The following is a 106,516-nucleotide window of genomic DNA, read 5'->3' on the forward strand; positions in this document are numbered from 1 at the left end:
CTCCTCGGTCATCTTCTCAAACTGGGGCTCAAGACCGTTGATCTGGTCGACGATCTTGTAGTAGCGCTTAAGGTCCTTATCGGATCCAAAGGACAGCAGCTTTGACATGAATCCCATGTGGTTTTCCTTTTTGGCCATCGCCCACGCCGTGCAGCTGCGGGCGAGTTAAACACAGATGATTGTACTTTAGCCAAACAAGGCGCGGCCTATACGGTCGACCTCGGCCGCCACGTAATAACTACGACCAACCTGCCACAATGGAACAGGTTAATTTTGGAGGGTTTATCTGGGCAAACGCCGCCTCTCCGCCATGTGGTGCCATGGGGACAGGTTAGTTTGCACTAATCAAAAAGAAAAGGGCCGTGCACCCAAATGGATGCACGGCCCTCATGCCATGAATGCGAGCGATTCCGCGGCGAGCTATTTACTCAGCAGCCTCGGTGGTCTCGGCCTCGGCAGCGGCCTCCTCGACGGGAGCCTCTGCGGGAGCCTCGGCGGCCTGCTTGGCAGCCTCCTCGGCGAACTTAGCGGCACGCTTAGCCTTCTCGGCAGCCTTAGCCTCAGCGGCGGCCTTGCGAGCGGCCTCGGCCTCAGCAGCCTTGGCGGCCTTGGCGGCCTTGGCCTCCTCAGCCTTCTTGAGCTGGGCGGCAGCGGCGCCACCGAACTTGTCGGCGAAGCGCTGGACGCGTCCACCGGTGTCGACGAACTTCTGCTGGCCGGTGTAGAACGGGTGGCACTCGTTGCAAAGCTCGACCTTCATCTCGGACACGGTAGCGTGCGTCTTGAAGGTGTTGCCGCAGGAGCACGTCACCGTGCACTCGACATACTGGGGATGGATACCCTGCTTCATGGTAGGACTCCTTATTGGTCAGGCGCTGGTTACCGATCAGCGCATAAGGCGTCTTGGTTTCCGACCAAGACAACAAACTCGGCTATGGTACCACGGCGCCGCGTGTCCCACAAAAGGTTCACGGTCTTTTCGGAACGACACGAATCTGACCCATCGAAACACATCTCCACCGTTCCTTCAACTGGGAAAATGCCGTCCCCGGGGCCTGAGAAGGGCCCCGGGGACGTTCGACTGACTGCGGGAACGGCCTTTCCGCTCAATGTGTTCGGCTGAGATCGGAAATCAACCAAACTGAACTAGGTTCAGTTGACATGGTTAAAAACGAGGGGCGACGCTTTTGCGTCACCCCTCGTCCCGGCCGGTTGCTTTAGTTGTACACACGGTAGTTACACTTGAACTGGGTTATGTGTCCATAGTTGGAGCGGTACCAACCCGACGTATAGCTGATTGCCTCTGCGCCTAGATAGTCGTAGCCCTTGTTGTAGCGAAGCTGACGGTAGGTCGTGTCGTACTCTGCTACGTAAAACGTGTCTCCAGAGAAGGCTTTGTACCGGTCCTTAACCGTCGAAGCCATGTACGCGGGTTCGACATCGCCTTTCTCCCCGTTGAGCGCATAGACGGGTGCCGCGATTCCGCATAAAGCCGTTGCCACGAGGATGGCGTAGACAGCCATGCGCGACGCATTGGACTTCAGCTGTTCAAATAGTTTCATGTCATTCACCTCGCTCGTATGTATCGAGGTATTCCTGCTTGAGCGTCTGCGAGGACGACTTGATCTTTTCCACGAGCGTGCCGGCCTCGATGAAGTAGAACGAGTTGGTGAGGTCTGCCAGGTCGTCGAGCAGATGGCTTGAGATGAGCACGCTTCGTCCCCGCGCCACCTCGCTGCGCATCGCGTCGCAGGAGGTTTTCCGCTTTCCCGGATCGAGGCCGTTCAGCGGTTCATCGAGGATGAGGTACGGGCAATCGGTCGATATCGCCATGGCAAGCTTTACCTGCTGCTTCATTCCTGTCGAGAGTTTACGGGTCGGCTTGTCGAGATATGGGGAGATTCCGAGGGAGTCGCAGAGCGAGTCGATGTCGGCGGCCGATTTCCACGCCTCCCTAACGAAAGCAAGGTGCTCGATGGCCGATAGCGTGGGATAGAGATCCGTGCCGCCCGAAGAGCTCAGGTAGACGAGTTCTGCGAATTCGGCTGATCGACGTTGGCAGATTCCGTCTGCCGCCAGGCTTCCCGAGCGGATGCGGGTGGGAAATTGGCCCGACAGCGCTTCAAGAAGGGTGGTTTTCCCCGAGCCGTTGGGAGCAACGAGGCCCGCCGCCGTTCCCGGGCTCAGGAAAAGCGACCCGATTGAAAGTATCGTCGTGCTTCCGTATCCCACGCTCGCGTCCAGAAGCTCGAGCCCATGGTGCTTTTTCGCGGGTCCAGGCTGTTTGGGGGAACGTGTCGCAACGGCGCCGACCGCAAAAAAGACCGCGACGTATGCCAGGGCCACGGCAAGCATCGATGCGCTGCCTGAACCGGAGCCAATGAATTCTGTCGGAAAGCATCCTACGTAACCCGTTGCCTCGATAGGCGAGAACACGGCCAGCGGCAGGAGCCCGAGCGCGGCGTTATGCCCCAGCGCCGAATCGGACAGCAACGGGAATGCCGGGGCCGCGACAAGCAGCGCGGAGGCAAGGGGGCCCGCGAGGACGCGCCTCGTTGCGGTCGATAGGACGGCGGAGCAAACGGATATCAAGGTTCCGCCCGCGAGCAGCGCGAGAAGCAGGGCAGTGAAGACGTCTCCCGCGGTCGTGGTGGCAAGCGCGCCGTCACGGAAGAAGGCGATCGGGTACCCAATTTGCCCGAAGCCGTTTAGGGCCAAGGCGTAAATGCCCCCGGGTGCGAGGCCGGCGAGGAGCATCGCGGTCCCCGCGACGATTATCGAAAACACGATCTGGATAAGGCGCCGGAATTTGGGCACGGGCGCCTTCGCCGCCAGGGTCGCAGGCCTTGTGGCGCCGAGCACGAGTATCGACGAGAGAAGGAAGGGGATGAAGGGAAGGAAGGACGGCGCCTGGGCAATGGCGTAGGGCAGGAAGGAGAGGAATGGCAGGTCGTTTGCGGAGGCCGGGATATCCGTGATGCCGGAGCTGCTCAGGGCACGGCAATATGCGAGCGCTGCGTCATTGGTCTCTCGGTCTCCCACGATGGACCCGGATTGGAAGCCTTCGCCCATGAGCGCGTAGTAGCTCTCGGCAGAGTCGAGAAAGGCGGCGTCGGTTTGAGCGGCGAGGGCGGCGTTCGCGTATCTTGCAAGCTCAGCGTCATCTTGCTGCTCTGGCGATAGGTCTGTGCCGCTGGCCTGGGGCGCGCGCGTATTGAATGCGTCGACAAAGCCCTGCATGCCCTGCTTCATAAAGAAGGGCCCGTAGATGGGTGAATTGAACGCAATGGGGACGGAAAAGGCTGCAGCGAGAACGAGCGTACAAATCCATACGGCCTTGTCTCTTAGGATTAGTTTGAGAAGAAGTCGACAGTACATTTGGAAGCACCTACATTTCTCAAAGCATCGTTAGATTAATAATGACAGACCGAATGAAGATGCGTGCGACGGGGGCGAGGCGAATGGCTGAGCGGTATCGATATGCGGGTTCAACGGTATCACATTGGCCACATAGATTTTTAACTTGCATTTCTACCAGCCCTTTTCGTAGAGTCGCCGATACGTGCTTAGCGCACCCTCGGCGCGTCCGGCAGGCTTTGCGAAATGGGATCCAGGAGACTTCGGCGCAGCATCATCTTGCGGAATGCTTCTAATGAGCCTCCCATCCTTCAAAAACAGAATCTCATCGCACAGCCTATCGACCGAATCCAAGATGTGGGATGACATGATGATGCACGTACCAGAATCGGCCAGCTTCCTGAGAATCTCGGAATGCAAGTCCACCCTGCTGGGGTCGAGCGCGTTCATGGGCTCATCTAATAGAAGGTACCGCGCGCCCGTCGCATACGCAATCGCCAGGGTAAGCTGCTGCTTCATGCCCTGGCTCAGAGTGCGGATCCTCATCTTCGCGAACTCGCCTATCTGCGTTTGTTCCACTATCTCTTCGATATCGCGAGCATGCGGCCACATATCGCAAACCATCTTGAGGTGATCTTCCGCACGCAATCCGGGATACAGCAGCGTCCCCTCACCAGGTGCATAGAAGATCATAGAACGGACCTCTCTCGCACCCGTACCCTGCACCTCATCCAGAACGATGCTCCCGTCCACGCGAGGACCCGGCAAACCTGCCATCGCACGCAGCAACGTCGTCTTTCCATGCCCGTTCGGAGCGACGAGACCGTAGACCGTACCCGGGGCAAACTCAGCGTTCACCGAATCTACGAGCACCTTCTTTCCATAAGAGATCGTCAGCGTTTGAAGGTCAATCATCGAGATCATCCCCTTTCGATCTTTGGAACACTCAGGCGCACCATCAACGGAGATACGGCGCCCAAGACCACCAGCAGAGCGCCCGATGCGCCGACGACCTCTCCAAAAGGCATCGCGTTCGTCCCTCGCCCAAGGAACCCAATCGTCCCCACCTGGGAAGCGGAATCAAACGAGGCGAATGGAGCCAGCAGCGCGACGCCCATGCCCACGCTTTCAACATGAGCGCTCAACGAACCCAACACCAAGAGAACCGCGCAAACCATTCCGGTGACAACGGGGTTGCGGCTAATCGCCGCTGTCAACGCAGCGACGACGGAAATCACGCCGTATGCCATGACCAGCAACGGAATACTGCACAACACCGCCTCCCCCACCGTGGACGTTGTCGAAGCTCCCGCCCGAATGAGAGCGACGGGATACTCCGATCCACCCGCACCGTTCTTAATCACGGACACAACGACAGCGGGAACCATCGACACCAAAAGCAGCACCAAGCCAAGCAGGAGAGCCAGCGCAACAGCCGTCAGAAAACGCACATGCGCTGTTGCGGGGATCTGGAGAACCAGAAGGGAACGACACTGCAGGTGGGTGCACGCGAGCGATGTGACAACCACGGGCAACAGCAAAAATAAGGAGGGAAGCGCTGCCTGGAGATACGAAAGGAGGATTAATGGGGGCATCTTCGTACTTAACTCGTAAACCTTGGGGTCCGGCAAGCTCGCGATCGACTCAAGCAGAAGGGCGCGCGCCTCCGCACGAGAAGGAGTCTCCGGCTCGATTCCGATCGATTGCAGGAGAGTCGCATCTGCCGCGCCCAGCTCACCTCGAGCGCGCTCGTACGTCGCAAGGCTTCGAAACCCCTCCGCAGGCATAGGCGCGTACACGAAACCCGAAAGAGCATCCCGCATGTCTTCCAGGGCCGCTTTGCCCTCGACGTCCATATTCGCAGCGTTCTGCTCTAGATACCGATCTATTGAACGGAGCTCCCCATCCCTATACCGAACAGCGGAAACGTTATCAGCGTCAGGAAACATCTCGACCAGAGCCGGGGCCAGCATCGTCGTCGACATTGCAATCGCGCATACGGCGAGGGTAGGAGAACGCAGGAGCAGTTTCCCCATCGTTCTTACGTATGCAACGGCGGAGGCACAAGCGCTCGAACGAGTTGCCGTTCTCGATGCAGTGAAGGAACCTCTCTCAAGACAAATCGGGGATATCGGGCACGCGCAGCCGCTCTTTCCAGCAACGCAAAGCAGGCTAATTGCCAGCACCTCGATCCCGATTGCGCATACGAGGGCAATCGCGCCACGCTCGAAGCAAAGTCCAGGCAGATTCACTATCTGCGTTGTCGGGTACGGGCTATAGACGCCGACGGTCAACTCAGTGTTCGCATACGTAAGGGGATTCAACAGGGCGAACTCACGTAAAGCGATGGATCTTCCGTAATACCCGGGAACCATCGTCACCCCCATCAGGGCACATACGAACACGATTCCAAGCGTAGGGTTATTGGCAATCTTCACGGCAAGGTGAACGACAAGCGAGATGAACGCTGCCACCAAGAATTGCAAGATGGCCGTCTGCGCGAACACCAGCCAAGCCGGTTTGATAACCGGAGTCGCATATTGAATGTAGCCTATCGGATAGAACGGCGAGCCCGGGCCATTCTTCACAAGCGCGGCGATTATCCCTGGAAGATTGATGGCGAGGACGGCAAGCATTGCAAAAACACTCGCCCATACGCTCGATGCAACAAGTCTACCCAGCTCGCCCATCGGTGCCTGGATGATGAGCTTTTCACGTTTGTTAAGACGCGCGGCAAGGAACGAGACGGCAACGGCCGTTGCGACCCATAGCAAGTACTCCTTCGATCCGTCATAATAGGTGTACTCTCCATCCGATATCTGCAGAAACGGAAGTAGGGGAGAGAGCGGTGCCAAGATAAGACGTCCCGCGGCAAGAGGGTACAGAAGCGCGGGCATGCTTGATGAAGAGGTATAGACACCGTCCTCCCCCGCATTCACAAGCGCATCCGCATAGGATGCTGACAATTCCTGCTCAACACGGGTTATTCCCGACTCGAGGTATTCGACCCGTCCGTCGATGCCAGCCGCGCTCCTGAAGACGGGCAGAGCACAAAGAACCATCAACGCAACAACGACAACACAGAGCGACCTGGAGGAGAGAAGCGACCTAAAGATCGCCTTCGAGATTTTGAGCATATTCATCGCCAACCTTAACCTCATCCAGTCGGAACAGAGGGGCCGAACAAAATGCTCGGCCCTTATTACTTGCCCGCAAAGTCAATTTAACATAAACTGTTAAAAAGTAACCTGAGTTTTTTAAATTCTTCGGAGGTTATTATGAGTTCCGACAATCGCACTCCCCGGCTTCATTCCTTCCGCATCGCATGTGCGATAGCCTCTGCGACCCTTTGCGCCACCGCCATCGCACAAGTGGCGTTCTCCTTAAAGCCAGCAATCGAAGTGCTCGACAACCCTGTAATTGCAGACTCCCCCGCGTATCCAGCCCTTGCGATCTCGACATTGGTCCCTGCCGTCATCGGTATCGCTACGACCATCCTCAGCGCCGTTCTCGTGTGGACGATCAAGAGCGGAGACCCCTTCAAGAAAGGGTCTGCGACATGCTTGAAGGTGCTCGGCATTCTCTTCGTTGTTCAAGCTGCCACCAGCCTCTACGCCGGCTCACTCAAAACCTCCGTTTCGATGTTTGGCGGCGAGGGGGCCGTCGGCGCCCAAGAGATCGCTTCATCATTCGATTGGACCTCTCTGGTTCTCGGCATCGTCCTGTTCATGCTTTCCCAGCTCTTCTTGTACGCCCGAGAGCTGTACCTCGACTCCGACGAGATTGCGTAAGGAAACGCCATGCCCGTAATTGTTCGCCTCGACAAGATCATGGCCGAGCGAAAGATTTCCTCGAACGAACTTGCCGAAAGGATTGGGACCACGCCCGTGAACCTGTCCCGTATTAAAAAAGGGCATATTCGCGGCATTCGCTTCAACACACTCGAGCAGCTATGCCTCGCCCTTCGTTGCCAACCCGGAGACCTTCTCGAAGTCATGAGCGAAGAGGATGCCCGAAAGGAGTTCGGACTCGATTGGTCCGCCGAGGATTAGAGGGCGGTCGTACTCGCCCTGCACACGGGGATGCGAATCGGCGAGGTCTGCGGCCTTCGGTGGTGCGATGTGGATTTCGAGACGGGCCTGATCTCGATCAGACACTCGGTGGCGTACGCGAAGGGAATGGGTTCGTTTATCAAGGACACCAAGACCCATGACGCCAGGGGTATCCCCATCGACCCGGTCGGCCTACTCCCCTTCCTGAAGGAGACCCACGAGATCGACTGCGGAAAGCTGCGCTTGCGCGGCCTTACCGGGGCGGTCGAGATCGGGGACTGCTACATCCTGTCGGAGCCGGGCGCGACCTTCGCGACGACAAGCTATATCCGCAGGGCGTTCAAGACGTTCTCGGAGACCAACGGCCTCATGGGCACCAACGACGAGCTGATCACGTTCCACGGCCTTCGCCACACGTTCGCAACGCAGTGGATCCGCCAAGGCGGCGATATCAAGGCGCTCCAATCGATCCTCGGCCACAAGGACGCCATGGCGACGCTCAACGTCTACGCCGACATCGAGCCCATCTCCAAAATCCATAACATGCTGCGCGCCACGCCGTGCCTTTGGCGCGGGCACCTCGGGCCGAGGGTCGATCCGGGTCCCATGTTCCAACAGAGGATCCAGGAGTCCATCGAGACGCTCCAGGCGTTCGGCTACGGCATCACCGAGCCGGACGACCGAAATATCGCCATACGCGACGTGAAGACGAACAGTTGGCTCTAGCTCACCGAGTACGCGGCAGTGCTGGGCCCACCCCAACTGAGGTCACGGTGGTCCGATAGGGGCGCCGCCCGCGGCATGCGCCGCGGAGCGGTATCCCCTACCGAAGGGCGGGGATGCCCTCCGCTTCCAGTTCGGAATCAGCCGTCGGAGGCGTTCGGCTGACTGCGGGAACGGCCTGTCCGCTCAATGTGTTCGGCTGAGATCGGAAATCAACCCAACACGAGCCGGACACGCGCCAGACGGCTCTTCCCCGTACGGCCTTCCCCCTTACGCTCATGTTGCAGGCATGTAACGCCGCAGCGAGCGCGCCTTTTTTGCGCCAGACAGGTACAATGATGAACACTGTACCGTAGCGGAGCGCCCCGCGCGCGCCGCAATCACGCGAAAGGGTTTCCCATGGCCGAGATCTCGTCCTCCCGTATCGTCATCACCGTCCTTGGCAAGAACCGCCCCGGCATCGTCGCCGGCGTCACCCGTGTCCTAGGCGAGGCCAACGTCGACATCCGCGACATCACGCAGTCCATTATCGAGGACATCTTCACCATGACCATGCTGGCCGATACCGCCGAGTCCAAGCTCGACTTCGCCGAGCTGCAGAAGGCGCTGGCCGAGGCCGGCGAGCTTTCGGGCGTCAACGTGTCCATCCAGCGCGAGGATGTCTTTAACTTTATGTACCGCCTGTAGAGAACAGGTCGCCCGGGGACAGGCTGGCGCGTCTGCGCCCAAGCGCGCCGTCCCGACGCGGCATAGAGAGGAGCGCGCATGGCTTACGACGCCAAGAAAATCTATTACCGCTTCGATGACCACTTGAGCCGCCTGGTTCTGGATTACGAAGCAAGCCGCCAGATTTCGCCTGAGAGCGAAAACCTCTACCACGGCCTGCCGACCGACCCTTATGACGAGGGCCTGTTTGTTGAGCACAATGTCAAGCGCGGCCTGCGCAATGCCGACGGCTCGGGCGTGGTCGCGGGCCTCACTCGCATCTCGGATGTGCACGGCTACAACAAGGTCGACGGAAAGGTCGTGCCCGACCAGGGCAAGCTCACGCTTCGCGGCTACAGCATCGAGGATCTGGTCAACAATGCCCAGGCCGAGAATCGCTACGGCTACGAGGAAGTCGCCTATCTGCTTATCACGGGTTCGCTGCCCAACAAGGAGGAACTTGACGGCTTTTGCGGACGCCTGGGCGCCTTTAGGCACCTGAGCGATGAGTACGTCAAAGAGTTCCCCATGACCACGGTGTCGTCGAGCATTATGAATGTGCTTCAGCGCGCCGTGTTGCTGCTCTACGCCTTCGACGCCGAACCCGACGTGATCACGCCCGAGCACGAAATCGACGTCGCCATTTCCATGCTCGCACGTCTCCCGCGCATCGCCGCCTTCGCACACATGGCCTCGGTCGCCAAGCGTCGCGGCTCAGAGGTGCACGTGCCGCACCCGACGCCCGGCCTTTCCACCGCCGAGACCATCCTGCAGGTCCTCCGCGGCGGCATGGCGTTCACTCACGATGAAGCCATGCTGCTCGACGTGATGCTCATGCTGCATGCCGAGCACGGCGGCGGCAACAACTCCACCTTCGCCTGCCGCGTACTGTCCTCTTCGGCCACCGACCCGTACTCCGCCTACGCCGCGGCCATCGGCTCGCTCAAGGGCCCGCGCCACGGCGGTGCAAATGCCAAGGTCGTGTCCATGCACGAGGACATTCGCGCGCATGTTTCCAACTGGGAAAACGAGGACGAGGTCGCAGCGTACCTGGGCAAGATCCTCGATAAGCAGGCCTTCGACGGCACGGGTCTCATCTACGGCATGGGCCACGCTGTCTACACGCTGAGTGACCCGCGCGCCGAGGTCTGCCGTCATTACGCGCGCTCGCTGGCGGCCAAAAAGGATCTGGGCGAGGAATTCGCACTCATCGAGCGCATCGAGCGCCTGGCCCCGCAGGTAATGCGCGACCACGGCATGACCAAGCCCATCTGCGCCAACATCGACCTGTACACGGGCTTTATCTACAAGATGCTCGGCGTACCCGAGACACTCTTTACGCCGCTGTTCGCCGTCGCGCGCATGGCGGGCTGGTCGGCGCACCGCATGGAAGAGCTCTTCTGCGCGCACCGCATCATCCGCCCGGCTTATCGCCCGGTGATCGAGCCGCTGGAGTACAAGCCGCTCGCCGACCGCTAGGACGCGGACCACTATAGATCTTGAGCGTGGCCAGGGCATCCAAGCCCTCGGCCACGCTTTTTATGTCTCTTTATGTCTCTTGGAAAGGACCACATCAGATGATTGTGTTTTCCGATATGGATGGAACGCTGCTGACGAGCGACAAGCAGATGAGCGACGCCACTTGGGCGATGCTCGACAAGCTCGCACGTCGCGGCATTGAGTTTGTGCCTTGCACGGGCCGTCCGCTGTCGGGCGTCTTTGAGCCCATCCTCGCCCACCCCGCCGTGCATTACGCAGTCTGTGCCAACGGCGCCAGCGTCTGGCAGCTCGACGAGGATGCGCCCACCGATGCCTCGCGCGCCACGTGCATTCTGAGCCGTCCGCTCGACCGTGGCATTGCCCACCGTATCCACGGCATTGCCGCCGACCACGACGTCACCTTCGACATTTTCGCCGACGGCCAGTGCTTTCTCCCCCGCTCGCTCTACGAGCGCCTGGACGAGTTCTGCGGCGGCGACCCGCATATTGCCGGATCGCTCAGGCGCACGCGCACGCCCATCGACGTAGACGTCGATAGCAAGATCGACGAGGCCGAGACGCTCGAGCGCATCGCCATGTACTGGCACGATTCCGCCGATCGCGACGCTATAGCCGCAGCGCTCGATACGCTCGACGGGATCGAAGTCACACGTTCATACGAAATGAACATCGAGGTTATGGGCGCGGGCGCCACCAAGGGAACGGCCCTCACGTGGCTGTGCGAGCATCTGAGCGAGCCCCTTGCCGATGCCTGGGCCTTTGGCGACAACATCAACGACATCCCTATGCTGCAGGCAGCAGGCCACGGCATGGCCATGATCAACGGCGAGCCCGAGGACCGCGAGGCCGCCGGCGCCATCACCGAGTTCGACAACGACCACGACGGCGTAGCCCGAACCATCATGGCCGCTCTCGCCTAGCAGCAGCAACCCGACAGGGTAGCTAAAATAGCCCCGTCCCAAATTAGCTACCCCCCGGAAAACCGCAAGGAGTGTCCCCCTCTGCCGGCAGAAAGGGAACGTCCCTAACTGCCGGATTAGGCGAGGCTCTCCAGCACGTGGCGGAGTTCTTGCTGGACGGCGTGATCGCGGTTGCATCCCACGACGCGGTCGGCAACCGCCTTGAGTGCAGGACGCGCGTTTTCCATCGCGCAGCCCGTGCCGACAAAGCGAATGATCTCGTAGTCGTTCATCGAGTCACCAAACGCCATGACCTCGTCGCGCTCGATGCCATAGTGCTCCATGAGCTGCTCGATTCCCGACGCCTTCGACACGCCGGGCTGCATGGCATCGATCCACGCGTTGCCCGAAGGCGCAAAGGAGAACAGGTCGCCCAGCTCGCGCTGCAGCACGTAGGCGTTGTCCATCACATTGCCGTCATCGCAGATAATCGATGCCTTGATGATATTCACATGTGAATCGGGCAAACCCCAAATGCGTTCGGCATTGGGCAGATCCTTGTCGATCTCGCGGACAAACTTGCCCTCGTCGTCGAGCAAGAAGGACTTGGTGCGATCGAAAAGCGCCAGATGCATGTTGGGAAACATTTCGACCGTGCGTGCGAGCTTACGGATGGCGAGATGCGAATAGACCTCGCGGTCGACCTCGACACCGTCTGCATAGACCTGCGCACCATTCGCCGCGACAAAGTCCATTTTGTCGACCACGGGCGCAAAGAACTCGCACAGACGGTCATAGCGGCGACCCGACGACGCGGCAAAATGCACGCCGCGCTCACGCAGGGCCTCAATAAGTTCGTAAGTCTCAGGTGGCACCTGGCTATTCTCATCGAGCAGCGTGCCGTCCATATCGGATGCGATCAGTTTAATCATAGAAAAGCTCCTTTCGGGCTTGATGGAATCAGACATAAATCCAACTCCACCGTACCCAAAAGGAGCTCGTGCAGACCGCTCAGTCAAAACCATTACAAGGGCCTGGCGGACGCATCACATTCCCCCCCTCGATGCCGCGCACACTTGCAGCGCCGAGGAACTTGTCAAAGAGTGTCCCCGACGACTAGTCGTTTAAGTACGTCCCCGACGACTAGTCGGCGTAGGTGAAGGTGGTGACGTCGAACATGCCCTCGGGGCGGATGCGGAGCGTCGGGATCACCGGAAGGGGCAGGAAGATGATGCCCATGATGGGATCGAGCGGCGGCTCAATGCCCATGGCGCGCGCCTTGACCATAAAGTCGTCGTGCTGTGCCGCGACATCCTCGGCCGTACCCTCGCTCATCAGGCCACCGAGCGCCAGCGGAATGCGCGCCACGACTTCGCCGTTGCGCACCAGCACATGACCGCCCTGGCCCACGGCCTCAACAGCAGCCATCATATCGGCCGCGTTGTCGCCCACCACGCACACGTTGTGCGAGTCGTGACCGATCGTGGAGGCGATGGCACCGCCGGTGATGGTAAAGCCGCGCACCCAGCCGCGGCCGATGTGCTTGACAACGAGCCCCAGACCAGCGGGACCGTCGCCATCGGCGCCCTCGGCCTGCAGCGATACGCCGCGGCCATGACGCTCGATCAGCATGATGCGGCGCAGGCCCTCGGCGCTCTCGGGGCGAGCCATGCCCGTGATGGCCTTGCCCGGCACCACGTCGATCACGGCCTCGCCGGGCTTGAAGGCATAGTCGAACACGTCGAGCGAAAGCTTCGGCAGCTTAACGGAAGCGCGCAGCTCGTCGGCAAGCGCTGCGACCTCGGCGCTTTCGGGTGCAACCTTGCCCACAAAGGCGCCGTCCTGTGCCACGAGCGCGCCAGCGGCATACACGCGATGCGGGGCCGTGGCAAACGTCAGGTCGTTGAGCACCAGCAGGTCAGCACGCTTGCCCGGGGCGATGGCGCCACGCAGCTCGTGCGGATCGCGGCAACCGTGGTCCAGGCCAAACGCCTCGGCCGTGGACAGGGACGCCATGGAGATGGCGACCACGGGGTCGATACCGGCCTCGATAGCCACGCGACAGGCATTGTCGATCATGCCGGTCGAAAGCGCATCGGACGGAGCGCGGTCGTCAGTCGCAAAGCAGCATCGACGGGCGCGGGCGGGGTTTTCCAGCAGCATCGGCGACAGATTGGCCAGGTCGTGGCTGCACGTGCCCTCGCGCAGCATCACATACATGCCGCGGGACAGCTTGTCGAGCGCCTCCTCGGGAATCGTCGACTCGTGGTCGGCGATAATGCCCGCTGCGGCATAGGCATTGAGGTCCTTGCCCGCAACGAGCGGCGCATGGCCGTCGACCTGCTTGGACGGCGTCTGGTTAGCGGCGTCGATACGAGCGCAAGTCTCGGGGTCGGCCATAAAGACGCCCGGCAGGTTCATCATCTCGCCCAAGCCAAAGACATCGCCCGGATGCTCGGCAAAAAACGCCTGCATATCCTCGGCGGTAATGACGGCACCGGCCTGCTCATCGGGCAGCGCGGGCACGCACGAGGGCATCATGTACTTGATGGAAATGGGGGCGCGACGACCATCCTCGATCATAAAGCGCAGGCCGTCCAAGCCAGAGACGTTAGCGATCTCGTGGCTATCGGCAATGGCAGTGGTGGTGCCACGCGTCGCGGCCATGCGCGCATACTCGGCGGGGCGGATGTTCGAAGACTCGATATGCAGGTGTCCGTCGATAAAGCCGGGGGCGACATAGCGGCCCTGGCAGTCGATAACCTCGGCCGCCTCGTAGGTGCCGGCGGCATCGTCGCGACCGTCGTAGAGCACGCCGACAATCACGCCGTCCTTGACGGCAACGCTACCGGGCGCCACACGCTGGCCGTACACGTCGACAATCTGAGCATTGGTAAACAGCGTGTCGACGGGCACGCGGCCCTCGGCTGCATCGATCACAGACCTCATGACCTCAACGGACATACATACTCCTTTAACCGTAGAAAAAAGCTGCGGAGCGGACGAGCCTTCACCGCAGCAAGCCAATAGCCATTGTATGCCCAAAAGAAGGCCCCGCTAACACCCCTTCCGCTTAACGGCACACGCCATTTGGCGCAAAGAAACCTGACACCAATGCACCAAAGGAACGTCCCCAAGTGCCAAACAAGACAACACCGCAGGTTGAGGACGGACAGCGAGCGGGCTCCAGAGCGAACAAATTGGCATGAAAAGAGGGCGGCATAGACCTTCTGGTCATGCCGCCCTCTTTGAATGACAAGTTGTCGCTCTGGAGCCCACGCAGCGTCGAGCTGTTACGCGGTTTGGTAAAACCGCGTAACTAAATAAGCTTAAAGCCCTTGCGCTTGCCCACAGAAAGGGTGTCGCCCAGCTTGAGGGCGCTGGGGTCGATGTTGTAGCTCTTGGGAGCCACGGCTTTGCCGTTGATCTTGACACCGCCGCCGTCGATGTCGCGACGGGCCTGGCCGGCGCTCGCCGAAAGACCCAAGTCCTTGAGCAGGCCGGCGAGGTAGATCTGGCCCTCGTCGTTGACGGTCAGCTCAACGTGCTTCTCGGGGAAGTCCGCAAGCTGGCCCTCCTTGAACACACGGTCGAACTCGGCCTGGGCCTCGTCGCCGGCGCCGGCGCCGTGGTAGGTATCGCACAGGTCGCGGCCCAGAGCGCGCTTGAGCTCGTAGGGGTCGGCGGAACCGTCGGCCAGGGCGGCGTCGATCTTGTCGACCTCGGCCGGGGTGAGCGAGCTGGCAAGACGATAGTACTTGCCGATCATCTCGTCGGGGATGGACATGGTCTTGCCGAACATATCCTTGGGAGCATCGGTCAGGCCGATGTAGTTGCCGTAGGACTTGGACATCTTGCGCACGCCATCGGTGCCCTCGAGCAGCGGCATGGTAAGCGCGATCTGCGGCTCCATGCCCATCTTCTCCATGAGCTCGCGACCAGCGAGCAGGTTGAAGAGCTGGTCGGTGCCGCCCATCTCCACGTCGGCCTTGATCTGAACGGAGTCGAAGGCCTGCATCACGGGGTACAGGAACTCGTGCAGGGCGATCGGCGTCTGGGACTGGTAGCGCTTGGTAAAGTCATCGCGCTCGAGGATGCGGGCGACGGTGAACTTGGAGCACACCTGCAGCAGTCCGGCCAAATCCATCGACAGGATCCAGTCGCCATTGTGCACGATGGTGGTCTTCTCGGGATCCAGGATCTTCATGGCCTGGCTGACATAGGTCTCAGCGTTGGCCTCGATCTGCTCCTGCGAAAGCTGCGGGCGGGTGGAGTTCTTGCCCGAGGGGTCGCCGATCAGTGCGGTACCGTTACCGATGATGAGGGTGACGTTGTGGCCCAGGTCCTGGAACTGACGCATCTTGCGCAGGGGCACGGCATGGCCCAGGTGCAGGTCGGGGCTGGTAGGATCGACGCCGAGCTTGATGTTGAGGGGCTCGCCCTTCTCAAGCTTCTTGCGAAGGTCGGCCTCGGGGACGATCTGCGCTGCGCCCGAGGTGATGATACGCATTTGCTCGTCGACAGACAGCATTGGGTATCCTCCTTTTGCTATAGCACCCTCACCGGATACGGCGGTGCTCGAAGTTCATAAACCCACTCATAATAACCAAAACGGCGCGGCCGAACACCTACGACAGGAAAATCCTCGTCCTGCCGCACGCGTCGATAACGACCGGCAAACGCGTGCCGTCACGTTCGACCAAAAAGCGCCCCTGCTGACGGCGCGAGCAGTCACGGCAACGGACCTGCCCCGTCGCATCCGTGACGCAGGCGCCCTCGGCAGTCAGCAAGCAGTGCTCGCACACCATGAGCTCGGGACGGCCGGTATCGACAGGCCCCAAGACACCGGGGCAAGCGGAAAGCTCGGCAACACGCTCCGCGTCGTGGGCGACAAGCTCGGCAGGCACATACACACAGCCCGCGCCGAGCCCACGTAGCCAGGCAAGCGTAACCCGGTTTGCGCAAAACACCGGTGCCGCAACGTCAAACGCCACGCCCAGCTCACGCGCCATCGCCACCTGTCCCAGATTACGACAGACGACGCGCCCGGCACGCCGCATAAGCGAGCGGGTACGCGAGACATCGGCTGCACGACAGACCTCGTCGAGCACCACAGTCGCATCGGACAGATCGCGCTCGCCACACGGGTCGGCATCCATCAGCCGCCAGGCAACGACCATGCGATCGGAAGCCCCCTTTTCCGTCGGCTCCGTCAACGCCGCCTCGGGCACGTCGCCAACAGTCATGGCGGCCTCAAAGGGCAGTATCTCAACGGCTCGTGCAACAGGTGCGACCGCGTCCGCCTCGACCCGCATGTGCCCCAGCGCCGTCGCCGTCTGCCCCAACACGCCGGCACTGCGAATCAGGTACACCTCGCATCCCGCATCCACCTTGCGCTTGCAGTGCACGACAACGCGCTCCCCCGCCGCTGCATCCACCGGGCAGGGCACCTGGGGCCAGCGCTTGGGCACATCGGGGCGTGCATCGGCACCCGGATAGAACCGGATCTCGAGCGTGTCGCCCGCGGCCACGGCGACATCGAGCTCGACGGTCACCTCTTCGTGACCCACCGTCACCAAGTGGCCCACGCGCACGCCCTGGTTAATCGCACGCTCAAAGCTCATGAGCTCAGCACCCGATCGCCCCCGCAGATACGCATCGGTAAACCCGCGGTTGAACGACCTGCCCAGCTCGCGCTCGAGCGCCGACACGGCAGCGGCATCCCACGCGCCATCGCGCAGCATATCGAGTGCACGACGCCACACCCGCACCACGTTGAACACGTAGTCGGGGTTTTTCATGCGCCCCTCGATCTTGAGCGACGCCACCCCGGCCCCAACAAGCTCGGGCAGGTGCGCAATGCCCAGATAGTCGCGCGGGCACAGCAGACGATCGCCCTCCACGGAAACGACGCTCTCCCCCGCCTCGTCCACCAGGTCATACGCCAAGCGACACGGTTGCGTACAGTCGCCGCGCATCGCCGATCGTCCACGCCGCAGGGCCGAAAACTCGCAGGCGCCCGAATATCCAATGCAAATCGCACCGTGGCAGAACACCTCGATAGGCACGCCGGTAGCACACAGGGCGGCAATCTCGTCGACTGCCAGCTCGCGGGCGGTCGTCACGCGCTCGACCCCGAGCTCATCGGCAGCCAGGCGCACGGCGCCTTCGCTATGAACGCCCGCCTGCGTGGACAGGTGAATCTCGACCCCGGGAATCGCCGCGCGCAACGCGCATACCAATCCGGCGTCGGCAACAATCAGGGCGTCGGCACCCAACTCTTGCGCGTGTGCCCCCAGTGCCACCGCGTCGGCCAACTCGTCGTCGAACACAAACACGTTGAGGGTCACGTATACACGCACGCCGTGCGCATGCGCCACGACGCAGCCGCGGGCGAACTCGTCGTCGGTAAAGCCGTGTGCGCTCACGCGGGCGTTGAACCCGCCCAGGCCCGCATAGATGGCATCGGCACCCGCCGCAATCGCCGCGAGCATCTGATCGAGTCCGCCGGCAGGCGCCAGCAGCTCGGGCAGCGCCGCCTCGGCAGCCCCCGGCTCGTTATCGCATTGTCCACTCGGCCCCGTCGCCCGAATCGCCATCGGCAAACTCCTTACCAACAAGGTATGCATTCACTCTGAAAAATACCGTCATCCAGCATACACGAGGCCTCGCGCGCCTCGTTTGGTTTATCGTGTAATAACTTATGTCCATCCTGCCCCAGCGGCGCACCCGCCGCCCGGCACGACATACCTGGAGGTCAATATATGGGTCCTCGCCAACGACACGGGCGCAGTCGTTCCAAGACGCATGCCCTGCCCATGATCCTGCTCTCGTTCTTGGGCCTTTTGCTCATCGCGGGCGTAGCGTTTGGGATTGGCATGATCGGCAACGTCAATCGTTGGCTGTCCGATCTGCCCGACTATACCGACGCCAACGCCTATCTGGTGAGTGAACCCACCGAGATCGTCGATTGCAACGGCAACAAGATCGCGAGCTTCTACACGCAAAACCGCAAGTCCATCACCAAGGACCAGGTTTCCCCGTACGTGCTGCAGGGCACCGTCGACGTCGAGGACGAGCGCTTCTACGAGCACGGCGGCATCGACCTGTGGGGCATTGCTCGCGCAGCGGTGGCGACCCTTTCCGGTGGCCACGAGGGCGCCTCGACCATCACCCAACAGCTGGTGCGTAACACCATCCTGCAAGAGGAGCAGTTCGACTCGACCATCGAGCGTAAGGTCCGCGAGGCCTACATCGCCATCAAGATGGAGGAAATGTACTCCAAGGACGAGATCCTCATGATGTACCTCAACACCATCTATTACGGCCACGGTGCCTACGGCATCGAGGCCGCAGCCGAGACCTATCTGTCCAAGAGCGCCGCCGACCTCACCCTGAGCGAGGCCGCGCTGCTCATCGGCCTTCCCAACTCGCCTTCGCAGTACGACCCCACGGTCAATCCCGATCTGGCACTGTCTCGCCGCAACAAGGTTCTCGATAACATGCTGCGCCTGGGCCACATCACCCAGAAGGAGCACGACGCCGCGCAGGCAGAGCCCATCACCCTCAACGTAACCGAGATTTCGGGCAGTGGCGTCGACGTGTATTCGCAGCCCTACTTTGTCGCCTATGTTAAGCAGCTGCTGGAGCAGGAGTTCTCCACCGACGTGCTGTTTAAGGGCGGCCTAACCGTCAAAACCACCATCGACCCGACCATGCAGCAGACTGCCGAGGAGGCCGTGCGCGCCCAGCTCGACACGCTTTCGCTCGACGGCCTGGACATGGGCATGGTCGTCGTCGACCCCAAGACCGGCTACATCAAGTGCATGGTGGGCGGCTACGACTATAACGCCGACGAGAACCACGTGAACCACGCCACGGCCAAGCGTCCCGTAGGCTCCACGTTTAAGGCCTTTACGCTGGCCACTGCCATCCAAAACGGCATGAACCCCAACGTCACCCTCAATTGCAACTCGCCTCTTACAGCCAAGGGCACCACGACCAAGGTGCAAAACTATGCCAACCAGAGCTACGGCACCATCACGCTCAAGCAGGCGACGGCATACTCCTCCAACACCGGCTATATCCAGGTTGCAGAGGCTATCGGCAATAACAAGATCATGTCCCTCGTCAAAAAGCTCGGCATCGATCCATCTAAGGACAATATCGAGGACGTTCCCGTCATGACGCTCGGTACCGGCTCCATCTCGCCGCTCGAGATGGCCGCGGCCTATGCCACGTTTGCCAACGGCGGTTACTATCGCCAGCCGATCGCCATCACCGAGATTGATTCGCGAACTGGCTCGGTGCTGTACCAGCACACCGATAACCCCTCGCAGGTGCTCTCCACCGGCGAGGCCGCGGCAGTGACCGACGTCCTGACCGGCGTCATGCAGGGAAGCGGCACGGGTGCCGCCGGCGCGCTGAGCGTCAACCAGCCCTATGCCGGCAAGACGGGTACCACCGACAACACCACCAACCTTTGGTTCTGCGGCTACACGCCGCAGCTGGCATGCGCCCTGTGGACCGGTTATTCCGCAGGCGAGATTCCCATCCAAAAGTACGGCATGGACCTGCTGGGCGATAGCACCAACCTGCCCGTCTTTAAGCGGTTTATGAACACCGTTCTGACCGGTACCAAGCGCGAGGAGTTTGCGACCGGAACGGCGCCCACCTACAAGAACAACAGCGTCTGGAAGTTCTACGGCACCAACAACACCAAGAAGACGGAGAACGACGACAAGGACGAGAACGAGGACGAAGAGGAAACCACCACAACGACTACCACGACGACCACGACCACCGAGACCACGGGCGGCGACACCACCGGCGGCACCGGTACGACCGGTGGCTCGACGGGCGGCTCTACTGGTGGTTCGACCGGCGGCGATGGCGGCACGCCTACGCCTACGCCTACGCCTACGCCTACGCCTACGCCTACACCCACTCCCGACCCCTCTCCCACGCCTGACGATACGGTTGGCTAGAAATTCATCCGGCCATTAGCAACAAGGCCCCCGAGCAGCTTATTAAAGTGCTCGGGGGCCTTTTAGTTTAAAGCGACCTGGTGGACGGCCTTTATACCGGCAAACAATATAGGGGGTACCGACCAACGTCGATACCCCCTTACAAGCCACCATGTCACGCACACAGTGCCGAGCGCACGACCCGCACGCCTACTTGCGAGAATTGCTCAGCTTATTGATCAGCGCCTCGAGACGCTCGCCGTCCTCGGCCGTCTGGGCAATAACCAAAATCGTATCGTTGCCGGCAAGCGAGCCAAGCACATCGGGCAACTCTGCCGCATCAACGGCGGCGGCGATGCCGGAAGCCGTACCAGGCTGAGCCTTGATCATAACCAGATTATCGGTGCGCAGAACGCCCGTTACGAGCTCGGAAACCATACGCTGCAGGTGCAGGTCCTCTGCCAGAACATAGATACCCTCGGGGAGCTTACGCAGCCCCATATCGGCAATATCGCGAGAGACAGTCGCCTGCGTGCAATCAAAGCCCATAGCGCGGAGCTCATCGACCAGCACGCGCTGCGTGCGGACGTCCTTATTGCGCACAATATCTCTAATGGCATCCTGGCGCCCATTGCGTTTTTTAGCCATACAAACCCTCTCTCCAAAAGATGGCGGAGACAATCAATCAGTGATTGAATAGTTTAACGCTATTTGAAGGCTTTTGTGTATAAGAACGCATTTCAAAACAATTCTATGCAAATTTGTTTCGAAATGAGCCGTTTAGGCGGTTTTTGCGCCCGTCCGGTTAAGAAAAGCTGCCAGATGCGTACACATCACGCAGCGCGCGGGCTTGGCGCTGGCGATCGGCCCAAACAACAGACCGAGTCCCCGATGGTTATCCTTGAGCGCAGCGACCATCTGACGGGTTCGAGGCGCCTCGAGCATATCACGCATGCGGGCGGAACGCTCGATTGACGACACCCCATGCGGGCTCAGACACAAATTCTCGATGCTGGCGACTAGTCCGGCAAAGTAGAACTTCTGGCTTGCCAGCTTAAGCCGACCACCGCTATCTGCTTCCGAGAGTGAGTCCGCAAGCTCGTCGAGCGCTCGGGCATCATCGGATACCTTGGCATACATGGTGGGATCAAAGGCATCTGTAAGCTTAGGTGCCGCCGCGTGGAAACAAGCATCGCCGCAGCCGGACACGCATCGTGCCTGCGAAAGCGCGCATGCCATAAACCCAACTGTGCGAAACACCTTGTCGCACAAAAGGCATGCCTCAAACAGCGAGCGCCTGTACATCACGCCAGAGGTCTGAACGACAAGGCCGCCTAAAATCAACTGAGGCAGCCCGGCCACCATCGAAGATTTGCCATCAATGGAAATATGAGCAGCATCCAAGACGCGCGAATGGCGCTCTCGATGTGCATCATAGCGGTCGAGCGACACCGTGGGGAACACTATGTCTGCTGCGGTATCGCACGCGATATCGACCATCTTGGAAAGGGACTGCGGAGCAAACCACTCATCGGCGTTCATAGCGATGATTTGAGAGCCACGCGAGGCAGCAAAACCGGCACGAAGGCAAGCACCGCGCTTCGCGTCCTCGACGTCAATCAAATCAATATGGATGTCCCTGTCGGCAGCAACTTGAAGCGAATGGCGCACACCGGGCGCAGCATCGCGGCAGACAACGACAATCTGCAAATCGTAGAGGTCTTGGTTCTGGATACTCTCGAGCGCACGCATCGCATAGCTGGGCGAACCTTCTACCACAAGGATCACCGAAAGTCGCGGATGCGAGCCACGTCGAACCAAGTTATCCGTCCTCTCGACAGCAATGAATCAAATCGTGGTTCATGGTACACCCCGGCAATAAAAGCAATGAGACACCGGTTGTATTGCACGCCAAGAACAGATGTTGCACACGCGCAGCCCACAGATAATGGGTGTCGACGCACGACGCGTCGAGCCCTCCCCTAGTCGAGCACGACGAGCTCGGCGGGATCGTAATCCACGCCCATAAACGTAAGGCCGCAGGCAGGAGCCGTGGGGCCCGCAGCGGTACGGTCGCAAGCATCGATGACCTCGCGCATCCACTCGGGTTCACGGCGATGCATGCCAATCGCGACAAGCGTGCCAACGATCGTACGGACCATCGAATGCAGAAACGCATTGCCCTCGATGGTAAACGTCAGGATGTCCTCGCCAAACGCAACCTCATGGCCAAACTCGGCGCGCATTACGCAGCGGTGCGTAGGTTTGCCCACGGCAGAAGCAACCTTGCAAAAGCTTTTAAAGTCCTGCTCGCCCAGCAGCGCGGGGCAGGCAGCAGACATAGCCTCAACATCCAAGGGATAGCGATGCCACCACACCGCACCGCGGGACAGCACGGGGCGCGCATCTCGATCAGCAATACGGTACGTATACGTACGGGAACGCGCGTCAAAACGTGCAGAAAAGCCTTTACGGGCCTTGTAGACCTCGTTGATGGCGATATCTTTGGGCAGCAGGGCATCCATAGCCCGCAGCCACCTACGGCGCGTTAGGGCGAGCTCAGCGTCCGTTACGGGCACGCTGATGTACTGAGCCACGGCATGCACGCCGGCATCGGTGCGACCCGCGCACGTCAGATCGATCGGACGGCGAAGCAGCGTCTCGATGGCTCGACGCAGCTCACCCGCAACCGTCGTCTGTCCCGGCTGCTCGGCAAAGCCGCTATAGGACGAGCCATCGTATGCCACGCGGAAAACGAGCGTGGCATCGAGCTCTGGAATCGAATTGAAATCAGACGGCGCGGTCATGGGCGCTCCCAACAAACAGGCAATGGCATTTCGACAAAAAAAGAGGGGTACGCGAACGTACCCCTCGAATATAGCCTATGCAGACGGATTGTCTACTCAGCGGTCTCCTCAGCAGGAGCCTCCTCGGCAGCCTCGACCTTCTTGGGAGCAGCGGCCTTCTTGGGGGCCGGAGCAGCCTTCTTGGCCTTAGGCGTGCAAGGCTCGGTGACGAGCTCCATGATAACGATGGGAGCGTTGTCGCCCTTGCGGTTACCGAGCTTCATGATGCGGGTATAACCGCCGTTACGATCCTGCCACATACCCTGGGCAGCCTTGTCGAAGATCTCGGCAACGAGCTGCTTATCGCCGAGCTTGGCGATAGCCAGACGACGAGAGTGCAGGTCGCCCTTCTTGGCCCAAGTGATGATCGGATCGACGACCGAACGCAGCGCCTTAGCGCGGGTCTCGGTGGTCTTGATGCGGTCGTTCTCGAAGAGGGCCTTAGCAAGGCTCTTCTTCATGGCCTTGGTGTGGCTCGCATCGGTGCCGAGCTTCAGGCCCTTCTTAACGTTGTGACGCATGGTCTAGTTTCTCCTCAAATATGCGAAGCATTAAGCCTTCAGGCTCAGGCCCATGGACTCAAGCTTGTCCTTCACTTCCTCGATCGACTTAACACCGAAGTTACGGATGTTGAGCAGATCGTTCTCCGAGAACTCAACGAGCTGACGGACCGAGTGAATGCTGGCGCGCTTAAGGCAGTTGTAGGAACGGACGGAAAGGTCCAGATCCTCGATCTGCTTGTCCAGCTCGGCGTTGTCGTTGGTGACCTCGGGAGCGAAGATCGAAGCCTCCTCCTCGACCTCGGGGGTCTCGGCAAGGTTCATAAAGGCGGCCATATGCTGGTTGATGATATTGGCAGCCTGGACCACGGCGTCGCGCGGGGCGATGGAGCCGTTGGTCTCGATCTCGAGGACAAGGCGGTCGTAGTCGGTGTGCTGACCGACACGGCAAGCCTCAACGAGCTTGGCGCAACGGGAAACCGGCGAGTACAGCGAGTCGACGTGGATCACACCGATGGGATCGTTGTCTCGCTTGTTGGCCTCGCCAGAAACATAGCCGCGGCCATAGCCGATGCGCATGCTCATGGTGAGATGGCCACCCTCGGTGAGCGTAGCAATGTGCTGCTCGGGGTTGACCAGCTCAAACTCGGACGGAATAAAGAAGTCCGCACCGGTGACCTCGCAGGGGCCGTCAACCGAGATGGTGGCGGTCGCCTCGTCGGTCGTGCCGAGAGCCCTGAAGACAAGACCCTTGACATTCAGGACGATGTCGGTGACATCCTCGACCATGTTAGGGATGGTCATGAACTCGTGCTGCGCACCATCGATCTGAATAGCCTCGACGGCGGCACCCTCGAGCGAGGACAGAAGAACGCGACGAAGGGAGTTACCCAGCGTATCGCCGTAACCACGCTCGAGCGGCTCGACGGAGACACGAGCAGACGTCTCGTTGATCTCTTCGACCTGAACCTGAGGCCTAATGAATTCTGACATGTATTACCTCCAGCCTCAGCAGCCCGGATGGACTACTTAGAGTAGAGCTCGACGATGAGCTGCTCGTTGATATCACCGCTGATCTGCTCACGCGTCGGCAGAGCGAGCACGTTACCAGACAGCTTCTCGATATCGACCTCGAGCCAGCCAGGGACCTCAAAGCGCTCGGAGGAAATCAGGGCCTCCTTGATGGGGAGGAGGTCACGGAACTTCTCGCCGACAGCGACGACGTCGCCGGCCTTGACGCGGTAGGACGGGATGTCCACGCGCTTACCGTTCACGGTGAAGTGACCGTGACGGACGGACTGACGAGCCTCTTTGCGGGTGCGGGCGAAGCCAAGACGGAAGACGACGTTGTCGAGGCGAGACTCAAGAATGATCATGAGGTTCTCACCGGTGACGCCGTTCATCTTACGGGCCTTGTTGAAGTAGCCGTGGAACTGCTTCTCCAGAACGCCATAGATGAACTTGACCTTCTGCTTCTCGCGCAGCTGCATGCCGTACTCAGATTCCTTGCGACGGCGCTTGGGCTGACGGATAGATTCCTTCTTGCTGCTGTAACCGAGCTCAGCGGGATCGATCCCGAGCTGACGGCAGCGCTTAAGAACAGGAGTCCTGTCGATTGCCATATTGATACGATCCTTTCAGTTACACGCGGCGACGCTTCTTGGGGCGGCAGCCGTTGTGCGGAATGGGGGTCTTGTCCTGGATGCTCGAGACCTCGAGGCCAGCAGCCTGGAGGGAGCGGATGGCGGTCTCACGACCGGAGCCGGGGCCCTTGACGAAGACGGAAACCTTCTTCATACCGTGCTCCATGGCCTGCTTGGCAGCAGCCTCGGCAGCCATCTGGGCAGCGAACGGCGTGGACTTACGGGAGCCCTTGAAGCCCACCTGGCCAGCCGACTTCCAGGAAATGACGTTGCCCTGGGGATCGGTGATCGAAACGATCGTGTTGTTGAACGTAGAACGAATGTGAGCCTGGCCCACGGAAATGTTCTTACGGTCCGCGCGCTTCAGACGGGCAGCGCGAACGTTCTTCTTAGCAGTAGCCATCTATCTAGCGCTCCTTATTTCTTCTTCTTAGCACCGATCTGACGCTTCGGGCCCTTGCGGGTACGAGCGTTAGTGTGGGTGCGCTGGCCGCGGACCGGGAGGCCCTTGCGGTGACGAAGGCCGCGGTTGCAGCCGATGTCCATAAGGCGCTTGACGTTCTGGTTGCGCTCACGGCGGAGGTCGCCCTCAACCATGATCTGGTTCTTATCGATATAATCGCGGATGGCGTTAACCTCATCCTCGGTGAGGTCCTTAACGCGCGTATCCACGTTAACGTTGCACTCGACGCAAATCTTCGTCGCAGTGGTGCGGCCGATGCCGTAAATGTAGGTCAGACCGATCTCAACGCGCTTCTCACGCGGGAGGTCGACACCATTAATACGGGCCAACGTAGTCTCCTCTCTTAACCCTGACGCTGCTTATGACGGGGGTTCTCGCAAATGACGAGGACCTTGCCATGGCGCCTAATGATTTTGCACTTATCGCACATCTTCTTGACCGAAGGACGTACCTTCATCGTTCTTCCTTTCGGTAGCGCTCAAACTACTTCCCTACTATCTACTCGCCCAGCCGCAGGCGTTTAAAACTATGGCTGGTCTTCACACACAATCCGACCGTAGGTTGAGCTAAGCCTGCAGTCGGAAATGGAGTGCGTGTATGCGTGCCGCTATTTGTAGCGATAGGTGATGCGGCCGCGGGTCAGGTCGTACGGGGAAAGCTCCACGACAACCCTGTCACCGGGGAGAATACGGATGTAATTCATTCGGATCTTGCCAGAAATGTTGCACAGAACCGAATGACCGTTCTCGAGCTCAACCTTAAACATGGCGTTGGGCAGCGGCTCCTTTACCGTACCCTCGAGCTCAATTGCGTCTTCCTTCTTCACAAGCAATCATCTTTCTCTAGAAAACGACAGCGATTGAGTATTCTACAACACGTATGCACGCATCGTAATAACTTCGTAATGGCTCCACAACTAAGCGGAACTTGTTACATTTGAAATGTAAAACAAAGCCGTTCCCTGATACCCAAGATCGCCTTGAAATGAGAAGGCATAGACCTTGGGGTCATGCCTTCGAAATTGAAAGGCGAGGTTGGGCATCAGGGGGCGGCGACTTTTACATTTCACCGCCTTGCAAGGAACACCAAGCACCTTGCGCATCCGTGGTAAGAATCACCGGACCGTCATTGGTAATGGCGACGGTGTTCTCGTAGTGCGCGGCGGGCAGGTGGTCGTTGGTCGTAACAATCCAACCGTCGGAGCCCGTGCTCACATGGTTGGAACCCATCGTAACCATCGGCTCGATGGCAATGACCATGCCGGCCTGGAGTCGAACGCCCCTCCCCTTCTTTCCATAGTTAGGAACGTTGGGGTCCTCGTGCATCACGCGGCCAATGCCATGGCCCACATAATCACGAAGCACGCCATAGCCGTGAGACTCGGCGAGGGATTGGACGGCATAACCAATGTCCCCAATATGGTTACCGGGAACAGCCTGCTCGATGGCAGCCTTAAGGCAATCACGCGTGACCTCGCACAAAGCCTTGGCTTCGGGCGTGGGGGTGCCGACGAAAAACGTCCAAGCGTTATCGCCGACCCAACCGTCGACAACGGCTCCCGTATCGATGGAGATGATATCACCATCGCGCAGGATCATGTCGGGGTTGGGAATACCGTGGACCACGGCATCGTTGATCGATGCGCAAATGGTCCCCGGGAACCCGCCGTAACCCTTAAAGGCCGGGGTGCCGCCATGCATGCGGATAATCTGCTCCGCGAGCTGATCGAGCTCAAAGGTGGAAACGCCGGGGCGCACCATGGCTCCAACGTGGCGGAGCGCCATCTTAGATAGCGCTCCTGCCTTCTTCATCTGCTCGATTTGCGTTGCAGACTTAATCTTGATCATAGACCGAGAGCCTCTTTGACATCCCCGTACACGGTCTCGCGAGCCTGGTCACCGTTGACCGACTTGAGCAGACCCTGGCCACGATAGTAGTCGACGAGCGGGCTCGTGGACTTCTCGTAGACGTCGAGACGGTTCTTGATGGTCTCGGGCTTGTCGTCGTCGCGCTGATACATCTCGCCGCCACACTTGGGGCAGGTAGCATCGGCAGCGGTGCCGGTGTAACCGCATGCGCGGCAGGTGCGACGCGAAGACAGACGATCGATAATGACCTCGGGGGCCACATCGACCAGAAGGGCGCAATCGATCTCGCGACCCATGGCGGAGAGCTCGGAATCGAGCGTCACAGCCTGGGCGGTGTTGCGCGGGAAGCCGTCGAGGATGAAGCCCTGCTGGGCGTCATCGGCGGCAAGGCGCTCCTTGACAAGGTCGATCACGAGCTGGTCGGGAACGAGCTCGCCAGCGTCCATGTACTTCTTAGCCTGAATACCAAGCTCGGTGCCACCCTTGACGGCAGCACGCAGCAGGTCGCCCGTGGAAATATGGGCGACGCCAAACTCGGCGACGAGCTCCTGTGCGACGGTGCCCTTACCGGCACCCGGAGCTCCGAGCAATACGAGGTTCATGAGCAATCCTCCTCTAGCCTATTTAAAGAATCCATCGTAATCATACATCTTGATCTGGCCTTCGAGCTTATCGACCGTGTCGAGCACGACGCCGACCATGATGAGGATGGACGTGCCGCCAAATGCCTGGATCAGATGGTTACCCGTGAAGGAGAAGATGATCGAAGGCACGATGGCGATGAGCGCCAAAAAGACAGCGCTGGGAAGCGTGATCTTGTTGAGCGCGTTCTTGATGTAGGCCGCGGTAGCCCTACCCGGACGGACGCCCGGAATAAAGCCGCCCTGCTTCTTAAGGTTATCGGCCGTGTCATCGGGGTTGAACACCATGGAGGTGTAGAAGTACGCGAAGAACACGATGAGGACAACGTTAAGCACCCAGTTGAGCCAACCGGTCGAAAGCGCGGAGGCAACTGCCTGAATCCAGCCGATGCCGGGGAAGAACACGGCAATCTGAGCCGGGAAGTACAGCAGCGCCGAAGCGAAGATGATCGGCACGACACCCGCGGTGTTGACCTTGATGGGCAGGTAGGTGGTCTGGCCACCCATCATGCGACGGCCCACGACGCGCTTAGCGTAGGAGACCGGGATGCGGCGCTGGCCGCGCTCAAGGAAAACAATCAGCGGGATAACCAGCAGGATGATGGCGCAGATGATCACCATGGTGATGATGCCACCGGCATTGCCCTCGGTGCTGGAGAAGATAGCCTGCGGCAGACCGGCCATGATGTTCGCAAAGATGATCAGCGACATGCCATTGCCGATACCGCGCTGGGTGATGAGCTCACCGATCCACATGATCAGCATGGCGCCCGCAGTGAGCGTGCCGACGATCATGAGGTCGAAGATGATCTCGGGAGCGCCGGCGCCATTGAAGCTGATGCCGAAGCTCTTAAAGAGGAAGAGGTAACCCACGGAGTTGAGGATTGCCAGAGCCAGGGTGAGGTAACGCGAATACTGCGTGATCTTGGTCTGACCGACCTCGCCCTCGCGGGCAAGCTCATGCAGGGAAGGCACAACGGCCTGGAGCATCTGGAGGATGATCGAGCTGGTGATGTAAGGCATGATGCCCAGCGAAAACACCGACACATAGCTCAACGCGCCGCCAGAGAAAAGATTCAGGAGGGCCATAGCACCTGCGGCGACCGAATTGTTATCGGTCGAGAAAAGGCCCAGCATCCCCTGGAAGGGAATGCCGGGCACAGGAACGTGCGCACCAATGCGGTACACGACGAGCATAGCTATGGTAAAAAGAATCTTTTCGCGCAATTCTTTGATGCGGAAAGCATTCTTAAGACCATTTAGCACGGCAGCTCGACCTTTCCGCCGGCGGCCTCGATCTTGGCCTGCGCAGAAGCGCTGACCTTGTCGACCTTGACCGTGAACTTCTTGGTGAGCTCACCATTGCCGAGCACCTTGACGGGCTCGAACTCGCTCTTGGTGATGCGAGCGGCCTTAAGAGCGGCACCGTCGATCACAGCGCCATCCTCGAACTTACGCTCGAGACGCTCAACGTTAACAGCGGTGTACTCGATACGACGGGGGTTGCGGAAGCCCGGAAGCTTGGGCAGGCGCATAGCCAGCGGAGTCTGGCCACCCTCGAAGCCGGCACCCTTGGTGCCGCCAGAGCGGGAACCCTGGCCCTTCTGGCCGCGGCCAGAAGTGGTGCCGTGACCCGAAGAATTGCCACGGCCGACGCGCTTACGGTTCTTGGTGGAACCGGGCGCGGGAGTAAGATCGTGAAGCTGCATTTGCTACTCCTCTACAATCTCGACAAGGTGCTTGACCTTGAAGATCATGCCGCGGACGGACTCGTTGTCAGCAATCTCGCGAACCTCGCGGATCCTGTGGAGACCGAGGGCACGGACAGTACGGACCTGGTCCTGCTTGCAACCATTGGTGCTGCGGACCTGCTTGATCTTGATGGTGTCAGCCATGCTTAGTTCTCCTTACCGACGAACATCTCGGAGACCGTCAGGCCACGGCGAGCCGCGACGTCCTCAGGGCTGGAGAGCTCCTTGAGGCCCTCGACGGCAGCCTTGATGATGTTGAGGCCGTTGTCGGTACCGAGGGACTTGGACAGGACGTTCTTGATGCCAGCAAGCTCAAAGAGGGGACGCACAGCGCCGCCGGCGATAACGCCGGTACCCTCGACAGCGGGCTTGATGATGATGCGGCCGGCACCAAAGTGGCCGAGAACCTCGTGCGGGATGGTGCCCTGCTCGGTCACCGGCACGTGGAACATGTTCTTCTTGGCATCGAGAGACGCCTTGGAGATGGCCATGGGCACCTCAGCGGACTTGCCCATGCCAACGCCGACGTTGCCCTTGCCGTCGCCAACGACGACGAGAGCGACGAGGCTCATGCGACGACCACCCTTGACGGTCTTCGACACGCGGTTGATGTAAACGACGCGCTCCTCGAACTCGGAGGCCTCGCGCTGCTGCTTCTGATTACGAGCCATGTGCTACATACCTCCTAGAACTCGAGACCGGCGGCACGAGCACCGTCGGCGAGGGCCTTGACGCGGCCATGGTAGATACGGCCACCGCGATCGAAGGCGACCTTGGTGATGCCGGCCTCGATGGCGCGCTTGCCAACGAGCTGACCGACCTTCTCCGCAGCCTCCTTGTTCGAGGTGTGGGTGCCCTTGAACTCGGCCTCGAGGGTCGAGGCAGAGACGAGCGTCAGGCTAGAGCCCTTGCTGTCGTCGATGATCTGGGCATAGATGTTGGCGTTAGTACGGGTCACGCGAAGACGCGGACGCTCGGAGGTACCCGAGACCTTGCCGCGAACACGACGCTGACGACGCTTGAGGCCTTCCAGCTTCGCCTTATGCTTGTTCATACGTAAACTCCTAAAAAGGTTGATCTTGCCAGCACCTGACGGGGTGCTGGTCTTATGCGAGTGAGTCGGTTACGACTACTTGGCGGCCTTACCCAGCTTGCGGCGGATGTGCTCGCCAACGTAGTGGATACCCTTGCCCTTGTAAGGCTCGGGAGGACGATGGCCGCGGATCTCAGCGGCGATCTGACCGACCTGCTGCTTGTTGATACCCTTGACGTTCACGTGGGTGTTGTCGGGAACCTCGAAGGTGATGCCCTCGGGAGCCTCGACGATCACGGGGTGCGAGAAGCCCAGGGAGAACTCGAGGTTCTTGCCCTTCTGCTGCACGCGGTAACCGACGCCGGCGAGCTCGACCTTCTTCTCGAAGCCCTCGGAAACGCCAACAACCATGTTGTGGATGAGGGCGCGGGTGAGGCCGTGGCGGGCACGGGTCTCACGCTCGTCGTCGGGACGGGAAACGGTGAGGACGTTGTCCTCGACGTTGATAGCGAGCTTCTCAAAGACATCGAGCTCGAGCTGGCCCTTGGGGCCCTTGACGACAACGTTGTTGCCGTTGACTGCCACTTCGACTCCGGCGGGAATCTGGACAGGCTTATTACCGATACGAGACACGGTGATCTCCTTTCCTTCTACCTACCGAGCGAATTACCAGACGTAAGCGATGATCTCGCCGCCGACGTTGTGCTTGCGAGCATCGCGGTCGGTCATGACGCCATGGCTGGTGGAAATAATGGCGGTACCAAGGCCACCGCGGACGCGAGGCATGTCGGCAACGCCGGTGTACTTACGCAGGCCCGGCTTGGAAATGCGGCGGATGCCGTTGATGACCTTAGCCTTCTTGGGACCATACTTAAGCGTGATGTGCAGAGTCTTCTGGGGAACGGTGTCCTCGACATCGTAGCCCTCGATGTAGCCCTCCTCGTGCAGAACACGAGCGATCTCGACGAGCTTCTTGCTGCTCGGCATGGAGACCGTGGCCTTGTTCACAGAGTTAGCGTTACGGATGCGCGTAAGCATATCTGCGATCGGGTCTGTAAGGTTCATACAGATTCTCCTTCGTTCTTGATGAACACGTGCTCTTGGTTCTTCGCCGCCCTTAACGGCAAAGCCTAACTAGCGCGTTTTCCCTGTTCCAAACGGATGCTTGAAACGCTGGTAGTGACTTACCAGCTGGCCTTCTTAACGCCGGGAAGCTCGCCCTTGAGTGCAAGCTCACGGAAGCAGACACGGCACAGGCCGAACTTGCGGTACACAGAGTGCGGACGGCCGCAGCGCTGGCAGCGCGTGTACTCACGAGTAGAGAACTTCTGCTTGCGATTGCACTTGACGATCATCGATGTCTTAGCCACTTATATCCTCCTCACATAGAGTATTGTTCGCCCCAAGCGCCGTCCCCTTTTGGAAACGGCGCTTTTAGGGCAGGTGAACCTATTTCTTGAACGGGAAACCGAAGGCGTCCAGAAGGGCCTTGGCCTCCTCATCGGTGTTGGCGGTAGTCACGAAAGTGATGTCCATACCACGCTGGTGATCGACGGAGTCGAAGTCGATCTCGGGGAAGATGAGCTGCTCGGTGACGCCCATGGAGAAGTTACCACGGCCGTCGAAGCTCTTGGCGGAGATGCCGCGGAAGTCGCGGATACGGGGGATCGCGACGGAGGTCAGACGATCGAAGAACTCCCACATACGGTCGCCACGCAGGGTAACCTTGCAGCCGATCGGCATACCAGCGCGCAGGCGGAAGGTAGCGATGGACTTGCGGGCACGGGTGATCATCGGCTGCTGGCCGGTGATGGCGCGCAGGTCGCGCACGGCACCGTCGATGGCCTTGGAATCGGTAGCGGCCTCGCCGACACCCATGTTCACGACGATCTTCTCAAACTTGGGGATCATCATGACGTTCTCGTACTGGAACTTGTCCTGAAGCTGCTGCTTGACCTCGTTGTTGTACTTGGTCTTCAGACGCGGCACATACTTCTCTTCTGCCATTGTTCACTCCTTCTTGGGGTTTTAAGCACGGGGCGTGGCCACGATGGGTTGTCCTCGTGCCTCCTGGCTGCATCCGCGCCGCTCATGGCATTTTGCGGTTTGGACTCGACGCAGCAGGAGCCGACAAAACAATCGGTACTATACGCGCATCGGGAGCGTATTTCCAGAAAAACCTCGTCTGCCTGCACAACTCCACAACTCCCCCGCACAAATGGATCCCAAAAAGCAGTTGCGGTGAAATAGGGACTGTTTGGCGGCCTAACAGGCTTAAACAGTCCGTATTTCACCGCAACTTATTGGTGGGGATCCGATTAGCGCTTGCGGGGGACGAGTTTGGTGCGGCGCAGGTGGATCATCTCGGCGGCGATGGAGATGGCGATCTCCTTGGGGTCCTCGGCCTCGATGGCAACGCCGATCGGAAGGTGCAGCTCGTCGATCTGGTCCTGCGTAAAACCTTCCTGCTCCAGGCGGGCACGCACAAAGGCCGTCTTGCGGCGCGAACCCAGACAGCCCAGATAGGCAGGCTTGGCACGCATGGCCTGAATCACCACGTCGATATCGGACTTGTGACCCGCCGTGGCGACGACCACCAAGTCGCGCGGACCGATGGGACACAGCTCGCTCAGGTTCTTGTAATCGACCAGGCGACGGTCGTAGACACCGGGCACCCATTCGGGCGTCAACGTGCCGGGGCGGTCATCGCAGGCCACGACGGCAAAGCCCGCCGCCGTGAGCACGCGCGCCGTCGCAGCACCCACGTGGCCGCAGCCAAAGATATAGGTCAGGCCCTCGGGGCAGAGCGTCTCGATGTGCGCGGGAGGAATCTCGGAGGCAGCGTTGGTGTAGGTGACGTTACTCCCCTCCTCCACCAGTGAAAGCCCGGGGCAGCCCGCAATGGTATGGCGCGATGCCTCGCCATGGCACTCGGCCACATCGCCCTCGAGCGCGCTCGCGATAAACGGCTCAAAGTCGATGACGAAGTCGCCGATGCGCCGATAGACCAAGACGTCGGCAATTTCCTGGAACAACGGTGCCTGGGTCGCATCCAGATGCAGATAGCACAGGCAAATGGCTCCGCCGCAGATCATGCCGGTATCGGAGTTCTCGCCGCCCATGGTGTAGCGGACCAGACGCGACTGTCCCGCGCTCAGGAGTTCGCGCGCCTCATCCAGCGCAAAGAGCTCAATCTTGCCGCCGCCGATAGTGCCCGCCTGGCTGCCGTCGGCAAAGACGGCCATCCAGGCGCCCACGCCGCGCGGCGACGACCCCGCCGTGCCGGCCACGACCACGAGCTCGCACGTCTCGCCAGCACGCAGGGCGGCAAGCGCCGCATTCACAACATCGAGCTTTTCCATTGCCGCCTTCTATCCTCTAAAGATATCGGTGAGCATAGCGAGTGCCTCGAGCACGCCGCCGCCGACCGACGTCGCCTTGTCCGAAATATAGTTGATATAGCTGGCATCGCCGCGCGGATCGACATCGGCGCATTTAAAGCCCTCGGTCACCTGCACGCCGTTCGCCAAAAGCCCGCGCAGACAGCCATCGATCTGCGTGCGCATGGGCGTATCGCCCGCGTAGCCAATCACGTCTCCGGCGCGCACGATGTCGCCGATTGCGCGGTCGGACCGAAACACGCCGGCGGCGGGGCTGTGGATAACACGCTCTTTGCCATAGCCAGCGATAATGCCCGGCACGCCCGTGTTGGGCTGGGGTGAACCTTGGGTAATGACACGGCCCAGGAAATGCCCGCGCATGGTCTCGACCACGGCGTCGCAATCGACCGGCGCGGTAAAGCCCGGCCCCACGGCGATGACGGTAGGCGCCATGTCGCGCGTGGTGCCCAGGTTGCGCTTGGCCAGAATCGCGTCGACCACAGCCGCGGGTTTAAGCTCATCGAGCATCTTGGCCTGGGGGTCCACCACAACGGCGACGTCTCCAGCCTCGGTAATCGCAAGCGCCTCAGCCGGCGTCTGCGCCAAGCGAGCGCGAATGCCTTCGACCTCGACCTCGCCCAGGCGAATGGCCTCGCAAAAACTGATTGTACGGCGGATGCACGTGGGAACCGCGATATCGGCCATAACGACCGACACGCCGGCGCGAACCAAGCGAGCGGCGACGCCCGTGGCGATATCGCCAGCGCCGCGAACATAAACGAGCATTCCCGGGGCACCTCCCTGTGCTACGGTTTGAACAGAGCAAAAGCGGTTCGACCGCTACTCTGATGATTATTTATTATCACAGTATTATACGGCGGTGAGCAGATGGAAACGGTTAGCGGCAATCTTGCCTCCGCGCTCAAGATCGAGCCGGGCATTACCGCAATTATCGGCAGTGGAGGCAAGTCGACGTTGCTTAAGACGCTGGGTCTTGAGCTCATGCGCGCCGGTGGCAGGGTGCTTCTCTGTACCACCACGCACATGTTTCCCGTCGCCGGCGTGCCATGGGGCGGGTCGAGCCGTCGCTTGGACGCCGTGCCTTGGAAGCCGGGGGCCCTGCATGTTCCCGGCTGCACCTGCGAGGCATGCGCGGGCATGAGCCGCGGAGGCATCTGCCAAGCGGGTGTTTTGGACCCGGAGACGGGCAAGCTCTCCTCCCCTGCCGAGCCGCTCGACCAGCTGGCGCAGCGCTTTGACTACGTCCTGGCCGAGGCGGACGGCAGCAAGCGGCTCCCGCTCAAGGCCCACGCCGCCTGGGAGCCGGTGATTCCCTCTGGCACGGCCAACATCGTCTGGATCGCCGGCGCCTCAGGGCTCGGCAAGCCCATCAACGAAGCCGTCCACCGCCCCGAGCTCTTTTGCGAGCGTTGCGGCTGCGAGCCTACCGACATCGCCACACCCGAGAACGTCGCCCAGGTGCTCAGCGCCGAGATGCAGGCGCTGAAGCTCGGCGCAGCTCGCGTCATGCTCAACCAAGTCGACACGCTCAGCGACCCCACGATGGCCGACCGCTTCGAGGCAGCCCTCGGCCGCCCCATCGTCACCAGCAGCCTCCAGAGTAGCTAAAAGAGCCCCGTCCCAAATTAGCTACCCCGGCACTCCCCCCGTTAGCGGGACACGTAGCGGCCGGGTTGGGCTCCGGTGGGCTCGCCGTTGCGCGCCACCAGCACGCCGTTCACAAACACAGCCTTGGCGCGACCATGCGCCTTAAAGCCCTCGAGCGGCGTGTAGTCCACGGCCTGATGCTGCGTCGCCGCGCTAATGGTCCAGCGCGCCTTTGGATCCCACACGCACACGTCGGCATCGGCACCCTCGGCAAGACAGCCCTTGCGCGGATACATGCCAAAGACGCGCGCCGGGTTCTCACTCATCAAGCGGCACAAATCCTCGGGGCCCAGCTGTCCCTCAAAGCTCGTAGCGATCGCGACGGGGCGATGCTCCACACCGGGCCCGCCGTTGGGAATCGCGCGGAAATCGTCGCGCCCGCGGTCCTTTTGCCCGTGCAGGTTAAAGCTGCAGTGGTCGGTTGCAATCGTATCGATCTCGCCGGCCACAAGCGCCTCGCGCAACGCGGCACGGTCACCGGCATGGCGCAGCGGCGGGCTCATCACGTACTTGGCGCCCGCAAAGCCGTCCTCGCCCTGCTCCAGATAGCAGGTGTCGTCGAGTATCAGATACTGAGGGCATGTCTCGACATAGATGTTCTTCTGCCCGCGCGCTTTGGCAGCGCGAATGGCCTCGAGCCCCAGCTTGGTCGAAAGGTGCACCACGTTGACCGGGGCGTCGCCGGCCAAGTGCGCCAGATACAGCAGGCGGCTCACGGCCTCACCCTCGCACGCGTCCGGACGGCTGAGCGCATGCCCCTCGGGCCCATGAATCCCCTGCTCGTACACGCGCTTCTGCAGCTCATTCACCAGCGTACCGTTCTCGCAATGCACGCACAGTATGCCGCCAATACGCTTGAGCTCCTCGAGCACCTCGAGCGTCTCGGCATCGTCCAGGCGCAAATGATCGTAGGCAAAGTAGGTCTTAAACGACGATACGCCCGCCTCGCGCATAGCCGAAAGATCGGCGCGGTTGCGCTCATTCCACTCGGCGAGTGCCATATGAAAGGCGTAGTTGGCCGTGCAGGTTCCGTCGGCACGGCGATGCCACTCGGCAAGGGCGTCGGGCATGGTCACGCCGCGATCGGCCGTCGCGTAGTCCACGATGGTCGTCGTACCGCCGCAGGCAGCCGCACGCGTGCCGGTTTCAAAGCTATCGGCTGTCCAATCCATGCCAGTCCAGCACTGCATGTGCGTATGGCCGTCGATAAAGCCGGGGAACACCCAACAGCCCACGGCATCCTCGACGGTATCGCCCTCGGCCGGCTCAATCGCCGCGGCAATCCGCACAATCTTGTCGCCCTCCATGGCAAGATCGGCGCGGCGAAGCCCCTGGGGCGTCACGAGCGCGCCGTTTTTGATGATGATCATGTTGCTCCTTATTGATTAATACAGTTGGCCACGCGATCAAAATACGAGCAGGCGGCAATATGCTCCGTTATGCGTCGCTGTCCCTTGACGGTATCGACGTCCCACAGCTCGTAGGCACGCGCCTCGACCAGCACCACGTCGGTGCGACCTTTGAGAATCGAGCCCCCGCCGTCCTTGCCCTCAAGACACATAAGTGCATCGAACAGTTCCGCCGGAAAGAGCACCGGGCTCGAAGGCTCACCGTTACACGCAAGACGCACCGGATGTTTGCGGCCACGCTCGTCAAATGCACGAACCATAGCCTCAAAAGAATCCGAACTCACGAGCGGCTGGTCGCCCGGTAAAAAGAGGCAACCTTTCCAGTTGCGTTCGACTCCCCACGAAAGGCCCGCACGGACGCTTTCGCTGCGCAGCTCGCCATCGTGCAGCACGCACGGGCAATGCTTGTCCTCGCAAATCTGGGCGACCTCGGGCCAACGCGTCGAAACCACAACGTCAAAGCCCCGGGGAACCGAATCGATGGTCCGGGCAATCAGCGGCTCGCCATAGATATCGGCGAGCATCTTGTTGGAGCCAAACCGCTTGCCCTCGCCCGAAGCCATAATGACGCATCCAAGTTTCATGGTGATACCTCCCCTGAAACCATCGTACCCATAACTCGCGCCGCGGGCATCCACATCGAAAGCGCTTATCCCGCACGCCCGCGATGCAAAATAGGGGCACCCCGCCAGTTGGCAGAGCGCCCCCTTTACATGGCTTACCTCAGCCCGGCTTTAGGCCTGGAGCCAACGGGCGGTGTTGCGCTCGTCGAGGGCCTTGAGGGTAGCGGCGGGATCGGCAACCTTCTGCAGGAACATCATGGCAGCGATGGCGTACGGCTTGTAGCTGGCCTCCTTGTACATGCCCACGCGGTGCATGTCGAAGACGTCGGCGTTAACCTCGCCGTGTTCGCAGGAGACACCGGAGATGTCGGCGGGCAGCGGGTGCATAAAGATGGTGTCCTGGCCGTTGGCAGTCTTCTCCATGAGCTCGGTCGTGGAGCACCAGTCCTGATGGGTGGCGTTCTGGGCGAGCAGCTCCTTCTCGAGCGCTGCGATGCCGGCGTCGTCGCCCTCGGCGTACAGGTTGGTACGCTTCTCCATGGCGGCAAACGGAGCCCAGCTCTTGGGGATCACGATGTCGGCGCCCTCGAAGGCCTCGGCCATGGTGTTGACCTGCTTAAAGGTGGTGCCGGACTCGGCGGCATAGCCCTTGGCGCGCTCGACGACCTCGGGCATGAGGTCGTAGCCCTCGGGGTGGGCCAGGGTGACATCCATGCCAAAGCGGGGCAGCAGGCTGATCAGCGACTGCGGGCAGGACAGCGGCTTGCCGTAAGAGGGCGAATAAGCCCAGGTGACGGCAACCTTCTTGCCCTTGAGGTTCTCAAGGCCGCCAAACTCGTTGATGAGGTAGAGCATGTCGGCAGAGGACTGCGTGGGGTGGTCGGAATCGGACTGCAGGGAGATGAGCGTGGGACGGTGATCCAGAACGCCGTCCTCGTAAGCCTGCTGCACGGACTCGGAGACCTCGGCCATGTAGGCGTCGCCCTTGCCGATGTACATGTCGTCGCGGATGCCGATGACGTCGGCCATGAAGGAGATCATGGTAGCGGTCTCGCGGACGGTCTCGCCGTGAGCGATCTGGGACTTCTTCTCGTCCAGGTCCTGCAGCTCAAGGCCGAGCAGGTTGGCGGCCTTAGAGAAGGAGAAACGCGTACGGGTGGAGTTGTCGCGGAACAGGGAGACGGCCAGACCCGAGTCGAAGATCTTGGACGAGACGTTGTTCTCGCGCAGCTCGCGCAGGGCGTCGGCGATGATGTAGAGAGCCTTGAGCTCATCGGTGGTCTTGTCCCAGGTGTGCAGGAAGTCGCTGCCGTACATACCCTTAAAATCGAGGCCGTTCAGCTGCTCGACGAGCTCGGTAAACTTAGCGTCCATGGAAATGTCCTTTCTAAAGATGAAACGATCGCAGTGAGTAGATGTGCTCCGGCATGCGCGTGTGGCTAGAACATGCAGAGCACCATGACGAGGACCCGCCACCGTTGAGGAAGCATGGGAGATAACGACCGCGGGCCCCAAGTCAACAGGAGGCGCCGGGGGCATAAACTGTCCCCGGCTCAACAAAATCGAGGAATGGGACTAGTCGATCTTGTTGTTGGTCAGACCGGCGCGGAACACGGTGGCGTCGCCATCGGCCTGGCTCGGATCGTAGAGGTTCAGGGCAGCCACATACATGGCGGCAGCGGTGACCAGGTCGTCCTTGTAGGTGACCTCGTTGGGAGCATGAGCCTGAGACTCGGCACCCGGGCCAAAGCCCACGCAGGGGATGCCGTAGCGGCCCTGGATGGAAACGCAGTTCGTGGAGAAGGTCCACTTGTCGCACAGCGGGCGACCGGTGCGCTTGTCCATGCTGGGCTCGCAGCCGATGCGCTCGTCACCGAACATGGCCTTGTGGGCGTCGACGAGGGCCTTGACGTGCGGAGCGGTCTCCTTGTTGATCCACGTGGGGAAGTAAGCCTCGGTCTCGTAGACCTCGCCGGTCCAGGACGGACGGTCGTACATGTACATGGAGACCTTCACGTCGTCGCCGTACTTCTTGGCGGCCGGCAGGTTGCGGATCTCGTCCAGGCAGGACTCCCAGGTCTCACCGGCGGTCATACGACGGTCGATGGAGATGGCGCAGGAGTCAGCGACAGCGCAACGGCTGGGGCTGGTGTAGAAGATCTGGCTGACGGTGCAGGTGCCGCGGCCCAGGAAGCGGGCATCCTCGAAGTGCTCGGGGTTGTACTTGGGGTCGAGCATCTTGACGAGACCCTTGATGTCGGTCGACTCGTCGCAGCCGTTGTTGTTGAGGGCGCGGACGTCGGCGATGATGTCGGCCATCTTGTAAATGGCGTTGTCGCCGCGGTCGGGAGCGGAGCCGTGGCAGGAGGTGCCGTGAACGTCGACGCGGATCTCCATGCGGCCGCGGTGACCGCGGTAGATGCCGCCGTCGGTGGGCTCGGTGGAAATGACGAACTCGGGCTTAATGCCGTCCTTGTTGTAGATGTACTGCCAGCACATGCCGTCGCAGTCCTCTTCCTGGACGGTGCCGACGACCATGATCTTGTAGCCCTCGGGGATGAGGCCCATGTCCTTCATCATCTTGGCAGCGTAGGTAGCAGAAGCCATGCCGCCCTCCTGGTCGGAGCCGCCGCGGCCGTAGATGATCTCGTCGGTCTCGTAGCCCTCATAGGGATCGGCGTCCCAGTTCTCGATGTTGCCGATGCCGACGGTGTCGATATGGGAGTCGATGGCGATGATCTTGTCGCCCTCGCCCATAAAGCCCATGACGTTGCCCAGGCCGTCGACCTTGACCTCGTCATAGCCAAGGTTCTCCATCTCGGCCTTGATGCAGGCGACAACCTCGCCCTCCTCGCAGGACTCAGAGGGATGGGAGATCATAGCGCGCAGGAAGCGAGTCATATCAGCACGGTGAGACTCAGCAGCGGCCTTGATAGCGTCGAAATCGAGTTCTTTAGCCATTGTTCATAACCTTTCAAACGAAGGAATCTACCTGTGAGGTGGCGGAGCGATACCTATTTACTCCGCCCCAACGATTAGCAAGTGGGATATTCGCCTTCCCAAACAATACGGCGATACTGGTCGGGATCCGTATCGCCCTCGGTGGAGAAGCAGAGCACGGAGCTCGTCTTGTCCAGGCCGATGAGTTCCTTGAGCTCGGCGTACTCGGGATCGAGCATGAGGGTCTCGACCAGGCCGGTGGTCACAGCGCCGGACTCACCGGAGATGACGCGCGGGTCGCCCTTCTCGGGAGCGCCCAGGGTGCGCATGCCGCGAGCGGTGACCCAGTCGGGGCAGGACACGAAGGCGGTGGCGTGGTTGCGCAGGATATCCCAGCCCAAGATGTTGGGCTCGCCGCAGCACAGGCCGGCCATGATGGAAGGCATGTCGCCGTCCACGATACGCGGATCGCCATCGCCGGCGGCAGCGCCCTTGTACAGGCAGGCGGCAGGCGCGCACTCGACCACAACAAAGGTCGGCGGGTTATCGGGATACAGGTTGGTGAAGTAGCCCACCACGGCGCCGGCGAGCGAACCCACGCCAGCCTGGACAAACACGTGCGTCGGGCGGTTGATGGCCATCTCGCGCAGCTGCTCGGCAGCCTCGGAGGCCATGGTGCCGTAACCCTCCATGATCCAGGACGGGATCTTCTCGTAGCCCTCCCAGGCGGTGTCCTGAACGATGACACCGCGCTCGCAGGCATCGGCCTCGGCGGCGGCCATGCGCACGCACTCGTCGTAGTTGACCTCTTCGATGGTCACCGTGGCGCCCTCGGCGGCGATGTTATCGAAGCGGGGCTTGGTGGAACCCTTGGGCATGTGCACGACAGCCTTCTGGCCCAGCTTGTTGGCAGCCCATGCCACGCCGCGGCCATGGTTGCCGTCGGTGGCGGTAAAGAAGGTAGCCTGGCCAAAGTCCTTGGCAAGCTGATCGGAAGTCAGGTAATCGAAGGTGCACTCGGCAACGTCCTTGCCGGTCTCGTCGGCAATGTAGTTGGCCATGGCAAACGAGCCGCCCAGGACCTTAAAGGCGTTGAGGCCAAAGCGATAGCTCTCGTCCTTAACGCACAGGTTGGACAGGCCCAGGCGCGCAGCCTGACCGTCCAGACGGGCAAGCGGAGTGACGGTATATTGAGGGAACGACTGGTGGAAGGCGCGGGCCTTCTTCACGTGGTCGAGACTCATGATTCCCAAGTGCTTGTCATCGCTCTTGGGCATCGTGTTGCCCGCCCACTGGATCTTATCGGCCATACGGTGAACTCCTTAAGTTCTCTCTTGCCGGCCCCCGCATACGCGTTTCAGCGCGATCCCATTCACACGGCTGAACTTTTATGTGGATGCCAAACAAAAAGTTTGTTAGTAATGTTCTACCACACTTTTTGATTGGCATACCTAACGAATTGTTTGTTGCCGTAATCGGTACTTTTTCGCCGCCGAACGGTCACACAACGCAGCGACGCTTTCGTTATTTGCGGTCAAGTGTGGTTTATGGCAAAGTGTGCCCAAACTAATTTTTAGGAAGGCACCCATGACCCCCGCACAGATTGAGTTTTACAAGCGCCTAGCACACGGCCTGGCGCTCCAATTTGGCCCCAACTGCGAAGTCGTCGTCCACGACCTAGAGACCGAGGACGTGGACCACTCCATCGTAGTGATCGAAAACGGCCACGTCAGCGGGCGCAAACTGGGTGACGGCCCCAGCCATATCGTGTTTGAGTCCATGCACGAGGGCACCACCGACGTGCACGACCGCGAGCCATACCTCACCAAAACCACCGATGGCAAGCTGCTCAAGTCCTCTACCATCTTTATCCGCAACGACGAGGGCAAGCCCGTCGGCATTTTGGGCATCAACTTTGACATTACGCTCATGAAGGCTTTTGAGCGTTCGCTCGACGCCTTTACCGGCACCGGCGGCACGGGCTATACCGAGCCCGAGCCCATTACCAAGAACATCGGCGACCTGCTCGAGGACCTGCTGCACGAGTGCGAGCAGTTTGTGGGCAAGCCCGCGGCACTCATGACCAAAGACGAGCGTATTCGTGCCATTGGCTACCTCGACCGTCGCGGCGCCTTCCTCATTTCCAAGTCGAGCGAGCGCGCCTGCGAGTTCTTTGGCATCTCAAAGTACAGCTTCTATAGCTACCTCAATGAGGCCAAGGCGGCAGCCGGCGACAAGTAGGCACTCGCCTGGATTGCCCCTCCCCTTTTGGGTGCGAGTTCTGGAAAGCACGAATCCAAGACCGGGCCGCTTGGGAAGTTCCATATAATCGATGTCATTAGTATTTCGAAAGGATGGAACAGAATGGCGTTGAGCAAGGCATCATGCACCGGTCGCGGATTGATTCCGGCAATTGGTGGACATGTGCACCGCATGTTCGATGAGGGTGAAGACGACCTGTTTTCGCTAAGCCTTGACGACGTGATGGATGATCGCCCGTGGACCGCCGACGAACTCATGGGCGGCGGGGCTCGCCCGTCAAGCCCCGATCCCACACTTGCGCCTAAGCCCGCATCTGCGCCGACTCCTGCGCAGTCGCCCGTTTCGACGCCCGCGCCTACGCCCGCACCCACTTCGGCGCCCACGCCCGTTCCCCGCCCCGCAAGCGACCCGTCCGAGACGGCGGCATTTCTCGCTGCAGCGACGCAGGGCAAATCGGCCGACAGCACCGTTATGTACAACGCCCAGCAGTTACCTGTTCCTGCGGCACGCAAGCTTCCGGTCACAAGGCTCGATGAGCCCGTTGCCCATCAGGTTGCCCACGATTCCTGGGCTGCAGCCGATCTGGATGAGACCTCTACCGGCATGCCGGCGCTCGATGTTCCAGTTAACCCGCTTTTTGCCGCCAACACGGGCGCCGCGGACTATGAGGGCGGTGCGGCATATTCCGATTATTCCGATGACTATGCTGGCAACGGTCGCATCGAGACAGAGGATTATGGCACCGCATCGAGCGATTATCTCAACGATCCGTACGCTGCCACGCCTGCACCGGAATATGACCCGGAGGCCGCGTCCGCACCGGCGTATACCAAAAGCACGGGCGAAGAGCGCTTCGCCGATTATTACGCCAAGGAAAAGGCGCTGCGTTTCTCGGAATTTCCGCAGGCAGTCAAGGTTGCCTTTATCGCCATTGTCATTGCCCTGCTCGGCGTCATTGCGTTTGAGGGATTCCAGCTGTTCCGCGGCCCCACCCAAGCGGAGTCGGAGACCCAGCAAAAAGAGGACGATAACCAGTACCTGGACATCAACACCCTCAAGGGCGACCCCAACGACGAGGACGACGAGTAGCGAGGGTTAAGGGAGGGCCGGAAGAGCCGGCGGCACATTACGGCTCCAAAAGCCCTGTCATAAAGATGGGTAGATACAGCACGTCACCATCGCGGTGAAGATTACATTCCGCAAGTACCAGGGCGCGATCGATTCCGTAGCCCTTCGTTGCCAGTGCGTTATCGAGCGCCGCGTGGGACTTAAAGCTCTTGCCCGATTTGACCTCGATAGCAAGCACTTCCCCATCGAGCGTCTCCTCAACAAAATCGAGCTCGCCGACCTTTTTAGACGTAAAGTAGCGCAATCTGAATCCGTGGGCCTTGAGCTCTTGCGCGACAAAGCCCTCGAATGCCGCCCCCATATTCATGCCAAAGGGGCCTTCTGCCTCTCCATCAAAAACTCCTTGGGCAACCTTCTTGGAATATGAGGACATGAGCATTCCGGTGTCCAAGTAAAACAGCTTAAACAGATTTCGCTGCTCCCCCATTAAAAGAGGCGCTACCGGAGCTGTCACGTTATACACGGGAAGCGCAACACCCGCCTCCGAAAGCCAAAGAAAATGGTCTGTCACCTGCGAAAAACGCTTAACACCGCTAATCGACGACAGCTTGAATCGCTTGTTTTTTGAACCGGCCTCGCTGGGAATCAAATCATAGATATCGCGAATAACCAAGCGTAGCTCGGGCGGAGCGTACTTTGCGATGTCATCGCGATACAGGGCGTGAAGATCGCGGTGGATGTTTCGAACCTCGTCGACATTGCGCGTCGCCAAGAAGGAATTGACCGCGTCGGGCATGCCTCCCACCACCACATACTGATGGAACAGATTGAGCAAGCGGTCATACAGGTAGCCGGGGAGCTCCTCCTCATCCTTTAGACAGCCCCTGAGCATGTCAAACACGCTGGCACCAACGCCATTTGCCCAGCAAAACTCTTCAAAGTCGAGCGGGTACATCTGGACCTGCTCGACATACCCCACCGGCAGGGAATCGATGCCCTCGAGCTCAACGCCAAGGAGCGATCCGGTAAGGATGTATCGAAAGTCGCCGCGCTGGACCAGGTATTTGATAAACGTCACCACGTTGGGGCATCGCTGCACCTCGTCGATAACCACGACGGTCTTGTTCGCAACCATCGGCTGCGTCGCAGCGATAGACATGCGCATAAGCAGGTCATCCGCACTTTTCGCCGCCAAAAACGAATCACGCACGGACGCGTCGGCGATAAGGTCGAACGTCACGACATTTTCGAACGATTCGTTTGCAAAGACGTTGACCAGATATGACTTTCCTACCTGTCGGGCGCCCTTGACCAAAAGAGCCTTGTTAGGCGACGAGGCAAGCCAAGATTCAAACTGTGCTTTCGCTTTTCTCTGCAGCATAAGTGCATCCCTTATTACGTGCTGTTTTAGCACTAGGATACACTTTTCCGCGGTTGTTAGGTGCTCATTTCGACACTTTTTCGAAGTTCTAAAGTGTGCATTACGACACTTTTCCGTACTTTTACACGGGATATTTCGACACTTTTTCGAATTTAAGCCTAACAGCAGCCGGCGAAATCAAGCGCCGCTTGCACGTCATTTCGCAGGCGGCGCTTGATTTCTGTCCGTACACGTTGATAGACTTTCTCTTGCCCGCAAGGAGCGGGCGCGTTTTATCCAGAGTCGGGGTAGAGAGTTGGCTCCACGATCCCGACGCCAACCGGCCAAGAGGCACGGTGGCCCTGCCAACATCGATGAAAGGAGTCCGTATGGACAATTTCTCCGTGCGCAGTGAGCGCAACTTCCACAACCTGGCAACCAAGCCAAAACGAATGCATCTTCTGGACGAGCCGAGCGGCTATGCCTCGGCCATGGTCAAGAGCAGCCTCTCCCACCAGATGCGCTTTACGGTGCAGGTGCTCGAGGAAGAGCTCTGTGCTGCTGGCGGCCCGCACGTACTACAGATTAAGCTGCCCAGAAACGACTCGCGTGAGCCGTCCAGCTGGAAACTCTTCGCCGACGGCGTGTGCGTTGCGGACGGATCCGGCACCTTTGTTATGGATGCTATCGACCAGGGCATGATACAAGCCTGTAAGACATGGGGAGATCACGACGTATTTGCCGACATCGCAGAGGCAATCGTTCTAAGCAAAGCTGCATTTGATATCAAGGAGCGCGCTTGTCAGACGCTTTCATAAATCGCATGGACAGTTGGTCGGTTCCACGCCCAGCACCTGATCGAGGGCATGGTCGCCGCCGGGGTAGACCCGATGCTGGAAGATCTTCTCAGCGCTCCCGCGTAGATTAATCGAGCGCTCTATCGACAAAGATGCATCTACCATAACGGCATGGGGCGTGCTCGCCTTGTACCGACCCCAACCAATCCCGTCGGCGCGACTGCAGTCTCAAACAACCACCGGCACCATCCATCCGCACACGAGAGGCGATGGGCACAGGCGAACCCCTCAACCTCGCTATTCGTAAACTTCATCAGTGTTTCCACATCCCCATCAAAAGAATCCGAAAGACATCCCCCGCTAAGAAAACGCTTCTGAACATCTCGCTTTGCAGGCAAAGCCGCACCGGAGTGATGCAGAGGCCTGCGCAGGGTTTCACGGGTCCCCTTGACGCTGCCTAGCGGAAGTGCCACCCGGCATCCCTTCCATAACGCACGGGTAAACAAAGGGAAATAGCGCCACCCACCGCGCAAGGAAGGACGCCACCATGGATCTCACGAAAACGGCTAGAGAAATTACCCGCCTCATGCTCCCCTACCTGACCACGCAGCAGAACCGCCAGCTCAAAAAGGTTTTATCGCACTGCCTTTTCGATGAAAACCAGTTAGCTGAGAACAGCGGCGACAGTGACAACAAATCATTCCTCGATCTTTTTCTGTCCGCGAAACGCCTCGAAGGTTGCTCGGATAGGACTGTCGCCTACTACGAAGCAACCATTAATAAACTGCTTGAATCGTTCGACACGCCAGCCTGCGACCTGGGAACCGAAGAGATTAGGTCCTATCTTTCCGACTATCAGCAAAAAGCCGGCGTCAGTCGCGTCACCGTCGACAATGTCCGAAGAATCATCTCAAGCTTCTACTCATGGCTCGAAGATGAAGACCATATCATCAAGAGTCCGGTTAGACGCATTAAAAGGGTCAAGGCCCCACAACCCATTAAGGAAACGTATAGCGATGAAGTCGTTGAGATTCTTTGTGATAACTGCGGGTCGCCCCGAAACCTTGCCCTGATCGACCTGTTGCGCTCCACGGGCATGCGTGTGGGCGAACTTGTCTCGTTGGACAGGAGCTCTGTCGACACCATCAATCGTGAGTGCATCGTACACGGCAAGGGAAATAAGGACCGCATCGTCTATTTTGACGCAAAGACTAAAGTCCATATCGAGAATTACCTGTCAACCCGAATGGACAGCTCGGAAGCACTCTTCGTGTCGAGCAAGGCGCCACACGAGAGGCTACAAATTGGCGGCGTCGAGGCGCTGCTTAGAAAACTGGGGCGCGAGCTTGATTTAGGAAGGGTCCACCCTCATAAGTTCAGAAGAACGCTTGCCACAAAGGCAATCGACAAAGGAATGCCCATCGAACAAGTCCAGGTGCTCCTTGGCCATAAAAAAATAGACACCACATTAAGGTACGCAATGGTCGACCAGCGCAATGTCAAAGCATCCCACCGCAGGTACCTAACTTAAATTTCGATTTGTCGATCGAAGTGGCGAAGTCAGCGAATTCTCTCTGGAGGGAAAACGGAGGCACAGGAATCTCAATTGATCGAATTTTCCTGGTACTTAAGGTGTGTAAACCTGAGGTATTGACCGCTTTAGCCATGATTTGTCTCCTTCCTTCGGAGGACGACAAGAAAGTTTGAACATAAAGCGGGAGGGCCTCGTCTCTTAGGCGAACTCGGATTAGGTGATTCTGATGGACGCAAGGATCAATTTGACCATTCCAAATTGCCGATCTTCCTATTTGTGTATCGCTGCCATTACCCTCAACAATTAACAAGTCGCCGGATATTAGCCTAACGGCTTCATACTCCTGTTCCGTCAGTCCAATGGTCTTCACTTCCGTTAGGTCAAGTTCATTGGGGAGAATATTGGCGACACGAAGGTATGGAAGCTGCAACTTCATGGCTTCTCGTTTTTTGTTCTTTGTAATCCCGCCCTGAATATCAGCTATGTCTTCAAGATGTTTTATCGGAATGCCAGGCTTATCGAACATCTCGACAAATTGTGATTTGACGATGTCGTCGCAGGTGGCAAGCAAGCCGCGGTAACACCCCTTGAGCTGCTCGGCCTCAGAGAGGATGCCGGCAAGCTCGCGTTGCTTATCCAACGTCGGCAGGCTGAACTCCAGGACCCTGAGGTCCTTCCAGTTCGCCGTCGGCGAGAGCGAGCCCACGGAGACGCGGATGGCCTCATCGAGAAACACGTCCGAGCTAATGAAGAACGGGAAGAAGTCCGGATCGACAACGTCGGTTCTCGGGCGCAGCACCATGCCATGCGCCGAGAAGATGCCGTCGAACGGGGCGATGCCGACCTTCTTCTGGTAGGCCCTGCGACGACCGAACAACACGTCGCCCCTCTCCATGAGGAGCTTGCCGCCCTTCGGCGTCACCTCGGCACCCCAGCGGGTCACTTCGAGCGTGCCGGGGTCTAGGTGCTCGAGGCCGACATATCGCTCGCGGTCGCTGTCCTCGGGTTTCTTCTTCGCGGTGCTGTTCTCTGCTATTTGGTCGAACCTATACCTTGTCACGCTGCGCACCTCCGGCCGCTAAATTGTGATTTACAGACGCAGGATGTCTGAATGGGCGGCGATGCTCAGCTCATTTATCTCGGCAAATATGACGGTATAATCACAAGGGCTGTAATTTGTATTTTTGAGCTCATAGGTACCTGAATGACTGAAGAACCGATAAGTAAATCCGAGCTGGGAAACCACTTACTCGGAGCCTGCGATATCCTGCGTGGCCCCATCAACCAGGACGAGTACAAGAGCTACATCACACCGTTGCTCTTCTTCAAGCGCATCTCCGACGTCTACGACGAGGAGACCACCGAAGCTCTAGAGATGTCGGACGGAGACGAAGACTACGCCGCCCTGCCCGAAAACCACAGCTTCGCGGTGCCGGACGGCTGCCATTGGCAGGACGTGCGCAACACCGGCGCAAACGTCGGCAAGGCAATCGTAGACGCCATGGTAGGAATCGAACGAGCCAACCCCGATACCCTCAGCGGCCTCTTCAGTAGCTTCGACGATGCGAGCTGGACAGACAAAGGCAAGCTCTCCGACGAGCGCCTGAAGGACCTCGTCGAGCACTTCTCAGCAAAGAAGTTCGGCAACAGAAACTACAGCGCCGACATGATGGGCGACGCCTACGAATACCTGATCAAGAAGTTCGCCGACATGCAGAAGAAGAACGCCGGCGAGTTCTACACCCCGCGCGAAATCGTCAAGATGATGGTCTCCCTGCTTGAGCCGAAACCTGGCGAGACCGTCTATGACCCCGCCTGCGGCACGGGCGGTATGCTCATCGAAGCCGTGCGGCAGATGGACAACTCCAAGCTAGCTTACGGAAAGCTCTATGGCCAAGAGAAGAACCTCAGCACGTCCGCCATAGCGCGAATGAACCTGTATCTCCACGGCGCGAAGGACTTCCGCATCGCCCAGGGCGACACCCTGCGCGAGCCCGCCTTCCTTGCCGGGAACACCCTCAGGTCGTTCGACTGCGTCCTCGCCAATCCACCCTTCTCCCTTAAGAACTGGGGATCCGCAGAGTTCTCCTCGGACCCATGGGGCCGCAACATCTGGGGTGTCCCCACCGACAAGTCGGCGGACTTCGCATGGGTGCAGCATATGGTCTGCTCCATGGACGAGAAGAGCGGTCGCTGCGCCGTAGTGCTGCCCCAGGGCGCACTGTTCCACGGCGGCAAGGAGGGTGCCATCCGCAAGGAGTTGCTCAAGTCAGACAAGGTCGAGGCAGTGATCTCGCTCGCGAGCGGCGTCTTCTACAGCACCGGCGTCTCCGCCTGCGTGCTGTTCCTCCGGAATGACAAGCCTCCGGCGCATCGGGGCCGCGTCTGCATCATCGACGGTACCGAGATCTTCACCGCCCAGCGCGCGCAGAACATGATCACGGAGGAGAACGCTCAGGAGATGCTCTCCCTCTATCAATCCTACGAACCCGTCGTAGAGAAGTGCGCCATCGCGACGCTCGATGATATAGAGCGCGAGGGTTACGTGCTCTCGGCGAACAATTACGTCGAAAGAAGGCGCGAGGAGATCGAGCCGCCGGCGGAAACCAGGAAACGTTTCTACGACCTCCTTCGCCAGACGAGGAAGTCCGAGGAGAAGCTCCTTGAGCTGCTCTCAAAGGGAGGCTATGTCGATGGAGAGTAGAATCCCCCAGGAAGAGCTGAACAACCATCTATGGAACGCGGCGGTTCTGCTGCGCACCTACATCGATGCCGGCTCGTACAAGCAGTACATATTCCCGCTGCTATTCTTCAAGCGCCTCTCAGATGTTTACGACGAGGAGACCGCCGAGGCATTGGAAGCCTCTGACGGAGATGCGGAGTTCGCCGCCCTTCCCGAGAATCACAGCTTCGCAATCCCGGACGGCGCCCACTGGTGCGATGTCCGCGAGGCCACGGAAAACATCGGTAAGGCCATCGTGGGCGCCTTCCGCGCCATCGAGACGGCCAACGGTTCCAAGCTGCGTGGTATCTTCGGCGACGCCGCCTGGACTAACAAGAAACGACTTCCCGACCGCCTGCTCAAGGACCTCATCGAGCACTTCAGCGCTATAACGCTCTCCATCGCCAATTGCCCCGAGGACGAGCTCGGCCAGGGCTACGAGTACCTCATCAAGAAGTTTGCGGACGATTCTGGACACACCGCTCAAGAGTTCTACACCAATCGCACGGTCGTCCACCTAATGACCGAAATCCTCCAGCCCAGGCCCGGCGAGTCCATCTACGACCCCACCTGCGGCAGCGCCGGCATGCTCATCTCCTCCATTGCCCACCTCAAACAGCACGGAGAGGAATGGCGCAATGTTCACGCCTACGGACAGGAGATCAACCAGCTATCCTCCGCCATCGGACGCATGAACCTATTCCTGCACGGCGTCGAGGACTTCGAAATCGCAAACGACGACACGCTACGGCACCCAGCCTTCCTCGAGGCGGGAAAGCTGCGCACCTTCGATATGGTACTCGCTAACCCTCCCTACTCGATCAAACAATGGGACCGCGAGGCGTTCGCGTCGGACCCCTACGGCCGCAACTTCCTCGGCACCCCGCCGCAGGGACGAGCAGACTACGCCTTCATACAGCACATCCTCAAGAGTATGGACCCACACACAGGCAGGTGCTCCATTCTCCTCCCCCATGGCGTACTCTTCCGCAACGAGGAATCGGAGATGCGCGAAAGGCTCGTGAGAAGCGATCTCGTTGAGGCGGTCATCGGACTCGGCGCAAACCTCTTCTTCAACTCGCCCATGGAGGCCTGCATCCTCATCTGCCGCAGCGAGAAAGCGCCGAATCGAAGCAAGAAAATACTGTTCGTAGATGCCTCTGCCGAGGTAACCCGCAAGAACGCGCAAAGCTACCTTGAGCCTCAACACATCAAGAGAATCGTCGATGCCTACCGATCTGACGAGGACATCGAAGGGTTCTCATCCCACGCATCGTTTAGTGAGCTCGAGGGCAACGCCTTCTCGCTCTCCATCCCTCTGTACGTGAAGCCCTCCAATGATGAAAATGCTGACGACAGAAGCATCGAGGAGACGGTAGAAAGCTGGAGAGCCGCCTCCACAGAGGCCGCGTCCCTGCTCGATATTATTGCTGCGAAATTGCATGAAAACGATGGTGAGTAACATGACCCACGTTTGCCTGGGCGATGTGGCCCGCGAAATCAAACAGAAGGTCCCTGTAGACCAAGAACTGCCGACGGTCGGCCTTGAGCATCTGGACCCCGGCGAAGTCGAACTCGCCCATTGGGACGAAGGTGTCGAGACCACCTTCACTAAGGCTTTCTCAAAGGGGCAGGTGCTGTTCGGGCGTCGCAGGGCCTACCTGCGCAAAGCGGCCGTCGCCCCATTCGACGGAATCTGCTCTGGAGACATCACCGTCATCGCCCCCAAGGACAACCTCTCTCCGAGGCTGCTCCCGTTCATCATCCAGAACGACGCCCTATTCGAGCACGCCGTCACCAATTCGGCAGGCTCCCTCTCGCCAAGAGTCAAGTGGCAGAGCCTTTCGCAATTTGAATTCGAGCTTCCCAGCATCGCTAAGCAAGAAGATCTTGCCGACATACTCTGGACCGCACAAGAAACGAGGTCTCACTACAGGCAGCTGCTTACAGCCTGCGATGACGTCGTCAAATCACAATTTGTCGAAATGTTTGGGGATGAGAAATGGGGTTTCAAGCCCCTATCGGAGTGCGTTGATTCCATTGATACCGGTAAAAGTATGAATTGCGGAGAAGGCCCACGAGGAGTTGGTGGTTTTGGGGTCCTTAAGCTGAGCGCGCTATCTTCAGGTACTTTTGTCGCCTCCGAAAACAAAGTGATTTCTAAAGACAACTTCATGTCTATAAAAGAGGTCGAAAAGGGTGACCTCTTGTTTGCACGCAAAAATACGCCTGAGCTAGTTGGCACAACCGTTTATGTTCCAAACGAAGTGAGGGGCCTTATGTTTCCCGATCTCGTCTTTCGTATGAAACCGAAGGATGTCAACGCGCTGTATTTACTTGCGTACATGAGAAGTGACCGTGGCCTCGATTTAATTCAAGGCATGGCCCACGGATCGGCAAAATCCATGGTCAACATCCCTAAAACTCAGCTGGCAAGGCTGCCGGTTCCGGTTCCTCCGCTCGAGCTCCAACAGGAGTTCGCCGACTTCGTCGCCCAGGTCGACAAATCGAAATTTGCCGTACAAAAGGCCCTCGATGAGCTAAACGCCACGACGAAGAAAATCTTGAACCAGGAGTTAGGGCTCGGAAATGTTTAACGAGGACAACACCATCGAGCAAATGAGCGTCGAGGCGCTTGCCAGCCTTGGCTGGAGATACGTGGCTGCCGAAGACCTCCCGCGCCGCCATGCCGACGTCATGGTCGAGCCCATGGTCAAGGACGCCCTCATCAGGCTTAACCCGGAGATTGCAGAAGACCCCGATCGCGCCGACGAGATCATCTACCGACTCAGGGCCCTCATTCAGTCCACAAGTCCGCAGAACCTGGTCTCCACCAACGAGCGGTTCAAAAAGCTCGTCATCGAGGAGAACTCATTCCCCTACGGCAAAGACGGCCGCATGGTCCCCATCCGCTTCTTTGGCACGGCGGCGGACGGCGATCTTGACAAAAACGAGTACATCGTCACCAACCAGTGGGTCTACCCCCAGGAACAGGGCGGCAAGCGCCTCGACCTCGTCCTTCTTGTCAATGGATTTCCGCTCGTCATCGGCGAGCTCAAGACGCCGGTGCGCGATTCGATAACCTGGCTCGACGGCGCTGGCGACATCGCTAAATATGAGAAGAGCATCCCGCAGATGTTCGTCTGTAGCGCCATCAACTTCGCCAGCGAAGGAAAATGCTATCGCTACGGGTCGGTGAACATGCCTCCCGAGATGTGGGGACCCTGGCATGAGGGCGACAAGAAGAGCGAGGGCACACTTGCCGACGTCAAGAGAAGCATGGCATCCATGCTCACCCCCTCGAACGTCATGGACATCTTCCAGTTCTTCACGCTCTTCGCCACCGACAAGAAGCATCGACGCATCAAGCTGATCTGTCGCTACCAACAGTTCGAGGGCGCGAACCTCATCGTGGACCGCGTCCGCGCAGGATACCCGAAGTGTGGCCTCATTTGGCATTTCCAGGGCTCAGGAAAGTCACTGCTCATGGTATTCGCCGCCCAGAAGCTGCGCATGGTCCCCGAACTCAAGAACCCGACCGTCGTCATCGTGGATGACCGAATCGACCTCGAGACCCAGATCACAGGGACCTTCAACGCATCCGATATCCCCAACCTCGCAAGCGCCGGCAGCAAGGAGGAGCTTGAGTCCTTCTTCAAGCAGGACATGAGAAAGGTCCTCATCACCACCATCTTCAAATTCGGCGAGGTTGCGGGGACGCTCAACGAGCGCGAGAACATCATCCTCATGGTCGACGAGGCGCACCGCACCCAAGAGGGCGACCTCGGCGAGAAGATGCGACTCGCCTTGCCAAACGCCTTCTTCTTCGGCTTGACCGGCACGCCCATCAACCGAACCGACAAGAACACGTTCCACACCTTCGGTGCCAAAGAGGACAAGTCCGGCTACATGAGCCGCTATTCCTTCGCCGACTCCATCCGCGACCACGCCACATTGCCGCTCCATTTTGAAACCGTTCCCGTCGAGCTCCACGTCAACCAAGAGGTCGTGAACGCCGCCTTTGACGAAATGACCCGAGACCTCAGCAAAGAGGACAAGGCGGAACTCACCAGGCGCGTCAAGATCGAAGCCGTCATGAAGGCCCCCGACCGCATTCACAAGGTGTGTGAACACATTGCCAAACACTTCAAATCGAAGGTTGAGCCCGACGGCTTCAAGGCGCAGGTAGTCTGCTACGACCGAGAGTGCTGCCTGCTGTATAAGGAGGAGCTCGACAAGCTCTTGGGCGCTGATGCAGTCACCATCGTCATGGACACGAACAACGACAAGGAGGACCGGTACAAGGCATATCGTCGCGATCGCGATGCCGAAGAAAAGCTCCTTGACCGTTTCCGCGACCCGGACGATCCACTCAAGATTCTCATCGTCACTGCAAAGCTGCTCACGGGGTTCGATGCGCCCATCCTGCAAACTCAGTACCTTGACAAGCCCTTGCGCGACCACACGCTGTTGCAGGCAATCTGTCGAACCAACCGCGTCTACAACGACAAGAAGACATTCGGTCTCATTGTCGACTATATCGGCCTCTTCGACAACGTCGCCAAGTCTCTGCACTTCGACGAGGCCGAGGTGCAGAAGGTTATAACCAACATCGACGAGGTAAAGGCCGAGCTACCCGGGCTTATGCATTGCTGTCTTGAGTACTTCTCAACGGTCAGAGACCGCCGCAGCGCGGATTGGGAGTCCCTTCTCGAAGCTCAACAATGCCTGCCAACGACAAAGGTGAAAGACCAGTTTGGGGCCGACTTCTCGGTCTTGAACAGAGCGTGGGAAGCCCTTTCGCCCGACGCATGTCTCAATCCCTACAAGCCCGATTTCATCTGGCTCTCGCAGGTCTACGATTCCGTGAGACCGGTAGACAATCGCGGGAAGCTCATCTGGGCAGCGCTCGGGCCCAAGACAATCGAGCTCGTGCACGAGAACATCACCGTCGAGAGAGTCCGAGACGATGACGACATCCTTGAGCTCGACGAGGACATGATCGAGCACTTCATCAACGACAAGAGCAATACCGAGAAGATCACGCGTAAGCTGGAGATAGATCTCGTCGCCCGAATCCGCAGGCACGATAAGAATGGCAAGTTCCAGAAGCTCGGCGAGCGCCTGGAGGACCTGAGGGAACGTCACGAGCAAGGTCTCATCAACAGCGTCGAGTTCCTCAAGATGCTCATCGACCTCGCCAAAGAAGCACGAGCCGCCGAAAAGGAAGTCGTGCCCGAGGAAGAGGAGGACAAGGGAAAGGCTGCTCTCACTGAGCTCTTTAACGGCATCAAGAACGGCGACACGCCTATCATCGTCGAGAACATCGTCAATGACATTGACGAGATCGTTAAGATAACTCGCTTCGACGGCTGGCAAGCTACCACGGCTGGCGTGAAAGAGGTTAAAAAACAGCTCCGTGCCATTCTGTGGATGCGCTATAAGCTCAAAGACCAGGCTCTTTTTGATAAGGCGTATTCGTATATCGAACTCTACTATTAGGTAACAGAAGACAGAGTTCTAGGGACGCTCCGCATTAACCATTTCATAGGATGTGGAGCGTCCCAATTTGAACGAGTAACGTCTTGCGATGGGCGAATGCTGCAGTCCCAATGGCTCGATAACCTTTTCTTAGTCTGGTGTTTAAGTCTTCACTAGAAGCCATCCACACTTTGTAGTTAATTGGTTCCTTCTTCACAGGCGAAACGACAATATTGTCTGCCCCGCCTACCTCCCCTCCGCCTTCAGCCTCAGCAGCAGGTCTCTCAGCTCGGGGCACTTGCTGGAAAGGCGCGTCTGGGGTCGCTCGCCCATCCCCCAACGCTGGCGGACTTCCTGGGCGTGCGGACTCACGCGGTAGTCCCCATCCATCATCTGCTTGAGCAGCTTGGCGGTCACGCGCGCATCGGCTAGGGCGCTGTGGGCGTGGCCCGTCGACGCGTCGAACTCGATACCAAACCACGTCGCCGCGTCACTCAAAGAGACGCACCCGTGGCTGCCCACGTCCATGATCGAGGTGTAAAACGCCTGCAGGTCGGCCCAGTCCGTAGGAAATGCGGCAAGGTCGATGTGTTTTGCCTGGCACTCGGTCAAAAGCTGTCGACGATCCGCCCCGCTCCAACGACCACCTGGGCGGAGTAGCGACCGATCCAATCGCTGAGCCTTTTGATCACCGCATAGAGCGGGTCGGCCATCGCGGTGTCCACGGCCGATATCCCCGTGAGCTCGCGGACGGGAAACGCAACGCCTTCGGTAAATTCTGTCTGCACAAACTGCGAGAACTCGCCTATAACGTTGCCGCGGTTATCGAGCTTGACGGCGCCGACCTCGATAATCTCATTGCGCAGTCCACGGCGCTGGCGCTGCTTTGGCACCGGCGCAAACTCAAAGTCCAGCACAATCTGGCGCGCAAAGTTCGTCGTATCGATAGCCGAGATACCCGGCGTCTTTTCAACTGACACGGTTAGGGCCTTTCTCCGTTGCCTGCCGCTTGCTACATAGGCGGCTACATTGCCGTAAGGATAGGTGGCCGCGCGGACATGAAAGCTGGGCGCAATACCATGCGCCAGGCACACGTCATGCAGACGGCCCCAAGAGAGTTGCCCGCTCTATTCAAATGCATGAAAAAGATTTAGGCCCGGTGACTTGAATCAGCGGTCATCCCGGGCCCATCAGAGCTCGTAGAGCTCTTGGTTGCTTTGGTCTCGCTCTTCACGGCGCTTATCGAACTTTCCGAGGCACTCAAGCAGCATTCGAAGCATAACAAGTCGCTGCCATTAAGGCACTGACCTCTTGACCAAGCAACGGCGCTGCCCAGCTATCACCCTTGGGCTGCCGTCAACTTTATTCTATCCGCGAGCATCTGGTTTACCAAATGGATTTTCGGTAAAGGAAGCACGGCACGCCCGCAAAACCACTACGCCCCAAGTGCCGCCATGGGAATCACCGCCACGCCGTCGTCGCGTGTATAGGCAATGCTCCCCTTTCCAACCACGACCGCCAAAAACGCCGGCGCGGCATTCTGGGCGGCAGGATTGGAGAGCACTTTCCTCTCCAGCGCCTTGAGATTTCTCGCTCCATCGTCTGCTTTCGCATCACTCAGCTTGACCTCGATGGCTCCCCAGCGCCCGTCGTGCTCAACGATCAGATCGACCTCAAGGCCCTTCTCATCTCGGAAATAATGGACACTGTTGTCGACACCGCCGTAGGTGGAAAGGAACACGCGCACGTCGCGCAGGACGAGATTCTCAAAGAGCATCCCCAGCGTTTGCATATCGCCAAGCAGCCGCTCAGGGGTAGCCCCCAGCAACGCCGCCGCAAGTGACGGGTCACAGAAGTAGCGCTTGGGGCGCACGCGAACGCGGGCCTTCGAGCGCATGGGCGGCTCCCATCCGCACAGGTCCTCGGTCAGCTTGAGCCTGTTGAAGAGGTCCAAGTACGCAGCGATGGTCCTCTCGTCGGGGCCCGCCTCACCGTACGAGGCGTCCTTTACGAGCGTCTTGTACGTGACAGCCTGGCTCTCGTTCATGGCAAGAGCTCGCAAAAGGCCGTGTGCAAGCTCGGGCGACATGCCCTCGTCCAGCACGTTGACGTCGAGCACCGAGTGCACGTACTGGCTTGCCGTCTCTCGCGCAAGATCTTCCGAAAGCCCAAGATTTGCAGGCCAACCGCCCCTGCAGCACCAGCGGGCGACGTCATCCACCGTGCTCTCGCGACGCTGAGGGGCAAAATCCTCGCCCTTAAAGAGGCTTGCCAGTGACACGAGCGGCTCGCCGTCGCCCGACTCACACAGGGCCATGGGGCGCATTGACAGACGGGCGATCCTACCCGTGCCGGAATGACGAACATGGCTGCGCTCCTCGCTTTTGAGCGCGGTCGAGCCCGTGAGCAAAAGTGTCCCCCGTTCGTTGCCGCTCGCGTCCACGAAACGCCGGGCGGCATCCCAAACCTCGGGCACCTCCTGCCATTCATCGACCAGGTGTGGCGCATCGCCGATGAGCGCCAGGCTTGGGTCGACCTCTGCCGCCGCACGCTGCGCAGGCTCATCGAGCCTGGAGACGCTCGCCGAGCGAGAGAGCGCCGTCCAGGTCTTGCCGCACCATTTGGGGCCGTTGATCTCCACACAGCCAAACGCCCGCATAAGGGTGTCGAGGCGCTCCTCTATGAGCCGGGGCCTATATCCCTTTTGGGTCAATCTCTTTGGTGCATCCATAGACGGCCGTCCCTCTCTATCACGCGATATGCGAAATTACGCCATTCTCAATGCTGATTTTACGCTACTTTCAATGTAGTTTTTACGCCATGACAGATGTAGTTTTTACGCCATTTTCATTGAAGGTTTTACGCTTGGCATCCTTAGCGCGACCCATTCCGAGCATCACATCAGAGCGTGCTTGGTTATCTCCGCTCGCACATCTCGGCAAACGAAATCAGCTTGGCATCTCCCCTGCTCGCCGCAGCTTCCTGACATCCTTGCGTAAAGCCTCGCTTCGAGAAGATCGCATAGCTTTTGTGCTGCCGTCTAAAGAGCTCGCTGCGGTGCACGAGCTTTTGCAGCACGTCTTCGCCCACCGGTTCATTGCGCCATTTGCACTCCGCAAACAGCGCAGTGCCCTCGCCATCGTCAACAATCAAGTCGATTTCTTCCTGCGTATGCGTGCGATTATCCGTCCCCCACCAGCGCCCGACGCTCGCCGGAACCACATCGAGCTGGCCCGCTCGCGCGAGTTCGTACACGTATTGTCTGCATATAAGCTCAAAGACCGTACCCATGTAATCCGATACGTGTGGCTCAATGCGCTTATACGCCATCTCGGCCATATCGTTTTGAATCAGCCCGATGTTCTGCGGAACAAACTTGTACCAGAACCTAAACATCTGGTCGCTCAGCAGATACACGGCTCGCTTATTGCTCGTCTCGTTTAGGGGCAGCTCGCGCTCGACAATCCCAAGCGACGCCAGCTTATCCACATAGCTCTTTACGTTGCTCGCAGGGATTCCCGTAGAGCTCGCAATCTCCGAGATCCTCGAGCGCCCCTGGGCAATTGCCTGCACGATCGCATCATATTGCTCGGGATTGCGGCACTCTTGCAACAGCAGGTTACTCGGCTCCTCAAAGAGATAGCCCGTAGGAGTAAGAAAAAGACGTTTGATGTTGTCCTTGAGCGATACGGCAGGATCGACTTTCTCGATATATGCAGGAATGCCGCCCGTCATGCCATAGCAAACTGCAGCGTCTTCGCGACTCATGCTCTGCCACAGGCCGAGGGTCGTCATAAAATCGAGCGGCATGATCTTAAACTGGGCCGTACGCCTACCGTATAGCGGGCTCTCGTAGCCCAACACCTGTTCCTCCATAAACGAAAGAGACGAGCCGCATAGAATCAGCATGAGCCTGGTCTCTTTGTACAGGTGATCAATCTTGTCTTGCAGCAACGAGCTGATCTCGGGATTCGATTGGGCGAGATAGGGATACTCGTCAATCACGACAATCAAACGTTCCGTGCGAGCCATGGTGGCCAATGCATCAAACGCCTCGTCAAAACTACGAAACGACACGCCAGCAACACCAACGGAGCCCGCAAGTATCGCCTGGCTAAAGCCATGCAGGTTTGCCTCTGCATTGGTACGACGAGCTTGAAAGTAAATAGCCTTCTTGCCTTGGATAAACTCTGTGATAAGACGCGTTTTACCCACGCGACGGCGGCCGTAGATTACGGGCATCTCAAAGGAGCCCGTGCCATACAGTCGATTGAGCTCGGACATTTCCGCCGTTCTTCCGATAAACATAGGGCCATCCTTCCTTTACGTTATAGCTAGCTATATTATACCTTTCTATAATATAGCTAGCTATAACGTAATTCGACAAGCGGAGCACGCAAAAGGAGCGGTACACCAGCGCACGTGGACCGTTCCGGAAAGCGCGTCCCGTTCCGAGCGGCAATTCCGGGTCACGGTTTCCTCAGGTACAAGACGACGATCCTCCGCCCTTATCACATGCCTTCAAATATGCGATCCAGAAACACAAAACAGCAGATAGAATGATCTTTTTCAAAAAGTACACGTCTCGAAACTTACCCAGTCTTCATAACTCGCTACCGTTCAAGGTCGCCGATTACCGCCCACCGATTCGGATGTAAAAATGTCGCCGAAAACAGGCCATCTACCTGCATGGTTAGATTTTGGTCAGCTTTTGGTCAGCTGAGCGGCAAGTTCCAGCTGATACGTTTTTGCTACCCAAAAGGAGGCGGTAGCTCATGACCCATTGCAATGACCAGCTCATCGACCAACTGCTCACTCAAGCCGAACAAGAGGGGCGCTGTCTGATTCCCCCGAGCGCGGCGATCCGAAAAGCGCTCCTTCGGCGCATCGGCAGCGCGGTCGTCTCCCCCATGCCGGGTTTGTTCGCGCGCAAAATGCGCTGGGATGAGCTCAACCGGGCGCAGCGTCATTGCGAGATTATTCGCGCCCTTGCGATCATCCACCCCGATTGGACGTTCTGCTCGTTTTCGGCAGCTTGCCTGCTGGGGCTCGAGGTCTCGTGGCGACACCTGAATGTCGTGCATGTTTGCAGCTCGACAAAGCCGTCGGCTCGTCCGGGTGCACATATTCAGCGACACCAGATTGAGCCGGCCGGAGCAATACGCAGAGCCGGCATATCGGTAACGCCGCCCATCCAAACGGCCACAGATTGCCTGCTGCAAACTGGTTTTGCCGACGGCATGCCCATTGCCGATTCGGCGATCTCAAAGCTCGGCCTTGCGCCGGAACAGCTGATGGAGGCCGTTGAGCAACGAGCGACTGCCCGCAATGGTCGCGCGATTCGCACCGCCCTCACAACGCTTCGATATGCCGACGCCCGCGCCGAGAGCGGCGGGGAATCGGTCGCCCGAGCCGTCATGATCGAGACGGGCTTTGCGCCCGACTGGCTTCAATACGAGTTGACGGACCCCTTCGATTCGGCCAAGCCCATACGAACGGACTTTGCCTGGGAGCGCCAGGCGCGGGAACTCACGCTGGGCGAGCTCGACGGGCTCATCAAATATACCGACCAGACCATGCTGGCCGGACGCGCCACCGCCGAGGCGCTCGTTGCCGAACGACAGCGCGAGGCGCACCTATCGCTCTACGGTCACCCTCTGCTGCGCTTTACCATGAACGAGGTCCGCTCGACAGGAATGCTCGCCAAAAAGCTGCAGACGGCAGGCATCCGGCAGACCGCGCTGCCGACATGGCTCAACGAGGTGGACCTGTAGGAGCCGCTAGGCCACGCATCGCCGAATCGCATCCCCCCCTATCTGGGCCGCGTTTTCCCAACGGCCACGCCAACGGAAAGCGCGTCCCAGCCTGGACACTCAAAACGGGATGCGCTTTCCGGATGGCGGGCCTAGCGGAAAGCGTGTCCCGGAATCAGGTCTCGGAACGGGTCGTGCTTTCCGGTTGAGTCCTTCAGCGGAAACCGCATCCCGGAATAAACGCTCAAGCTGGGATGCACTTTCCAAGTGAGCGGTTAACGGAAAGCGCATCCCACTCTGAGGCATGATTCCGGGACACAGTTTCCGCTCCAAACAAAAGGCCCCGACTCGCGATGGAGCTGGGGCCAGAGGCGCAGCATATGCAGTTGATGTTGAGCTCGGACGGCCCGTCAGTAATGGCTGTCCGCGCCCTACCCTACCCGCGGTTGCGAACGCGGCTGTAGGGCGTATCCACCATGGGCAGATCCGGACGCAGCTTGCCGTCGAATGCGCGATAGGCGTTCTGTACGGCGGGCGCCGTGGGGATTGTTGCGATCTCGCCGATGCCCTTGCCGCCGTATGCCACGGGCAGCAGCTCGTCCTTCTCCACGTAGATGGCGTGGATATCCGGAATCTCGGGCGCACGGAACAGCCCGAGCGTACCGTACCTTGCCTGGGGCACGCAGTCCTTGAGCGGCCAGTCCTCGGTAAGCGCATAGCCCATACCCATGAGCACGCCACCTTCGATCTGACCTTGGATGGAGATGGGGTTGACCACCTTGCCGGAATCGTGCGCGGCATAAACCTCGCTCACGCGACCGTCATCATCCAAAATGACCACATGTGTGGCAAAGCCGTAGCAGATGTGGCTCTTTGGGTTGGGAACATCCGCACCCAGCTTGTCGGTCGGCTCCAGGTACACGTAGCCAAACTCGCATCCCTCAAGCGCCTTGATGGCGGCCGCGGGATCCTGAGGATGCATACCCTGGCCGGCGACGAGCTCCTGCGTGTGCAGCTGATAGGCGCGGCCGTCGTCGTACTCGATCTTGATGCCGTCGCCATGTGCGCTCACGGGAGCGGCGGGCGCAGGCTTGCCGGCCTCGATGTCAAGCATGGCATCGCGCAGCAGGAAGGCGGCGCCGCGCACGGCCTCGCCGGTCACGACCGTCTGACGCGAGCCAGACGTGGTACCGGAGTCGGGAGCGTTCTCGGTAGAGCACTCGCCGTTGGCAATACAGTGAAGCGGCAGACCGCATGCTTCGGCAACGTCCTGCAAAAAGACGGTGTTGCAGCCCTGGCCGATGTCGGACGTGGCGGCATAGACCACGGCCACGCCGTTTTCGACGCGAATCTTGCAGCGGCCGGCATCGGGCAGGCCCACGCCCACGCCGGCGTTCTTCATGGCGCAGGCGATACCGGCGTGTCCGGGATGCGCATAGTAGGCATCCTTGACCTCGAGCAGCGTCTCTTTAAGCGCCGTGGAGCAGTCGGCAATCTGGCCGTTGGGCAAAACTTCACCCGGCTCGATAGCGTTACGGTAGCGAATCTCCCACGGATCCAGGCCGACCTTCTCTGCCAGCAGGTCGATTAGGCTCTCGAGCGCAAACTCGGACTGACAAACGCCAAAGCCTCGGTACGCGCCGGCGGGCGGGTTGTTGGTGTAGTAGCCAAAGCCGCGAATGTCGGTGTTCTGGTACTTGTAGGGGCCGACGGCATGCGTGCAGGCGCGCTCGAGCACCGGACCACACAGCGACGCGTAGGCGCCGGTATCAAAGTTAATCTCGCAATCCAGACCGGTAAAGTTGCCCTCGGCGTCGCAACCCAGCGTAAAGGTGCCGTCCATGGCATGACGCTTGGGATGAAAAGCAAGCGACTCGGCACGCGTGAGCTTGCACTTCACAGGACGCTGGAACTTATATGCGGCGAGCGCGGCCAGATGCTGAATGGACACGTCCTCCTTGCCGCCAAAGCCGCCACCTACGAGCATGGTCTCGACGACCACGCGCTCGGGTTCGCTATCCCAGCCAAACATGTGGGCGCACTCTTTGCGCGTATCGTAGGCACCCTGGTCGGTCGACTGCACCTTGACGCCGTTCTTGTACGGGAAGGCCACGGCGCACTCGGGCTCCAAGAAGGCATGCTCGGTAAAGGGCGTGGTAAAGCGCTGCGTCACGGTAAACGCGCTCTCTGCCAGCGCCTTGGCGGCGTCGCCGCGCGTCACGTGACGGCTCTGGCACACGTTGTCCTTGAGCTCCACCGTGTTGCCAAAGGCAAAGAAACTGTCATGCAGGCGCGGCGCGTCGGCGGCCTTGGCCTCGGCGATGTTGCGCACGGGCTCCAGAGGCTCGTAATCGATCTTTACGAGCCTCTTGGCCTTCTCGAGCGTCGCCTCGTCCTCGGCGACTACCAAAACGATGGCGTCGCCCACGCAGCGGGTGATATCGCCCTGGGCGATCATGACGTCCCAGTCCTGGATAAGGTGGCCGACCTGGTTGACCGGCACGTCCTCGGCGCGCAGGATGCCCACCACGCCGGGCAGGGCCTCGGCCTTGGAGGTATCGATGGAGAGCACGCGGGCGCGCGGATACTTGGAGCGCACAGCGCTGGCGTAGGTCAGACCCGGCTGATCGAGCTCGTCGATGTCGTCGGGATACTTGCCCTCGCCGAGCACCTTCTTGCGCACGTCAATACGGAAGGCGCGCTTGCCCACGCCGTAGTCGTCGCCGCGCTCCAGATCCTCGTCGATCTGCTTTTCGCCGCGGAGCACCGCAGCGGCCAGCGCAATGCCCTCGATAATCTTTTTGTAGCCGGTGCAGCGGCAAACATTGCCGCGGATGGCGTACTTGATCTGCTCCTCGGTAGGCTCGGGATCCTCGGCGACGAGCGCTGCACCCGCCATGACCATGCCGGGGATGCAAAAGCCGCACTGCACGGCGCCCACGGCGCCAAAGGCGTACACAAAGGCCTCGCGCACGTCCTCGGGCAGGCCCTCGACGGTCACGATGCTGCGGCCGGCGGCAAGAGCGGTGGTCAGCACGCACGCCTTGACGGCCGCACCGTCCACGTGGATGGTGCAGGTGCCGCACGCGCCCTCGGAGCAGCCGTCCTTGGCGGAGTGAATGTGTAGGTCGTCGCGCAGATAACGCAGCAGCGGTTTGTTTTGGGTCGTCGTGCGCTCGACGCCGTTAACGGTAAAAGTGAATTCCTGTGCCATGGTGATTCCCTTCTACACGCCAGCGGCGATGCCGGTGCGGTCGTGGATGGCGCCATGCGGGCAGACGACGGCGCACATGCCGCACGACAGGCAGTCCGCGCCGTCGATATGGGCGCAGTTGTCCTCGATGCGGATAGCGCCGGCGGGGCACTTTTTGGCGCACATGCCGCAACCGATGCAGCTCGTGTCGCAGATCTTGCGCGCAATGGCACCTTTGTCGGTGTTGTTGCAACGCACCAGAATGTTCTGGTAGCCGGGAACGAAGGCAATCACGCGCTGCGGGCACGCCATGCCGCACAGGCCGCAGCCCGTGCACTTGGAACGGTCCACGCGGGCGATGCCATCGACCAGCGCAATGGCGCCGTGGGGGCAGGCCGTGACGCAGGCGCCACAGCCAATGCAGCCTTCGCTGCAGCGGGCGTCGCCGCCTGCGGAGGCACAACCACTTCCGCAGGCAACGTAGGCCACGTTATGTTGAATGGATTTGGCCATAAGAGACTCGCCTATTTCTTAAGAAGGTACGAATAGTTGTCGCGCACGGCCCTGATGGTCAGGCGGACGGCCTCGGGCAGACCGGTGTTGACGGCATCGACCGAGACGGTGCGGACCGTGCCGGCGACGCGGACCTTAAAGTGGTCCTCGTCCACGGCCAGGAAGCCCTCGTTCTCGGAGTTCTCCATGTCCTCCTCGCTCCAGAACAGGGTGAGCTTGTCCTTGTAGGGGCGGCCCTCCTGGTAGGGGCAGAACACGGCGCAGTTGCCGCACTCGTTGCACATACCGTCGACGTGGACGACCTGATGCCTGGCCAGGCCCGGCACCTTAATGGCCACGTTGGCGCGGTTGGGGCATACGTCGCAGCAGACCTCGCACACCGAGCCGCAGCCCAGGCAGCGGGTCTTGGTGCAGTTGCGCTTGTCGCGGCACAGCGACCCCTTGCGCTCGTAGCAGGTGTCCTCGCGGCCAGCCTGCTCGTTGCAATCGGCGTACTTGTTAAAGTCCACGCCGGCGATGGCGCGGGCGACTTCGGCGGCGTCGGCGATGGCCTCGACCACGGTAGCCGGACCGCGACGGCAGTCGCCCGCAGCCCAGACGCCCTCGACGCCGGTGGAGGTGGCGGCAAGACGGCCGCGACGGTCGTGCTCAACGCCCGCGGCGTCGTACAGGCTGGCATCGATGCCCTCGCCCACGGCGCAGATCACCGTGGTGGCGGGAAGCTCGACGGTCTCGCCCGTGGCGACGGGGCTGCGACGGCCGCTTGCATCCGGCTCGCCAAGCTCCATAACGTCGCAGGTCAGCACGGCGCCATTGAGCGCCTTGGGCGCCAGCAGCTCGCAGAACTCAACGCCGTCGGCAAGAGCAAGATCGAGCTCTTCCTCGTCGGCGGGCATCTGCTTCTTGGTGCGGCGATACACCAGGCGCACGTTCTTCACACCAGCCAGGCACTTGGCCACGCGGGCAGCATCCATGGCGGTGTTGCCGGCGCCAATGACCACGACGTCCTCGCCCAGCTCGAGCTTCTCGCCCTTCTTGGCGGCCTCGAGGAGCTCCAGCACGTCGAGCTCGGCACCCTCGCCCAAACCTGCAGAGCCGGGCATCCAGGCACCGGTGGCCACGACTACGTCGGTAAAGCCCTGGGCCTTGAGCTCGTCAATGGAATTCACGCGGGCGTTGAGCTGCACCTTGGCGCCAAAGGCCAGGCAGAGCTCAGCATCGTGGGAAATATCGTCGCTGGCGATACGGAACTCGGGGATGACGTGACGGACCACGCCGCCGAGCGAATCGCGGGCCTCAAAGATGGTGACGGGCACGCCGGCGCGCGTCAGGAAGAACGCCGTCGCCAGGCCGGCCGGGCCGCCGCCGATAACGGCAACGTTGCGCTCGCCGTCGTTGGCGATAGCCTGGGCGCGCAGCTTGGGCAGCACCGCAGTCATGGCCTCGCGGGCGGCCTTGAGCTTGCTGGCGCGAATCTGGGCGCCCTCGGGCTCGTAGAACGCACGCTCGCAGGCACGGCCGCAGGGATGCGGGCAGATGGTGCCGGTAATGAACGGTAGGGCGTTGCGCTCGATGATGATGTTGAGCGCATCCTCGTAGCGGCCCTCGTCAACAGCCGCCAGGTAGGCGGGAATATCCTGCTGGATAGGGCAGCTCGTACGGCACGGCGTCGTAAAGCAGTCGGAAAGCGGGCTCTTGCCGGCGACCTTGCGATCGGGCAGCGGGCGCAGCGGCTTCTTGTAGAGCGGGTTGGTGAGCGAGTCGGTCTGGATCGCGGTCACGGCGTCGAGCGAGACGCCCGCGAACGGCTTGCCATCCAGGTCGGCAAACTCGCCGGCCATCTGGCTAAAGCGCTCGTAGCCACCGGGCTTGAGCACGTCGGTCGCCAGGGTGACGGGCCAAATGCCGGCGTCATACAGGGCGCGGATGTTGTAGACCGTGGCGCCGCCGGAGTAGCTGATGCGCAGCTTGCCATCGAACTGCTCGGTAATGCGGCGGGCGGCCTCGATGGTCAGCGAGAACAGCGAGCGGCCGGACATGTACATCTCGGTAGAGGGCAGCTCGTTTCTCGTCACGTCGACGGGGAACGTGTTGGTCAGTTTGACGCCAAACTCCAGGCCGCGCTCGGCGCACAGGGCAAGCAGGCGCTCGAACATAGGCACGGCATCGGCCCACTGCAGGTCCTCGCGGAAGTGCGTGTCATCGAAGACGATGTAGTCAAAGCCCAGCTCGTTGAGGCGCTGACGTGCAAACTCATAGCCCAGCAGCGTGGGGTTGCACTTAATGTAGGTGTTGAGGCCCTTCTCGGTGATCAGATAGGTCGCGATGCGCTCGATCTCCGCCGGAGGGCAGCCGTGCAGGGTGGACTCGGTGATGGAGTTGGAGACGCGTGCCGGGATGGACTCGACGAACGCGGCGTCGACATGCTCAAACTTGTCCAGGTTGGCGAGCGCCCATGCGCGGCACTCGTTCCAGACGTCGGAGCCGCTGGCGTCCTTCATGCCCTCGATGTAGGCGTCGACCTTGGGGCTCTTGATGCCCTCCAGGTCATAACCCACGGACATGTTGAAGACAAAGCCGTCCGGGCTGCCCAGGCCGCACTCGCGAGCGATCAGGTGGCAGGCAAACCATGCCTTCACGTACTCGGCAAAGGCCTGCGGAACCTCGAGCTCGGTCGACCACTCGCAGTTGTAGCACTCGTCCTGTGCCACGATGCAGGGCTTGTTCACACACTTGGAGAGCTCCTCGCCGTCCATAACCTGAACGGTCTTGAGCTCAAAGAAGCGGGAACCGGCCACATAAGAGGCCACGATGTTCTGGGCAAGCTGCGTGTTGGGTCCGGCGGCCGGGCCAAACGGGGTCTCGATGCGCTCGTCAAAAATGGGAAGCGCACCCTCCTGGTTGGCCGTGACCATCTTGCGCACGCCAAAGACGGCGCCCTGAGTCTTGTGCTCCTCGATGATCCAGTTCATCAGCTGCGAAAACGGGATCGGCCTCATGATGTCGCTCATAGTGAGCTCCTCTCTGTAACGCCCGGCGAGACCGCGCGGCGGGCGCAAATACGGTGTAGCGCTAGCACAGCGCCGGCGACCCCGCGGAGGTCGCCTATACGCGCGTCGAATGCGGCGAAACACCCGACGCGCGTGAATCTACTTGTGAATTAGTAGGTGCGATCGTTGAGCGTGCTCCAGAGCTTCTTGGACTCAGCCATGGTCCACGCGTTGATCTTGTCCTCATCAATCCCAACGAACTCGCGATCCTTGTACAGGACGCGGCCGTTGATGATGGTGGTGCGGCAGTTTTTGCCCATCATGCCAAAGAGCATGTGGCCGTCGATATTCTCCTCGCTCAGCGGCGTAAAGGGCTTGTAGTCCATGACGATGACGTCGGCGGCAGCGCCGGCCTCGAGCACACCGAGCTTGCGATCGAAGTACTTGCTCGCCATCTTGGCGTTGTTCTCGAACAGCATGGTCATGGCCTCGCACCAGCCCACGTTGGGCATGGCGGCATTGTGGCGCTGAATGATCAGGAAGACCTTGAGGCTCTCGAGCATATCGTGGGTGTAGGCGTCAGTACCCATGCACACGGGGATGCCGCGGCGGAAGAACTCGAGCACGGGGGCGCAGCCCACGGCGTTGCCCATATTAGATTCGGGGTTGTTGACGAGCCAGGTGCCGGACTCCTTGACGATGTCCATCTCGGCGGGCGTCACGTGGATGCAGTGACCCAGCATGGTGTCGGGACCGAGCAGATTGTGCTGCAGCAGGCGCTCGACGGGGCTAATGCCACCGCGGTTGAGGCGGGAATCCCACACGTCGTTCATGCCCTCGCACACGTGGATGTGGAAGCCGGTCAGGCCGTTGTTGGCCTCGGCCATCTTGTCCATGGTCTCGTCCGAAAGCGTAAAGGTGGCGTGACCGCCAAACATGGCGGCGATCATGTGGTTGTCGTTATCGCGACGCTCCTTGGCGGCCCACTGGGCAAATTCGGCATTCTCGGCAATGGCCTGGTCGCGTTTTTCCTGACCGCGGCGGTCGGAGACCTCGTAGCACAGGCACGAACGCATACCCAGCTCCTGCGCGGCGTCCTTAATGGTAAAGAGGCTGCCCGGGATCTCGCAGAAGCTTGCATGGTGATCGAAGATCGTGGTGACGCCATCGCGGATGGAGTCCAGAATCGTGGCATAGGCGCTTGCCTTGGTGCCGTCGAGCGTCAGGTTGTCGTCAACCTTCCACCACTGCTGCTCAAGATTCTCCAGGAAGTTGGTGGGGTTGCAGCCCTTAATGGCAAGGCCGCGGGCCAGACCCGAGTAGATGTGAGTGTGGCAGTTAATAAGTCCGGGCATGATGAGGTTGCCCTGGGCGTCGACGTACTCGGCATTCGGGTACTTGGCCTTGAGCTCGCGCTCGGGGCCCACTTCGACGATCGTATCTCCGTCAATAGCGACCGCACCGTTGGGAACGAACGGAGTCTGAGCGTTGCGGGTAAAGACGGAACCGTTAGCGACCAGAAGCATAAATGCTCCCTTCAACATCAGGGGCGGGGTTTGACACCTCTGACATGGCGGAAGTGCGAAGCGCCGGCCTACACCGGAAACGGGCCCTCTCCCGTCAACGCTTCACCAAAGGGACAAGCCCTTTGAAGTGCGGCTTGGCGCCGCATGGCGCCGGCGGACGAGGCGATGCGTCCGCCGGCGAATAGCACCGAATTGGTTACTTCTTGCTCTCGGGCAGGACCAGATCCACAGCGGCATCCTTGGCGGCATCGATGTGCTGAGCCACGACCGGCGTCTGCGGAAGGATCAGGTTAAGGACAATGGCCATGATGGCGGTGGGGGTCACGGCGTTGGAGCCGATGACGGTGGACACCCAGGTGGGCATGCCCTCGCCGGCAAGGCAACCGCTGGCCATCCAGATACCCAGGCCAAAGACAACAGAGGTGCCGACGATGGTGGTGGTGCGCTGCGTGAGACCCTCGCGGGTGAACATGCGCACACCGTTCATGGTGATGGTGCCAAAGACGCCGACGGTCGCGCCGCCGATGACAGGCTGCGGGATGGCGGAGAGCACGGCAGAGAGCTGCGGGAACAGACCGGCGATGGCAAAGACGGCCGCGATGATCACAAAGACCCACTTGTTGACGACCTTGTTGGAGCAGATGATGCCCACGTTCTGGCCAAGGGCGCTGGTGGGAAGACCGCCCAGCAGGCCGCCGACCATAGAGGTGAGGCCCTGGGACACGATAGCACCGGAGAGCTCGCGCTCGGTGGGCATACGGTCGATGGAGCCCAGGCAGGCAGCGGAGACGTCGCCGATAACCTGAATGGCAACCATGGGGAACACGACGGCGAGGGTAATGCAGACCTCGGGATCAAACTCGAGCGCGTAGGGCATGAGCTTGGGAAGGGCGAAGACCTGAGCGGTGGCGACGCTGGAGAAGTCGATCATGCCAAAGGGGATGGAGACGATCATGCCAACGATCATGCCAAAGAATACGGAGCCCAGCTTGAGCGTGCCCTTGCCAAAGTTGGCGAGCGCAAAGACCACGGCGAAGGTGATAAGAGCAACGCACCAGGCCTGCGGGGTGCCCCACAGCGGCGTACCCATACCGCCGGCCATGTACTTGACGGCCGTGGGATAGAGAGAGACGCCAATGGAGAAGATGACCGTACCGGTCACGACGGGCGGGAACAGCCACTTGATCTTGCTGTAGGCCAGACCAAAGAGGACCGCGACGGCACCGCCGACAATCTCGCCGCCCAGCAGCGCGCCAAAACTAAAGCCCGAGGCGCCCATGGCCTGAAGGGCCGGCAGGAACGCGAACGAAACGCCCATGACGATGGGCAGGCCGCCGCCAATGCGACGGAAGGGAGCGAAGGCCTGAAGGGCCGTGTCGATTGCCGAAAGAATGAGCGCAACCTGAATGATGTCGGTGCTCTGCTGGCTATTAAAGCCGTAGACGCCGGCCATGATGACCGCCGGTGTAATGATGCCGGCAAACGATGCCAGTACGTGCTGAAGGGCACACGGGATCATTTCCTTAACGGGCGGCATGCCTTCGCGAGTGAACAGGGCTTCAGTGCCGTTCGTAACCGTCTCCTGGGTCATTTGACCACCAATCCTCGAAGTAGTTGTTTTCGCATCTAACGCTCTATTGTGACGCAGTGCGGGGTTGAGGTTGTGCCTTCGTTGCTTATCGTATTAAAGATGATTCTCATTCTCAATAATAATTTTTTGTTATCAGACTATTCTTGAGCTGAGACAATGCATTTCCGCAGGTCAAGAAAGTGTCTGGTCAAAATAACATCTAACTTTTCTTTTGGTCGACCGTTTACCGCCGAATTCCTACCGCTCGTCTGTATTACGCAATGTACCTGCGAATATACGAGATGAGGAATGGCGTGTTACCATGAGAAAAAATTGTTATGAACATTTCCGATTTCACCCCAAGGAGTTGCCCGTGAACGAGACCGTACGTCGCTTTTTGCCGATGGTCGATTTCCTGGAACAGATACTCGGCAAAAACAGCGAAATCGTGCTGCACGATTTCTCGGATCCCGACCACGCCATCGTCGATATTCGCAACGGCATCGTGAGCGGTCGCAAGGTCGGCGGTCCCGCCACCGACCTGGCGCTCAAGATCATGCACGACGCCAAGTATCGCGACCTGCCGTTTATTACGGGCTACGAGGGCCGCGGTGCCGGTGGCAAGACATTGGAGTCGGCGACGTACTTTATCCGCGAGAATGACGAGATCGTCGGCATGCTCTGCGTCAACACCGACCTCTCGACCGTGCGCTCCATCAACGCCATGGCACAGCAGCTCATGGCGTGCTTCGACGCGGCGCCGACGCGCACGGAGCCCGCCTCTATCGAGGTCGAAAGCCTTTCGGAGTCCACACAGGAGCTCATCGACCGCAGCATTGCCGAGCTGCTGAGCGCTCGCGGGCTGGATGTAGCGTCGCTTGGTCAGAGCGACCGCGTGGACGTCATTCGCCACCTCAACGGCAACGGGGTGTTCATGCTCAAGGGCGCCGTGGCCTGCGCCGCCACCGCGCTGGGCATCTCGGAGCCCAGCGTCTACCGCTACCTGCAAAAAGTCCGCAAGGAAGGCTAACGAGCAAAATGGAGCGCGGCTCCACAAGCGATCCGTCACTTGATAAAAGACCCTGCAGCTCGCACGCGCTGCAGGGTCTTTTTGCATGTCATGTTTAGTTGTGGCCAACGCCTTAGAGAGCGGCAACGACCTCGATCTCGACCAGACCGCCAGCCGGAAGGGCGGCAACCTGGAAGGCGCTGCGCGCGGGGAACGGGGCCTCGAACTTGGAGGCGTAGATCTCGTTCACGGCGGCGAAGTCGGCGATGTCGGCCAGGTAGACCGTGGTCTTGACGACATCGGCAAAGGTGGCGCCGGCAGCGGTCAGCAGGGCCTCGACGTTGGCGAGGGACTGCTTGGCCTGGGCCTCGACGCCCTCGGGCATCTTGCCGGTTGCGGGATCGATGCCCAGCTGGCCGGACAGGAACACCATGTTGCCGGCCTGGATACCGGGGGAATACGGGCCGATGGCTGCGGGTGCGTTATCGGAAGACACGACGGTCTTGCTCATGTTTTTCTCCTTACGATCAATTGAGAGAGCGTGAGCGCGGTGTTCACACCGGGAGGCACAGTTCGGTCTGAACACCGCGCTTGATTGGGATAGTACTCAAGGTTTCTGTTTGATGCAAGAATATTATCAGCTTGCGAGAATATTTTATCGCCCAACGGTTTCCCCGAACCGCTGAACGGTTCTCATGTGGAGCAGCCAGTCCAAGCTGCTGAAGACTTTGTCCTGCTTAGGCTGCGGGCGTCGCCCACCGCAGCGACGCCACTATAATTTTCAGTGTCTGAGCATTTTGAAAGGCAGGATATGACCGCAACCGCCAGTCGAACCACCAACCGCAGACCCGAGCTTTTAGCGCCCGCCGGAGGACCCGAGCCCTTTGCCGCCGCACTCGCCGCTGGCGCTGATGCCATCTACTGCGGCATGGGCAGCTTCAACGCCCGCCGCAAGGCCACCAACTTTACCGACGAGGCCTTTGAGCAGGCCTGCCGTGCTGCACACCTGGCCGGGTCGCGCGTCTACGTCACGGTCAACATCGTCATCAAGCAGTCCGAGATGGACGATGCGCTGCAACTCATCCATCGTTGCTCCACGCTGGGCGCCGACGCCTTCATCATCCAAGACTGGGGCCTGTTCTTTGAGGTCAAGCGCACGATGCCCGGCATCGAGACACATATCTCAACCCAGGCGAACATCCATGACGACCGCGGGACTATCTGGTGCCGCGAGCAGGGCGCCGACCGCGTGACCCTCTCGCGCGAGCTTTCCATCGACGAGATTGCCGCCATTCACGATGCCGCGCCCGATGTGGACCTTGAAGTCTTTAGCCACGGTGCCATCTGCTTTTGCTACTCGGGCCTGTGCCTGCTCTCGAGCTTTGCCATGGCGGGCCGCTCGGCCAACCGCGGCATGTGCGCTCAGCCCTGTCGCCTGCCTTACGAGCTGATCGACGAGAACGGCCGCACGCTCTCCCCTGCTGGTCGCGAGCGCGCTCTATGCCCGCGTGACACCAACACCTCACAGCTTGTTCGCCGTCTGTATGACGCCGGCGCCGCATCGCTCAAGCTCGAGGGCCGCATGAAGGCGCCCGATTACGTGTACTCAATCGTCGATGTGTATCGTCACGAAATTGACGACATGCTGGCAGGGGTCGCCGTTGCCAAGGACGAGGAAGCCGCCCGCCAGCGCCAGCTCAAGCGCTGCTTCAACCGCGACTTTACGCACGCCTATCAGGACGGCACCTCGGGCGACGAGATGATGAGCTACGAGCGCTCCAACAACCGCGGCCAGATCGTGGGCACGGTGCTGGGCAGCCGCCCGGCCAACCGCGATGTGCGCGGCCTCAAGCCCGACGACCGCCGTCGCCGCGCCGCCATCGCCCGCATTGAGCTGTTTGAGCCCGTGGGCAAGGGCGACCTGCTGGAGCTTCGCCACGATAACGAGTTTGACCAGTTCCTGACCACCATTGCCGCCGATGATGCCGCCGCGGGCGATGTTATCGAGTGCCGCGTGCCCCGCAGCATGCCCGGGGGCTGCCGCGTCCGCGTGATTCGCAGTCAGCGTGCCATCGACGCCGCCGGTGCCGCGCTCAAGCGCGATGTGCTGCGCCGCCGAGCTGTTGATGTGTCCGTCGTGGCGCGCCTGGGCGAGCCGTTTACTGTCACACTCACTTGCTGCGACAACCCCGCGCTCACCGCCACCGCCACGGGCTTCACCGTCGAGGCCGCCAAGACCTGCGCGGTCAAGGCATCCGACCTGGTTGAGCATGTGGGCCGCATGGGCTCCTCGCCCTTTGAGGCGGCGAGCTTTGATGTGGCGCTCGATGAGGGCTGCGGTATGGGCTTCTCTGCCGTGCACAAGGTGCGTGCCGCCGCCTGTAAGGCCTTGGAGGAGGCCATTCTGGAGCCGTACGAGGAGCGCGCGAAGACGCTCGAGTTGCCGGTGCTCGACAAATGTACGCGCCCCATGCCCGAGCACTACCGCGACGAGCCGCAGATCTGCGCCGCCGTCACCACGCTCGAAGCCGCCGAGGCGGCTCGTGCCGAGGGCGCCACGCGCATCTATATGACCACCGACGCGCTCGAGGCTGTCGGACTCTCCCCTGCCGATGCATTTGAGCAGGGTATCGTGCCCGTACTCGACGAGGTCTGCCGTGCCGTCGACCACGAGCGCGTCGACCCGTGGGTTGTTGCCGGTGCCACGGTGGCTATTGGCAACATCTCCGAGCTTGCCCTGGCCGCCCAGGTTGGCGCCACGGCAGAAGTCCGCTCTTGTCTGCCCGTGCACAACACGGCCTGCATGGAGGCGCTTGCCGGGCGCGGAGCCGGTGCGTTTTGGCTCTCGCCCGAGATCACGCTCGACGAGATTGTCTCGCTCGGCGCCGCCGCGCCCGCGGCTCTGGGCATCACCGTCTTTGGCCGCCCGCGCGTCATGACAAGCGAGCATTGCATTCTGCAGGTCGCCAACGGCTGCATCCACGATTGCGCCAACTGCCGCCTGCGTGCCCGCAAGCTCTCGCTCAAGAATATCGACGGAAAGGTCATGCCCGTCCGCACCGACATCCACGGCCGCTCTCGCCTGTACGATGCTTATCCCATCGACCTCACGCCGCAGGTTCCTCAGCTGCTCGATGCCGGCGTGCGTCGTCTCATGGTGGACGGAACGCTGCTCGAGACGGATGAGGTGGGCCGTGCCGTCGCCCGCGTCCGTCGTGCCGTCGAGGCCGCGCAGGCCGGCCGCAAGCCCGCCGCCCGTCTGCGCGGGGCGACCTCGGGCTGCATGTTTGTGGGAATCAGCTAACCGAAAGGCTTACACGTGAACGAAGAACCTCAAGTCCTCTACTGCGACGCCTGGCTCATGGCCATCGACAAGCCCGCCGGCATGATCGTCCACGGCGACGGCACCGGCGAGCGCACACTCACCGACTACGCCAGCGACCTGCTGCTGGCGATGGGCGACGGCTTTGCCGCGACCGACATGCAGCCGCTCAACCGCCTGGACCGCGACACCACCGGCGTGGTGTTGTTCTCGCTCGACAAGCAGACGCAGCCCGCCTTTGACCAGATGGTCATCGACCACGCTTTCGAAAAGCACTACCTGGCGCTCGCCGAGGGCAAGATCGACTGGAACGAAAAGCTCATCGACAAGCCCATCGCCCGCGACCGTCACGACAGCCGCAAGATGCGCGTCGGCGCCAGCGGCAAGCCGTCTCAGACGCGCGTGAAGGTGCTCAAGCGTCTTAAGAGCCGTCGTGGCCTGCCCACGCGCTCGTATATCGATGTCGAGTTGCTCACCGGCCGCAAGCACCAAATCCGTGTGCACCTGGCAAGCGAGCATCATCCCCTGGTTGGCGACGACCTGTACGGAACGCCGCGCCCCTGCGGCCTGATGCTCCACGCCCACAGCGTGTCCTTCACGCATCCCGTAACCGGCGAGCACATCCACATCGAAGCCCCCTGCCCCTGGGAGCCCTAAACCACCACAATGGGGACAGGCACCTTTGTGGTGGTTTTGCCGCAATGGCTCAGCCGCGGTCCCAAAACGTCTCGATCTGTAACAGTTAGAGCCCATTTTCCGGTCGGTCTGTTACAGATCGAGACATTCGAATCCCCCTTAAGGGAAAATCTCAATCTGTAACAATAACTCGGCAAAATCGGTCCCAGATGTTACAGATTGAGACAAAGGGACGGCGCGGCTCGGAAGTATCTCGATCTGTAACACCTAGCCCACTTTTAACGGTCTAGTTGTTACAGACTTAGACAAAACCGGTAGACAACAAAAGCGGCAACGCCCGTAATGGACGTTGCCGCTTTTCTATTGAGAAAACTACTCGGTTTTCGTTACTAACCACCACAGCGGGGACAGGCACCTTTGTGGTGGCTTTGGCCTTGTCCTGTCCCCTGTCGCTAGACCGTAATGACGTTATCCATCGACTGGTACTTGGCGGATACCTCGCCCGCAGTGATGATCGTTGCATCGCGAAAGTCCGCAAACTTGACGGGCGCCACCATGCCAAATTTGCTGGCGTCTGAGATTACGAAGCGTTTGGCGGTATGGCGCATCGAGATACGCTTGACCTGCGCTTCCTCGATATCCGGTGTGGTGAAGCCCTGCTCGGCGGCAATGCCGTTAGAGCCCCAAAAGCCACAGTTGAAGTTGTAGCGGTCTAAGGTTGCCAAGGCATCGGGACCAACGAGCGCCTCGGTCTCGGGTTTGAGCTCGCCGCCCAGCACCACGGTACGCATGCCGCGCAAAGCAAGGCGCTGAGCATGGAGCACGGAATCGGTCACATAGGTGACATCTTCAAGGTGTGGAAGATGCTCGATGAGCCTGAGCGTCGTCGAGCCCGAGTCGATGTATACAAAGCTCTCAGGCTCCACAAGCGCCGCCGCGCGGGCGCAGATACGCTCCTTGTCATCGTTATGGAGGTCGCTGCGCTCATTAAGCGTTAGGTCGCGCGTCACGTGCGCGCGCTCAAGACTCGTCGCCCCACCGTGGACCTTGGCGATGCGGTGCGCTCGGTCGAGCGTCTGCAGGTCGCGCCGAATGGTAGACGCCGTCACGCCCAGGGCCTCAGCAAGCTCCGGCACGGTAACCGAGCCGGCTCGCTGCACCATCGACACGATCGCGTTGAGCCTATCTTCCGCAAGCATCGCTTACTCCTCCTCGGGGTAGACGACTCCCCAATCGGCGCGGAGCTTGGTCATGAGCTCCATCACATCAGAAGCATAATCCAGAAGCTCACGCTTGGAATCGTCGCCGGCGACGGCCTGCTCGAGGTCAGCCATCTCGTAGCACAGGGCATAAGCCTCGGTGCCCGCGGCGACCTCCTCGCGATGACCGTCCGCGGTCCACACGATCGTCGCGTGATCGGCGCGCGGATACTCGTTGACCTCGACATAGCAATTGTCAAAGCTGATAACCGAGCGCTTTGGCTGCTTGGAGTGGAGCGTAAGGCTCACGACACCCAGCTGCTGCTCGGCATTGCGGCAGACGATGCCGCCTGCAACGTCCACGCCGGTCTCGCAGGTGTTACCCAGAGACACGACCTCGACGGGCTGGCTCGCCATAAACAGGCGCATGACGGACAGGGCGTATACGCCAATATCGAGCATGGCACCGCCGGCGAGGTTGCGATTGTAGAAACGGTTGGTCAGGTCGCCGTACTCCTTGTAGCTACCAAAGTTGAGCTGAGCGAGGTTCATGCGGCCAAACTCGCCGGCATCCATGCGGCGGCGCAGCTCTTGATACAAGGGCATGTGGAGCACCGTGGTAGCGTCCATAAGGACCACGTTGTGTTCGGCGGCAATGGCGCGGGCCTCATCGAGCTCGGCGGAGTTGAGCGTGATGGCCTTCTCGCAGAGAACGTGCTTGCCGGCCGCCAGGGCGGCGCGCAGATAGGTGATATGGGTGTTGTGCGGGGTGGTGATGTAGACGGCGTCGATGTCAGGATCGGCGTAGAGATCCTCAACCGTGTCATAGACCTTCTCGACGCCGTACTGGTCGGCAAAAGTCTGAGCCTTGGTGAGCGTGCGGTTGGCAACGCCCGTAAGCTTGCGGCCGGCCAGGGCAAGGGACTGAGCCATCTGGTTGGCAATAACGCCGCAACCGATCACAGCCCAACGGAGCTCGGGAGCCGTAAAGATGTCGTTAGGGAACGGCTTGTCCTGGACCGAAGCAAATGCTGCTTTGGCGGCTGCCGCGGCGTCGAGTGGAGCCTGCTTGGAATCTGCCATTATGTGTCTCCTGTGTCATAGAACGTCTTGCATTTCTGACAGCTCTATATTCGCACAAACACGCGCGTCTGTGCGCGTTTTTGCGTATCTCACCGCTAAACGGTCATTATTGCCCCGTAAACGGCGCATATATACGCATAGGTGCGTAATTAAACGCAATCTAACGCGCATAAACGCGCACACAAGCAATTTATACAGCACGACCCGCTCATTTATGCTTACCCAGTTAGGGTACTCATTTAAGTCTGTCCCCAATGAGTGGGGATAGAAAAAGGCCCGGGTGCCTTGGGGCATCCGGGCCTTTGCTAGCAACTTGATGTTGCGGGCAGCTTAGAACTTGTGGCCGCACTTCTTGCAGACGCGCAGCTTGTTCTTGCCGTCCTTCTCGTGACCGACGCGGGTAACTTTACCGCACTCGGGGCAAACGAGATTGACGTTGGAGGCGTCGATAGGAGCCTCCTGCGAAACGATGCCGCCCTGCTGGTTGGCAGCGTTGGGCTTGACGGCCTTCTTGACGACCGAAACGCCCTCGACAACGACCTTGTTCTCGGCGGGGAGAGCACGCAGGACAACGCCCTGCTTGCCGCGATCCTTACCAGAGAGAACCTGGACCTTATCGCCCTTCTTGATATACATATATCTCCCCTAACTACAGGGTCTCGGGAGCGAGCGAGACGATCTTCATGTACTTCTTGTCACGAAGCTCGCGAGCGACGGGCCCGAAGATACGGGTGCCGACGGGCGAACCATCGTTGTTGATGACAACACAGGCGTTCTCATCAAAGCGAATGTAGGAGCCATCCTTGCGGCGGATCTCCTTAACGGTGCGAACGACGACGCAACGGACAACGTCCTTCTTCTTGACGTTGGCGCCAGGGGTAGCCTCCTGGACAGCACCGATGAACACATCGCCGATGCCTGCATAACGACGCTTGGAACCGCCAAGCACCTTGATGCAGCGAATCTTGCGAGCGCCGGAGTTGTCGGCGACGTTCAGCATGGTTTGCATCTGAATCATGGTAGATGTTCCTCCGAACTAAGAACCGAAGAGAGGTGCGCAGCCTTTATACGGCCCGTGGTATGCAAGCCAGGCATACGCACATCTTCGGAAACGTACAAGTCGTAAGAGCGACTGCTTATTTAGCGCGCTCGACGACCTCGATGAGGCGCCAACGCTTCATCTTGGACATAGGACGGGTCTCCATAACGCGGACGGTATCGCCCACGCCAGCCGTGCACTCCTCGTCGTGAGCGTGCAGCTTCTTGGAGCTGGTCATCATCTTGCCGTACTTGGGGTGACGCTTGCGCTCGGTGATGGTGACAACAATGGTCTTGGCACCGGAGACGGAGGTAACGACACCCGTACGGACCTTACGCGAGTTACGCGAATCAGTCATGTTCTCTCCTTAGGTCCTACTCGGCGACAGCGGACTTCTCCGCTGCGATCTCGCGGGCGCGCTGCTCCGTGAGGACGCGAGCGATGTCCTTCTTCACGGTGTTGACGCGAGCGGTGTTGTCCAGCTGGCTGGTGGCCATCTGGAAACGAAGGTTAAAGAGCTCGGCGCGCATTTCCTTCAGCTTCTCAACGAGCTGAGCGTCCGAGAGCTCACGAATCTCTGCGGGCTTCATTAGTTCTCCTCCTTGGCGGCGGCGGCGTCCTCAGCAGCCCACTTGGCCTCGAGAGCGGCCTCCTCAGCCATCTCCTTCTCGATGCGCTGCTCAGCGTTCTTAGCAGCAACAATCTTGGTCTTGATGGGGAGCTTGTGCTGCGCAAGACGCAGAGCCTCGCGAGCGACCTCCTCGGGAACACCCTTGACCTCGAACATGATGCGGCCGGGCTTGACGACGGCCACCCACTCCTCGGGGTTACCCTTACCAGAACCCATGCGAGTCTCGGCAGGCTTCTTGGTGATGGGCTTATCGGGGAAGATCGTGATGTAGACACGACCGCCACGCTTCATGTAGCGGGTCATGGCAATACGAGCGGCCTCGATCTGACGGTTGGTGATCCAATGGGCCTCGAGAGCCTGGATACCAAACTCGCCGAAATGCAGCTCGGTATTACCCTTGGCCTGGCCCTTCATGGAGCCACGCTGCACCTTGCGGTGAAGAATACGCTTAGGGGCAAGCACTACTGACCCCTCCTCTCGGAGTTACGACGACGAGGACGGGAAGAGCCCTCGAGTGCAGGGTTGGGAACAGGCTGGCCCGGGAGCTTCTCGCCCAGGTAAATCCAGACCTTCACGCCGCAAGCGCCCATGGTGGTGCTGGCGACAGCCGTGCCGTAGTCGATCTTGGCACGGAGGGTGTGCAGAGGCACGCGACCCTCGCGGTACCACTCACGACGGCCCATCTCGGCACCGCCGAGACGACCAGAGCACTGGATACGGATGCCCTTAGCGCCGGCCTTGCGGGCGGACTGGACAGCCTTGCGCATAGCGCGACGGAAGGCAACGCGGCCCTCAAGCTGCTCGGCGATAGACTGAGCAACGAGGTTGGCGTCGAGCTCGGGGCGCTTGATCTCGACAACGTCGACGGAGAGCTGGCCCTTGGAGACGCCAGCGACCTTCTCGAGCTCGGTGCGGAGGGTATCGATCTCGGCACCCTTCTTACCGATGACAACGCCGGGGCGAGCAGTGAGGATGATGACCTTCACCTTGTCGCCAGCGCGCTCGATCTCGACGCGGGAGACAGCTGCGCGGGAAAGACGCTTCTCGAGGTACTTGCGGATCTCGAGATCGTTACCGAGGGTCTTAGCGTAATCCTTCTCTGCGAACCAGCGGGAGCGCCAGTTCTCGGTGATGCCAAGACGGAAGCCGGTGGGGTAGACTTTCTGACCCATACAGCTTTACGCCTCCTTTCGAGGAGCAACGACGACGGTGATGTGGGAAGTACGCTTCAGAATGCGAGAAGCGGAACCCTTGGCGCGGGGACGGATGCGCTTAAGCGTCGGACCCTCGTCAACATAGGCAGCGGCGACAACCAGGTTGTCGGCACGCAGACCGTTGTTGTTCTCGGCGTTCGCAACGGCGGAACGGAGAACCTTCTCGACATCCACGGCGACGGCGCGGTCGCAGAAGTGGAGGATGTCGAAGGCCTGAGCGACAGGCTTGCGGCGGATCAGATCGACCACCAGGCGGGCCTTGCTGGGGGAAACACGCACGTACTTAGCGACGGCGCGAACCTCGGTGGCCTCAGTTTCAATAGACTTAGTTGCCATTTACGGTTAACCCCCTATTTGGCCTTGTGGCCACGGAACGTACGAGTCGGCGCGAACTCGCCGAGCTTGTGACCAACCATGGACTCGGTAACATACACGGGCACATGCTTGCGGCCGTCGTGGACGGCGATGGTGTGACCAACCATCTCGGGGAAGATGGTGGACGCGCGGGACCAGGTCTTCACGACGTCCTTCTTGCCAGCCTCGTTCATCGCGGTGATACGCGAGAGAAGGCGAGTCTCCACGAACGGGCCCTTTTTGAGACTTCTGCTCATAAGTGCTTTCTCCTAAAACTCGGTATCCGAAATTACTTCTTACGGCGACGAATGATGTGCTGGTTCGAGACCTTCTTCTTCTTGCGCGTACGAAGGCCCTTCGTCGGCTTACCCCAGGGGGTAACAGAGGGACGACCAGAGGTGTGGTTCTTGCCCTCGCCACCGCCGTGCGGGTGGTCGACAGGGTTCATGACGGTACCGCGGACGGTCGGGCGCACGTTCATGTGACGCTTGCGGCCGGCCTTGCCGATGACGATGTTGGCGTGATCGGCGTTGCCGACCTCACCGACGGTGGCGCGGCAGGTAACGAGGATGCGGCGCATCTCGGAGGAAGGCATACGGACGATGGCGTACTTGCCCTCCTTACCCATCAGCTGGCAGGAGTTACCGGCGGAACGGGCGATAGCGGCGCCCTTGCCCGGCTGGAACTCGACGGCGTGGATGAGCGTACCGACGGGGATGTCGGCGAGGGGCAGAGCGTTGCCCGGCTTGATGTCGGCGTCAGAACCGGACATGACGGTCTGACCGACCTCGAGGCCCTTGGGGGCCAGGATGTAGCGCTTCTCACCGTCAGCGTAGTGCAGCAGAGCGATGCGAGCGGAACGGTTCGGATCGTACTCGATCGTGGCAACCTTGGCGGGCACGCCGTCCTTGTTGCGCTTGAAGTCGATCACGCGGTAACGACGCTTCACGCCGCCGCCCTGGTGGCGGGTGGTGATGCGGCCGTTGTTGTTACGACCGGCCTTCTTGGGCAGGGGCTCGAGAAGAGACTTCTCGGGCTTGGTGCAGGTGATCTCGGAGAAGTCGGAGATCGTCTGCCAACGCCTACCAGCGGAGGTCGGCTTAAGGTGCTTTACAGCCATTACAATCCCTTTCAATAGGAATCCGTTAGCCATCGCAGACAGGGATTCGAGGTTCTGCCTCGGGTGCGATGACACCGGACGTATACACGGCTCCGGGCGTGTCCATTTTATACGCCCAAAACCTTGAGCTCTCGCCTCCCCTATTTGGGAGGCATGAGCTCACTCAACAGCAGCGAGTCTTAGGCCTGGTTGCCAAAGACCTCGATGGTGTCGCCCTCGGCCAGCGTGACGATGGCCTTCTTCCAAGAACGGGTCTTGCCGGCGACATAGCGCACGCGCTTGGTCTTGGGCTTGACCGTCAGGGTGTTCACGCGAACGACCTTGACGCCGAAGATCTCCTCGACAGCGTCCTTGATCTGATACTTGTTAGCATCCTTGGCGACCTCGAACGTGTACTTGTTCTGCTCCATGCCGGAGAAGGAACGCTCGGACACGATCGGACGGATGATGATCTCGTGGGCGGTCATTTATGCAAGCACCTCCCCGAAGTGAGCGGCGATGTCGGCGGGCATCAGCACAGCGTTGTTGTTGACGAGATCGTAGGTGTTGGCCTCGTCGGCAGTGATGATGAACGTCTTGGGAATGTTGCGGAACGACAGGTAGGCGTTGACGTCCTCATCGCGAACGATGATGGTCAGACGCTTGCCCTCAAGGCCGAGAGCCTTGAGCATGGCAACGGCAGCCTTGGTGGAAGGCTTCTCGAAGCCGTAGTCGTCGACGAGCACGAGCTCGCCATCGGCCAGCTTGGCGGACAGCGCGGAGCGCATAGCCAGCTTGACCTCCTTGTTGTTCATACGCTTAGCGTAGGAACGGGGCTTGGGGGCGAAGACAACGCCACCGTGACGCCACTGGGCAGCACGGATGGAACCCTGGCGGGCACGACCGGTGCCCTTCTGACGCCAAGGCTTCTTGCCGCCACCGGAAACCTCAGAGCGGCCCTTAGCGGACTGGGTGCCCTGACGCCAAGAGGCCATCTGGCACTTGACGATGTGGTGCATAACGTGGATGTTCGGCTCGATGCCGTACACCTCAGCGGCGAGCTCGGCCTCGGCGACCTTCTTGCCCTCGCTGTTCTTTACTTCAAACTTTGCCATTTAAGTGTTCTCCTTGGTATGACGCTGGGCTAAATGGGCTGGGCCCTTAGGCCATACGGATGGCGACGAGACCATTCTTGGCACCCGGGACAGCGCCCTTGACCAAGATGAGGTTCTGCTCGGCATCGATGCGGACAACGGAAAGGTTCTTGACGGTAACGCGCTCGTTACCCATGTGACCGGCCATCTTGACGCCCTTGAGGACGCGCGCAGGATAGGCGCACTGACCGATAGAACCGGGGTGACGCTGGAAGTGAGAACCATGCGTCATAGGACCGCGGCGCTGACCCCAGCGCTTGATGCGACCCTGGAAGCCCTTACCCTTGGAGGTACCGATGACGTCGACCTTCTCGACATCAGCGAAATCAGCGACGGTGACGACCTCGCCGACCTTGTGCTCCTCGCCGTTCTCGACGCGGACCTCACGAAGGAAGCGGACAGGCTCGACGCCGGCCTTGGCGAAGTGACCAGCCATGGGCTTGTTCACGTTCTTGGCCTTGATGTCGCCGAAACCGATCTGGACGGCGTCATAGCCGTCGGTTGCCTGAGTTTTAACCTGCGAGACAGCGCAGGGGCCAGCCTGGATGACCGTGACGGGAACGACGTTGTCGTCCTCGTCCCAAACCTGGGTCATGCCAATCTTGCGGCCGAGAATCATGCTGATCAAGATATGATCCCAACTCTCGCGTGGTCTTGGGACAATGCGTACACCACCGAGCGTACGCCCCTAGAGGACCACTACTTACACGACGTGCTCTCCAGCCTTGTATTGCGTCCGAACTACCTGACAACCCTATTAAGCAGGCGTTTTGTCCAGCCAGAATACTCCCCTGGTTTCACACAGCTGTTTAGTATACACGGCTGCGGGCGTATCCATCGAGATTCATATTTCACTCACATTGTTTACGCAGGTAAAGTGCGTGGAGTCGCCTGGGCTTGGCAGAGGGGCGGCGAAATATATTAAGTTTGCTGCTCTACAGTCCTGCGCAAGACGGAAAGCACATTAAGTGCTTTCCTTTGCGTGCGGAACTCGCGACAAACTTAATATATTTCGCCGCCCCTCTGCCAAGCCCGGGAGACGACACGTTGATGTCTGCTTAACTCTGCTCGCTCAGGCTAATGACTTTGTTGGGGGTCCACTATTTGCTGGAGGGTGAACTTGCATTGCATTGGCTCGCCTTCTGCTTGTGGCTTTGCCTCATCGAAATTGAAGATCATGATGGCGCAGTTGGGGAGTTTTGCTGGGAGCTCGAAGCCCCCTGGGGCTGCAGCCTTGATGAATTGGCGGCTGGCGCTGCCGTGGCTTACTGCTAGAAGGGTTCCGATACCATCGGCGCCCATGATATTGGTAAGGGTGCCTACCATGCGCTCTTGCAGCGCGCGGCTTCCTTCTCCTCCGAAGGGGACCAAGTCCTCGCCGGGATCCCAGACGTCGGTAGGCAATGCGTCGTGGGGACCTTCTTCGAAGGTGCCGTAGCAGCGCTCGATGATGCCTTCGCAGGGCTCGACTGCGGCGTCCGGGCCGAGAAGTTCGGTTGCGACGAGCTGAGCAGTGTCCATGGCTCGGCCTAAGGGCGAAGAGACTACTTTGTCGGGGACGACGCCGTGGGCTTTGAGCCATGCGGCTGCTATTCCCGCTTGTTTGCGGCCCAGGTCGGTCAACGGTGAATCGCAGCGGCCCTGGACCAGCTTTTTGACGTTGAATTCCGTCTGGCCGTGGCGGAGCAGATACAGCATCTTCATATTCTCCCCTTCTGTATAACTTGCTTTGCAGACACAGCCTTACTCGTGGGTATGCCCTACGTAGTCTTCGTCGATCGTAATCTTGGCAATCGACTTGGGATATTCCGATTCGACCCTCTGGGCCAGCGTTTGCTTGAGCTCATCGGCCCCCATGTCCAAATCCGAGGGTCGCACGCAGTCAAAGATCACATTGGTGTGCGTGGGGCCCGGCACGCAACGCAGATCGTGAATCGAAAGGCGGCTATCGATCTCTTGGGCCATGGCGTTGATGCGCAGGCGCATGCTCGCCACCTTTGAATCGTCGGTCACGATGGGATCGTAATGGAGCGTGACGATCATGCCGTCCTCGTCCCTAAACGACTGCTCGATGTTATCGAGCGTGTCGTGACTTTCCAGCGGGCTGGCCTCGGCCGCCATCTCGGCGTGCGCACTTGCGAACTTCCTGCCCGGGCCATAGTCGTGAACCATTAGGTCATGAACGCCCAAAACGCCGGGATAGCTCATGATCTTGTCTCGGATGTGTTTGACCAACTTGGGATCGGGTGCCTGGCCCAAAAGCGGGCTCACTGTATATTGGATAAGCTCAAAGCCGCTCCAGCCAATATAAGCGCCAACGGCAAGTCCGACCCATGCGTCAAGATTGATGTGCGTCACCTGCGAAACAATTGCGCACGCCAGCACGGCGCCCGTGGCAAGAACATCGTTCTTGGAATCTTGCGCGGTCGCATGCAGCGTTTCGGACTCAATGCGGTCACCGAGCTTTTGGTTGAGGGCCGCCATCCACAGCTTAACAACCATTGAAAGCGCAAGGACTGCCACCAGGGCAAGCGAGAACTCGACAGGTTCGGGGTGGATGACGCGCTCAACCGAGGACTTCACCAGCTCAACGCCAATCAGCAGCACGAGCGCCGCCACGACCAGACCCGAGAGATACTCGTAGCGACCGTGGCCGTAAGGATGCTCGGGGTCGGCCGGCTTGCTCGCCAGCTTAAACCCCAGCACGCTCACGATATTCGAGCTGGCATCGGACAAGTTGTTCATGGCGTCCGCCACAATCGAAACCGATCCCGACAGCACGCCAATTGCACCCTTCGCAGCGCATAGTGCCACATTGGTGAGAATACACACCACGCCCGTCAACGTGCCTACGCACGCACGGTCGCCCTGCGCGCGCTTAACAATCCACTCGACCATCTACATCCGCCCCCACGGTATTACCTATATATCTATTGCTCAAACGGATTGTAGTGTAGCCACTTTGTCCCCCAGATACAAAAAGGCCGCAACCCACACGAGGCGCGGCCTTGGAACATGACGATGGAATCGTCCTTTTGTCGCACAGGTTTATGCGCTTGCTTCAGCAGCGCTCGCCACTGTTTCGGGCAAATCGGCTCCGTCCCCCGTCGCCTGCTCCTTCGTCGGTACCACGCCAAAGCAGTAGCTCAGCGCCGCAGACACCGCAAATGCCGCGCCGCCGGCAACGCAGCACCACAGCAGGTTCGAGATGCCGCCCGTGGCAAAGCCAATGACCATGAGGACATTCGTCATGCCGATGGTATAGGCCGTAACGTGGCCCACAGCTGCAACAAGGCCTCCGACGGCGCCGCCAATGGCCATGCAGGTCAGGCACCTGCCATATTTAAAGCCGCAACCGTACAGCGCCGGCTCGCTTACGCCGCCAAGAACACCCGAGATTGAATAGCCCAGCATGAGCGCCTTCTCGTCCTTATCCGCAACGCGGAGCGATGCGCCAAAGGGCATGCCCCAAACGGCGAACGTTGCCATCGTCGCGGCGATCAGGATGCACGAATCCGTTCCCACACTCATAAACTGCGCGTAGGCGAGCGATAGGACGACGTTGCTGACGCCCGCAATCTTAAGAAACTCCCAGCCCGCGGCAAGCCCCATGAGCGTAAGCAGCGACACGATGCCACCGGAATTGCCAAGCATAAACATAAGCTGCCCCAACAGCATGCCCAGATAGCTGCCCACCGGCGCCGTAATACACAGCGAAACCGGAACCATGACAAGCATGGTTGCAAACGGAACGAACGAAAACGCCACGGCCTTAGGAATTACGCGCCGAAAGAAACGCTCCACCTGCCATAGCACGGGCACCGAGAGGAGAACCGGAATAACAGTCGTCGTGTAATCGTTGACCGGTGCAGGAACCAGACCATACACAGAAGTCGTCGATGCCCCCGTCGTCGATGCGACATCGACGAGCTTAAGCAGATCGGGCGCAATCAATACGCCGCCCAGCATCATGCCCAGCTGCTCCGAGCAACCGAGCTGGCGGGCGGCCGCCCAACCAAGATAAATGGGTAAAAAGTAGTAGCCGGCGTTATAGAGCCAACTGTAGAACAGGCGATAGATTTCGGAATCGGCAGACCACAGGCCCAGCATGCCTTCGCCCATAATGACGGCGACGGTGCGAAACAACGCCGCGCAGACAATAAAGGGCAGCGCTGACATCATGCTTTTGGACAGATAGTCCACCACGGCCATGGCATTTGATGAAACCGTCGTTGTAAACGAGGTGTTAGAAACTTGTGACATGGAACGCCTTTCCCAATGTGACATGCGGGCTATCCCTTTGTCACATCGTGCGGTATCGACCGATTGCGCGGTACTTTTCGTAGCGGAGGTTTGTGAGGGTCGCGTCGTCGAGCCGCCCAAGCGTATCGAAGGCCGCAAATGCCGAGGACATGACGGCACCGGCGATCTCATCATGTGACAGGCCCCTATCGTCAACAATGCCGTCGATGATGCCGAGCGCCAGCAGATCGGAGGCCGTGAGCTTCAGCGCCTCGGCGGCCTCATTCGCACGCTCGGTATCCTTCCACAGGATCGACGCACAGGCCTCGGGGCTCACGACCGAATAGGCCGAGCTCGAGAGCATCAGGATGCGATCGGCCACGGACAGCGCCAGCGCGCCACCAGAGCCGCCCTCGCCTGTCACCACCGAGACAATCGGCGTCTTAAGGCCGCTCATCTCCATGAGATTCTGGGCAATCGCCTCGCCCTGGCCGCGCTCCTCGGCACCGATGCCGCAAAACGCGCCCGAAGTATCGACCAGGCACAGAACCGGTCGACCAAACTTTTCGGCCTGGCGCATCAGACGACGCGCTTTGCGGTAGCCCTCGGGATGCGCCATGCCAAAGTTGCGGCGCATACGCTCTTTGGTCGTGGTGCCGCGCTCGATGGCGACGACCGTTACGGGGCGTCCGTCTTTCCAGCCAATGCCAGCCACCACAGCGGCGTCCTCGCCAAAGTAACGGTCGCCGTGCAGCTCCACAAATCCATCCAGGCCCAGCGAGATCATCTCACCCGCCGTGGCGCGATCTGCCGAGCGGGTCTGCTTGACAATCTCGAGCGCGGTTTTTGGTGCCGTCGAGCGCTTGAACAAGTGTCCCAGCTTTTTGCCGCGGCGACCCGTATGCACGATCTCATGCGGAGCCCCCAGGCCAGGCGCGTGCCCTTCGTGCAGCGCCAGCAGCTCGCCTACCGTGAGCGCAATCTCGCCACGTGGAACGACGGCATCGCAAAAGCCGTGCTCCAGCAAAAACTCGGAGCGCTGGAATCCCTTGGGCAGACGCTTGTGCATGTTCTGCTCGATCACGCGCGGGCCGGCAAATGCCGTCAGGGCATCGGGCTCGGCCAGGATAATGTCGCCCTCCATGGCAAAACTCGCGGTTACGCCTCCGGTCGTGGGGTCGGTGAGCACCGTGATATACAGGCCGCCCGCCTCACTGTGGCGCCTAACCGCCGCAGAAATCTTGGCCATCTGCATAAGCGATGTCACGCCCTCCTGCATGCGCGCACCGCCCGAAACGGTAAAGCCGACGACCGGCAGCCCCAGCTCGGTCGCACGCTCAAATGTGCGACAGATCTTCTCGCCCACCACGGAACCCATCGAGCCCATCATGAAGTTGGCGTCCATAAAGAAGAGCGCCGTATCGCAACCGCAGATTTTGCCCTTGCCGCACACAACGGCATCGCGCTCGCCCGAACGCTCGACCGCGCCCTTGAGCTTGTCGGCATAGCCGGGAAACGAGAGGAAGTCCTCCGACGCCAGATTGGCATCCCATTCCTCAAACGTGCCCTCGTCGACCGTCATGCGCATGCGCGCGCGGCCGCTCACGCGAAAGTGTTTGCCACAACGAGGGCAGACCTCGAGGTTGTCGTGCAGGCGCGCCTCATCGATCACACGGCGGCACTCCGAGCACTTGATAAACACGTGGCGCGCGGGAAACTCGGCGCACGACTCGGTCATCGGCCCCTCGAGGACGTTGACCGTCTTCGCTTTTCTATTCATCAGCATAGAGATGCCCCATCAGATCGGTGTGGTACATGCCCGACAAGAACTCATCGTTTGCCAGCACGTCGAGCTGAAGCTCGCTGTTTTCGCTCACGCCCTCAATCACGAGCTCGCCCAGGGCCGAGCGCATCTTGCGAATGGCGCCGTCGCGCGTAGGCGCACACACGATGAGCTTGCCGAGCATAGAATCGTAGTACGGCGGGACTTTCGCACCGGTAAACATGGCGGAATCCCAGCGCACGCGCGGACCACCCGGCACACGCAACGCGGTAACCGTTCCGCATGACGGCAGAAAGTCCGGCGTTTCGGCATTGATGCGGCACTCCATGGCGTGGTTGCGGACCGGCATGTCCTCCTGCTCAAAGGGCAGAGGCTGGCCGGCTGCCACGCGCAGCTGCCACTTGACCAAGTCGGTATCGGTCACAAACTCCGTAACCGGATGCTCCACCTGCAAGCGCGTGTTCATTTCCATAAAGTAGAAATTGCCGTCGTCCGAATACAGGAACTCGATGGTACCGGCTCCTTCGTAGCCGACGGCACGAGCCAGGTCGCGTGCGGCCTTGTGCATGCGGGCACGAATGTCGTCGTGTCCGTCGAGGCACGGCGCGGGGCTCTCCTCGATCAGCTTTTGGTTGCGGCGCTGCACCGAGCACTCGCGCTCGCCGAGCGAAAACACATGACCCTGCTTATCGGCCATAATCTGCACCTCGACGTGGTGCGCCGGCGCGACGAACTTCTCCATGTAGCACTCGCCGTCGCCAAAAACGGCCTCTCCCTCGGCACGCGCTTCAATAAAGGCCTTTGCCGCATCTTCCACGCGCTCGACCTTGCGAATGCCGCGACCGCCACCGCCTGCACGCGCCTTAATAAGCACGGGGCAGCCAATGCGCTCGGCCTCGGCCGTCGCCTCCTCGGGGCTTTTGAGCAAATCGCAGCCCGGCACGATGGGCACGCCCGCCGCGGCAGCCGTTCGGCGTGCGGCGTCCTTGTCGCCCATGCTGTCGATCACCTCGGCCGAAGGACCGACAAACGCCAGGCCATACTTGTCGCAGTCGCGCACGAAGCTCGCCTTCTCGGAGAAAAAGCCGTAGCCGGGATGAATGGCCTTGGCGCCCGACTTTACGGCACAGGTGAGCACGGCATCATCGTTGAGGTAGCTCTCGGCAAGACGCGGGCCGCCGATGCAGTACGCCTCGTCGGCAAGCTGCACGTGCAGTGCTTCCGCATCGGCCGTGGAATAAACGGCGACGGTCTTGATGCCCATATCGCGGCACGCGCGGATAACACGGACCGCGACTTCGCCTCGGTTGGCGATGAGCACTTTGTCGAACATGAAGCCTTCCTTAACTTTCGTGCATGAGTGCAAAAGACATATCGGCGCGGCAGCAAACCTCACCGTTGACGCTCGCAATACCCGTCGCAAAGCGGAACGGCCCGCGCGCACGCGTGATGGAGCACACCAGATCCACCGTGTCGCCCGGGCGCACCGGACGCTTAAAGCGCACCTTGTCCAGACTCGTGTAGAACGGCGTCGCGCCGCGCGCCTCCTCATCGCCCATCAGCAGCACGCAGCAGTTCTGGGCGAGCATCTCGCACTGAATCACGCCGGGGACGACCGGGTTTCCCGGAAAATGCCCCTGCAAAAAGTACTCGTCGCCCGTAATCGTGATCTTGCCGTGGGCCTCGTCGCCCACCAGCTCGGCTTCGTCGAGCAAAAGCATCGGCTCGCGATGCGGTAACAGCTTCTTGAGCTCTTCTTTGTTCATGGATATCACCTATCCGATCCTCATGAGGCAGCTGCCGAACTCCACGAGGTCGCCGTCGGCCACGCAGATCTCGAGCACCTCGCCATCCGCCTCTGCCGTCACCTCGTTGAGAACCTTCATGGCCTCGATGATGCAGAGCGTCTCGCCGGCCTTGACCTTGGAGCCCACGTGCACAAACGGCTCGTCGCCCGGCGCCGGGGCAGCATAGAAAACGCCGACCATGGGAGCGGTCACCTCGGCGCCCTTGGGCTCCGGCGCGGCGGCAGGCGCCTGCGCGGCGGGCTCCGGTGCGGCGGCAGGCATGGCAACAGGAGCCACCGCCGGAGCAGTCACGGCACCCGGCATAGGCATGGGCACGGCAACCGGCTGCGCGGCGCTCGCGCGCTCGAGTTCGACCGCGGTGCCATCGGGCTCCTCAACGCGTACGCGCGTGAGGCCGCGGTCCTCCATCACATCGGCTATCTCGGCAAGTCTTTTGGAATCCATGCTCTAGCTCCTTGCATATCTACGCAGCGCGATGGCGGCGTTGTGTCCGCCAAAGCCCAGATTGGTCGAAAGCGCCCAGGTAAGGTCGGCGCGAACCGCGCGATTGGGCGTGTAGTCAAGATCGCAGGCGGGATCGGGCGTGTGGTAGTTAATGGTCGGGGGCACCACGCCCTGCTCGAGCGCCATGGCGCAGGCCATGACCTCGATGGCGCCCGTGGCACCGATCATGTGGCCGGTCATCGACTTGGTCGACGAGATGTGCGCGGCGCGCGCCGCGTCCTCGCCGAGCGCTCGCTTGATGCCCGCCGTCTCGGACGAATCGTTGAGCTTGGTCGAGGTGCCGTGAGCGTTGATGTAGAGACCCTCGGAAGGCTTGACGTCGCCCTCGGCCACCGCCAGCGATATCGCGCGGGCAATGCCGGCAGCCTCGGGATCGGGGCTCGTGATGTGATAGGCATCATCGGTATTGCCGTAGCCCACGACCTCGGCGTAAATGTGAGCCCCGCGAGCCAGTGCGTGCTCCATGCTCTCCAGCACGAGCACGCAGGCACCCTCACCCATCACAAAACCGTCGCGGTCTGCATCGAACGGGCGGCAAGCCGTCGCGGGATCGGGGTTGGTGGTCAATGCACGGCAGGACGTAAAGCCCGCAACGGCATCGGGAATGATCGCCGCTTCGGCACCGCCGGCGAGAATCGCATCGGCATAGCCATGCTTGATGGCGCGGAACGCCTCACCCACCGCATGGGCAGAAGTCGCGCAGGCAGTCACGACGGGCAGGGTCGGGCCTTTTGCCTTATGGCGAATCGCGATGTTGCCCGAAGCCATGTTGGGGATCATCATCGCGATCATGTAAGGCGATGCGCGGCGGGGCCCACGATCGGCAATCGTGTGGACGTTGTCGACGAGCGTCTGCATACCGCCCACGCCCGAGCCCACGTAGACGCCCAGGCGCTCACGATCGATGGCGCCTTCGACATCAAAGCCCGCATCGCGCATGGCCTCGTCCGAGGCCGCCATCGCAAACTGAACACAGGGGTCGAGATGCTTGGCGTCATGCTTGCCAAAGTAATCGTTGCCGTCAAAACCCTTGACCTCGGCCGCCACCTTGACGGCAAATGCATCGGTATCGAAGTGCGTGATCGGACCGATGCCGCACGTTCCGGCGCACATGGCCGCCCAGGTGGCAAGCGCGGTGTTGCCGAGCGGCGACACGGCACCGATACCGGTGATTGCAACTCTCTGTTCCATCATGGTCTCCTCATCCAAGCCGTTGTGTGGCTCTGGTTTCTACATCGCCATTCCGCCGTCGACGCGTACGACCTCGCCCGTAATGTAGGCAGCCGCATCGCTCGCCAAAAAGCGCACCACGCCGGCCACTTCCTCGGGCTGCGCCATACGCTTTAGGGGAATCTGCTCCTCGGTTGCCGCGCGAACCTTCTCCGAGAGCTTTGCCGTCATATCCGTCTCGACAAACCCGGGGGCAACTGCGTTCACTCGTACGCCGCGGGGCGCAAGCTCACGCGCTACTGCCTTGGTCAGGCCAATCACGCCCGCCTTGGAGGCAGCGTAGTTGGCCTGCCCGGCATTGCCCATCAGGCCCACGACCGAGCTCATATTGACGATGCAGCCGCCACGCTGGCGCATAAAGGTCTTGGTGAGCGCGCGTGTTGTATTGAACGTGCCCTTGAGATTGACATCGAGCACGCGATCGAAGGCATCGTCGCCCATGCGCATAAGCAGCCCATCGCGAGTGATCCCGGCGTTATTGACGAGCGCCCAAATCGAACCAAAGTCGTTGAACACGGCCTCGATGCACGCATTGACGGCATCGGGGTCGGCCACATCGCATTGATACGCGCAAGCTGTGGCACCAGCGGCCTCGCAGGCTTCGCACGTCTCGCGCGCCGCATCGACGCTACCGGCATAGACGACGGCGATATCAAAGCCGTCCTCCGCCAGGCCAACCGCACAAGCGCGGCCGATACCACGCGAGCCGCCCGTGATCAGTGCCACGCGACGTGAATCGTTGCGCTCGAGCGCGCCGTTGTTCAAGTTGCCCATGTCATTCCTTTCGGGTTACAGCCCTGTGGGCTATGCGAGCTCGTCGGCAATAGCTGCGACCTGCTCGGCTGTTTCGCACGAATACACGCGAACGTCGCTCAACGTACGCTTGACCAGGCCGGACAGCGTTTTGCCAGGGCCAACCTCAATAAACGTGTCGATGCCTTGATCCTGCAGAGCATGCAGCGTGTCGACCCAGCGCACGGCATGGCTCACTTGGTTGGCCAAGACATCCGATGCTGCTCGCGGATCCGCCGGATAGGGCGCCGCCGTCATGTTTGCCATGACCGGAATCAGCAGCGGAGACGGCGCGTGGCCGTCTTGGATAAACGTCGCCAGCCCCTCAGTCGCCTCTGCCATATAGGGGCTATGAAATGCACCCGACACCGCGACTTTCATAGCGCGGCCGCCAGCCTCTTTTACTAGGTCGTCGAGCGCCTGCAGCGCCTCGGGCGCTCCGGCCACAACCATCTGCTGCGGGCTGTTGTAGTTGACCGGCCAGCAGTCCTCGCCGGCCTGCGCAGCCAGGTTCTCGACTTGCGCCGCATCGAGCTTGATGACGGCGCGCATGCCGCCCGGATGGCGCTCGGCAGCCGCGGCCATCAGCGCCGCGCGCTCGCACACGAGCTCAAAGCCCGCTCGCGTATCGAACGCCCCCGCAAAGGTGAGCGCAGAGACCTCGCCCAGCGAAAATCCCGCACAGGCGGCAGGCACCACGCCGCGCTCGCGCAGGGCGGCAGCCGCTGCCAGGTCGTGAACGAACACGCACGGCTGCGTGTTCTCGGTCTGCGAGAGCTCCTCCTTGGAGGCGCTCCGGCACTGCTCGCTGGTTCCCGGACGCACCTCGTCGGCGATCGCGAACACCTCGGTAGCTGCCGGCGATGCCTCGATGAGGTCGACACCCATCGCGGGGTGCTGGGCGCCCTGGCCGGCAAACAGAAACGCTACGCTACCCATGCGCACGCACCCTTCAGGACGTGCTCGGCGCCATCGACCAGATCGTCGACGATTTCGCGCGCGCTCTGGCGCTCGTTCACCATGCCGGCAATCTGTCCGCACAGATACGAACCCTCTTCGTAATTGCCGTCCTTGGCGGCCTTGCGAAGGGCACCCGTGCCCATGGCCCCGAGTTCCTCGACACTTACGCCCGCCGCCTCACTTTTGGCGTAGGCATTGGTGAAGGGGCTCTTAAGCGCACGCACCGGATGTCCCGTCGAACGGCCAGTCGCGCGCGTCGAGGTGTCTCCCGCCTTGAGCACCAGCTCTTTGTATTGCTCGGAGACGGTGCACTCATCGGCAACGAGAAAACGCGTGCCCACTTGGACGCCAGCGGCGCCAAGCATAAAGGCGGCCGCCACACCGCGGCCATCGGCGATGCCGCCAGCCGCAACCACGGGAATATCGACCGCATCGACGACCTGCGGGACAAGTGCCATCGTCGAGGTCTCGCCAATATGGCCGCCCGATTCGGTGCCCTCGGCAACAACCGCCGTAGCTCCACGACGCGCCACGAGGCGCGCCAACGCCACCGAAGCAACGACCGGGATGACCTTGATGCCAGCCTCGTTCCACGCCTTCATGTACTTGGTGGGATTACCGGCACCGGTCACCACTACGGGCACCTGCTCATCAATCACCACTTGTGCGACCTCGTCGACAAACGGGCTCATGAGCATAACGTTGACGCCAAAGGGCTTATCCGTCTTGGCGCGCAGCTCATGAATCTGGTCGCGCAGCCAGTTTGCGTCGGCATTCATGGCCGCGATAATGCCTAAGCCGCCTGCCTCGGACACAGCAGATGCCAACGAGGCGTCGGCAATCCAGGCCATGCCACCCTGGAACACGGGCTTTTCGATGCCGAGCAAATCGCAGAGAGGAGACTTGAGCATCACTACTTCTCCAATGCCGCCTCGACCGTATCGACGAACTCGCCAACCGTCTTGGGGTTCTCCTCGGTATCGAGCTCAATGCCAAACTCGTCCTCGACGGCAACGAGGATCTCGACGGTACCCAGGCTGTCGAGGCCAATCTCCTCGAGCGTGGACTCGGGCTTCATCTCGACATCGTCAAGACCGGCGGTCTCGCGGATAACGTCGCAAACGCGCTCGAAGGTCTTCTGATCTGCCATGGTAGTTCTCCTTTGTTTGTGCCCTAGGGGCGTTTTTATTTCCTATGTGCAACTACTTCCAGCGAAGTAGATAGCCACCTACATCCAAGCCGGCGCCAAATCCGACCAGGGCGATGGTGTCGCCCGCGTGCAGCGCGCCGGTATTTGCCAGCCGATCGAGAGCAAACGGAATACAGGCGCTCGAGATGTTGCCGGTTTCACGCAACGTTCGGACCACACGGTCGTCCGGCACACCTAAGCGCTTGACCGCCTGACTCAAGATTCGTTCGTTAGCCTGATGGAATACAAAGTGGTCGATGTCCTCGACCGCGATGCTCGCGTCGCAGGCGAGCTTGTTGACCGTGTCGCAGATAGCATTGACGCCAAACTTGAAGACGCGACGGCCGTTCATGGACAGCACGCTTTCACGGTCCTGCGCCGTCTTATACGGCGAGGAGCCCGTCAATCCGGGGACGCGCAGTGTTTCGACGTCAGGCGACGTCGAAAGCTCAACAGCAAGGGGATTCTCTCCCCCAGCCTCCATGACCGCAGCACCCGCGCCATCGCCAAAGAGCACGCACGTGGCACGGTCGGTCCAGTCGAGCGCGCGCGTCATCTGCTCGGCAGCAACGACCAGCACGTGCTTGGCGCGACTGCGGGCGATATAGCCCTCGGCGACATCGAGCGCAAATACGAATCCGGCACAAGCCGCCGAAACGTCGAAGGCAGGACATGTGGCACCCAGGCGCTCAGCAACGGCACACGCCTCGGCGGGAACAAGGTGGTCACCCGTCGTCGTCGAGCAGACGATCAGATCCAGCTGGCTCGCGTCGATTCCGGACACCTGGAGTGCCCGCTCGCTCGCCGCTACGGCAAGGTCGTCAAGTGACTCGGTGGTGCAGACATGGCGGCTCTTGATACCTGTGCGAGTAAAAATCCACTCATCCGAGGTATCGAGGAACTCAGACAGCTCGTCATTGGAAACACTGCGCTCAGGAAGTGCCGAACCTGTTCCAAGAATCGTGAAACCCATCACTAACCTCCTTTGAGTTGTTGATGTGTTTACATCGACCAAGAGAGGATAACGCATTTCAGTCTTTGTTGACGTGTTAACATTAAATTGTCCAAATGCGACAAAGGCTTCACATTGTGTCTATCTCTCGACACCATTGCGTCATTCACTTATTCAATAAGGAGGTAGCAGCCGCTATGGATGCCCAATTAACGATTGTCGACGTAACCGGATCGACCAACGATGACCTGCTCGAGGCAGGAAAACAGGGTGCGCCGCACGGCACAGGACTTGCCGCCCGCGCACAAACGGCAGGACGCGGCCGGCGCGGCCACAAGTGGGATTCAACCGCCGGCAACCTATTGCTTTCGATTGTCCTGCGTCCATGCGTTAATCCCGCAAAGTACTCTGGTCTTGCCGCCGTCAGCGGCCTAGCGGTGCTCGAAGCACTCAAAAAGCAGGGTCTTGCAAACGAGATTGGCCTCAAATGGCCCAACGACCTGGTCGCGCGTGGACGCAAACTCGGCGGCATTCTGGTCGAGGCCGCACGCGATAACGAAGGCAAACCTTTCGCCGTCTGCGGCATTGGTGTCAACGTAAACTACACGCCCCAAGAGGTGCCCGATGGCGGCCTGGCGGCAATTGGCCTCTCGGACCTCAACGAGAGCGTTCCCGCCGTCGACATGCTCCTCGATGAGGTCTATCACGCAGTTATAGACGCTGTAGATACCTGGGCAGAGCGCCTCAACGCCAAGGAAGAAGACGCCGGTCCGCTCGCGCCCGTCCACGACGAATATATCGCTCACCTCAATTGGATCGGGAAGCACGTTATCGCCCGCTCCCCCGCTGGAGACGAGCTGGCACGAGGCATATTTAGAACGGTCGACGATTGCGGCCGCGCATGCATTGAGACCGAGAGCGGCTTGTGCGTCTTCCACTTCGAAGAAGCATCCTTGCGCCCCCTGAGCGAATAGGGCGCCGCAGCCGTCGGCTCGGCAGACGAATTCGCTATCCCAAAATCTAAACTCAAAACAAAAGAGCCCCGCTACCGTAATGGCAGCGGGGCTCTGTAAGCTATGAGCGGTATCGCTTAGAGCTTGATGTCGATGTCGACGCCAGCGGGGAGGTCGAGACGCATGAGCGAATCAACGGTGCCCGAGGTGGGGTCGAGGATGTCGATGAGGCGCTTGTGGGTGCGCATCTCGAACTGCTCGCGGGAGTCCTTGTTCACGTGCGGCGAGCGGATAACCGTGTACAGGTTGCGCTCGGTGGGCAGGGGGACAGGACCGGAAACGCGAGCACCGGTCTTCTGAGCGGTCTCGACGATGAGCTTCGCGGACTGATCGACGACCTCGTGATCATAGCCCTTGAGGCGAATGCGGATCTTCTGGGTAGCCAACTTAAACCTCCAAAGAGTGCGAGAGATGTTCTCGCAGGATTACGTAACAGGGAGCTCGAACTTAGGCGTTCTTGCTCATGACCTCGTCCACGATGGACTTGGGCGCGGGCTCATAAGAGTCGAACTGCATCGTGTAGGATGCACGGCCCTGGGTCTGGGAGCGAAGGTCGGTAGCGTAACCGAACATCTCGCCCAGCGGCACCTTGGCACGGATGAGCTTGCTGTTCTTGCGATCCTCCATGCCCTCGATCTTGCCGCGGCGACCGGAGAGGTTGCCCATAACGTCGCCCATGTACTGCTCGGGGGTCTCGACCTCGACAGCCATGATCGGCTCGAGCAGCTGCGGGTCGGACTTCTTGAGGGCGTCCTTGATAGCCATGGAACCGGCGATCTTGAAGGCGGCCTCGGAGGAGTCGACCTCGTGGTAAGAACCGTCGAACAGGGTGACCTTGACGTCGAGGACCGGGAAGCCGGCGATAACACCAGTGTTCAGGGCCTCCTGGATGCCCTTGTCGATGGACGGGATGTACTCCTTGGGCACGACGCCGCCGACGATAGCGTTGACGAACTCGTAGCCGAAGCCCTCCTCCATCTTCTCGAGCTTGATGACGGCGTGGCCGTACTGACCGCGACCACCGGACTGACGGACGAACTTGCCCTCAGCCTTCTCGACGTCGTGACCAGCGGTCTCGCGGTAGGCAACCTGGGGCTTACCAACGTTAGCGTCAACCTTGAACTCACGGAGCAGACGGTCGACGATGATCTCGAGGTGCAGCTCGCCCATGCCGGCGATGATGGTCTGACCGGTCTCGTGGTTGGTGGACACCTGGAAAGTCGGGTCCTCCTCGGCGAGCTTAGTCAGAGCCAGGGACATCTTGTCCTGCTCGGCCTTGGTCTTGGGCTCGATGGCAACGTCGATAACGGGCTTGGCGAACTCGATCTTCTCGAGGACGATCTCCTTGCCCTCGGCGCACAGGGTGTCACCGGTGGTGGAGTTCTTGAAACCGACGCAAGCGACGATGTCGCCGGCGGCAGCGTCGTCACGGTCGATACGCTCGGCGGCGTTCATCTCGAGGATGCGGCCGAGGCGCTCGCGCTGACCGTTGGAAGCGTTGACAACGTAGGAGCCGGACTCGGCACGGCCGGAGTAAACGCGGACGTAGGTGAGCTTACCGACGAACGGGTCGGTCATAATCTTGAAGACCAGGCCGGAGAAGGGCTCGTCGAAGGAAGGATGACGCTCGATCTCCTCGCCGGTATCCGGATCGGTACCGGTGACGGCCTCGACGTCGAGCGGGCTGGGCAGGTAGTCGACGACAGCGTCGAGCAGCTCCTGGACGCCCTTGTTCTTGTAGGCGGAGCCCACGAAGACGAGGTTGAGCTCGTTGGCCAGAACGCCCTTGCGCAGAGCAGCCTTGAGCTCCTCGACGGTGAAGTCCTCCTCCATGAGAATCTTCTCCATGAGCTCGTCGTCAAAGCTGGCAGCAGCGTCAAGGAGCTCCTCGCGCTTGGTGGCAGCGATGTCAGCGAACTCAGCCGGGATCTCGTCCATCGGCTCGGGGTAGGTCATGCCCTTGTCGTCGGCCTTGAAGTCCCATGCGGTCATGGTGACGAGGTCGATGACACCCCAGAAGTTGTCCTCGGCGCCCATCGGGACCTGAGCGGCCACGGCGTTAGCGTCGAGACGATCCTTCATGGTCTCGATAGCGTTGAAGAAGTCAGCGCCCACGCGGTCATACTTGTTGATGAAGGCGATGCGGGGGACGTTGAAGGTAGAAGCCTGACGCCAAACGGTCTCAGACTGGGGCTGAACGCCGGCAACGGCGTCGAAGACGGCGACAGCGCCATCGAGGACGCGCAGGCAGCGCTCGACCTCGGCGGTGAAGTCAACGTGGCCCGGGGTGTCGATGATCTGGATGCGGTAGTCCTTACCGTCCTTGTTCCAGAAGCACGTGGTAGCAGCGGAGGTAATGGTTACGCCGCGCTCCTGCTCCTGAACCATCCAGTCCATGGTGGCAGCGCCCTCATGGACCTCACCGATCTTGTGGGTCTTACCGGTGTAGTAAAGAATACGCTCGGTCGTGGTGGTCTTACCGGCATCGATGTGGGCCATGATGCCGATGTTACGGGTATCGGAAAGCTTGTACTTAGGCTTAGCCATGTTAGTTCCTTACCTTAACTTACCAACGATAGTGAGAGAACGCGCGGTTGGCCTCGGCCATCTTGAAGACGTCCTCACGCTTCTTGACGGAAGCGCCCAGGCCGTTGGAAGCGTCGAGGATCTCGTTGGCGAGACGCTCGGCCATGGTCTTCTCCTTGCGAGCGCGGGAGAAGTTGACGATCCAGCGGATGCCCAGAGCGGTGGAACGACGGGAGTTGACCTCCATCGGGACCTGATAGGTAGCGCCACCGACACGCTTGGGCTTAACCTCGAGCGTGGGCTTGACGTTGTCCATGGCCTTCTTGAAGGTAGCGAGAGCGTCGCCGCCCTCGGACTTCTCGGCAACGATCTCGAAAGCGGTGTAAACGATGCGCTCAGCGGTGGCCTTCTTGCCGTCAAGAAGGACCTTGTTGATGAGCTGAGTCACCAGGCGGTTGTTGTAAACGGCGTCAGGCTGAACCTCACGACGATTAGCTGCTGCACGACGCGGCATGTGAAATCTCCTTAAGTGTCTACCGTGCGGCGCTTAGGCGGCACACGGCGAAAGTATCAAAACGTTATCTGGCTTATTTAGCCTTTGGGCGCTTAGCACCGTACTTGGAACGGGCCTGCATACGGTTCTGGACCGGAGCAGCGTCGTAGGCGCCACGGATGACGTGATAACGGACACCAGGGAGGTCACGGACACGGCCGCCGCGGACGAGCACGATGGAGTGCTCCTGCAGGTTGTGGCCCTCACCCGGGATGTAAGCAGTAACTTCGATGCCGTTGACGAGGCGAACACGGGCAACCTTACGAAGAGCCGAGTTCGGCTTCTTGGGGCTCGTGGTGAAGACGCGGGTGCACACGCCGCGCTTCTGGGAGTTGTGCTGCAGAGCAGCGTTCTTGGACTTCTTGGGCACGGAACGACGGCCCTGGCGAACCAGCTGGTTAATAGTAGGCAAAGCGTACTCCTTCTCGAATGATTCCAGCTTTCTGTAAAGTGCAACGGCTTGAATCGAGGGGTCAGCATCCCCCTACGAAACACGCAGTTCGATAGGATACGTGGCGTTAGCTGTGCCGTCAACAGACCACGCCGCCGGGCGTATCCCAAAATGAGCATATTTCCGCAAAGCCTACACAAAAGGAATCCCCTTCTGTGCGCGGGGGCGGATTCCCGGTCCGGGCGGCCCGCTGTTTAAGTTTGCTGCTCTACAGTCCTGGCTCGCACGGAGGCCACATTAAGTGGCCTCCGGCTCGTGCGGAACTCGCGACAAACTTAACCCCTGTGCCGCCCGGCCCGGGAATCCGACGTGCTCGTCGGGGCAACGTTCCCTGCCAAAAAGGGACAGGTTTATTTTGGTCGGTTTTATCTGGAAAAACGCCACTCTTCACGGTGATCCGCATCCATTTGCTACGTTCTTCCGAGAATCAGACGAATAACGTCCAATCCACTCGTCCATATAACGCTAAAAAGGCCGCTTCCCCCCTTGGGAAGCGGCCCAGACTTTACGAATAAACGATGGTAAAGGGTACTTCTGTTTCGGTCTCTCCTGTTGATGTGTACCTCGTGCCCTCAAGGGTTACCGAGACCACTTGATCGACATTGATCAGTTTTGTCGGCACCGAGATGTTCTCTCCGCTATTGCGCGTCAGCGAGACATAGAAATTGTACGCGCCCGCAGTATCATCTTCGATAATCTGCTCCGATCCATCCTTGTAGGTAACGGTCAACTTTTTCGTGACTGCGTCAATGCCCAGATCATCGATGTGCGTCTGGATAGAAAACGGGCTGATCTCGAGAGGCGAGTCATCGGAGCGGAGTTCCTTTGTATCGACGTACGCTCCAACGCTAAACTCGGGCGTCGATGCCTCGAACGGCTTCGCATCCTCGCCTTCGCCCTCAGTCCAGCAGATATTCCAGGTGACCGCATGTCCCAAATCTCGCTCGCGATCCCACGAGGCAAAGTACATCGTGCCATTAATGACCGTGTCGCTTGATATGTCCTTATCAATTGTGCAGCGTGTGTCAGCCCATTCCTCGCCGAAGTTCATACCGGGCGTACCGATGCCTCGCTCTTCTTCACTATAGAGAACAAGTTCGCCAGTCTCTGCTGCTGGCTTGTAGTAGTTAACGCCATTTGGATTGGATAGCGTAAACGTCACGGCACCGCAACCGTTTTTATCGATAGCCATATCATGAATGTCGAGTGTATAGCCGTTACCCTCGACGGACAGATTAACCTCCTGAACTGCGCCCTCCAGGCTTTGGGGCGCGATGCCATCACCGAACTCTCTGGTGTAGGTATATTTAGTCCCCGATGAACCGCCGTTGGTCCAGGTAATGGAATCCCCGTTGCCGTGGTTTCCCCAGGCTGAGGCAAAATAGCTGGAATTGATAACTGCGTAGGCGACCCCTCCGGTCGCCAACACTCCGACAAGACACCCGATTACGGCAACATAGAGAGGCTTCGCGTGGCCCTTTCGATGAAGCGGCTCACCCGCAGCGGTATTTAGGACGCGATCTGCAAGATCGCTATCGGCTTGGATGGACTCGAAGGCCTGCTTGATTTGATTGGATTTCACGGTCGCCCTCCTCTAGGATGAATTTGAGCTTCGTTCGACCGCGAGCTAAACGTGTTCGAACGGTCGCGGCTGGCACATGCAGTAACTCGGCAATCTCTGAGGTCGAAAAGCCCAGATAGTAATAGAGCACGATGGGAACACGGAATCGCTCCGGAAGTCGCATAACGTCTGACAGGACCGCCTTGGTCTCATCCTGCGCCGCCGAAAGCGAATCGGCCAGATTCTCAATATCCTCCACACGCCTCCATGGCTTTCGAAAGAGCGATTTGCATTCATTGATCGTGACCCGGATAAGCCAGCGGCGAAGATGTTCCCAACTTTCAAAGTGTCCATCGCTTTTAAGCAACTTAAGAAAGACATCTTGGGCAATATTGTCGGCATCGGCACGATCGCGCAGGTACGTCAATGCGATTCGAAACACGACATCCCGGTGATCTTCGACCGCCTGTCTAAATGCTTGTTCTTCCATAATCACCTCCCGGTGACGGTAATGATTCTTGATGAGGCCCTCACCATAGATACGCTTTGACCGAACGAAATGTTTCAACTTCAATCAGGAAAAACCTACCAAAAAAAAACCCTGCCCCTTATTGGCAAGGGATCGACGGAACGCAACAGGTTGAGCATACGCAAGCGAGCGGCCCCCAGAGCGTACAAGGTGGCATGAAAAAGGCAGGGCATTGACCTTTTGGTCATGCCCTGCCTTTTGAATGACAGATTGTAGCTCTGGGGGCCGCGCAGCGACGGAGATCGCCGCCGTTCGTTAGAACGGCGGAACTAATTACTCCTCGTCGTTGTCCTTGGCCTCTTCGGCGTCGTCGGTGTCCACGAGCTGGTTGAGCAGCTCGTCGAGGGAAGCCATGTCCTCGTTGATCGCGCCGTTGGCGGGAGCCTTCTTGTCGTCGATCGGGGCGCCCAGGAGCTCCTCGTCGGCGTCAGCGTGATGCGTCGGAGCGGAGGTACCCAGCAGGATATCGTCCGGACCGTCGGGGCTAAAGACCATCTGCAGCAGCTGCGAGAGGTCTTCCTCGTCGGCAACGTCGTCGTTGTTCTCGAGGATGTAGAGCAGATCGTGGGCCTCGAGGCCGTCACGGAGCTCCTCAATCGCCTTGGCACCGATGCCATCGATGCGCAGCAGATCCTCCTCGGACTTGCCAACCAGGTCGCCGACCGTCTCGATGCCGACCTCGCTGAACTTGTTGGTCCAGCGCTGCGACACGCCCAGGTCGTCGAACAGGTACAGACGAGCCTTCTCGGCGGAGATGGTGTGGCCGTTGCGGGTGAACGAGCCGTCAGCACCACCGAACTCGTCGTAGCCGGCCCAGTCGAGCTGCTGCGGAAGCTGCTCGTCCAGGTCCTTGAGCTCCACAGGAGCCCACTCGGGCAGCGACTTGGCGTTGGGCGAAGCCGGACCGTCAATGTCCACGTAGCCGTCGGCCGTGCGATACGTCAGCTTGGCGTTGGCGTACGGCTTGAGGCCGGTACCAGCCGGGATCTTCTTACCGACGATGACGTTGGACTTAAGGTCGAGCAGGTGGTCGACCTTGCCCTCGATGGCAGCCTCGGTAAGGACGCCGGCGGTACGGATGAACGAAGCGCTCGACAGCCAGGAGTCGATGTTGGACGCGACCTTGAGCGTACCCAGGATGACGGGCTCGGCCACAGGAGCCTGACCGCCCAGACGGGCAACGCGCTCGACCTCGTCGGCGAACTCGTAGCGGTCGACGTACTGACCAAGCAGGTACTTGGAGTCACCGGGGTTGGTGATCTGAACGCGACGCAGCATCTGACGTGCGAGCACCTCGATGTGCTTGTCGTTCAGGTCGACGCCCTGGCTGGTGTAGACGTCCTTGACGCTCTCGACGAAGGTGTGCATCGTCGACTCGATGTCGGTCAGCTTGCGCAGGTTGCGGAAGTTGACGAAGCCCTTGGTGATCTGGTCGCCGGCGCGAACCTCGCAGCCGTCCTCGATCTCGGGCATAAAGCGCACCGAAGCGGGGACGCGACGCTCGTCGAGGACACGGGTGTGATCCTCGGAGTCGGTGAGCGTCAGCACGTACTCGGACTTCTCGGGCTTAATCGAGAGGTGGCCGGAGTACGGGGCCAGCTCGGCCTCGCGACCCAGGATCTTCTCGTTGACGTTGCCGACGATATCGAACATACGGCTGACCGTAGGCAGACCCTGCGTAATATCGTCGACGCCAGCGACGCCGCCGGAGTGAATGGTACGCATCGTAAGCTGCGTACCGGGCTCGCCGATGGACTGGGCGGCAATAATGCCGACGGCAGTACCGATGGCGACCGGACGACGGGTGGAAAGATCCCAGCCGTAGCACTTCTGGCACACGCCGTACTTGGAGCGGCAGGTGAGCAGCGCGCGAAGCTTGACCTTCTTGAGGCCCGCATCGACCATCTTCTGGATGTCGGCGACCTTCTCGATGTAGCCGTCCTGCTCAAAGAGCACGGTGCCATCGGGGGCCACGACGTCCTCGATGAAGCAACGGCCGACGAGGTC

103 protein-coding genes, 1 pseudogene and 1 riboswitch are annotated in these 106,516 nt (G+C 60.0%); of the genes and pseudogenes, 21 read left to right on the plus strand and 83 right to left on the minus strand.

The annotated features are described in order from the left end of the window. Positions 1–424: 424 nt before the first annotated feature. The 5 genes from rpmE to AB5Z54_RS00475 all read right to left on the minus strand — a co-directional run bounded on the left by rpmE (position 425) and on the right by AB5Z54_RS00475 (position 6,500). On the minus strand, positions 425–850 hold the full coding sequence (gene rpmE / locus AB5Z54_RS00455; protein WP_006235303.1) for a 50S ribosomal protein L31: 426 nt from the start codon (positions 848–850) through the stop codon (positions 425–427). Positions 851–1,217: 367 nt separating this feature from the next. Then, positions 1,218–1,562 (minus strand): hypothetical protein, encoded by a 345-nt coding sequence (locus AB5Z54_RS00460; protein WP_006235302.1) that lies wholly within the window; start codon positions 1,560–1,562, stop codon positions 1,218–1,220. Between the two features lies 1 nt (position 1,563). Then, positions 1,564–3,252, minus strand: a complete 1,689-nt coding sequence (locus AB5Z54_RS00465; RefSeq protein WP_368159644.1) for an ABC transporter ATP-binding protein — start codon at positions 3,250–3,252, stop codon at positions 1,564–1,566. 279 nt (positions 3,253–3,531) lie between these two features. Continuing rightward, the gene (locus tag AB5Z54_RS00470; RefSeq protein WP_368159647.1) at positions 3,532–4,272 is read right to left on the minus strand and encodes an ABC transporter ATP-binding protein; all 741 of its coding nucleotides are present in this window, start codon (positions 4,270–4,272) and stop codon (positions 3,532–3,534) included. 5 nt (positions 4,273–4,277) lie between these two features. Beyond that, the gene (locus AB5Z54_RS00475) at positions 4,278–6,500 is read right to left on the minus strand and encodes a hypothetical protein (RefSeq protein WP_368159650.1); all 2,223 of its coding nucleotides are present in this window, start codon (positions 6,498–6,500) and stop codon (positions 4,278–4,280) included. A gap of 135 nt (positions 6,501–6,635) precedes the next feature. On the opposite strand from AB5Z54_RS00475, the gene AB5Z54_RS00480 reads away from it, so the two are divergent. The 6 genes from AB5Z54_RS00480 (at position 6,636) to AB5Z54_RS00505 (ending at position 11,257) form a co-directional block, all read left to right on the plus strand. Further along, positions 6,636–7,148 carry a DUF2975 domain-containing protein gene (locus AB5Z54_RS00480; protein ID WP_006235293.1) on the plus strand — a complete coding sequence of 171 codons (513 nt, stop codon included), beginning with the start codon at positions 6,636–6,638 and terminating at the stop codon, positions 7,146–7,148. Positions 7,149–7,157: 9 nt separating this feature from the next. Continuing rightward, positions 7,158–7,409, plus strand: coding sequence for a helix-turn-helix domain-containing protein (locus AB5Z54_RS00485; RefSeq protein WP_006235292.1), 252 nt, complete (start codon positions 7,158–7,160; stop codon positions 7,407–7,409). Positions 7,410–7,427: 18 nt separating this feature from the next. Continuing rightward, positions 7,428–8,135, plus strand: coding sequence for a site-specific integrase (locus AB5Z54_RS00490; RefSeq protein WP_255360342.1), 708 nt, complete (start codon positions 7,428–7,430; stop codon positions 8,133–8,135). Positions 8,136–8,531: 396 nt separating this feature from the next. Beyond that, the gene (locus AB5Z54_RS00495) at positions 8,532–8,819 is read left to right on the plus strand and encodes an ACT domain-containing protein (RefSeq protein ID WP_006235289.1); all 288 of its coding nucleotides are present in this window, start codon (positions 8,532–8,534) and stop codon (positions 8,817–8,819) included. 78 nt (positions 8,820–8,897) lie between these two features. Beyond that, entirely contained in the window at positions 8,898–10,316 is a 1,419-nt protein-coding gene (locus tag AB5Z54_RS00500; RefSeq protein ID WP_368159652.1) for a citrate synthase, read from the plus strand. A gap of 98 nt (positions 10,317–10,414) precedes the next feature. Next, a complete protein-coding gene (locus tag AB5Z54_RS00505; RefSeq protein ID WP_368159655.1) occupies positions 10,415–11,257 on the plus strand; it encodes a Cof-type HAD-IIB family hydrolase in 843 nt (280 codons plus the stop codon). A gap of 116 nt (positions 11,258–11,373) precedes the next feature. On the opposite strand, the gene AB5Z54_RS00510 is transcribed toward AB5Z54_RS00505, so the two are convergent. From AB5Z54_RS00510 to AB5Z54_RS00525, 4 genes are all read right to left on the minus strand, one after another. Beyond that, a complete protein-coding gene (locus tag AB5Z54_RS00510) occupies positions 11,374–12,168 on the minus strand; it encodes a Cof-type HAD-IIB family hydrolase (protein WP_368159656.1) in 795 nt (264 codons plus the stop codon). Between the two features lie 211 nt (positions 12,169–12,379). Next, positions 12,380–14,200, minus strand: a complete 1,821-nt coding sequence (locus AB5Z54_RS00515; protein WP_368159658.1) for an adenine deaminase — start codon at positions 14,198–14,200, stop codon at positions 12,380–12,382. A 355-nt stretch (positions 14,201–14,555) separates the two neighbouring features. Further along, on the minus strand, positions 14,556–15,767 hold the full coding sequence (gene tyrS / locus AB5Z54_RS00520; protein WP_006235283.1) for a tyrosine--tRNA ligase: 1,212 nt from the start codon (positions 15,765–15,767) through the stop codon (positions 14,556–14,558). Positions 15,768–15,864: 97 nt separating this feature from the next. Then, positions 15,865–17,835 carry a U32 family peptidase gene (locus AB5Z54_RS00525; protein WP_368159660.1) on the minus strand — a complete coding sequence of 657 codons (1,971 nt, stop codon included), beginning with the start codon at positions 17,833–17,835 and terminating at the stop codon, positions 15,865–15,867. A 165-nt stretch (positions 17,836–18,000) separates the two neighbouring features. On the opposite strand from AB5Z54_RS00525, the gene AB5Z54_RS00530 reads away from it, so the two are divergent. Beyond that, on the plus strand, positions 18,001–20,223 hold the full coding sequence (locus AB5Z54_RS00530) for a transglycosylase domain-containing protein (RefSeq protein WP_368159662.1): 2,223 nt from the start codon (positions 18,001–18,003) through the stop codon (positions 20,221–20,223). Positions 20,224–20,412: 189 nt separating this feature from the next. Here the strand turns inward: AB5Z54_RS00530 and AB5Z54_RS00535 are convergent, their stop codons facing one another. From AB5Z54_RS00535 to yqeB, 23 genes are all read right to left on the minus strand, one after another. Continuing rightward, on the minus strand, positions 20,413–20,850 hold the full coding sequence (locus tag AB5Z54_RS00535) for an arginine repressor (protein ID WP_006235280.1): 438 nt from the start codon (positions 20,848–20,850) through the stop codon (positions 20,413–20,415). Between the two features lie 132 nt (positions 20,851–20,982). Next, positions 20,983–21,981 (minus strand): glycosyltransferase family 2 protein, encoded by a 999-nt coding sequence (locus AB5Z54_RS00540; protein WP_368159665.1) that lies wholly within the window; start codon positions 21,979–21,981, stop codon positions 20,983–20,985. A gap of 203 nt (positions 21,982–22,184) precedes the next feature. Beyond that, positions 22,185–23,009: a tRNA pseudouridine(38-40) synthase TruA gene (truA, locus tag AB5Z54_RS00545; protein WP_055287449.1), complete on the minus strand. Its 825-nt coding sequence runs from the start codon at positions 23,007–23,009 to the stop codon at positions 22,185–22,187. A 92-nt stretch (positions 23,010–23,101) separates the two neighbouring features. Further along, positions 23,102–23,569 (minus strand): 50S ribosomal protein L17, encoded by a 468-nt coding sequence (gene rplQ, locus AB5Z54_RS00550; protein WP_055287451.1) that lies wholly within the window; start codon positions 23,567–23,569, stop codon positions 23,102–23,104. Positions 23,570–23,599: 30 nt separating this feature from the next. Next, complete coding sequence (locus AB5Z54_RS00555) at positions 23,600–24,541, minus strand: DNA-directed RNA polymerase subunit alpha (RefSeq protein WP_006235276.1); 942 nt, start codon at positions 24,539–24,541, stop codon at positions 23,600–23,602. Between the two features lie 32 nt (positions 24,542–24,573). Continuing rightward, on the minus strand, positions 24,574–25,170 hold the full coding sequence (gene rpsD / locus AB5Z54_RS00560) for a 30S ribosomal protein S4 (protein WP_006235275.1): 597 nt from the start codon (positions 25,168–25,170) through the stop codon (positions 24,574–24,576). A gap of 19 nt (positions 25,171–25,189) precedes the next feature. After that, complete coding sequence (gene rpsK / locus AB5Z54_RS00565; RefSeq protein ID WP_006235274.1) at positions 25,190–25,594, minus strand: 30S ribosomal protein S11; 405 nt, start codon at positions 25,592–25,594, stop codon at positions 25,190–25,192. 14 nt (positions 25,595–25,608) lie between these two features. Continuing rightward, the gene (gene rpsM, locus AB5Z54_RS00570) at positions 25,609–25,983 is read right to left on the minus strand and encodes a 30S ribosomal protein S13 (protein ID WP_022094275.1); all 375 of its coding nucleotides are present in this window, start codon (positions 25,981–25,983) and stop codon (positions 25,609–25,611) included. Positions 25,984–25,997: 14 nt separating this feature from the next. After that, positions 25,998–26,111, minus strand: a complete 114-nt coding sequence (rpmJ, locus tag AB5Z54_RS00575; RefSeq protein WP_006363204.1) for a 50S ribosomal protein L36 — start codon at positions 26,109–26,111, stop codon at positions 25,998–26,000. A gap of 150 nt (positions 26,112–26,261) precedes the next feature. Next, positions 26,262–26,480 carry a translation initiation factor IF-1 gene (gene infA, locus AB5Z54_RS00580; RefSeq protein WP_035137443.1) on the minus strand — a complete coding sequence of 73 codons (219 nt, stop codon included), beginning with the start codon at positions 26,478–26,480 and terminating at the stop codon, positions 26,262–26,264. A gap of 232 nt (positions 26,481–26,712) precedes the next feature. After that, positions 26,713–27,501 carry a type I methionyl aminopeptidase gene (map, locus tag AB5Z54_RS00585; protein WP_368159667.1) on the minus strand — a complete coding sequence of 263 codons (789 nt, stop codon included), beginning with the start codon at positions 27,499–27,501 and terminating at the stop codon, positions 26,713–26,715. Further along, positions 27,498–28,124, minus strand: coding sequence for an adenylate kinase (locus AB5Z54_RS00590; protein WP_006235269.1), 627 nt, complete (start codon positions 28,122–28,124; stop codon positions 27,498–27,500). The genes map and AB5Z54_RS00590 overlap by 4 nt, the downstream gene beginning before the upstream one ends. 18 nt (positions 28,125–28,142) lie before the next feature. After that, complete coding sequence (gene secY, locus AB5Z54_RS00595; protein WP_035137447.1) at positions 28,143–29,429, minus strand: preprotein translocase subunit SecY; 1,287 nt, start codon at positions 29,427–29,429, stop codon at positions 28,143–28,145. Next, positions 29,423–29,872 (minus strand): 50S ribosomal protein L15, encoded by a 450-nt coding sequence (rplO, locus tag AB5Z54_RS00600; protein ID WP_006235267.1) that lies wholly within the window; start codon positions 29,870–29,872, stop codon positions 29,423–29,425. The genes secY and rplO overlap by 7 nt, the downstream gene beginning before the upstream one ends. Positions 29,873–29,875: 3 nt before the next feature. Next, positions 29,876–30,058, minus strand: a complete 183-nt coding sequence (gene rpmD / locus AB5Z54_RS00605) for a 50S ribosomal protein L30 (RefSeq protein ID WP_006235266.1) — start codon at positions 30,056–30,058, stop codon at positions 29,876–29,878. A gap of 2 nt (positions 30,059–30,060) precedes the next feature. Then, positions 30,061–30,585, minus strand: coding sequence for a 30S ribosomal protein S5 (rpsE, locus tag AB5Z54_RS00610; RefSeq protein WP_006235265.1), 525 nt, complete (start codon positions 30,583–30,585; stop codon positions 30,061–30,063). 14 nt (positions 30,586–30,599) lie between these two features. Beyond that, the gene (gene rplR / locus AB5Z54_RS00615; protein WP_006235264.1) at positions 30,600–30,968 is read right to left on the minus strand and encodes a 50S ribosomal protein L18; all 369 of its coding nucleotides are present in this window, start codon (positions 30,966–30,968) and stop codon (positions 30,600–30,602) included. A 75-nt stretch (positions 30,969–31,043) separates the two neighbouring features. Beyond that, entirely contained in the window at positions 31,044–31,580 is a 537-nt protein-coding gene (gene rplF, locus AB5Z54_RS00620) for a 50S ribosomal protein L6 (protein ID WP_368159670.1), read from the minus strand. 33 nt (positions 31,581–31,613) lie between these two features. Further along, entirely contained in the window at positions 31,614–32,012 is a 399-nt protein-coding gene (gene rpsH, locus AB5Z54_RS00625; RefSeq protein ID WP_006235262.1) for a 30S ribosomal protein S8, read from the minus strand. 119 nt (positions 32,013–32,131) lie between these two features. Then, on the minus strand, positions 32,132–32,317 hold the full coding sequence (locus tag AB5Z54_RS00630) for a type Z 30S ribosomal protein S14 (protein ID WP_022094280.1): 186 nt from the start codon (positions 32,315–32,317) through the stop codon (positions 32,132–32,134). Positions 32,318–32,396: 79 nt separating this feature from the next. Continuing rightward, positions 32,397–32,954, minus strand: coding sequence for a 50S ribosomal protein L5 (gene rplE / locus AB5Z54_RS00635; protein ID WP_006235260.1), 558 nt, complete (start codon positions 32,952–32,954; stop codon positions 32,397–32,399). 311 nt (positions 32,955–33,265) lie between these two features. Further along, positions 33,266–34,309, minus strand: coding sequence for an XdhC family protein (locus tag AB5Z54_RS00640; RefSeq protein WP_368159672.1), 1,044 nt, complete (start codon positions 34,307–34,309; stop codon positions 33,266–33,268). Between the two features lie 9 nt (positions 34,310–34,318). Further along, entirely contained in the window at positions 34,319–35,113 is a 795-nt protein-coding gene (yqeB, locus tag AB5Z54_RS00645; protein WP_368159675.1) for a selenium-dependent molybdenum cofactor biosynthesis protein YqeB, read from the minus strand. A gap of 102 nt (positions 35,114–35,215) precedes the next feature. On the opposite strand from yqeB, the gene yqeC reads away from it, so the two are divergent. Next, the gene (gene yqeC / locus AB5Z54_RS00650) at positions 35,216–35,956 is read left to right on the plus strand and encodes a selenium cofactor biosynthesis protein YqeC (protein WP_368159677.1); all 741 of its coding nucleotides are present in this window, start codon (positions 35,216–35,218) and stop codon (positions 35,954–35,956) included. Positions 35,957–35,997: 41 nt separating this feature from the next. On the opposite strand, the gene hydA is transcribed toward yqeC, so the two are convergent. From hydA to dpaL, 5 genes are all read right to left on the minus strand, one after another. After that, positions 35,998–37,365 carry a dihydropyrimidinase gene (gene hydA, locus AB5Z54_RS00655; RefSeq protein WP_368135385.1) on the minus strand — a complete coding sequence of 456 codons (1,368 nt, stop codon included), beginning with the start codon at positions 37,363–37,365 and terminating at the stop codon, positions 35,998–36,000. Positions 37,366–37,373: 8 nt separating this feature from the next. Further along, a complete protein-coding gene (locus AB5Z54_RS00660) occupies positions 37,374–37,988 on the minus strand; it encodes a nucleotidyltransferase family protein (protein WP_195503610.1) in 615 nt (204 codons plus the stop codon). Between the two features lie 150 nt (positions 37,989–38,138). Continuing rightward, positions 38,139–39,341: a knotted carbamoyltransferase YgeW gene (gene ygeW / locus AB5Z54_RS00665; protein WP_349074861.1), complete on the minus strand. Its 1,203-nt coding sequence runs from the start codon at positions 39,339–39,341 to the stop codon at positions 38,139–38,141. Positions 39,342–39,542: 201 nt separating this feature from the next. After that, positions 39,543–40,928 (minus strand): YgeY family selenium metabolism-linked hydrolase, encoded by a 1,386-nt coding sequence (locus AB5Z54_RS00670; protein WP_117821229.1) that lies wholly within the window; start codon positions 40,926–40,928, stop codon positions 39,543–39,545. Positions 40,929–41,002: 74 nt separating this feature from the next. Then, positions 41,003–42,217: a diaminopropionate ammonia-lyase gene (gene dpaL / locus AB5Z54_RS00675; protein ID WP_118266260.1), complete on the minus strand. Its 1,215-nt coding sequence runs from the start codon at positions 42,215–42,217 to the stop codon at positions 41,003–41,005. A gap of 277 nt (positions 42,218–42,494) precedes the next feature. Here dpaL and AB5Z54_RS00680 point away from each other — a divergent pair, with 277 nt between their 5' ends. After that, positions 42,495–43,148 carry a helix-turn-helix transcriptional regulator gene (locus AB5Z54_RS00680; RefSeq protein ID WP_022094290.1) on the plus strand — a complete coding sequence of 218 codons (654 nt, stop codon included), beginning with the start codon at positions 42,495–42,497 and terminating at the stop codon, positions 43,146–43,148. A gap of 123 nt (positions 43,149–43,271) precedes the next feature. Further along, positions 43,272–44,258, plus strand: a complete 987-nt coding sequence (locus AB5Z54_RS00685) for a hypothetical protein (protein ID WP_368159678.1) — start codon at positions 43,272–43,274, stop codon at positions 44,256–44,258. Between the two features lie 37 nt (positions 44,259–44,295). Here AB5Z54_RS00685 and AB5Z54_RS00690 read toward each other — a convergent pair whose 3' ends face one another. Then, a complete protein-coding gene (locus AB5Z54_RS00690) occupies positions 44,296–45,618 on the minus strand; it encodes an ATP-binding protein (protein WP_368135029.1) in 1,323 nt (440 codons plus the stop codon). Between the two features lie 269 nt (positions 45,619–45,887). Further along, positions 45,888–45,978, plus strand: a riboswitch (SAM riboswitch). 8 nt (positions 45,979–45,986) lie between these two features. On the opposite strand from AB5Z54_RS00690, the gene AB5Z54_RS00695 reads away from it, so the two are divergent. Then, entirely contained in the window at positions 45,987–46,415 is a 429-nt protein-coding gene (locus AB5Z54_RS00695; protein ID WP_368135030.1) for a hypothetical protein, read from the plus strand. A gap of 526 nt (positions 46,416–46,941) precedes the next feature. Then, positions 46,942–47,925, plus strand: a complete 984-nt coding sequence (gene xerA, locus AB5Z54_RS00700; RefSeq protein ID WP_195232258.1) for a site-specific tyrosine recombinase/integron integrase — start codon at positions 46,942–46,944, stop codon at positions 47,923–47,925. Here xerA and AB5Z54_RS00705 read toward each other — a convergent pair. Beyond that, positions 47,894–48,988 (minus strand): restriction endonuclease subunit S, encoded by a 1,095-nt coding sequence (locus AB5Z54_RS00705; RefSeq protein ID WP_368159681.1) that lies wholly within the window; start codon positions 48,986–48,988, stop codon positions 47,894–47,896. The genes xerA and AB5Z54_RS00705 overlap by 32 nt on opposite strands. Before the next feature lie 144 nt (positions 48,989–49,132). On the opposite strand from AB5Z54_RS00705, the gene AB5Z54_RS00710 reads away from it, so the two are divergent. From AB5Z54_RS00710 to AB5Z54_RS00725, 4 genes are read left to right on the plus strand one after another with little or no spacing between them, the layout of a single operon-like run. Then, on the plus strand, positions 49,133–50,632 hold the full coding sequence (locus AB5Z54_RS00710) for a type I restriction-modification system subunit M (protein WP_195232264.1): 1,500 nt from the start codon (positions 49,133–49,135) through the stop codon (positions 50,630–50,632). Continuing rightward, positions 50,622–52,112, plus strand: coding sequence for a type I restriction-modification system subunit M (locus tag AB5Z54_RS00715; protein ID WP_195232266.1), 1,491 nt, complete (start codon positions 50,622–50,624; stop codon positions 52,110–52,112). Before AB5Z54_RS00710 ends, AB5Z54_RS00715 begins: the two co-directional genes overlap by 11 nt. A 1-nt stretch (position 52,113) precedes the next feature. Then, positions 52,114–53,247: a restriction endonuclease subunit S gene (locus AB5Z54_RS00720; RefSeq protein ID WP_271748016.1), complete on the plus strand. Its 1,134-nt coding sequence runs from the start codon at positions 52,114–52,116 to the stop codon at positions 53,245–53,247. After that, positions 53,240–56,152 (plus strand): type I restriction endonuclease subunit R, encoded by a 2,913-nt coding sequence (locus AB5Z54_RS00725; RefSeq protein WP_368135032.1) that lies wholly within the window; start codon positions 53,240–53,242, stop codon positions 56,150–56,152. The genes AB5Z54_RS00720 and AB5Z54_RS00725 overlap by 8 nt, the downstream gene beginning before the upstream one ends. Before the next feature lie 225 nt (positions 56,153–56,377). Here AB5Z54_RS00725 and AB5Z54_RS00730 read toward each other — a convergent pair whose 3' ends face one another. From AB5Z54_RS00730 to AB5Z54_RS00745, 4 genes are all read right to left on the minus strand, one after another. After that, complete coding sequence (locus tag AB5Z54_RS00730; protein WP_368135033.1) at positions 56,378–56,743, minus strand: hypothetical protein; 366 nt, start codon at positions 56,741–56,743, stop codon at positions 56,378–56,380. Beyond that, positions 56,740–57,111: an exonuclease domain-containing protein gene (locus AB5Z54_RS00735; RefSeq protein WP_368135034.1), complete on the minus strand. Its 372-nt coding sequence runs from the start codon at positions 57,109–57,111 to the stop codon at positions 56,740–56,742. The genes AB5Z54_RS00730 and AB5Z54_RS00735 overlap by 4 nt, the downstream gene beginning before the upstream one ends. Before the next feature lie 455 nt (positions 57,112–57,566). Further along, on the minus strand, positions 57,567–58,772 hold the full coding sequence (locus AB5Z54_RS00740; RefSeq protein ID WP_239057662.1) for an ATP-binding protein: 1,206 nt from the start codon (positions 58,770–58,772) through the stop codon (positions 57,567–57,569). A gap of 275 nt (positions 58,773–59,047) precedes the next feature. Then, positions 59,048–60,439 carry an ATP-binding protein gene (locus AB5Z54_RS00745; RefSeq protein ID WP_368131881.1) on the minus strand — a complete coding sequence of 464 codons (1,392 nt, stop codon included), beginning with the start codon at positions 60,437–60,439 and terminating at the stop codon, positions 59,048–59,050. A 467-nt stretch (positions 60,440–60,906) separates the two neighbouring features. Between AB5Z54_RS00745 and AB5Z54_RS00750 the strand changes: the two genes are divergently transcribed. Beyond that, entirely contained in the window at positions 60,907–61,905 is a 999-nt protein-coding gene (locus tag AB5Z54_RS00750; protein WP_349074877.1) for a hypothetical protein, read from the plus strand. 415 nt (positions 61,906–62,320) lie between these two features. On the opposite strand, the gene xdh is transcribed toward AB5Z54_RS00750, so the two are convergent. From xdh to AB5Z54_RS00775, 5 genes are all read right to left on the minus strand, one after another. Next, positions 62,321–65,098: a selenium-dependent xanthine dehydrogenase gene (gene xdh, locus AB5Z54_RS00755; RefSeq protein ID WP_368159684.1), complete on the minus strand. Its 2,778-nt coding sequence runs from the start codon at positions 65,096–65,098 to the stop codon at positions 62,321–62,323. A 12-nt stretch (positions 65,099–65,110) separates the two neighbouring features. Continuing rightward, the gene (locus AB5Z54_RS00760) at positions 65,111–65,590 is read right to left on the minus strand and encodes a 4Fe-4S binding protein (RefSeq protein ID WP_055252516.1); all 480 of its coding nucleotides are present in this window, start codon (positions 65,588–65,590) and stop codon (positions 65,111–65,113) included. 11 nt (positions 65,591–65,601) lie between these two features. Next, positions 65,602–68,601 carry a putative selenate reductase subunit YgfK gene (ygfK, locus tag AB5Z54_RS00765; protein ID WP_368159687.1) on the minus strand — a complete coding sequence of 1,000 codons (3,000 nt, stop codon included), beginning with the start codon at positions 68,599–68,601 and terminating at the stop codon, positions 65,602–65,604. A 149-nt stretch (positions 68,602–68,750) separates the two neighbouring features. Next, entirely contained in the window at positions 68,751–70,106 is a 1,356-nt protein-coding gene (gene ssnA / locus AB5Z54_RS00770; protein ID WP_368159689.1) for a putative aminohydrolase SsnA, read from the minus strand. Positions 70,107–70,302: 196 nt separating this feature from the next. After that, positions 70,303–71,697, minus strand: coding sequence for a uracil-xanthine permease family protein (locus AB5Z54_RS00775; RefSeq protein ID WP_035137475.1), 1,395 nt, complete (start codon positions 71,695–71,697; stop codon positions 70,303–70,305). A 352-nt stretch (positions 71,698–72,049) separates the two neighbouring features. On the opposite strand from AB5Z54_RS00775, the gene AB5Z54_RS00780 reads away from it, so the two are divergent. Continuing rightward, the gene (locus tag AB5Z54_RS00780; protein WP_271758618.1) at positions 72,050–72,706 is read left to right on the plus strand and encodes a helix-turn-helix transcriptional regulator; all 657 of its coding nucleotides are present in this window, start codon (positions 72,050–72,052) and stop codon (positions 72,704–72,706) included. 112 nt (positions 72,707–72,818) lie between these two features. Here AB5Z54_RS00780 and AB5Z54_RS00785 read toward each other — a convergent pair whose 3' ends face one another. Beyond that, entirely contained in the window at positions 72,819–73,196 is a 378-nt protein-coding gene (locus tag AB5Z54_RS00785; protein WP_055285184.1) for a RidA family protein, read from the minus strand. Between the two features lie 300 nt (positions 73,197–73,496). Here AB5Z54_RS00785 and AB5Z54_RS00790 point away from each other — a divergent pair, with 300 nt between their 5' ends. Together AB5Z54_RS00790 and AB5Z54_RS00795 are read left to right on the plus strand one after the other, a co-directional pair. After that, positions 73,497–75,989 carry a U32 family peptidase gene (locus AB5Z54_RS00790; RefSeq protein WP_368159691.1) on the plus strand — a complete coding sequence of 831 codons (2,493 nt, stop codon included), beginning with the start codon at positions 73,497–73,499 and terminating at the stop codon, positions 75,987–75,989. A gap of 15 nt (positions 75,990–76,004) precedes the next feature. Further along, positions 76,005–76,664 carry an RluA family pseudouridine synthase gene (locus tag AB5Z54_RS00795; RefSeq protein ID WP_233502584.1) on the plus strand — a complete coding sequence of 220 codons (660 nt, stop codon included), beginning with the start codon at positions 76,005–76,007 and terminating at the stop codon, positions 76,662–76,664. Positions 76,665–77,095: 431 nt separating this feature from the next. Here AB5Z54_RS00795 and AB5Z54_RS00800 read toward each other — a convergent pair whose 3' ends face one another. The 27 genes and pseudogenes from AB5Z54_RS00800 to AB5Z54_RS00930 all read right to left on the minus strand — a co-directional run bounded on the left by AB5Z54_RS00800 (position 77,096) and on the right by AB5Z54_RS00930 (position 97,897). Next, positions 77,096–77,842: a DeoR/GlpR family DNA-binding transcription regulator gene (locus AB5Z54_RS00800; RefSeq protein ID WP_368159692.1), complete on the minus strand. Its 747-nt coding sequence runs from the start codon at positions 77,840–77,842 to the stop codon at positions 77,096–77,098. Between the two features lie 3 nt (positions 77,843–77,845). After that, positions 77,846–78,925, minus strand: coding sequence for a Gfo/Idh/MocA family protein (locus AB5Z54_RS00805; protein WP_195544432.1), 1,080 nt, complete (start codon positions 78,923–78,925; stop codon positions 77,846–77,848). 330 nt (positions 78,926–79,255) lie between these two features. Beyond that, complete coding sequence (gene rplX / locus AB5Z54_RS00810; protein WP_006235043.1) at positions 79,256–79,561, minus strand: 50S ribosomal protein L24; 306 nt, start codon at positions 79,559–79,561, stop codon at positions 79,256–79,258. A 13-nt stretch (positions 79,562–79,574) separates the two neighbouring features. After that, entirely contained in the window at positions 79,575–79,943 is a 369-nt protein-coding gene (rplN, locus tag AB5Z54_RS00815) for a 50S ribosomal protein L14 (RefSeq protein ID WP_006235041.1), read from the minus strand. Positions 79,944–80,061: 118 nt separating this feature from the next. Beyond that, complete coding sequence (gene rpsQ / locus AB5Z54_RS00820; protein ID WP_006235040.1) at positions 80,062–80,322, minus strand: 30S ribosomal protein S17; 261 nt, start codon at positions 80,320–80,322, stop codon at positions 80,062–80,064. Between the two features lie 16 nt (positions 80,323–80,338). Further along, positions 80,339–80,554: a 50S ribosomal protein L29 gene (gene rpmC, locus AB5Z54_RS00825; RefSeq protein WP_006235039.1), complete on the minus strand. Its 216-nt coding sequence runs from the start codon at positions 80,552–80,554 to the stop codon at positions 80,339–80,341. Between the two features lie 86 nt (positions 80,555–80,640). Next, positions 80,641–81,057 (minus strand): annotated as a pseudogene (rplP, locus tag AB5Z54_RS00830) (50S ribosomal protein L16); the annotation flags it as partial. After that, entirely contained in the window at positions 81,057–81,767 is a 711-nt protein-coding gene (rpsC, locus tag AB5Z54_RS00835) for a 30S ribosomal protein S3 (protein WP_006235037.1), read from the minus strand. The pseudogene rplP and the gene rpsC, both read right to left, overlap by 1 nt. A 6-nt stretch (positions 81,768–81,773) precedes the next feature. Next, on the minus strand, positions 81,774–82,145 hold the full coding sequence (rplV, locus tag AB5Z54_RS00840; RefSeq protein ID WP_006235036.1) for a 50S ribosomal protein L22: 372 nt from the start codon (positions 82,143–82,145) through the stop codon (positions 81,774–81,776). A 14-nt stretch (positions 82,146–82,159) separates the two neighbouring features. Beyond that, positions 82,160–82,420, minus strand: a complete 261-nt coding sequence (gene rpsS / locus AB5Z54_RS00845; RefSeq protein WP_006235035.1) for a 30S ribosomal protein S19 — start codon at positions 82,418–82,420, stop codon at positions 82,160–82,162. Positions 82,421–82,452: 32 nt separating this feature from the next. Beyond that, complete coding sequence (gene rplB, locus AB5Z54_RS00850; RefSeq protein ID WP_117583062.1) at positions 82,453–83,283, minus strand: 50S ribosomal protein L2; 831 nt, start codon at positions 83,281–83,283, stop codon at positions 82,453–82,455. Positions 83,284–83,462: 179 nt separating this feature from the next. After that, on the minus strand, positions 83,463–83,750 hold the full coding sequence (gene rplW, locus AB5Z54_RS00855; protein ID WP_006235033.1) for a 50S ribosomal protein L23: 288 nt from the start codon (positions 83,748–83,750) through the stop codon (positions 83,463–83,465). Continuing rightward, positions 83,751–84,377: a 50S ribosomal protein L4 gene (gene rplD, locus AB5Z54_RS00860; RefSeq protein ID WP_006235032.1), complete on the minus strand. Its 627-nt coding sequence runs from the start codon at positions 84,375–84,377 to the stop codon at positions 83,751–83,753. It abuts the gene before it with no gap. 46 nt (positions 84,378–84,423) lie between these two features. Next, complete coding sequence (gene rplC, locus AB5Z54_RS00865) at positions 84,424–85,044, minus strand: 50S ribosomal protein L3 (protein WP_035137484.1); 621 nt, start codon at positions 85,042–85,044, stop codon at positions 84,424–84,426. Positions 85,045–85,493: 449 nt separating this feature from the next. After that, complete coding sequence (locus tag AB5Z54_RS00870) at positions 85,494–86,120, minus strand: histidine phosphatase family protein (protein ID WP_368159694.1); 627 nt, start codon at positions 86,118–86,120, stop codon at positions 85,494–85,496. Positions 86,121–86,159: 39 nt separating this feature from the next. Continuing rightward, positions 86,160–87,314 (minus strand): cation diffusion facilitator family transporter, encoded by a 1,155-nt coding sequence (locus AB5Z54_RS00875; protein WP_368136477.1) that lies wholly within the window; start codon positions 87,312–87,314, stop codon positions 86,160–86,162. A gap of 150 nt (positions 87,315–87,464) precedes the next feature. Next, positions 87,465–88,679: a PTS sugar transporter subunit IIC gene (locus AB5Z54_RS00880; protein ID WP_368159697.1), complete on the minus strand. Its 1,215-nt coding sequence runs from the start codon at positions 88,677–88,679 to the stop codon at positions 87,465–87,467. 40 nt (positions 88,680–88,719) lie between these two features. Further along, a complete protein-coding gene (gene accD, locus AB5Z54_RS00885) occupies positions 88,720–90,444 on the minus strand; it encodes an acetyl-CoA carboxylase, carboxyltransferase subunit beta (RefSeq protein WP_368159698.1) in 1,725 nt (574 codons plus the stop codon). Beyond that, positions 90,431–91,774, minus strand: a complete 1,344-nt coding sequence (locus AB5Z54_RS00890; protein WP_368159699.1) for an acetyl-CoA carboxylase biotin carboxylase subunit — start codon at positions 91,772–91,774, stop codon at positions 90,431–90,433. Before AB5Z54_RS00890 ends, accD begins: the two co-directional genes overlap by 14 nt. 10 nt (positions 91,775–91,784) lie before the next feature. After that, positions 91,785–92,207, minus strand: a complete 423-nt coding sequence (gene fabZ / locus AB5Z54_RS00895; RefSeq protein ID WP_195644150.1) for a 3-hydroxyacyl-ACP dehydratase FabZ — start codon at positions 92,205–92,207, stop codon at positions 91,785–91,787. 9 nt (positions 92,208–92,216) lie between these two features. After that, a complete protein-coding gene (accB, locus tag AB5Z54_RS00900) occupies positions 92,217–92,693 on the minus strand; it encodes an acetyl-CoA carboxylase biotin carboxyl carrier protein (RefSeq protein WP_368159701.1) in 477 nt (158 codons plus the stop codon). 3 nt (positions 92,694–92,696) lie between these two features. Further along, positions 92,697–93,944 (minus strand): beta-ketoacyl-ACP synthase II, encoded by a 1,248-nt coding sequence (gene fabF / locus AB5Z54_RS00905; RefSeq protein ID WP_368159703.1) that lies wholly within the window; start codon positions 93,942–93,944, stop codon positions 92,697–92,699. A gap of 39 nt (positions 93,945–93,983) precedes the next feature. Next, positions 93,984–94,757, minus strand: coding sequence for a 3-oxoacyl-[acyl-carrier-protein] reductase (gene fabG / locus AB5Z54_RS00910; RefSeq protein WP_368159706.1), 774 nt, complete (start codon positions 94,755–94,757; stop codon positions 93,984–93,986). Between the two features lie 30 nt (positions 94,758–94,787). Next, on the minus strand, positions 94,788–95,714 hold the full coding sequence (locus AB5Z54_RS00915; protein WP_368159708.1) for an ACP S-malonyltransferase: 927 nt from the start codon (positions 95,712–95,714) through the stop codon (positions 94,788–94,790). Then, positions 95,702–96,646 carry an enoyl-[acyl-carrier-protein] reductase FabK gene (fabK, locus tag AB5Z54_RS00920; RefSeq protein ID WP_368159710.1) on the minus strand — a complete coding sequence of 315 codons (945 nt, stop codon included), beginning with the start codon at positions 96,644–96,646 and terminating at the stop codon, positions 95,702–95,704. The genes AB5Z54_RS00915 and fabK overlap by 13 nt, the downstream gene beginning before the upstream one ends. Before the next feature lie 2 nt (positions 96,647–96,648). Then, positions 96,649–96,885 (minus strand): acyl carrier protein, encoded by a 237-nt coding sequence (locus tag AB5Z54_RS00925; RefSeq protein WP_055285196.1) that lies wholly within the window; start codon positions 96,883–96,885, stop codon positions 96,649–96,651. A gap of 52 nt (positions 96,886–96,937) precedes the next feature. Next, entirely contained in the window at positions 96,938–97,897 is a 960-nt protein-coding gene (locus tag AB5Z54_RS00930) for a 3-oxoacyl-ACP synthase III family protein (RefSeq protein WP_368159712.1), read from the minus strand. A gap of 176 nt (positions 97,898–98,073) precedes the next feature. Between AB5Z54_RS00930 and AB5Z54_RS00935 the strand changes: the two genes are divergently transcribed. Then, the gene (locus AB5Z54_RS00935; RefSeq protein WP_368159713.1) at positions 98,074–98,850 is read left to right on the plus strand and encodes a biotin--[acetyl-CoA-carboxylase] ligase; all 777 of its coding nucleotides are present in this window, start codon (positions 98,074–98,076) and stop codon (positions 98,848–98,850) included. A gap of 116 nt (positions 98,851–98,966) precedes the next feature. Here AB5Z54_RS00935 and rpsJ read toward each other — a convergent pair whose 3' ends face one another. The 7 genes from rpsJ to AB5Z54_RS00970 form a co-directional block, all read right to left on the minus strand. Next, positions 98,967–99,275, minus strand: coding sequence for a 30S ribosomal protein S10 (rpsJ, locus tag AB5Z54_RS00940; protein WP_022094184.1), 309 nt, complete (start codon positions 99,273–99,275; stop codon positions 98,967–98,969). 61 nt (positions 99,276–99,336) lie between these two features. Further along, a complete protein-coding gene (gene fusA / locus AB5Z54_RS00945; protein ID WP_117854517.1) occupies positions 99,337–101,436 on the minus strand; it encodes an elongation factor G in 2,100 nt (699 codons plus the stop codon). 19 nt (positions 101,437–101,455) lie between these two features. After that, positions 101,456–101,929 (minus strand): 30S ribosomal protein S7, encoded by a 474-nt coding sequence (gene rpsG / locus AB5Z54_RS00950; protein WP_006235013.1) that lies wholly within the window; start codon positions 101,927–101,929, stop codon positions 101,456–101,458. Positions 101,930–102,002: 73 nt separating this feature from the next. After that, a complete protein-coding gene (gene rpsL / locus AB5Z54_RS00955) occupies positions 102,003–102,380 on the minus strand; it encodes a 30S ribosomal protein S12 (RefSeq protein WP_006235012.1) in 378 nt (125 codons plus the stop codon). 544 nt (positions 102,381–102,924) lie between these two features. Next, on the minus strand, positions 102,925–104,001 hold the full coding sequence (locus AB5Z54_RS00960; protein WP_368159715.1) for a DUF4179 domain-containing protein: 1,077 nt from the start codon (positions 103,999–104,001) through the stop codon (positions 102,925–102,927). Continuing rightward, positions 103,952–104,470 carry an RNA polymerase sigma factor gene (locus tag AB5Z54_RS00965; RefSeq protein WP_368159718.1) on the minus strand — a complete coding sequence of 173 codons (519 nt, stop codon included), beginning with the start codon at positions 104,468–104,470 and terminating at the stop codon, positions 103,952–103,954. The genes AB5Z54_RS00960 and AB5Z54_RS00965 overlap by 50 nt, the downstream gene beginning before the upstream one ends. A 312-nt stretch (positions 104,471–104,782) precedes the next feature. Continuing rightward, on the minus strand, positions 104,783–106,516 hold a 1,734-nt coding region (locus AB5Z54_RS00970), incomplete at its 5' end, for a DNA-directed RNA polymerase subunit alpha C-terminal domain-containing protein (protein WP_368159720.1).

It is taken from the genome of Collinsella aerofaciens, from assembly GCF_040910185.1.
GTDB classification, from domain to species: domain Bacteria; phylum Actinomycetota; class Coriobacteriia; order Coriobacteriales; family Coriobacteriaceae; genus Collinsella; species Collinsella aerofaciens_BF.

Bases quoted from the DNA above. Each gene is read 5' to 3' on its own strand.
- AB5Z54_RS00760 (WP_055252516.1), bottom strand. From the start codon at position 65,590: ATGGCCAAATCCATTCAACATAACGTGGCCTACGTTGCCTGCGGAAGT.
- ygfK (WP_368159687.1), bottom strand. From the start codon at position 68,601: ATGAGCGACATCATGAGGCCGATCCCGTTTTCGCAGCTGATGAACTGG.
- AB5Z54_RS00710 (WP_195232264.1), top strand. From the start codon at position 49,133: ATGACTGAAGAACCGATAAGTAAATCCGAGCTGGGAAACCACTTACTC.
- AB5Z54_RS00725 (WP_368135032.1), top strand. From the start codon at position 53,240: ATGTTTAACGAGGACAACACCATCGAGCAAATGAGCGTCGAGGCGCTT.
- AB5Z54_RS00590 (WP_006235269.1), bottom strand. From the start codon at position 28,124: ATGAACCTCGTATTGCTCGGAGCTCCGGGTGCCGGTAAGGGCACCGTC.
- AB5Z54_RS00480 (WP_006235293.1), top strand. From the start codon at position 6,636: ATGAGTTCCGACAATCGCACTCCCCGGCTTCATTCCTTCCGCATCGCA.
- rplN (WP_006235041.1), bottom strand. From the start codon at position 79,943: ATGATTCAGATGCAAACCATGCTGAACGTCGCCGACAACTCCGGCGCT.
- rplX (WP_006235043.1), bottom strand. From the start codon at position 79,561: ATGTATATCAAGAAGGGCGATAAGGTCCAGGTTCTCTCTGGTAAGGAT.
- AB5Z54_RS00525 (WP_368159660.1), bottom strand. From the start codon at position 17,835: ATGGCGATTCGGGCGACGGGGCCGAGTGGACAATGCGATAACGAGCCG.
- fabZ (WP_195644150.1), bottom strand. From the start codon at position 92,207: ATGAACAAAGAAGAGCTCAAGAAGCTGTTACCGCATCGCGAGCCGATG.
- AB5Z54_RS00890 (WP_368159699.1), bottom strand. From the start codon at position 91,774: ATGTTCGACAAAGTGCTCATCGCCAACCGAGGCGAAGTCGCGGTCCGT.
- AB5Z54_RS00485 (WP_006235292.1), top strand. From the start codon at position 7,158: ATGCCCGTAATTGTTCGCCTCGACAAGATCATGGCCGAGCGAAAGATT.
- AB5Z54_RS00915 (WP_368159708.1), bottom strand. From the start codon at position 95,714: ATGGGTAGCGTAGCGTTTCTGTTTGCCGGCCAGGGCGCCCAGCACCCC.
- ygeW (WP_349074861.1), bottom strand. From the start codon at position 39,341: ATGGACGCTAAGTTTACCGAGCTCGTCGAGCAGCTGAACGGCCTCGAT.
- AB5Z54_RS00925 (WP_055285196.1), bottom strand. From the start codon at position 96,885: ATGGCAGATCAGAAGACCTTCGAGCGCGTTTGCGACGTTATCCGCGAG.
- rpmD (WP_006235266.1), bottom strand. From the start codon at position 30,058: ATGGCTGACACCATCAAGATCAAGCAGGTCCGCAGCACCAATGGTTGC.
- AB5Z54_RS00880 (WP_368159697.1), bottom strand. From the start codon at position 88,679: ATGTCACAAGTTTCTAACACCTCGTTTACAACGACGGTTTCATCAAAT.
- AB5Z54_RS00685 (WP_368159678.1), top strand. From the start codon at position 43,272: ATGGCGTTGAGCAAGGCATCATGCACCGGTCGCGGATTGATTCCGGCA.
- AB5Z54_RS00500 (WP_368159652.1), top strand. From the start codon at position 8,898: ATGGCTTACGACGCCAAGAAAATCTATTACCGCTTCGATGACCACTTG.
- AB5Z54_RS00790 (WP_368159691.1), top strand. From the start codon at position 73,497: ATGACCGCAACCGCCAGTCGAACCACCAACCGCAGACCCGAGCTTTTA.
- rplB (WP_117583062.1), bottom strand. From the start codon at position 83,283: ATGGCTGTAAAGCACCTTAAGCCGACCTCCGCTGGTAGGCGTTGGCAG.
- xerA (WP_195232258.1), top strand. From the start codon at position 46,942: ATGGATCTCACGAAAACGGCTAGAGAAATTACCCGCCTCATGCTCCCC.
- hydA (WP_368135385.1), bottom strand. From the start codon at position 37,365: ATGATCATCATCAAAAACGGCGCGCTCGTGACGCCCCAGGGGCTTCGC.
- AB5Z54_RS00495 (WP_006235289.1), top strand. From the start codon at position 8,532: ATGGCCGAGATCTCGTCCTCCCGTATCGTCATCACCGTCCTTGGCAAG.
- AB5Z54_RS00530 (WP_368159662.1), top strand. From the start codon at position 18,001: ATGGGTCCTCGCCAACGACACGGGCGCAGTCGTTCCAAGACGCATGCC.
- accB (WP_368159701.1), bottom strand. From the start codon at position 92,693: ATGGATTCCAAAAGACTTGCCGAGATAGCCGATGTGATGGAGGACCGC.
- dpaL (WP_118266260.1), bottom strand. From the start codon at position 42,217: ATGGCCGATAAGATCCAGTGGGCGGGCAACACGATGCCCAAGAGCGAT.
- rplV (WP_006235036.1), bottom strand. From the start codon at position 82,145: ATGGCAACTAAGTCTATTGAAACTGAGGCCACCGAGGTTCGCGCCGTC.
- AB5Z54_RS00660 (WP_195503610.1), bottom strand. From the start codon at position 37,988: ATGAAACTTGGATGCGTCATTATGGCTTCGGGCGAGGGCAAGCGGTTT.
- rplW (WP_006235033.1), bottom strand. From the start codon at position 83,750: ATGACCGCCCACGAGATCATCATCCGTCCGATCGTGTCCGAGCGTTCC.
- AB5Z54_RS00805 (WP_195544432.1), bottom strand. From the start codon at position 78,925: ATGGCAGATTCCAAGCAGGCTCCACTCGACGCCGCGGCAGCCGCCAAA.
- AB5Z54_RS00875 (WP_368136477.1), bottom strand. From the start codon at position 87,314: ATGGTCGAGTGGATTGTTAAGCGCGCGCAGGGCGACCGTGCGTGCGTA.
- fabF (WP_368159703.1), bottom strand. From the start codon at position 93,944: ATGGAACAGAGAGTTGCAATCACCGGTATCGGTGCCGTGTCGCCGCTC.
- AB5Z54_RS00930 (WP_368159712.1), bottom strand. From the start codon at position 97,897: ATGGGTTTCACGATTCTTGGAACAGGTTCGGCACTTCCTGAGCGCAGT.
- yqeB (WP_368159675.1), bottom strand. From the start codon at position 35,113: ATGCTCGTTTATGTTCGCGGCGCTGGCGATATCGCCACGGGCGTCGCC.
- rpsS (WP_006235035.1), bottom strand. From the start codon at position 82,420: ATGAGCAGAAGTCTCAAAAAGGGCCCGTTCGTGGAGACTCGCCTTCTC.
- AB5Z54_RS00800 (WP_368159692.1), bottom strand. From the start codon at position 77,842: ATGCTTGCGGAAGATAGGCTCAACGCGATCGTGTCGATGGTGCAGCGA.
- AB5Z54_RS00775 (WP_035137475.1), bottom strand. From the start codon at position 71,697: ATGACCCAGGAGACGGTTACGAACGGCACTGAAGCCCTGTTCACTCGC.
- rpsH (WP_006235262.1), bottom strand. From the start codon at position 32,012: ATGAACCTTACAGACCCGATCGCAGATATGCTTACGCGCATCCGTAAC.
- AB5Z54_RS00505 (WP_368159655.1), top strand. From the start codon at position 10,415: ATGATTGTGTTTTCCGATATGGATGGAACGCTGCTGACGAGCGACAAG.
- AB5Z54_RS00535 (WP_006235280.1), bottom strand. From the start codon at position 20,850: ATGGCTAAAAAACGCAATGGGCGCCAGGATGCCATTAGAGATATTGTG.
- rpmC (WP_006235039.1), bottom strand. From the start codon at position 80,554: ATGAAGCCCGCAGAGATTCGTGAGCTCTCGGACGCTCAGCTCGTTGAG.
- AB5Z54_RS00720 (WP_271748016.1), top strand. From the start codon at position 52,114: ATGACCCACGTTTGCCTGGGCGATGTGGCCCGCGAAATCAAACAGAAG.
- map (WP_368159667.1), bottom strand. From the start codon at position 27,501: ATGATCAAGATTAAGTCTGCAACGCAAATCGAGCAGATGAAGAAGGCA.
- fabK (WP_368159710.1), bottom strand. From the start codon at position 96,646: ATGCTCAAGTCTCCTCTCTGCGATTTGCTCGGCATCGAAAAGCCCGTG.
- rplD (WP_006235032.1), bottom strand. From the start codon at position 84,377: ATGGCAAAGTTTGAAGTAAAGAACAGCGAGGGCAAGAAGGTCGCCGAG.
- AB5Z54_RS00715 (WP_195232266.1), top strand. From the start codon at position 50,622: ATGGAGAGTAGAATCCCCCAGGAAGAGCTGAACAACCATCTATGGAAC.
- AB5Z54_RS00745 (WP_368131881.1), bottom strand. From the start codon at position 60,439: ATGTTTATCGGAAGAACGGCGGAAATGTCCGAGCTCAATCGACTGTAT.
- fusA (WP_117854517.1), bottom strand. From the start codon at position 101,436: ATGGCTAAGCCTAAGTACAAGCTTTCCGATACCCGTAACATCGGCATC.
- ssnA (WP_368159689.1), bottom strand. From the start codon at position 70,106: ATGCTTCTGGTCGCTAACGGTTCCGTCTTTACCCGCAACGCTCAGACT.
- AB5Z54_RS00690 (WP_368135029.1), bottom strand. From the start codon at position 45,618: ATGCTGCAGAGAAAAGCGAAAGCACAGTTTGAATCTTGGCTTGCCTCG.
- AB5Z54_RS00470 (WP_368159647.1), bottom strand. From the start codon at position 4,272: ATGATTGACCTTCAAACGCTGACGATCTCTTATGGAAAGAAGGTGCTC.
- AB5Z54_RS00510 (WP_368159656.1), bottom strand. From the start codon at position 12,168: ATGATTAAACTGATCGCATCCGATATGGACGGCACGCTGCTCGATGAG.
- accD (WP_368159698.1), bottom strand. From the start codon at position 90,444: ATGCTGATGAATAGAAAAGCGAAGACGGTCAACGTCCTCGAGGGGCCG.
- AB5Z54_RS00870 (WP_368159694.1), bottom strand. From the start codon at position 86,120: ATGAAGATGCTGTATCTGCTCCGCCACGGCCAGACGGAATTCAACGTC.
- rpsQ (WP_006235040.1), bottom strand. From the start codon at position 80,322: ATGACTGATTCGCGTAACTCGCGTAAGGTCCGTACGGGTGTCGTTACC.
- tyrS (WP_006235283.1), bottom strand. From the start codon at position 15,767: ATGCTGTCTGTCGACGAGCAAATGCGTATCATCACCTCGGGCGCAGCG.
- rpmE (WP_006235303.1), bottom strand. From the start codon at position 850: ATGAAGCAGGGTATCCATCCCCAGTATGTCGAGTGCACGGTGACGTGC.
- rpmJ (WP_006363204.1), bottom strand. From the start codon at position 26,111: ATGAAGGTACGTCCTTCGGTCAAGAAGATGTGCGATAAGTGCAAAATC.
- AB5Z54_RS00695 (WP_368135030.1), top strand. From the start codon at position 45,987: ATGGACAATTTCTCCGTGCGCAGTGAGCGCAACTTCCACAACCTGGCA.
- AB5Z54_RS00680 (WP_022094290.1), top strand. From the start codon at position 42,495: ATGACCCCCGCACAGATTGAGTTTTACAAGCGCCTAGCACACGGCCTG.
- truA (WP_055287449.1), bottom strand. From the start codon at position 23,009: ATGACCGCGCCGTCTGATTTCAATTCGATTCCAGAGCTCGATGCCACG.
- yqeC (WP_368159677.1), top strand. From the start codon at position 35,216: ATGGAAACGGTTAGCGGCAATCTTGCCTCCGCGCTCAAGATCGAGCCG.
- rplQ (WP_055287451.1), bottom strand. From the start codon at position 23,569: ATGCGTCACAACGTTAAGAAGGGCCTGAAGCTCGGCACCGATGCGAGC.
- xdh (WP_368159684.1), bottom strand. From the start codon at position 65,098: ATGGCACAGGAATTCACTTTTACCGTTAACGGCGTCGAGCGCACGACG.
- AB5Z54_RS00965 (WP_368159718.1), bottom strand. From the start codon at position 104,470: ATGGAAGAACAAGCATTTAGACAGGCGGTCGAAGATCACCGGGATGTC.
- rplO (WP_006235267.1), bottom strand. From the start codon at position 29,872: ATGCAGCTTCACGATCTTACTCCCGCGCCCGGTTCCACCAAGAACCGT.
- rplR (WP_006235264.1), bottom strand. From the start codon at position 30,968: ATGAACAAGCATAAGGCGAAGCTGGAAGGCCTCAAGCGTCGTCAGCGT.
- rpsE (WP_006235265.1), bottom strand. From the start codon at position 30,585: ATGGCTCGTAATCAGAAGCAGCAGCGCGAGGCCTCCGAGTTCGAGGAG.
- AB5Z54_RS00785 (WP_055285184.1), bottom strand. From the start codon at position 73,196: ATGAGCAAGACCGTCGTGTCTTCCGATAACGCACCCGCAGCCATCGGC.
- AB5Z54_RS00555 (WP_006235276.1), bottom strand. From the start codon at position 24,541: ATGTCAGAATTCATTAGGCCTCAGGTTCAGGTCGAAGAGATCAACGAG.
- AB5Z54_RS00935 (WP_368159713.1), top strand. From the start codon at position 98,074: ATGGATGCCCAATTAACGATTGTCGACGTAACCGGATCGACCAACGAT.
- AB5Z54_RS00460 (WP_006235302.1), bottom strand. From the start codon at position 1,562: ATGAAACTATTTGAACAGCTGAAGTCCAATGCGTCGCGCATGGCTGTC.
- AB5Z54_RS00670 (WP_117821229.1), bottom strand. From the start codon at position 40,928: ATGGCTAAAGAACTCGATTTCGACGCTATCAAGGCCGCTGCTGAGTCT.
- rpsG (WP_006235013.1), bottom strand. From the start codon at position 101,929: ATGCCGCGTCGTGCAGCAGCTAATCGTCGTGAGGTTCAGCCTGACGCC.
- AB5Z54_RS00640 (WP_368159672.1), bottom strand. From the start codon at position 34,309: ATGGAAAAGCTCGATGTTGTGAATGCGGCGCTTGCCGCCCTGCGTGCT.
- rpsC (WP_006235037.1), bottom strand. From the start codon at position 81,767: ATGGGTCAGAAAGTCTACCCCACCGGCTTCCGTCTTGGCATCACCGAG.
- fabG (WP_368159706.1), bottom strand. From the start codon at position 94,757: ATGGGCAACTTGAACAACGGCGCGCTCGAGCGCAACGATTCACGTCGC.
- rpsD (WP_006235275.1), bottom strand. From the start codon at position 25,170: ATGGCAATCGACAGGACTCCTGTTCTTAAGCGCTGCCGTCAGCTCGGG.
- AB5Z54_RS00465 (WP_368159644.1), bottom strand. From the start codon at position 3,252: ATGAAGCAGGGCATGCAGGGCTTTGTCGACGCATTCAATACGCGCGCG.
- AB5Z54_RS00750 (WP_349074877.1), top strand. From the start codon at position 60,907: ATGACCCATTGCAATGACCAGCTCATCGACCAACTGCTCACTCAAGCC.
- rpsK (WP_006235274.1), bottom strand. From the start codon at position 25,594: ATGGCTACTGCTAAGAAGAACGTTCGCGCTGCCCGTCTGAAGCGCGCG.
- rplE (WP_006235260.1), bottom strand. From the start codon at position 32,954: ATGGCAGAAGAGAAGTATGTGCCGCGTCTGAAGACCAAGTACAACAAC.
- AB5Z54_RS00515 (WP_368159658.1), bottom strand. From the start codon at position 14,200: ATGTCCGTTGAGGTCATGAGGTCTGTGATCGATGCAGCCGAGGGCCGC.
- AB5Z54_RS00475 (WP_368159650.1), bottom strand. From the start codon at position 6,500: ATGAATATGCTCAAAATCTCGAAGGCGATCTTTAGGTCGCTTCTCTCC.